Annotated in this window: 103 protein-coding genes, 4 tRNA genes and 3 pseudogenes (2 of these 110 running past the window's edge); 64 read left to right on the forward strand and 46 right to left on the reverse strand. The window is 67.2% G+C overall.

Annotated elements, in window-relative coordinates; genetic code table 11:
- Both LVB87_RS09930 and LVB87_RS09935 read right to left on the reverse strand, forming a co-directional pair.
- Positions 1 to 929, reverse strand: partial view of an isovaleryl-CoA dehydrogenase gene (locus tag LVB87_RS09930; RefSeq protein WP_232897816.1) — the 5' portion only. Its footprint begins 229 nt before the window's first position; 929 of the gene's 1158 nt are visible here — the first part of the coding sequence; its start codon is at positions 927 to 929; its stop codon lies off the left edge, out of view.
- Positions 930 to 1001: 72 nt separating this feature from the next.
- A complete protein-coding gene (locus LVB87_RS09935; RefSeq protein WP_232897817.1) occupies positions 1002 to 2102 on the reverse strand; it encodes a Glu/Leu/Phe/Val dehydrogenase dimerization domain-containing protein in 1101 nt (366 codons plus the stop codon).
- Between the two features lie 242 nt (positions 2103 to 2344).
- Between LVB87_RS09935 and LVB87_RS09940 the strand changes: the two genes are divergently transcribed.
- Both LVB87_RS09940 and LVB87_RS09945 read left to right on the forward strand, forming a co-directional pair.
- Positions 2345 to 3877, forward strand: a complete 1533-nt coding sequence (locus LVB87_RS09940; RefSeq protein ID WP_232897818.1) for a sulfotransferase — start codon at positions 2345 to 2347, stop codon at positions 3875 to 3877.
- Positions 3877 to 5436, forward strand: a complete 1560-nt coding sequence (locus LVB87_RS09945; protein ID WP_232897819.1) for a sulfotransferase — start codon at positions 3877 to 3879, stop codon at positions 5434 to 5436. Before LVB87_RS09940 ends, LVB87_RS09945 begins: the two co-directional genes overlap by 1 nt.
- Here LVB87_RS09945 and LVB87_RS09950 read toward each other — a convergent pair.
- The gene (locus LVB87_RS09950) at positions 5421 to 6866 is read right to left on the reverse strand and encodes a PLP-dependent aminotransferase family protein (protein WP_232897820.1); all 1446 of its coding nucleotides are present in this window, start codon (positions 6864 to 6866) and stop codon (positions 5421 to 5423) included. The two genes, LVB87_RS09945 and LVB87_RS09950, sit on opposite strands and share 16 nt — an antisense overlap.
- A gap of 79 nt (positions 6867 to 6945) precedes the next feature.
- On the opposite strand from LVB87_RS09950, the gene LVB87_RS09955 reads away from it, so the two are divergent.
- The 5 genes from LVB87_RS09955 (at position 6946) to LVB87_RS09975 (ending at position 15563) form a co-directional block, all read left to right on the forward strand.
- The gene (locus LVB87_RS09955; RefSeq protein WP_232897821.1) at positions 6946 to 7632 is read left to right on the forward strand and encodes a glutathione binding-like protein; all 687 of its coding nucleotides are present in this window, start codon (positions 6946 to 6948) and stop codon (positions 7630 to 7632) included.
- Positions 7629 to 8435: an MBL fold metallo-hydrolase gene (locus tag LVB87_RS09960; RefSeq protein WP_232897822.1), complete on the forward strand. Its 807-nt coding sequence runs from the start codon at positions 7629 to 7631 to the stop codon at positions 8433 to 8435. The genes LVB87_RS09955 and LVB87_RS09960 overlap by 4 nt, the downstream gene beginning before the upstream one ends.
- Positions 8432 to 8899: a cupin domain-containing protein gene (locus LVB87_RS09965; protein WP_232897823.1), complete on the forward strand. Its 468-nt coding sequence runs from the start codon at positions 8432 to 8434 to the stop codon at positions 8897 to 8899. The genes LVB87_RS09960 and LVB87_RS09965 overlap by 4 nt, the downstream gene beginning before the upstream one ends.
- A gap of 456 nt (positions 8900 to 9355) precedes the next feature.
- Positions 9356 to 12796 (forward strand): methylmalonyl-CoA mutase family protein, encoded by a 3441-nt coding sequence (locus tag LVB87_RS09970; protein ID WP_232897824.1) that lies wholly within the window; start codon positions 9356 to 9358, stop codon positions 12794 to 12796.
- A gap of 109 nt (positions 12797 to 12905) precedes the next feature.
- Entirely contained in the window at positions 12906 to 15563 is a 2658-nt protein-coding gene (locus LVB87_RS09975; protein WP_232897825.1) for a M14 family zinc carboxypeptidase, read from the forward strand.
- Here the strand turns inward: LVB87_RS09975 and LVB87_RS09980 are convergent.
- Positions 15560 to 15937, reverse strand: coding sequence for a hypothetical protein (locus LVB87_RS09980; protein ID WP_232897826.1), 378 nt, complete (start codon positions 15935 to 15937; stop codon positions 15560 to 15562). The genes LVB87_RS09975 and LVB87_RS09980 overlap by 4 nt on opposite strands.
- A gap of 49 nt (positions 15938 to 15986) precedes the next feature.
- Positions 15987 to 17396 carry a PLP-dependent aminotransferase family protein gene (locus LVB87_RS09985; protein WP_232897827.1) on the reverse strand — a complete coding sequence of 470 codons (1410 nt, stop codon included), beginning with the start codon at positions 17394 to 17396 and terminating at the stop codon, positions 15987 to 15989.
- 84 nt (positions 17397 to 17480) lie between these two features.
- Between LVB87_RS09985 and LVB87_RS09990 the strand changes: the two genes are divergently transcribed.
- The 3 genes from LVB87_RS09990 (at position 17481) to LVB87_RS10000 (ending at position 20307) form a co-directional block, all read left to right on the forward strand.
- Positions 17481 to 17813: a hypothetical protein gene (locus LVB87_RS09990; RefSeq protein WP_232897828.1), complete on the forward strand. Its 333-nt coding sequence runs from the start codon at positions 17481 to 17483 to the stop codon at positions 17811 to 17813.
- Positions 17810 to 18019, forward strand: coding sequence for a twin transmembrane helix small protein (locus LVB87_RS09995; protein WP_232897829.1), 210 nt, complete (start codon positions 17810 to 17812; stop codon positions 18017 to 18019). Before LVB87_RS09990 ends, LVB87_RS09995 begins: the two co-directional genes overlap by 4 nt.
- Positions 18020 to 18123: 104 nt before the next feature.
- On the forward strand, positions 18124 to 20307 hold the full coding sequence (locus tag LVB87_RS10000) for an EAL domain-containing protein (RefSeq protein WP_232897830.1): 2184 nt from the start codon (positions 18124 to 18126) through the stop codon (positions 20305 to 20307).
- 248 nt (positions 20308 to 20555) lie between these two features.
- Here LVB87_RS10000 and rnr read toward each other — a convergent pair whose 3' ends face one another.
- A complete protein-coding gene (rnr, locus tag LVB87_RS10005; protein WP_232897831.1) occupies positions 20556 to 22988 on the reverse strand; it encodes a ribonuclease R in 2433 nt (810 codons plus the stop codon).
- 120 nt (positions 22989 to 23108) lie between these two features.
- Here rnr and LVB87_RS10010 point away from each other — a divergent pair, with 120 nt between their 5' ends.
- Positions 23109 to 24158, forward strand: coding sequence for a LacI family DNA-binding transcriptional regulator (locus LVB87_RS10010; RefSeq protein WP_232897832.1), 1050 nt, complete (start codon positions 23109 to 23111; stop codon positions 24156 to 24158).
- Positions 24159 to 24161: 3 nt separating this feature from the next.
- On the opposite strand, the gene LVB87_RS10015 is transcribed toward LVB87_RS10010, so the two are convergent.
- The gene (locus LVB87_RS10015; RefSeq protein ID WP_232897833.1) at positions 24162 to 24971 is read right to left on the reverse strand and encodes an AraC family transcriptional regulator; all 810 of its coding nucleotides are present in this window, start codon (positions 24969 to 24971) and stop codon (positions 24162 to 24164) included.
- A 95-nt stretch (positions 24972 to 25066) separates the two neighbouring features.
- On the opposite strand from LVB87_RS10015, the gene LVB87_RS10020 reads away from it, so the two are divergent.
- On the forward strand, positions 25067 to 25252 hold the full coding sequence (locus tag LVB87_RS10020; RefSeq protein WP_232897834.1) for a hypothetical protein: 186 nt from the start codon (positions 25067 to 25069) through the stop codon (positions 25250 to 25252).
- A 134-nt stretch (positions 25253 to 25386) separates the two neighbouring features.
- Here the strand turns inward: LVB87_RS10020 and LVB87_RS10025 are convergent, their stop codons facing one another.
- The 5 genes from LVB87_RS10025 to LVB87_RS10045 all read right to left on the reverse strand — a co-directional run bounded on the left by LVB87_RS10025 (position 25387) and on the right by LVB87_RS10045 (position 27547).
- Positions 25387 to 25800, reverse strand: coding sequence for a hypothetical protein (locus LVB87_RS10025; RefSeq protein ID WP_232897835.1), 414 nt, complete (start codon positions 25798 to 25800; stop codon positions 25387 to 25389).
- 2 nt (positions 25801 to 25802) lie between these two features.
- Positions 25803 to 26165, reverse strand: a complete 363-nt coding sequence (locus tag LVB87_RS10030) for a hypothetical protein (RefSeq protein WP_232897836.1) — start codon at positions 26163 to 26165, stop codon at positions 25803 to 25805.
- A 73-nt stretch (positions 26166 to 26238) separates the two neighbouring features.
- Positions 26239 to 26727 carry a hypothetical protein gene (locus LVB87_RS10035; RefSeq protein WP_232897837.1) on the reverse strand — a complete coding sequence of 163 codons (489 nt, stop codon included), beginning with the start codon at positions 26725 to 26727 and terminating at the stop codon, positions 26239 to 26241.
- Positions 26718 to 27176 (reverse strand): isoprenylcysteine carboxylmethyltransferase family protein, encoded by a 459-nt coding sequence (locus tag LVB87_RS10040; protein WP_232897838.1) that lies wholly within the window; start codon positions 27174 to 27176, stop codon positions 26718 to 26720. The genes LVB87_RS10035 and LVB87_RS10040 overlap by 10 nt, the downstream gene beginning before the upstream one ends.
- The gene (locus LVB87_RS10045; RefSeq protein WP_232897839.1) at positions 27173 to 27547 is read right to left on the reverse strand and encodes a hypothetical protein; all 375 of its coding nucleotides are present in this window, start codon (positions 27545 to 27547) and stop codon (positions 27173 to 27175) included. Before LVB87_RS10045 ends, LVB87_RS10040 begins: the two co-directional genes overlap by 4 nt.
- 251 nt (positions 27548 to 27798) lie before the next feature.
- Between LVB87_RS10045 and LVB87_RS10050 the strand changes: the two are divergent.
- The 6 genes and pseudogenes from LVB87_RS10050 to LVB87_RS10075 form a co-directional block, all read left to right on the forward strand.
- A pseudogene (locus tag LVB87_RS10050) lies at positions 27799 to 28149 on the forward strand (DUF1801 domain-containing protein); the annotation flags it as partial.
- Positions 28150 to 28266: 117 nt separating this feature from the next.
- Positions 28267 to 28587 carry a DUF1801 domain-containing protein gene (locus tag LVB87_RS10055; protein WP_232900533.1) on the forward strand — a complete coding sequence of 107 codons (321 nt, stop codon included), beginning with the start codon at positions 28267 to 28269 and terminating at the stop codon, positions 28585 to 28587.
- A 74-nt stretch (positions 28588 to 28661) separates the two neighbouring features.
- Complete coding sequence (rlmB, locus tag LVB87_RS10060) at positions 28662 to 29405, forward strand: 23S rRNA (guanosine(2251)-2'-O)-methyltransferase RlmB (protein WP_232897840.1); 744 nt, start codon at positions 28662 to 28664, stop codon at positions 29403 to 29405.
- A complete protein-coding gene (locus LVB87_RS10065) occupies positions 29402 to 29659 on the forward strand; it encodes a hypothetical protein (RefSeq protein ID WP_232897841.1) in 258 nt (85 codons plus the stop codon). Before rlmB ends, LVB87_RS10065 begins: the two co-directional genes overlap by 4 nt.
- A gap of 2 nt (positions 29660 to 29661) precedes the next feature.
- Positions 29662 to 29940 carry a hypothetical protein gene (locus LVB87_RS10070; RefSeq protein ID WP_232897842.1) on the forward strand — a complete coding sequence of 93 codons (279 nt, stop codon included), beginning with the start codon at positions 29662 to 29664 and terminating at the stop codon, positions 29938 to 29940.
- 104 nt (positions 29941 to 30044) lie between these two features.
- A complete protein-coding gene (locus LVB87_RS10075) occupies positions 30045 to 31808 on the forward strand; it encodes a tetratricopeptide repeat protein (protein WP_232897843.1) in 1764 nt (587 codons plus the stop codon).
- On the opposite strand, the gene rnt is transcribed toward LVB87_RS10075, so the two are convergent.
- The 10 genes from rnt to LVB87_RS10125 all read right to left on the reverse strand — a co-directional run bounded on the left by rnt (position 31783) and on the right by LVB87_RS10125 (position 40556).
- On the reverse strand, positions 31783 to 32394 hold the full coding sequence (gene rnt / locus LVB87_RS10080) for a ribonuclease T (protein WP_232900534.1): 612 nt from the start codon (positions 32392 to 32394) through the stop codon (positions 31783 to 31785). The genes LVB87_RS10075 and rnt overlap by 26 nt on opposite strands.
- A gap of 178 nt (positions 32395 to 32572) precedes the next feature.
- Positions 32573 to 33271 (reverse strand): phosphate signaling complex protein PhoU, encoded by a 699-nt coding sequence (gene phoU / locus LVB87_RS10085; protein ID WP_232897844.1) that lies wholly within the window; start codon positions 33269 to 33271, stop codon positions 32573 to 32575.
- Positions 33268 to 34086 carry a phosphate ABC transporter ATP-binding protein PstB gene (gene pstB, locus LVB87_RS10090; protein WP_232897845.1) on the reverse strand — a complete coding sequence of 273 codons (819 nt, stop codon included), beginning with the start codon at positions 34084 to 34086 and terminating at the stop codon, positions 33268 to 33270. Before pstB ends, phoU begins: the two co-directional genes overlap by 4 nt.
- Before the next feature lie 34 nt (positions 34087 to 34120).
- Positions 34121 to 34993: a phosphate ABC transporter permease PstA gene (gene pstA, locus LVB87_RS10095; RefSeq protein WP_232897846.1), complete on the reverse strand. Its 873-nt coding sequence runs from the start codon at positions 34991 to 34993 to the stop codon at positions 34121 to 34123.
- Positions 34993 to 35967: a phosphate ABC transporter permease subunit PstC gene (gene pstC / locus LVB87_RS10100; RefSeq protein WP_232897847.1), complete on the reverse strand. Its 975-nt coding sequence runs from the start codon at positions 35965 to 35967 to the stop codon at positions 34993 to 34995. The genes pstA and pstC overlap by 1 nt, the downstream gene beginning before the upstream one ends.
- 134 nt (positions 35968 to 36101) lie before the next feature.
- Positions 36102 to 37109, reverse strand: a complete 1008-nt coding sequence (gene pstS / locus LVB87_RS10105) for a phosphate ABC transporter substrate-binding protein PstS (protein WP_232900535.1) — start codon at positions 37107 to 37109, stop codon at positions 36102 to 36104.
- Positions 37110 to 37339: 230 nt separating this feature from the next.
- On the reverse strand, positions 37340 to 38614 hold the full coding sequence (locus LVB87_RS10110) for a porin (protein ID WP_232897848.1): 1275 nt from the start codon (positions 38612 to 38614) through the stop codon (positions 37340 to 37342).
- Positions 38615 to 38675: 61 nt separating this feature from the next.
- Positions 38676 to 39398: an endonuclease III gene (nth, locus tag LVB87_RS10115; RefSeq protein WP_232897849.1), complete on the reverse strand. Its 723-nt coding sequence runs from the start codon at positions 39396 to 39398 to the stop codon at positions 38676 to 38678.
- Positions 39399 to 39402: 4 nt separating this feature from the next.
- Positions 39403 to 39774, reverse strand: a complete 372-nt coding sequence (locus LVB87_RS10120) for a hypothetical protein (protein ID WP_232897850.1) — start codon at positions 39772 to 39774, stop codon at positions 39403 to 39405.
- Complete coding sequence (locus LVB87_RS10125; protein WP_232897851.1) at positions 39774 to 40556, reverse strand: enoyl-CoA hydratase-related protein; 783 nt, start codon at positions 40554 to 40556, stop codon at positions 39774 to 39776. Before LVB87_RS10125 ends, LVB87_RS10120 begins: the two co-directional genes overlap by 1 nt.
- A 182-nt stretch (positions 40557 to 40738) precedes the next feature.
- Here LVB87_RS10125 and LVB87_RS10130 point away from each other — a divergent pair, with 182 nt between their 5' ends.
- The 3 genes and pseudogenes from LVB87_RS10130 (at position 40739) to LVB87_RS10140 (ending at position 43244) form a co-directional block, all read left to right on the forward strand.
- The gene (locus tag LVB87_RS10130) at positions 40739 to 41440 is read left to right on the forward strand and encodes an FKBP-type peptidyl-prolyl cis-trans isomerase N-terminal domain-containing protein (RefSeq protein WP_232897852.1); all 702 of its coding nucleotides are present in this window, start codon (positions 40739 to 40741) and stop codon (positions 41438 to 41440) included.
- Between the two features lie 65 nt (positions 41441 to 41505).
- Positions 41506 to 42362, forward strand: a pseudogene (locus LVB87_RS10135) (DUF1289 domain-containing protein).
- Between the two features lie 33 nt (positions 42363 to 42395).
- Positions 42396 to 43244, forward strand: coding sequence for a sulfurtransferase (locus LVB87_RS10140; RefSeq protein WP_232897853.1), 849 nt, complete (start codon positions 42396 to 42398; stop codon positions 43242 to 43244).
- 3 nt (positions 43245 to 43247) lie between these two features.
- Here the strand turns inward: LVB87_RS10140 and LVB87_RS10145 are convergent, their stop codons facing one another.
- Entirely contained in the window at positions 43248 to 44006 is a 759-nt protein-coding gene (locus LVB87_RS10145; protein WP_232897854.1) for an enoyl-CoA hydratase/isomerase family protein, read from the reverse strand.
- Between the two features lie 41 nt (positions 44007 to 44047).
- Between LVB87_RS10145 and LVB87_RS10150 the strand changes: the two genes are divergently transcribed.
- Positions 44048 to 44509 carry a copper chaperone PCu(A)C gene (locus LVB87_RS10150; protein WP_232897855.1) on the forward strand — a complete coding sequence of 154 codons (462 nt, stop codon included), beginning with the start codon at positions 44048 to 44050 and terminating at the stop codon, positions 44507 to 44509.
- Here LVB87_RS10150 and LVB87_RS10155 read toward each other — a convergent pair.
- From LVB87_RS10155 to LVB87_RS10165, 3 genes are all read right to left on the reverse strand, one after another.
- A complete protein-coding gene (locus LVB87_RS10155) occupies positions 44506 to 44928 on the reverse strand; it encodes a thioesterase family protein (RefSeq protein WP_232897856.1) in 423 nt (140 codons plus the stop codon). The genes LVB87_RS10150 and LVB87_RS10155 overlap by 4 nt on opposite strands.
- Positions 44925 to 47912: an excinuclease ABC subunit UvrA gene (gene uvrA, locus LVB87_RS10160; RefSeq protein WP_232897857.1), complete on the reverse strand. Its 2988-nt coding sequence runs from the start codon at positions 47910 to 47912 to the stop codon at positions 44925 to 44927. The genes LVB87_RS10155 and uvrA overlap by 4 nt, the downstream gene beginning before the upstream one ends.
- 144 nt (positions 47913 to 48056) lie before the next feature.
- Complete coding sequence (locus LVB87_RS10165) at positions 48057 to 49061, reverse strand: OmpA family protein (protein WP_232897858.1); 1005 nt, start codon at positions 49059 to 49061, stop codon at positions 48057 to 48059.
- A 224-nt stretch (positions 49062 to 49285) separates the two neighbouring features.
- Between LVB87_RS10165 and rplU the strand changes: the two genes are divergently transcribed.
- From rplU to obgE, 3 genes are all read left to right on the forward strand, one after another.
- The gene (gene rplU, locus LVB87_RS10170) at positions 49286 to 49606 is read left to right on the forward strand and encodes a 50S ribosomal protein L21 (protein WP_232897859.1); all 321 of its coding nucleotides are present in this window, start codon (positions 49286 to 49288) and stop codon (positions 49604 to 49606) included.
- Between the two features lie 12 nt (positions 49607 to 49618).
- Entirely contained in the window at positions 49619 to 49873 is a 255-nt protein-coding gene (gene rpmA / locus LVB87_RS10175) for a 50S ribosomal protein L27 (RefSeq protein WP_232897860.1), read from the forward strand.
- Between the two features lie 70 nt (positions 49874 to 49943).
- Positions 49944 to 50984, forward strand: coding sequence for a GTPase ObgE (gene obgE, locus LVB87_RS10180; RefSeq protein WP_232897861.1), 1041 nt, complete (start codon positions 49944 to 49946; stop codon positions 50982 to 50984).
- A 64-nt stretch (positions 50985 to 51048) separates the two neighbouring features.
- Here the strand turns inward: obgE and rpsT are convergent, their stop codons facing one another.
- Positions 51049 to 51318, reverse strand: coding sequence for a 30S ribosomal protein S20 (gene rpsT, locus LVB87_RS10185; RefSeq protein WP_232897862.1), 270 nt, complete (start codon positions 51316 to 51318; stop codon positions 51049 to 51051).
- A 146-nt stretch (positions 51319 to 51464) separates the two neighbouring features.
- On the opposite strand from rpsT, the gene murJ reads away from it, so the two are divergent.
- From murJ to LVB87_RS10220, 7 genes are all read left to right on the forward strand, one after another.
- A complete protein-coding gene (gene murJ, locus LVB87_RS10190; RefSeq protein WP_232900536.1) occupies positions 51465 to 53057 on the forward strand; it encodes a murein biosynthesis integral membrane protein MurJ in 1593 nt (530 codons plus the stop codon).
- Positions 53058 to 53089: 32 nt separating this feature from the next.
- Positions 53090 to 54040, forward strand: a complete 951-nt coding sequence (locus LVB87_RS10195; RefSeq protein ID WP_343223359.1) for a bifunctional riboflavin kinase/FAD synthetase — start codon at positions 53090 to 53092, stop codon at positions 54038 to 54040.
- Positions 54037 to 56877, forward strand: coding sequence for an isoleucine--tRNA ligase (gene ileS / locus LVB87_RS10200; RefSeq protein ID WP_232897863.1), 2841 nt, complete (start codon positions 54037 to 54039; stop codon positions 56875 to 56877). The genes LVB87_RS10195 and ileS overlap by 4 nt, the downstream gene beginning before the upstream one ends.
- Positions 56877 to 57374, forward strand: a complete 498-nt coding sequence (lspA, locus tag LVB87_RS10205; RefSeq protein WP_232897864.1) for a signal peptidase II — start codon at positions 56877 to 56879, stop codon at positions 57372 to 57374. Before ileS ends, lspA begins: the two co-directional genes overlap by 1 nt.
- An 8-nt stretch (positions 57375 to 57382) precedes the next feature.
- Positions 57383 to 58339, forward strand: coding sequence for a 4-hydroxy-3-methylbut-2-enyl diphosphate reductase (ispH, locus tag LVB87_RS10210; RefSeq protein WP_232897865.1), 957 nt, complete (start codon positions 57383 to 57385; stop codon positions 58337 to 58339).
- Between the two features lie 13 nt (positions 58340 to 58352).
- Positions 58353 to 58428: transfer RNA gene (locus LVB87_RS10215), tRNA-Thr, on the forward strand.
- A gap of 158 nt (positions 58429 to 58586) precedes the next feature.
- On the forward strand, positions 58587 to 59960 hold the full coding sequence (locus LVB87_RS10220; protein ID WP_232897866.1) for a DUF1254 domain-containing protein: 1374 nt from the start codon (positions 58587 to 58589) through the stop codon (positions 59958 to 59960).
- On the opposite strand, the gene LVB87_RS10225 is transcribed toward LVB87_RS10220, so the two are convergent.
- Positions 59957 to 60451, reverse strand: a complete 495-nt coding sequence (locus LVB87_RS10225; protein WP_232897867.1) for a hypothetical protein — start codon at positions 60449 to 60451, stop codon at positions 59957 to 59959. The genes LVB87_RS10220 and LVB87_RS10225 overlap by 4 nt on opposite strands.
- A 221-nt stretch (positions 60452 to 60672) precedes the next feature.
- Between LVB87_RS10225 and LVB87_RS10230 the strand changes: the two genes are divergently transcribed.
- On the forward strand, positions 60673 to 61194 hold the full coding sequence (locus tag LVB87_RS10230; protein ID WP_232897868.1) for a hypothetical protein: 522 nt from the start codon (positions 60673 to 60675) through the stop codon (positions 61192 to 61194).
- Positions 61195 to 61209: 15 nt separating this feature from the next.
- Here LVB87_RS10230 and LVB87_RS10235 read toward each other — a convergent pair whose 3' ends face one another.
- Positions 61210 to 61725 carry an FUSC family protein gene (locus tag LVB87_RS10235; RefSeq protein WP_232897869.1) on the reverse strand — a complete coding sequence of 172 codons (516 nt, stop codon included), beginning with the start codon at positions 61723 to 61725 and terminating at the stop codon, positions 61210 to 61212.
- Between the two features lie 207 nt (positions 61726 to 61932).
- Here LVB87_RS10235 and LVB87_RS10240 point away from each other — a divergent pair, with 207 nt between their 5' ends.
- The 15 genes from LVB87_RS10240 to LVB87_RS10310 all read left to right on the forward strand — a co-directional run bounded on the left by LVB87_RS10240 (position 61933) and on the right by LVB87_RS10310 (position 82514).
- The gene (locus tag LVB87_RS10240) at positions 61933 to 63966 is read left to right on the forward strand and encodes a peptide-N4-asparagine amidase (protein WP_232897870.1); all 2034 of its coding nucleotides are present in this window, start codon (positions 61933 to 61935) and stop codon (positions 63964 to 63966) included.
- Between the two features lie 47 nt (positions 63967 to 64013).
- Positions 64014 to 64451: a low molecular weight protein-tyrosine-phosphatase gene (locus LVB87_RS10245; protein WP_232897871.1), complete on the forward strand. Its 438-nt coding sequence runs from the start codon at positions 64014 to 64016 to the stop codon at positions 64449 to 64451.
- A 267-nt stretch (positions 64452 to 64718) separates the two neighbouring features.
- Positions 64719 to 67034 carry a UDP-N-acetylglucosamine 2-epimerase gene (locus LVB87_RS10250; RefSeq protein WP_232897872.1) on the forward strand — a complete coding sequence of 772 codons (2316 nt, stop codon included), beginning with the start codon at positions 64719 to 64721 and terminating at the stop codon, positions 67032 to 67034.
- Positions 67035 to 67168: 134 nt separating this feature from the next.
- A complete protein-coding gene (locus LVB87_RS10255) occupies positions 67169 to 69430 on the forward strand; it encodes a polysaccharide biosynthesis tyrosine autokinase (protein WP_232897873.1) in 2262 nt (753 codons plus the stop codon).
- Positions 69431 to 69432: 2 nt separating this feature from the next.
- On the forward strand, positions 69433 to 70896 hold the full coding sequence (locus tag LVB87_RS10260; RefSeq protein WP_232897874.1) for an asparagine synthase-related protein: 1464 nt from the start codon (positions 69433 to 69435) through the stop codon (positions 70894 to 70896).
- Positions 70857 to 72296, forward strand: a complete 1440-nt coding sequence (locus tag LVB87_RS10265) for an asparagine synthase-related protein (protein WP_232897875.1) — start codon at positions 70857 to 70859, stop codon at positions 72294 to 72296. The genes LVB87_RS10260 and LVB87_RS10265 overlap by 40 nt, the downstream gene beginning before the upstream one ends.
- Complete coding sequence (locus LVB87_RS10270) at positions 72293 to 73393, forward strand: right-handed parallel beta-helix repeat-containing protein (RefSeq protein ID WP_232897876.1); 1101 nt, start codon at positions 72293 to 72295, stop codon at positions 73391 to 73393. Before LVB87_RS10265 ends, LVB87_RS10270 begins: the two co-directional genes overlap by 4 nt.
- 3 nt (positions 73394 to 73396) lie before the next feature.
- Complete coding sequence (locus LVB87_RS10275; RefSeq protein WP_232897877.1) at positions 73397 to 74365, forward strand: quinone oxidoreductase; 969 nt, start codon at positions 73397 to 73399, stop codon at positions 74363 to 74365.
- Between the two features lie 359 nt (positions 74366 to 74724).
- Entirely contained in the window at positions 74725 to 76107 is a 1383-nt protein-coding gene (locus LVB87_RS10280) for a polysaccharide biosynthesis C-terminal domain-containing protein (protein ID WP_232897878.1), read from the forward strand.
- A gap of 36 nt (positions 76108 to 76143) precedes the next feature.
- Positions 76144 to 77313: a hypothetical protein gene (locus LVB87_RS10285; protein WP_232897879.1), complete on the forward strand. Its 1170-nt coding sequence runs from the start codon at positions 76144 to 76146 to the stop codon at positions 77311 to 77313.
- The gene (locus LVB87_RS10290) at positions 77310 to 78476 is read left to right on the forward strand and encodes a glycosyltransferase family 4 protein (protein ID WP_232897880.1); all 1167 of its coding nucleotides are present in this window, start codon (positions 77310 to 77312) and stop codon (positions 78474 to 78476) included. The genes LVB87_RS10285 and LVB87_RS10290 overlap by 4 nt, the downstream gene beginning before the upstream one ends.
- 2 nt (positions 78477 to 78478) lie before the next feature.
- Entirely contained in the window at positions 78479 to 79240 is a 762-nt protein-coding gene (locus LVB87_RS10295) for a YdcF family protein (protein WP_232897881.1), read from the forward strand.
- A gap of 123 nt (positions 79241 to 79363) precedes the next feature.
- Positions 79364 to 80437 (forward strand): polysaccharide biosynthesis/export family protein, encoded by a 1074-nt coding sequence (locus LVB87_RS10300; protein WP_232897882.1) that lies wholly within the window; start codon positions 79364 to 79366, stop codon positions 80435 to 80437.
- Positions 80438 to 80590: 153 nt separating this feature from the next.
- Positions 80591 to 81973, forward strand: coding sequence for a DNA repair protein RadA (radA, locus tag LVB87_RS10305; RefSeq protein WP_232897883.1), 1383 nt, complete (start codon positions 80591 to 80593; stop codon positions 81971 to 81973).
- Between the two features lie 100 nt (positions 81974 to 82073).
- Positions 82074 to 82514, forward strand: coding sequence for a response regulator (locus LVB87_RS10310; protein ID WP_232897884.1), 441 nt, complete (start codon positions 82074 to 82076; stop codon positions 82512 to 82514).
- Here LVB87_RS10310 and LVB87_RS10315 read toward each other — a convergent pair.
- The 5 genes from LVB87_RS10315 to ccsA form a co-directional block, all read right to left on the reverse strand.
- Complete coding sequence (locus LVB87_RS10315) at positions 82441 to 84003, reverse strand: DHA2 family efflux MFS transporter permease subunit (protein WP_232897885.1); 1563 nt, start codon at positions 84001 to 84003, stop codon at positions 82441 to 82443. The genes LVB87_RS10310 and LVB87_RS10315 overlap by 74 nt on opposite strands.
- 15 nt (positions 84004 to 84018) lie before the next feature.
- Positions 84019 to 85203, reverse strand: coding sequence for an efflux RND transporter periplasmic adaptor subunit (locus tag LVB87_RS10320; RefSeq protein ID WP_232897886.1), 1185 nt, complete (start codon positions 85201 to 85203; stop codon positions 84019 to 84021).
- Complete coding sequence (locus LVB87_RS10325) at positions 85200 to 86672, reverse strand: efflux transporter outer membrane subunit (protein ID WP_232897887.1); 1473 nt, start codon at positions 86670 to 86672, stop codon at positions 85200 to 85202. Before LVB87_RS10325 ends, LVB87_RS10320 begins: the two co-directional genes overlap by 4 nt.
- A 4-nt stretch (positions 86673 to 86676) precedes the next feature.
- Positions 86677 to 87135, reverse strand: a complete 459-nt coding sequence (locus LVB87_RS10330) for a MarR family transcriptional regulator (protein WP_232897888.1) — start codon at positions 87133 to 87135, stop codon at positions 86677 to 86679.
- 80 nt (positions 87136 to 87215) lie between these two features.
- A complete protein-coding gene (gene ccsA, locus LVB87_RS10335) occupies positions 87216 to 87998 on the reverse strand; it encodes a cytochrome c biogenesis protein CcsA (RefSeq protein ID WP_232897889.1) in 783 nt (260 codons plus the stop codon).
- A 63-nt stretch (positions 87999 to 88061) separates the two neighbouring features.
- Between ccsA and ffh the strand changes: the two genes are divergently transcribed.
- The 8 genes from ffh (at position 88062) to LVB87_RS10375 (ending at position 94376) form a co-directional block, all read left to right on the forward strand.
- On the forward strand, positions 88062 to 89432 hold the full coding sequence (gene ffh / locus LVB87_RS10340; RefSeq protein ID WP_232897890.1) for a signal recognition particle protein: 1371 nt from the start codon (positions 88062 to 88064) through the stop codon (positions 89430 to 89432).
- Between the two features lie 97 nt (positions 89433 to 89529).
- A complete protein-coding gene (locus LVB87_RS10345) occupies positions 89530 to 90606 on the forward strand; it encodes a YjgN family protein (RefSeq protein ID WP_232897891.1) in 1077 nt (358 codons plus the stop codon).
- Positions 90607 to 90656: 50 nt separating this feature from the next.
- Entirely contained in the window at positions 90657 to 91634 is a 978-nt protein-coding gene (locus tag LVB87_RS10350) for a M48 family metallopeptidase (protein ID WP_232897892.1), read from the forward strand.
- A gap of 118 nt (positions 91635 to 91752) precedes the next feature.
- Positions 91753 to 92010 (forward strand): 30S ribosomal protein S16, encoded by a 258-nt coding sequence (gene rpsP / locus LVB87_RS10355; RefSeq protein WP_232897893.1) that lies wholly within the window; start codon positions 91753 to 91755, stop codon positions 92008 to 92010.
- A gap of 34 nt (positions 92011 to 92044) precedes the next feature.
- Positions 92045 to 92569, forward strand: a complete 525-nt coding sequence (rimM, locus tag LVB87_RS10360; RefSeq protein WP_232897894.1) for a ribosome maturation factor RimM — start codon at positions 92045 to 92047, stop codon at positions 92567 to 92569.
- The gene (trmD, locus tag LVB87_RS10365) at positions 92569 to 93339 is read left to right on the forward strand and encodes a tRNA (guanosine(37)-N1)-methyltransferase TrmD (RefSeq protein ID WP_232897895.1); all 771 of its coding nucleotides are present in this window, start codon (positions 92569 to 92571) and stop codon (positions 93337 to 93339) included. The genes rimM and trmD overlap by 1 nt, the downstream gene beginning before the upstream one ends.
- 113 nt (positions 93340 to 93452) lie before the next feature.
- The gene (gene rplS, locus LVB87_RS10370) at positions 93453 to 93860 is read left to right on the forward strand and encodes a 50S ribosomal protein L19 (RefSeq protein WP_232897896.1); all 408 of its coding nucleotides are present in this window, start codon (positions 93453 to 93455) and stop codon (positions 93858 to 93860) included.
- A 93-nt stretch (positions 93861 to 93953) separates the two neighbouring features.
- Positions 93954 to 94376, forward strand: a complete 423-nt coding sequence (locus tag LVB87_RS10375) for an RNA-binding S4 domain-containing protein (RefSeq protein ID WP_232897897.1) — start codon at positions 93954 to 93956, stop codon at positions 94374 to 94376.
- A 4-nt stretch (positions 94377 to 94380) separates the two neighbouring features.
- Here the strand turns inward: LVB87_RS10375 and mutS are convergent, their stop codons facing one another.
- Positions 94381 to 96918, reverse strand: a complete 2538-nt coding sequence (gene mutS, locus LVB87_RS10380) for a DNA mismatch repair protein MutS (RefSeq protein ID WP_232897898.1) — start codon at positions 96916 to 96918, stop codon at positions 94381 to 94383.
- Positions 96919 to 97079: 161 nt separating this feature from the next.
- On the opposite strand from mutS, the gene LVB87_RS10385 reads away from it, so the two are divergent.
- From LVB87_RS10385 to LVB87_RS10420, 8 genes and pseudogenes are all read left to right on the forward strand, one after another.
- Positions 97080 to 97577: a CinA family protein gene (locus tag LVB87_RS10385; RefSeq protein ID WP_232897899.1), complete on the forward strand. Its 498-nt coding sequence runs from the start codon at positions 97080 to 97082 to the stop codon at positions 97575 to 97577.
- A 43-nt stretch (positions 97578 to 97620) separates the two neighbouring features.
- Positions 97621 to 98256, forward strand: a complete 636-nt coding sequence (gene lexA, locus LVB87_RS10390; protein WP_232897900.1) for a transcriptional repressor LexA — start codon at positions 97621 to 97623, stop codon at positions 98254 to 98256.
- Positions 98257 to 98440: 184 nt separating this feature from the next.
- Positions 98441 to 99484 (forward strand): recombinase RecA, encoded by a 1044-nt coding sequence (recA, locus tag LVB87_RS10395; RefSeq protein ID WP_232897901.1) that lies wholly within the window; start codon positions 98441 to 98443, stop codon positions 99482 to 99484.
- 103 nt (positions 99485 to 99587) lie between these two features.
- Positions 99588 to 100058, forward strand: a pseudogene (gene recX, locus LVB87_RS10400) (recombination regulator RecX); the annotation flags it as partial.
- Between the two features lie 190 nt (positions 100059 to 100248).
- Entirely contained in the window at positions 100249 to 102915 is a 2667-nt protein-coding gene (gene alaS / locus LVB87_RS10405; protein ID WP_232897902.1) for an alanine--tRNA ligase, read from the forward strand.
- Positions 102916 to 103057: 142 nt separating this feature from the next.
- Positions 103058 to 103267 carry a carbon storage regulator CsrA gene (gene csrA / locus LVB87_RS10410; RefSeq protein ID WP_232897903.1) on the forward strand — a complete coding sequence of 70 codons (210 nt, stop codon included), beginning with the start codon at positions 103058 to 103060 and terminating at the stop codon, positions 103265 to 103267.
- A 22-nt stretch (positions 103268 to 103289) separates the two neighbouring features.
- Positions 103290 to 103382: transfer RNA gene (locus tag LVB87_RS10415), tRNA-Ser, on the forward strand.
- A gap of 66 nt (positions 103383 to 103448) precedes the next feature.
- Positions 103449 to 103525 (forward strand) — tRNA-Arg (locus tag LVB87_RS10420).
- Positions 103526 to 103702: 177 nt separating this feature from the next.
- Here LVB87_RS10420 and LVB87_RS10425 read toward each other — a convergent pair.
- The 11 genes from LVB87_RS10425 to LVB87_RS10475 all read right to left on the reverse strand — a co-directional run.
- Positions 103703 to 104590 carry a DMT family transporter gene (locus LVB87_RS10425; RefSeq protein WP_232897904.1) on the reverse strand — a complete coding sequence of 296 codons (888 nt, stop codon included), beginning with the start codon at positions 104588 to 104590 and terminating at the stop codon, positions 103703 to 103705.
- A 50-nt stretch (positions 104591 to 104640) separates the two neighbouring features.
- Positions 104641 to 105681 carry a UDP-N-acetylmuramate dehydrogenase gene (gene murB / locus LVB87_RS10430; RefSeq protein WP_232900537.1) on the reverse strand — a complete coding sequence of 347 codons (1041 nt, stop codon included), beginning with the start codon at positions 105679 to 105681 and terminating at the stop codon, positions 104641 to 104643.
- Positions 105682 to 105703: 22 nt separating this feature from the next.
- Positions 105704 to 106762: a quinone-dependent dihydroorotate dehydrogenase gene (locus LVB87_RS10435; protein WP_232897905.1), complete on the reverse strand. Its 1059-nt coding sequence runs from the start codon at positions 106760 to 106762 to the stop codon at positions 105704 to 105706.
- 16 nt (positions 106763 to 106778) lie between these two features.
- The gene (locus tag LVB87_RS10440; protein ID WP_232897906.1) at positions 106779 to 108311 is read right to left on the reverse strand and encodes an aldehyde dehydrogenase family protein; all 1533 of its coding nucleotides are present in this window, start codon (positions 108309 to 108311) and stop codon (positions 106779 to 106781) included.
- 33 nt (positions 108312 to 108344) lie between these two features.
- A tRNA-Arg gene (locus LVB87_RS10445) sits at positions 108345 to 108418 on the reverse strand.
- Between the two features lie 40 nt (positions 108419 to 108458).
- Complete coding sequence (locus tag LVB87_RS10450; RefSeq protein WP_232897907.1) at positions 108459 to 109235, reverse strand: anti-sigma factor; 777 nt, start codon at positions 109233 to 109235, stop codon at positions 108459 to 108461.
- A complete protein-coding gene (locus tag LVB87_RS10455; protein WP_232900538.1) occupies positions 109232 to 109774 on the reverse strand; it encodes a sigma-70 family RNA polymerase sigma factor in 543 nt (180 codons plus the stop codon). The genes LVB87_RS10450 and LVB87_RS10455 overlap by 4 nt, the downstream gene beginning before the upstream one ends.
- 193 nt (positions 109775 to 109967) lie before the next feature.
- Entirely contained in the window at positions 109968 to 110807 is an 840-nt protein-coding gene (locus tag LVB87_RS10460) for an alpha/beta fold hydrolase (protein ID WP_232897908.1), read from the reverse strand.
- On the reverse strand, positions 110804 to 111592 hold the full coding sequence (gene thiD, locus LVB87_RS10465; protein WP_232897909.1) for a bifunctional hydroxymethylpyrimidine kinase/phosphomethylpyrimidine kinase: 789 nt from the start codon (positions 111590 to 111592) through the stop codon (positions 110804 to 110806). The genes LVB87_RS10460 and thiD overlap by 4 nt, the downstream gene beginning before the upstream one ends.
- Positions 111589 to 112263, reverse strand: a complete 675-nt coding sequence (locus LVB87_RS10470; RefSeq protein WP_232897910.1) for a YoaK family protein — start codon at positions 112261 to 112263, stop codon at positions 111589 to 111591. Before LVB87_RS10470 ends, thiD begins: the two co-directional genes overlap by 4 nt.
- 10 nt (positions 112264 to 112273) lie before the next feature.
- On the reverse strand, positions 112274 to 113580 hold the 3' portion of the coding sequence (locus LVB87_RS10475) for a PhoH family protein (protein WP_232897911.1). The gene runs 91 nt beyond the window's last position; the window shows 1307 of its 1398 coding nt (coding positions 92-1398); its start codon lies off the right edge, out of view; the stop codon is at positions 112274 to 112276.

The following is a 113580-nucleotide window of genomic DNA, read 5'->3' on the forward strand; positions in this document are numbered from 1 at the left end:
TCGAAATCCCGCGCCACCTGGTAGGCGAACGCACGCGACGACTGCAACGCCGTGTACATGTCGGCCACCTTCGCCTGCATGATCCCGAACGTCCCGATCGGCTGGTCGAACTGCTTGCGATCGCGCACGTAGGGCAGCGCGATGTCCATCGCCGCCTGCATCAGCCCGACCGGACCACCGGTGAGCACCAGGCGCTCCGTGTTCAGGCCCGACATCAGCACCTTGACGCCCTTGTTCACCTCGCCAAGCACGTTCTCCTGCGGGATCTCGCAGTTCTCGAACACCAGCTCGCAGGTGTTGGAGCCGCGCATGCCGAACTTGTCGAGCTTCTGCGCAGTGCTGAACCCCTTCATGCCCTTTTCGACGAGGAAGGCCGTCATGCACGCGCTGCCGGCGTCCTTGCCCGCGGTGCGCATGTAGACGATCAGCACGTCGGCCTCGGGGCCGTTGGTGATCCACATCTTGTTGCCGTTCGCGACCCACTTGTCGCCGCGCAGTTCCGCCTTGCAGCTCATCGAGCCGACCACGTCGGAGCCCGCGCCGGGTTCGCTCATCGCGAGCGCGCCCTTCCATTCGCCCGAGCAGAGCTTCGGGAGGTACTTGTTGCGCTGCGCTTCGTTGCCGTTGGCGTAGAGGTTGCTCACGCACAGGTTGGAATGCGCGCCATAGGACAGGCCGACCGAACCGGAGGCGCGCGAGATCTCTTCCATCGCCACGAGGTGCGCGAGGTAGCCCATGTCGCTGCCGCCGTATTCGCCGGGCACCGTCATGCCGAGCAGGCCGAGCTCGCCGAGCTTGGGCCACAGGTCTTGCGGGAAGACGTTGTCTTCGTCGATCTTCGCCGCGCGCGGCGCGATTTCCGCGTCTGCGAAACGGCGGACCGCCTCGCGCAGTGCATCGATGTCTTCACCCAGCGGAAAAGCGCGCATCACGACTCCAATTCATTTCAAAGGTTGCAGATAGCAGGACGGGGCCGAAGCCCCGTCCATTTTCGCCCAGTTTCAGTGACCGCGGATGCGGCCCTGGAAGCGCGGCTGCGCGCGACCCAGCGGCAGCTTGAGCTTGCCGATCGCGGTGATGCGCTCTTCGGCGAGGCGGTCGGCCGCGCGGTAGGTCGGGATCGCGTCGCGCTCGCTGATTTCATAGATGCGCGCGAGGTTGTGGTAGATCGTGCGCATCATGCGCATCGCGCGTTCGCGGTTGTAGCCGTCGATTTCGAGCGAGACGTTCATGACGCCGCCGGCGTTCACGGCGTAGTCCGGCGCGTACAGGATGCCGCGCTTTTCCACTTCGTCGCCGATCTGCGTGGTGGCGAGCTGGTTGTTCGCCGCACCGCAGATGACCTTGGCCTTCAGGCGGGGCAGGGTCTGCTCGTTGACCGTGGCGCCCAGGGCGCACGGCGAGTAGACGTCGACCGGCACGTCGTAGATCTCGTCCAGGCCGACGGCTTCGGCGCCGTATTCGGTCACGGCCTTGTCGACCAGCGCCTTGTTGATGTCGGTGACGAAGATCTTGGCGCCGCGCTCGCGCAGCAGCTTCACGAACTCCATGCCCACGTGGCCCAGGCCCTGGACGGCGTAGGAGTACTTGCCGACTTCTTCGTCGCCGTACTTCTTGTTGAGCGTGGCCATCAGGCCCTGCAGCGTGCCGTAGGCGGTGAACGGCGAGGGGTCGCCCGAGCCGCCATGCACCTGGTGCACGCCGGTCACGTACTCGGTCTCGCGGTACACGTATTCCATGTCGTTGACGTCGATGCCGACGTCTTCGGCGGTGATGTAGCGGCCGCCGAGCGATTCCACGAACTGGCCGAAGGCGCGGAACAGCGCTTCGGACTTGTCCTTCGCCGGGTCGCCGATGATCACGGCCTTGCCGCCGCCGATGTTCAGGCCCGCGACCGCGTTCTTGTAGGTCATGCCGCGCGACAGGCGCAGCACGTCGTTGAGCGCGTCGGCCTCGGTCTTGTACGGCCACATGCGCGTGCCGCCCAGCGCGGGGCCGAGCACGGTGTTGTGGATGGCGATGATGGCCTTCAGGCCCGCATCCTTGTTGTGGCAGAACACGACCTGCTCGTGGCCGTAGGTATCGAGGGTTTCGAAAATCATCGGGGGCTCCGGTCGGCGGCCGGTTGCGCATGGCTGCGCATGGCAAGCGGGGCCAACAAATCGAGGTAAGTCGTTGAGTATCCTGGGGACTGCGGGCGTGTGACGAGACGTTCAGGCCAACGCAGGCGGCGCAGTCTACTCCGATCCCCGGAAAGAGTCGTGTGTACGCGGGCGTAGGGCGGGGCCGTGCCGCGCGCGCCTACAATCGACGCCCTCGATCGCCCCCACGACCTGTCCGACCGATGCCGACCCCTTCGCTGGAAACCTGGCAGTCCGCCGAGCGCCACCTCGGCGAAGGCCGCCGGGACGACGCCCGCACCGCCTACCTCACGCTCGCCGATGAACCGGCCTTCGCCGCCCTCGCGCAGTTGCGCCTGTCCCTGATCGCCTCGCACGAAGGGCGCGGCCGCGATGCGGTGGCGCATGCCCTCGCCGCATCCAAGGCGCATATCGAAGACCCGGACATCACCGAGATGGTCTGCAAGCGGCTGCTGACGCTGGGCGAAGCCCAAGCGGCCGTGCAGCTGACGCGCTCGCCGGCGGTGATGCTGAGCAAGCGCCCGGGCCCGCTCGCGCAGCTCGGCCGCACGCTGATCGATTACACGCAGCCCGAGGCCGCGCTGCGCGTGCTGCGCACCGCGCGCTCGAAGGGCTGGGATTCGGCGCGCATCCGTTGCTTCACCGGTATCGCCGAGATGCAACTGGGCAACGACGACGCGGCCGAAGGCGAGCTGGAAGGCGCGCTCGAAGGCGGCTCGGATTTCCCCCGCGCCGCGCGCGCGCTGTCGACGCTGCGCAAGCAGACGCCCGAGCGCAACCACGTCGACGCCCTGCGCGCCTCGCTCGCGCGCCTGGGCGATACGCATGCCGACGCACCGCAGCTCTACTACGCGCTGTTCAAGGAACTCGACGACCTCGACGACATCGACGGCGCCTGGCAGGCGCTGGACACCGGGATGCAACTGCGTCGCGCGCAGGTGCCGTACGACGGCGCGGCGGAGCAGGCCTTGTTCGACCACCTGCAACGCTTGAAGGTGGCGCCGGGTACGCACACCGAATCCGAAGGTCCCATGCCGGTCTTCATCGTTGGCCTGCCGCGCTCGGGCACGGCGCTGCTGCAGCGATTCCTCGCGCGCCACGACCAGATCGCCGATGCCGGCGAGCTGCGCGACTTCACCTACCAGCTGCGCTGGATGTGCGACGCACCCGGTGGCCCGAACCTCGACCTTGCGCTGGCGCAACGCGCCGATGGCATCACCGACTGGGCGCAGCTCGGCGAGCGTTATCTCGACCACACCCGCTGGCGTGCCGCGCGCCTCGACGCCCCGGCGCCCGCCGTCTACCTCGACACCTGGTCGCCCAACTTCCTCGAGCTCGGCCACATCGTGCGCGCGCTGCCCAACGCGCGCATCGTGCACATGATCCGCGACCCGATGGAAACGTGTTTCGCGAACCTCAAGGAACTGTTCGCTTCCGCCTCACCGCATACGTACGACCAGGCGGACATGGCCGACCACTACAAGCGCTATCGCCAGCTGATGGCGCACTGGACCGCGATGTTCCCCGGCCGCATCCACCAGGTGCGCCACGCCGACCTGGTCAACGAACCGGAAGGCACGACGCGCGAGATGCTCGAACACCTCGGCCTGCCGTGGCAGCCGGGCATCGTCGACGCCACCATCGTGCGCACGCAGGGTCGTTGGCGGCGCTACGAGGAACACCTCGCACCGCTGCGCCAGCGCCTGGGCTCTTACGCGTACTCGGCGCGCAGTTGATGCAACCCCAGTCGCTGGCGGCCTGGCAGACCGCGGAACGATTGCTGCAGGCCGGACGCGTGGAGGAAGCACGCGGCGGCTACGAGCGCCTGACGAACGATCCGATGTTCGCGCCCATGGCGCACCTGCGCCTGTCGCTGATCGAGACCAAGGCGCGTCGCCACCAGTCGGCGACGGCGCATGCGATGGCCGCGTTCGCCGCGCGGCAACCGGATCCGGACCTGCTGGAGATGATCGCCAAGCGCCTGGACGTGCTGGGCGAAACGCAGGCGATGCGCGCGTGTGCGCTGGATCCGGTGGTGCTGGCGGAAGGGCGGCCTGAAGTTGTCGCCGAATTCGGCCGCCTGTTGAGCAACGCGACGCTGCACCAAGACGCGCTGCGCCTGCTGGAGCACGCGAAGGCGCGCGGCTTCGCCGACCCTTTCCTCGACTATCTGATCGGCCTGTGTCGCTTGTATGGCGCCGATGTCGCGGGTGCGGAAGCGGCGTTCGAGGCGTGCCTGGCGAAGATGCCGAACCATGCGGCTGCGTTGCGCGGACTCACGCGGCTGCGGCGCCGCCCGCAGGCGGGCGATGGCCGGGTGGAACGTCTGCGGGATGCGTTGACGCACGCGCGCGACGAAAGCGACGCCGCACAACTGCAATTCGCGCTGTTTTCCGAACTCGACCAGCGCGATGCCGTCGACGACGCCTGGCAGGCGCTCGACACCGGCATGCGCACGCGGCGCAAACAACTCGCGTTCGATCCGGCGGACGATGCCACGCTGTTCGATGCGCTGCGCACGCTCGATGTGGCGCCCGCTCCACACGACGACCCGGACGCCCCGCGCCCGATCTTCATCGTCGGCCTCCCGCGCACCGGCACCACGCTGCTCGAACGGATTCTCGGCAACCACCCCGACGTGGCCGATGCCGGTGAACTTGAAGACGTCGTGCGCCAGTTGCGCTGGAGCTGCGAACTGCCGGGCCCCGCGGTGCTCGACCTGCCGCTGGCCCGCGCGCTGCGCAACGCCGACCTCTCACGGTTCGGCCGCCGCTACCTCGAGCACACTGCGTGGCGTGCGCAAGGCAAGCGCGCTTACACCGACAAGACCCCGCACAACTTCCTTGCGCTCGACCTGATCGCGCGCGCATTGCCGCAGGCGCGTTTCCTGCACATGGTGCGCGGCCCGATGGACACCTGCTTCTCGAACCTCAAGGAATGGTTCGCCGGCAGCTATCCGCACAGCTACGACCAGGCGGAGATGGCGGACCACTACAAGCGCTACGTCGATTTGATGGCGTTGTGGCGCACGCGCTGGCCGGATCGCATCCTCGACGTGCATTACAGCGCGCTGGTCACGGAGCCAGAACGCGTCGCAGCCGAAGTGCTGGCGTTCTGCGGATTGCCGGACGTGGCGAACATCACCGACACCGGCGCACGCACGGGCACGGTGTCGACGGCCAGCGCGATGCAGGTGCGCGAACCGATCCACCAGCGCTTCCTCGAACAGTGGAAGCGCTACGAATCGCACCTCGCCCCGCTGCGCGAACGTCTGGGCGACTACACCGGCACCTGACGCGCGAGCGCCGCCCGCAGCGCGGCCATGCGCGCGCGGATTTCCTCCACGTCGATCACGCTGTAACCGAACGCGATGACCGGTTCGCGCAACGGCCCCATCGCATACTCGGCCGCCGATTGCGCGCCAGGGGTGTGCTCGCGCACCAGGGCGAGGATGCGCGGCATCTGTTCGGGATCGCGGATGCGCACGGCGGTGTGCAGGCCCGCTTCGGAGGGAATCGGCGTCATCCAGGCGTCCATCGCCGCGAGCCCCTCGAGCAGCGCGATACGCCGCTCGGCATAGATCGAGCGCATCTTCCGCACGTGCCGCGCCAGGTGGCCGTCGCGGATGAACGCGGCGAGCACCGCCTGCGTCACCGCATCGGCGTAGGGATCGGCGCCGTACTTGATCGCCGCCAAGGGCGCGCGCGCCCACGCAGGCGCGACGACGAAGCCCTTGCGCAGGGCAGGGAACAGGCTTTTGGTGAACGTGCCGACGTAACAGACCAAGCCATCGCGATCGAGCGTCTGCAGCGCGTCCAGCGGGCGGCCGCCGAAGCGGAACTCGCCGTCGTAGTCGTCTTCGATCACCACCGCGTTGCGCGCACGTGCGTAATCGAGCAAGGCCATGCGACGACGCAAGGACAGCGCCGCACCCGTGGGCGACTGATGCGACGGCGTCACGCTGATGACGCGCACGTCGTCGGGCATGCATTCGACGCACAGGCCTTCGTCGTCGACGGGCGTCGGCACCAGCACGGCGCCCGCCGCGGCGAACGCAGCGCGCACGGGCGGATACCCGGGTTCCTCGACGGCCACGCGCGTTTCGCCCGGCGTGACCAGCAAGCGCGCGAGCAGATCGAAGGCCTGCTGCGCACCGGAAGTCACGACGACATCCTCGCCCGTGCAGGCCACCGCGCGCGCAAACGCCACGTGCTGCGCGATCGCCGAGCGCAATTCGGGCAAGCCTTGTGACGGCGGATACGTGAACGGACGTTTCGAAAACGCCTGCAGCGCCTGCGCCGTCAACTTGCGCCACAACGCATGCGGGAAGTGGCGATGGTCCGGCACGCCCAATCGAAAGCTGCGCTCGGGCAAGGCGCGCGGTGCGGGCGGCAACCAGGGCGTGCGCCAGAACGGCGCGAGGCGCGGATCTTCCATCGTCGGCGGCGCGGCCGCGACGCGCTGTCGCGTGTGCAAGTCGGCGACCACCGGCTTCGCACCCTGGCGCGGCACCACGTAGCCCTCGGCGACCAGCAGGTCGTAGGCCCCGGTCACCGTGTTGCGCGCAATGCCCAGCTCGGCGGCCAGCTTGCGCGACGCGGGCAACGTGGCGCCCGCAGCCAGTCGCCCGTCCAGGATCGCGGCCCGCAACTGCTGGTGCAGCGTGCCCATCAGATGGCCCGCGGCCCCGCTCAGGTCGGGCGCGAAGGGCAGGACTGGCTCCATGGAATCTCCGCGAACTGGTCCAAACACGGGGCCAGATTACGCCGACCATGGCCTCGTGCCCACCACAGGAAGGACCCCCATGCTGGACATCTATTACGCGGCATCGCCCAACGGCATGAAGCTGCCGCTGTTCCTGGAGGAAGTCGCGGAACAGGGCGCGCCGCTGGCGCATCGCCTGATCCCGGTGAAGCTCTCGGCCGGCGAACAGTTCCGCCCCGAGTTCCTCGCCATCTCGCCGAACAACAAGATCCCCGCGATCGTCGACCACGCGCCCGTCGATGGCGGCGCGCCCCTGTCGATCTTCGAATCGGCCGCGATCCTGCAATACCTCGCGGAGAAGAGCGGCAAGTTGTTGGCGCCCGATCCGCGCACGCGCATCGAAACCCTGCAGTGGCTGACCTGGCAAGTCGCTGGCCTGGGCCCGATGGCCGGGCAATCGGGCTGGTTCCGCGTGCATTCGCAACAACGCGACGACTACGCCATCGACCGCTATGTGCGCGAAACGCATCGCCTCTACGGCGTGCTGGATCGCCACCTCGCGGGTCGCGAATTCATCGCCGGCGACGCGTATTCGATCGCCGACATCGCCTGCTGGCCGTGGATCTACTCACACGCGGGCCATGGCCAGTCGCTCGAGGACTTCCCGGACATCGCGCGCTGGTTCGAGGCCATTCGCCAACGCCCTGCGACGCAACGCGCCTTCGCACATTACGTCGACCCTTACGCCCGCGTGCGCCACCCGGCGATCGAGGAGCAAGTCGCATGACCCCGTACATCTGCCCGACCTGCGCAACGCAATACGCCGCGAGCGAACACCCGCCCGAACACTGCCCGGTGTGCGAAGACGACCGCCAGTACGTCGCGTGGGAAGGCCAGCAATGGACCACGCATGAAGCACTTCAACAGCGCTACAAACTGCGCATCGACCAGGACGCCGACTTGCTCGCCATCGCCGTCGATCCCATGTTCGCCATCCCGCAACGCGTGCTGCACCTGCGCACCGACGCCGGCAACCTGCTGTGGGAAAGCCTGGGCTTCGTGAACGACGACGCCGTGCGTGCTTTGCGCGACGCAGGCGGTGTCGACCGCATCATCGTCTCGCACCCGCATTTCTATTCTTCGATGGTCGAGTGGAGCGAAGCGCTCGGCGGCGTGGAAATCCTCCTGCACGAAGCCGACCGCGAATGGGTTCGCCGCCCGAGCGACAACATCCGCTTCTGGCGCGGCGACACACTCCAACTTTCCGATGAGATCACCCTGATCAACGTCGCCGGCCACTTCCCCGGCAGCACCGCGTTGCACTGGAAAACGGGCCCGCACGGCAAGGGCGCGCTGTTCCCGGGCGACGCACCGCACGTCGGACAGGACCGCAAGCAAGTCACCTTCATGCACAGCGTCCCGAACTTCATGCCGATGAAGCCCTCCGCCGTGCGCCGCATGCGCGCCTTGCTTGCCCCATACGACTACGACGACGTCTACGGCTTCTCCTGGGGTCGCAACATCCTCGGCGGCGGCAAGCGCGCCGTCGAAGCTTCGTTCGACAACTTCCTCGCGCAGGTGGCCGCATGAACGCTTTCCTCCACGACGCCCTCCGCGGCCAACTCCCCACGCATCTCGTCGCCAGCGACGACCTGCCCTGGGTGCCGGAAGGCGAGGGCAAATGGGCGAAGCCGCTGCGCTTCCTGGGCGACCGCGGCTTCGTCGAATTGCTGCGCATGTCCCCCGGCACCGTGATGCCGCTCCACCGCCACACCGGCGAGGTACACGTGCACCAGTTGAGCGGCCATCGCCAACTCAACACGGGCGAGATCGTCGGTCCGGGCGATTACGTGTTCGAACCGGCGGGCAACGTGGATTGGTGGAAGGTGGTGGGCGAGGAAGACATGCTTGCGTTCGCGGTCGTCATCGGCGAGGTCGAATTCATCGGTCCCGGTGGCGAGGTGCGCGCTGTCGCAAACGTCCAAACGCAACGCGCCGGCTACGAAAAGTTTTGCGCCGAGCACAACCTCCTTGTCCGCCAACTGCGCGCCTGAAGGCAAAAGCCTCGGCTGCGGAAGGCACGGCCTGTCACCCACTCGATGAGCGCGCCTGTCGGAGCGCCTACAAGCCGCATCCATGCAACCGGAGCTCCGCCCGCCTCGCCATCCATGGCGGGGCTGCAGTCGCGCTCATCGAGTGTGTGCCAGGCCTCCACCGCAAATCCTTGTCTGCGGCTTCGGTGAAAGGCTTCCAACGCAGCGCACTCGCAAATCGTGGTGGAGGACCGACACGCACTCGGTTGTCGCGACTGCAGGGCGGCCATGGATGGCCACCCGGGCGGAGCTCCGGTTGCATGGATGCGGCTTGTAGGCGCTCCGACAGGCGCGACAACCGAGGGCGGGTCGGTCCGTCCTGACCGGAGCCGAGGCTTTGCTCCGGGAGGGGAAGGGGCCTTAACCACCGCAGCGCTACAATGCGGGATTCGCCGGACCCGTATTGAGCGCCGCCAAATGAGCACCCCCGCCGCCACCGTTCCCGCCTCGACCCCCCAGACCGAGACGAGCCCGCTGCGCTTCGTCACCGCCGCCAGCCTGTTCGACGGCCACGACGCCGCCATCAACATCATGCGGCGCCTGATCCAGGGACAGGGCGCGGAAGTCATCCACCTCGGGCACAACCGCTCCGTGGAAGACGTCGTGCGCGCCGCGCTGCAGGAAGACGCCGACGCCATCGCCCTGTCGTCCTACCAGGGCGGCCATGTCGAATACTTCAAGTACATGGTGGACATGCTGCGCGAGCGCGGCGCCTCGCACATCCGCGTGTTCGGCGGTGGCGGCGGCACGATCACGCCGGAAGAAATCCGCGAGCTGCAGTCCTACGGCGTGGAGCGCATCTACCACCCGAACGACGGCATGCACATGGGCCTGGTCGCGATGATCGAAGATGTCGTGCGCCGCGCCGAAGCCGCGCGCATGCCCGTCGAGAAGCCGCACCTGGTGGACCTCTCCGACGAGATCGCCATCGGCCGCATGCTCAGCGCCATCGAAGAAAGCGCGCTCGAGGAATCCGAACTCCAGCACCTGCGCAAGCAGTGGCAGCTCGCCGGCGGCAAGACGCCGGTGGTGGGCATCACCGGCACGGGTGGCGCGGGCAAGTCGTCGGTCACCGATGAACTGCTGAATCGCTTCCTCGCCTCGTTCCCCGACATGCGCATCGCGGTGATCTCGGTCGACCCGACCCGTCGCCGCACCGGCGGCGCGCTGCTCGGCGACCGCATCCGCATGAATTCGCTGCGTTCCAAGCGCGTGTTCATGCGCTCGATGGCCACGCGCCGCCAGCACATGGCCACCAACATCGTGCTCAAGGACTGCATCGCCTTCCTCAAGTCGCTTGGCTACGACATGGTGATCGTGGAAACCGCGGGCATCGGCCAGAGCGATTCGGAGATCGTCGACCTCGTCGACTTCCCGATGTACGTGATGACCAGCGACTTCGGTGCGCCGAGCCAGCTGGAAAAGATCGACATGCTCGATTACGCCGAGCTCGTCGTGCTCAACAAGTTCGACAAGCGCGGCGCGGAAGATGCGCTGCGCGACGTGCGCAAGCAGTGGAAGCGCAACCGCGTCGCCTTCCAGACGAAGGATGAAGACGTCCCCGTCTATCCGACCATCGCCAGCCAGTTCAACGACCCCGGCATCAGCTGGATGTTCGTGAACCTGTGCCGCCTGTTGCGCGCCAAGCTGGAACTGCCGGAAGGCAAGTGGTCGCCGCACCTGGACACCACGCTGAAGGAACCGCGCGCCACCGTGCTGATCCCCGGCGCGCGCGTGCGTTACCTGGCAGAGATCGCCGAGCAGGGGCGCGGCATCAACACGCGCATCGAAGCGCAGAGCGAGATCGCCGATCGCGCGCAGAGTTATTGGCAATCGCTGCGCGACCTGGATGACGCGAAGCTGCCGAAGGCGCTCGATCTGTTTGCCGCCGACGACCTGCTGGCGAAGGACGACCGCACGCTCTCGACGCTGCGCCAGCGCTACCAGGACGCGATCCACTCGCTGGATTCGGAAGCCATCAAGCTCCTGCGCGAATGGCCCGCGCGCCTGAAGTCGATCACCGACGAGGTGAACGAATACAAGGTGCGCGACAAGACGATCCGCGTGGAGAACTACCGCGAGTCGCTGAGCCACCAGAAGATCCCGAAGATCGCGGCGCCGACGTACCGCAGCTGGGGTGAGTTGCTCACGTTCCTGCAGAAGGAAAACCTGCCGGGCGCGTATCCCTACACCGGCGGTGTGTATCCGTACCGCCGCACCGGCGAAGATCCGATCCGCATGTTCGCGGGCGAGGGCACGCCGGAGCGCACCAATCGTCGTTTCCATTATTTGAGCGTCGGCCAGCCGGCCGCGCGCCTGTCCACGGCGTTCGACTCGGTCACGCTGTACGGCGAAGACCCCGCCGTGCGCCCGGACATCTACGGCAAGATCGGCAACTCGGGCGTCAACATCGCCACACTCGACGACATGAAGAAGCTGTACTCCGGCTTCGACCTGTGCGCGCCGACCACCTCGGTGTCGATGACGATCAACGGCCCGGCGCCGATCATCCTCGCGATGTTCATGAACACCGCGATCGACCAGCAGGTCGAGAAGTACCTCCGCGCCGACCAGGCGCGTTGGGACGAAGCGCACGAGCGCATCGAAAAGATGTTCGAAGGGCGCAAGCGCCCCGAATACAGCGGCATGCTGCCCGCGACGAACGACGGCCTGGGCCTCGGCCTGCTGGGCGTCACCGGCGACCAGGTGGTCGATGCCGACACCTACGCGCGCATCAAGGCCGAAACGCTGGCCACCGTGCGCGGCACCGTGCAGGCGGACATCCTCAAGGAAGACCAGGCGCAGAACACCTGCATCTTCAGCACCGAGTTCGCCCTGCGCATGATGGGCGACATCCAGCAGTACTTCGTGGACAAGAACGTCCGCAACTTCTACTCGGTGTCGATCAGCGGTTACCACATCGCCGAAGCGGGCGCGAACCCGATCTCGCAGCTGGCCTTCACGCTGAGCAACGGCTTCACGATCGTGGAGTACTACCTCGCGCGTGGCATGAAGATCGACGACTTCGCGCCCAACCTGTCGTTCTTCTTCAGCAACGGCATGGACCCGGAGTACACCGTCATCGGCCGCGTGGCCCGCCGCATCTGGGCGCGCGCGATGCGCGAGCGCTACGGCGCCGGCGCGCGTTCGCAGATGATGAAGTACCACATCCAGACCTCCGGCCGTTCGCTGCACGCGCAGGAAATCCAGTTCAACGACATCCGCACCACGCTGCAGGCGCTGTACGCGCTGTTCGACAACTGCAACTCGCTGCATACCAACGCCTACGATGAAGCCATCACGACCCCGACGGAAGAGAGCGTGCGCCGCGCCGTCGCGATCCAGATGATCATCAACAAGGAGCTGGGGCTGAACTTCAACGAGAATCCCTGGCAGGGCAGCTTCATCGTCGACAAGCTCACCGACATCGTCGAAGAAGCCGTCTACAAGGAATTCGAGGCGATCAGCGAGCGCGGCGGCGTGCTGGGTGCGATGGACACCATGTACCAGCGCGGCAAGATCCAGGAAGAGTCGCTGTACTACGAACACAAGAAGCACGACGGCTCGCTGCCGCTGATCGGCGTGAACACCTTCCTGCCGAAGGACCACGCCGGCGACATCGTCACCGAGATCGAACTGATTCGTTCGACCGAAGGCGAGAAGGGCCAGCAGATCGACAACGTGCAGCGCTACCAGCAGCTGCGCAACGGCGAGACGGGCCTGGCCTACCTGCAGAAGACCGCGCGCGACCGCCAGAACGTCTTCACTTCGCTGATGGAAGCGGTGAAGACGCATTCACTCGGCCAGATCAGCCACGCGCTGTACGACGTGGGCGGGGAATATCGCCGCAACATGTAAGGCGGAAGCGGGGTGCAGGGCCTTGTCAGGCGCCCCGCGAAACTGAACGCCACGGGCGCCTTCACCTCGGCTTTTCGAACCGCCCGGAAGAGTGCGGGGATTCACCGCCATGGAATCCGGCCCCCGCATGGAGCTTCGCCGTACGTTCCGCCCCCCGTCGCTGGCCCGCCTTGCGGCGGCCGTTTGCGTGTTGCCCGCCGCTGCGTTGCTCGTGGGGGCGACCCCCGCGCAGAACTTCCAGACCGACCCCGACCGCCTCGTCATGGCGACCGCGCACTGGAACAACCGCGCGCAGCTGCAGAAGATCGCGGGCAACTTCCAGCATCTGATCATCGACGAGAAGGCGCGCACCGCGCGCATCGAAGCGAGCAGCGACGATCTCGCCCGCCTGCGCCGCATGGGCATCCGCGTGGAGATCGACGATGCCGCCACACAGCGCATGCGCACGGCTGAATCGGCGATGGCAAACCGCGATCCGCTGGGGCTGACGTCCTCGAAGCTCACGGCCGAGCAATCGATCCCCGGCTTCGCGTGCTACCGCACCGTCGAAGAAACCTACGCGACGATGGACCAACTCGTGGCGGCGAAACCCTCGCTCGCGAGCGTCGTCGACATCGGTCCGTCGTGGGATGCCGCCCACGCCGGTGGCCCGGCCGGATACCGCATGCGCGCGCTGCGCCTGACCAACCGCGCGACCGACGCCGCGATTCCCGACAAACCGAACATGGTCGTCCTCGCCGCCATCCATGCGCGCGAGTACACGACCGCCGAACTCGCCACGCGCTTCGCGGAATACCTGGCGAACGGTTACGGCACCGATCCGGAAGCGACCTGGCTGCTCGACAACTTCCGCTTCCACTTCATCCTCCAGGGCAATCCGGACGGCCGCAAGAAAGCCGAATCCGGCTTGTCGTGGCGCAAGAACACGGACAACGACGACGGCACCTGTCCTGCCAATGCGTATGGCGTGGATCTCAATCGCAACTTCAGCTGGCAGTTCGGCGGCGTGGCCGATGGCTCCAGCGGCGACCCGTGCAACGTGGAGTACCGCGGAACGGGGGCGGTATCGGAGGAAGAAACGCAGAACATTCTGCGCTACGTCATCGGCACAGCGGGCGCGGGCGGGACGTTCAGCGGCGGCGTGTTCCCGGATCGCCGCACCGACACGGGCATGGCGCCGAGTGATTACCGCGGCATCTTCCTGGACATCCACAGCTTCTCGCAGTTGGTGTTGTGGCCGTGGGCCTACACCGCGACGGATGCGCCGAACGCGCCCGCGCTGCAAACGCTCGGCCGTCGCCTGGCGTACTTCAACAACTATCGCCCCGTGCAGTGGAACGGCCTGTACCTGGCGGACGGCACCAACACCGACACCGTGTACGGCAGCACCGGCGCGCCGAGTTACACCATCGAGTTGGGGCAGCAGTTCTTCGAAGACTGCGCGACGTTCACGTCCTCCACGTACCCGCAGAACTTCAACGCGCTGAAGTACGCCGCGCGCAACCTGCATGATCCCTACCTGTCGCCGAGCGGCCCGGACACGACCTCGATCGCCGCATCGGCGACGTCGATCATGCGCGGGCAGGGCTTCGCGGTGTCGGCCTACGTGGACGACAGCCATTACAACCAGAGCAACGGTGCGGAACCGGTGCAGTCGATCACCAGCGCGACGGCGTCGCTCGACCACGCGCCGTGGGATGCCGGCACCAACTTCGCGATGACCGCCTCCGACGGCGCCTTCAACAGCAGCCGCGAACTCGTCACCGTGAACATCAACACCACCAACCTCGCGTACGGCCGCCACGTGGTGTACGTCCGCGGTGTCGACGCCTCCGGCCGCCCCGGCACGCCGAGCGCGGTGTATTTCAATGTGCGGCCCTTCAGCGCGAACCACGATTACGACGGCGACCTGCGTTCGGACATCGCCTGGCGCGATGGCGCCTCGGGGTCCAACGTGATCTGGCGTTCGGCGAACAACGCCGCGCAAACCCCGATGACCACCGTGCCGGGCAACACCTGGCGCGTGGTGGCGCAGGGCGACTTCGACGGCGACGCCAAGGGCGATGTGTTCTGGCGCAACGCCAGCACGGGCGCCAACGTGATCTGGCGCTCGGGCAACAGCGCGACCACGCAAGCGGTGGCGGCGGTGACGAGCCAGGCGTGGCGCGTGGTGGGTGCCGGCGACTTCGATGGCGACGGCCGCGCGGATCTGTTCTGGCGCAACGTCAACTCGGGCGCCAACGTGATCTGGCGCTCTGGCAATGCCAACGCCACGACAGCGGCCAGCGCGGTCACCGACCTCAACTGGCAGGTCGTGGGCGTGGGCGATTTCAACGGCGACGGCCGCAGCGATGTGTTGTGGCGCAACGTGTCCACCGGCGCCAACACGATCTGGCGCTCGGGCAATGCGGCCACGACCCAGGCGGTGGTCGGCGTGACGGGCAACGCGTGGAAGGTCGTCGGCGTCGGCGACTTCGACAACAACGGCACCGCCGACATCTTCTGGCGCAACGGCAGCACGGGCGCGAACACCGTCTGGCGCGCAGGCAACAACACGACGCAGATCAACGTGTCCGCGGCCGCGCTCGCCTGGCGCGTGGCCGCGATTGGCGACTTCGATGCCGATGGTTACGCCGACGTCCTGTGGCGCAACGTGCAGACCGGCGCGAACGGGATCTGGCGACGCGCCAACAGTTCGCTGCCGATGGGCGTGGGGACGGTGAGCAGCCAGTCCTGGCAGATCGTGCCCTACGAAAACCAACCCTAGGGCTGGTCGCCGAACAGCCAGTCCAGCGCGTGCTGGCGCTCGAAGAAGGAGCGGAACTTGTAGCCCTTCTTCTTCGAGAACTCGACCATCTCCGCATCGTGGTCGGAGGGCGCGCCAAGGAAGGCGATGCGCGCGCCGCGGGTGAACGTCGCACGCTCCAGCGCAGCACGGAAACGCTTTTCGTCGGCGGCGCTGCCTGCATATTCCGCAGGGTAGGCCGCAGTGAAATCGATCAGCACCTTCTTCACCCAACAATCCTTCAGGCGGAACTGGGTTTCCTCGATGGCGCGGGCGCGCTGCGCGAACGTCAATGCGCCGACGTAGCGAATTTCGAAGAGATCGGCGTCCGGGGACAGTCGCAGGTTGGTGGGCATGACGCGCGATTTTAGCGCGGCGAACGTCCACACCTCTGCGTATGTTGTGTTACACGGCAGCGCTGCGCCCGATGAGCTGGAGCGCTTCTTCGATGCGCGGCGTCATCGGATGCCCCCCATTGATGCGCACGCAATGCGCGAATCCGCCCGAGGGCGAGAACATCGGGCCCGGCGCCAGGCTGATGCCCGCGTCCATGGCCTTGCGCCCGAGCGCCATCGCATCGGCGCCTTGTGGGAGTTCCACCCACAGGAAGTAACCGCCACCAGGCCGGCTCACGCGCGTTCCGCCGGGGAAGGCCAGCCCGATCGCTTCGGCATAGCGATCGCGCTGCGTGCGCATCGTGGCCCGCAACGCACGCAGGTGCCGCTCGTAGCCACCGCGCGCGAGGTAACGCGCCAGCGCCATCTGCACCGGCACCGCCGTGGCGAGCGACGCCGCCAGCTTCTGCTGCGCGACCGCGCGCGTGAAGCGCCCCGCCGACACCCAGCCCACGCGATACCCGGGCGCGAGCGTCTTGGAGAACGAACTGCAATGCAGCACCCAGCCTTCGGTGTCGAAGGCCTTGGTCGCCGCCGGTCGCCGATCGCCGAAGTACAGCTCGCCGTACACATCGTCTTCGATCAGCGGAAGCCGATGGCGCGTGACGAGTTCGACCAGCGCGCGCTTCTTGCCTTCGTCCATCGAACTGCCCAAGGGATTCTGGAAGTTCGTCATCACCCACGCGGCGCTGGGTTTGTGGCGTTGGATCGCCGCCTCCATCGCATCGAGATCGATGCCGGTGCGTGGATCGGTCGCCACCTCCACCGCGCGCAGACCGAAGCGCTCCAGCGCCTGCAGGCATGCGTAGAAGCACGGCGACTCCACGATCACCGCATCGCCCGGCTTGCACGTCGCCGCGAGCGACAGGTTCAAGGCCTCCATCGCGCCGTTGGTCACGATGATGTCGTCCGGATCCGCACGCACGCCATCGAGCAGGTAGCGCAGCGCGATCTGGCGTCGCAGCTCCAGGTGCCCCGGCGTGAGGCTCTCCACCGTGCTCCAGGGATCCATGCGCGTCGCACTCGCCGCCAATGCACGGCCGAGACGCTGCAACGGAAACAGGAAGGGACTCGGGAACGCCGATCCCAGTGGCACCACCTCGTGCGATGCCGCCGCCTGCAGGATCCCGTAGATCATGTCGGCGACCTGCACGGTGCGCGGTTCGCCGTCCGGGGCAGGGTGGGGCAGCGGCTCGGCGGGCATCGCGCGGGCCGGCCGTGCCACGTAGTAACCCGAACGCGGCCGCGACTCGATCAACCCCCGCGCCTCCAGCAACGCATACGCCTCGAACACCGTCGCCGGGCTCGCCTTGCGGCTCGCGCGCAAAGCCCGCACCGACGGCAGCTTGTCGCCGGGTTTCAGCGTTCCACTTTCGATCGACGCCGCCACATCCGCGGCCAGGGCTTCGTAGCGCTTCACACGGGTCCTTCGGCCATCTGATCCGGTCATTCTCCGCCCGAACTGTGCCTGCCGCGAAGGCCCCGGGCTGCCTAAGCTGCCGCCATGCATCCGGAAGTCCAACGCAACCTCGCGCTGATCCTGTTCCTCCCCTGGTACCTGATCCTCGGCGCGCTCTACTGGATCTACCCCCGCACCCCGCGCACGCCCAGGCGCCGCGCGTTCGACGCAGCGGCGCTCGCACTGTCGGTCCTCGCGTCCGCGCTCGGCATGTACTGGAGCATGTTCAACGCCAGCCTGCAGTACGGCCACATGTGGCAGCAGGTGCTCGCAACGTCTGTCTGTTACGGCATGTTCCTCGCCGTCATGACCCTGGCATGGATCGCGCGCCACGCCTGGTTCACCGGTCCCCGCGCGCGCAAGGCACTCGTGCAATGAAGACCCTGATCATCGTCGGCTTCCTCGGGCTGATCCTCTACAACCTGGGCGCAGGCCTGTATTACATGCTGGTCGACGAATCGACGAGCAAGCGGACGGTCAATGCGTTGACCAAGCGCATCACGCTGTCGGTGGTGTTGATCCTCGGTGTCGCGCTCGCGGCGTATACGGGGCTGATCCAGTTCCACGGCATCAATCCGGGCTGAGGTTTCATACGGCCGCTACCCACGTTCACGGGGTGCATCGCGCCGTGCATTGACACTCCGCCTCCTTCTTGATTCATTGCATCCCGAAGCAGGGATGAAGTGGCATGCGCAAGGGAGCGTCACGGTCGCGGTTCGCGCGGTCGTGGGTCATCGTGGTGTTGTCCGCGATCGTGGCGATCGGTGCCTGGCACCTGCCACGCGGCGTGCGTGCGTCCAGCCAGGACGCCGCGCCCGCCGCGCACGTCGTCCACTTCGCCGCCGACCAGGACTATCCGCCCTTCAGCCGCCGCGACGCCGACGGCAATGCCACCGGCTACGACGTCGAACTCTTCCGCGCGGTCGCCGAGCACGCGCACCTGCAGCCCGACATTCAGTTGCGCAACTGGACGGAGGCCGTCGACGACGTGAAGCAAGGCAGGGCGGACGTCGTGCCCATGCTCGTCACCGAACAGCGCCGCCGCCAGACGCTTTTCAGCGAGCCTTATCTCCACTTCTACCACCTCGTCTTCGGCGCGCGCGGCGGGCGTTACATCGCCACCCTCGACGAACTCGACGGCAAGCGCGTGGCCGTGCAACGCGCCGGCCTGGCCTGGGACGAACTGCGCCACCGCCCCGGCGTGCGCCTGGTGGAAGTGGACAACGAACCGAAGGCGTTGCTCGCCGTCGCCGAACACCGCGCCGACTACGCCTTGGTCCCGAGCTACATCGGCTACGAAGCGCTGCGCCGCTACCGCATCGGCGACATCGTGGCCCTGAGCCCCGCGTTCTTCGACACCGAGTACGCCTTCGCGATCAACCCGCAGCGGCCCGATCTCGTTGCGACCATCAACCAGGGCCTGCGCGAAGCGACCAGCAGCGGCGAAGCCGGCCGCCTGTACGTCCAGTGGCTCGCCAACCTCACGCCGCCGGAGGAGACCTTCCGCGCGGGGATGCTGCGCGCCGCCTGGGTGATCGTGCCCTTGCTCGCGCTGGCGGTGATCCTGCTCGTGGCGGGCAATCGCGCGCGCAACCGTGCAGGCAGCGCCGAACGCCGCGCCAAGCACCTGCAACGCCACGACCCGGTGACGCAACTGCCCAACCGCGCGAGCTTCCGCCGCACGCTGGCGGACCTGATCGCCACGCACAAACCCTTTGCCGTGATCCGCATCGACTTGCTCGAACTCGGCGCGGTGGAAGCCATCGCCGGCCACGCCTTCGTCGACGAACTGATGCGCGGAATTGCTGCGCGCTTGCAGGCGCAACACCCCATCGTCGCAAAGGTGCACGATCGCGGCTTCATGGTGGCTGCGCGCGATGCACACGACGCGGAGAGTGCGCAACGCGTGATGGACGAGGTGCTCGCCACGGTGGGCGCGCGCATCGAAATCAGTGGGCTGCCGATCGAACAAGTGGCCTGCGCGGGTGCCGCGTTGTATCCCGCGCATGGCAACACCGCCGAACAACTGATGCGCGCCGCGGGGCTGGCGAGTGAAGCCTGTGCCGTGCGGCCTGGCAATGGCGTGGTCTACCACGACGCGCTGGCGCCGGACCCGCGCAGGCTGACGCAACTGACCGAACTGCGGACCGCCATCCGCGAACGCACGCTGGGCTACCTCGTGCAGCCCAAGCTCGACATCGCGCGCAATCGCATCTGTGGCGCGGAGCTGCTGGTGCGCTGGCACCACCCGAAGCATGGCGACGTGCCGCCGGGCGACTTCATTCCGCTGGCCGAACGCACCGGCGTGATCGGGGAGATGACGCTGTATCTCGTCGAATGCGCCGTGGCGCATCTGAAGGAGTGGCGGGCGCAGGGGCTGGACTTGACGCTCTCGGTGAACGTCTCCGCGAACGACTTCAGCGACACGATGTTGGTGGATCGCATCGTGCAGCTCGCGGCCGACGTGCCTGGCGCGCTGATGCTGGAAGTGACGGAGACCGCGGTGATGCGCGACCCCGACAAGGCTTTCGCCGCGGTGGATCGGCTGCGGGCGGGTGGAGTGAAGATCTCGCTGGACGACTTCGGGACGGGGAATGCGTCGCTGACTTACCTGCGCAGGCTGGCGCCGGAAGAGGTGAAGATCGATCGGAGCTTTATCAGCGGGGTGATGGCGTCAGAGGCGGATCGGGCGATTGTGCGGAGCACGATCCAGCTGGCGCATGGGGTCAACGCAGTCGTGACAGCGGAAGGCGTGGAAGATGGGGCGACCCTTTTGTGGTTGGGGGAGGCTGGATGCGATCTCGCCCAAGGGCATGGGATCGGGAGGCCGATGGGGGTGGGCAACTTTCTCGCGGCAATAGGTCGAATCTGATCGACCTCTCGCGCATGGGCGCCGTTCCTATTTTCGTGTTGACCGAAGCCACGGTGCCGAAGATGTGAGGCATCGTCCCGCTTGCCCCAACGTACAAGTGCTTTCCCCATCAATCCGCGCAAACTCACCTCACCGACCAACCTTCTTCCTCGAACGAAGACTCTCGTTGGGTGTGCCATGAACCGAGGGGGAAGGAAGGTCGGGCTTCGTCGCTCCGCACGAGCGACGAAGCTTGCGGGGCGCAGCGGCTAGTACGCCTGCTTCACTTTCTTCGCCGGCGTCCCACGCGCCGGCGGCGGCTTGATCCCACGCTCCTCCACCAAGCGGAAATCAATCTTCCGATCCTCCACGCTCGCCTTGAGCACGATGATCTCCGCGCGATCGCCCAGGCGGAACTCGCGCCCCATGCGCTCACCCTTCAGCGTCTTCCGCACCGGGTCGAAGTGGTAGTAGTCGTTCGGCAGCTGCGTCACATGCACCAGGCCGTTGACCTTCGAGTCGTCGAGTTCGATGAACAAGCCGAAGCTCGTCACGCCGCTGATCGTGCCGGCGAACTGCCCGCCCACATGCTGCTCCATCCAAGCAGCGCGGTAACGCTCGTCCACTTCGCGTTCGGCTTCATCCGCGCGACGCTCGCGCGCGGAGCATTGCAAGGTCAGTGCGGCCATCTCGTGGTCGCTGTAGCGGAAGTTCGTCGCGGTGCCGCCCTGCAAGCCATGCTTGATCGCACGATGCAGCAGCAGGTCGGGGTAGCGGCGGATCGGTGAGGTGAAGTGCCCGTAGGCCTCCAGCGCCAGGCCGAAGTGGCCGAGGTTCTCGTGCGCATACACGGCCAGCGATTGGCTGCGCAGCAGCACCGATTCCAGCAACGTCGCATCGGGCCGTTCGCGGATCTTCTTGATCAGCGCGGTGAAGTCACGCGGCTCCACCTTCGCCCACGGCGGCATCTTGAGCTTGAACTCCTTCAGGAATTCCAGCAGGTCGGCGTACTTCTGCTCCGGCGGTTTGTCGTGCACGCGGAAGGGGGCGGGGATGCGCTTCTTCAGCACGTACTTCGCGGCTTCCACGTTCGCCGCGATCATGCATTCCTCGATCAGCATGTGCGCGTCGTTGCGCTGGAGCATGCCGGCCTGCGTGACTTCACCTTGCGGGCCGAGCACGAAGCGCACTTCGGAGGATTCGAATTCGATCGCGCCCCGCTTGGCGCGGGCGCGCTTGAGGATCTGGAAGAGCTGGTGCAGGCGCTCGATCTGCGGCATCAGGGTGCCGATCACCTGCAAGGCTTCTTCGCGATGCTCCGGCAGTGCGTCGTCGCCTACGGCGTTCCACACCTGCGTATAGGTCAGGCGCGCGTGCGAGTTCATCACGGCTTCGTAGAACTTCGAACGGGTGACGACGCCATCGCGGTCGACGAGCATGTCGCACACGAAGCACAGGCGATCGACCTTCGGGTTCAGCGAGCAGATGCCGTTGGACAGCGTCTCCGGCAGCATCGGGACGACGAAACCGGGGAAATACACGGACGTTGCGCGCAGTTGCGCTTCGTCATCCAGCGGGTGTTCGGGTTTGACGTAATGCGAGACGTCGGCGATCGCGACGACGAGGCGGAAGCCATCGCGCGTGGGCTCGCAGTAGACGGCGTCGTCGAAGTCCTTGGCGTCCTCGCCGTCGATGGTGACGAGCGGCACCTGGCGCAGGTCCACGCGGCCTTCGATCATCGCGGGCTCGACGACGAGCGGGACGGACGTCGCTTCGTCCAGCACGGCCTGCGGGAATTCGTGCGGCAGCTCGTGCGCATGGATGGCCGCTTCGACGGCGAGCGAGGCCGTGAGCTTGTCGCCCAGCACCGCAAGCACCTTGCCGATCGGCGGACGCGTGTTGTCGGGCGCGTGCACGAGTTCGGTGACGACGAGCTGCCCCGGCTTCGCATCGGCCGACTCACCGGTCGGAATGAGCACATTGCGCTGGATGCGGCGATCGTCGGGGACGACGTAACCGATGCCGGCTTCGACGGTGTAACGACCGATCAGGCGATTGAGGCGACGCTCCAGCACTTCGACGATCGCGCCCTGGCGGCGCCCGCGATTGTCCATGCCGGTGACGCAGGCGAGCACGCGGTCGCCGTGCATCACCTTGCGCATCTCAAAGGGCGGCAGGAACAGATCGTCGCCGCCGACGCCCGCCTCGGGACGCAGGAACCCGAAGCCATCGGGATTGGCGATCACCGAACCCGGGATGAGGTCCATGCGTTCGGCGGGCGCGTAGCCACCCTTGCGGTTCTGCAGCAGCTGGCCGTCGCGCACCATCGCACCCAGGCGTTTGCTGAGCGCGTCGAAGCGATCGGGTTCGGTCAGCGCCAGCTTCTGCGCCAGGGCATCGGCGTCCATCGGGCCTGCATTGGCCTCGAGGATGCGCAGCAACATCTCGCGGCTGGCGATCGGTTGTTCGTAGCGTTGGGCTTCGCGCGCGGCGTGCGGGTCGCGGTGCGGCGCGCTGGTGCGGACGGGTTTTGCGGCGGCTTGGTGGGTGGGCGTGCCGCGGAAATGCGCGGGCGATTCGGGCAACCAGCCGGGCCGTTTGGCGGCCTTGTGCTTGGGCCCGCCCTTGGGAGCGGTGCCGCTGCCTGCCGATTTGGGGGATTTGGATCCGGGTTTGCCGCGATTGCTGGGGTGCTTGGCCATGGCGGGCATGGTACCGGGAGTTGGTGAATGGGCCCCGTCAACGGCCCTCCGATCTATTTTGGGTGGGGAGCCGCCACCGCCGGTCACTCTTCAATACACTTGCCGGGGTTGGGGGAGAGCATGCGGAAGAAGACCAAGGCCACATCCGTCGACATCGCATACCGCGCGGGCGTCTCGCAGGCGACCGTGTCGCGCGTGCTCCGCGGCAGCCCGTTGGTGAACATCGAGACGCGCAAGCGCGTGGAAGCCGTCGCGCGCGAGCTCAACTACAAGGTCGACCGCCACGCCTCCAGCCTGCGCACGCAACGCGCGGGCTGCATCGCGCTGCTGCTGTTCGAAGACCCGACGCCCGACGAGTCCCACATCAATCCGTTCTTCCTGTCGATGCTGGGCAGCATCACGCGCGCCTGCGCGAAGCAAGGGCAGGACCTGCTGGTGTCGTTCCAGCAACTGAGCGACGACTGGCACGCCGACTACGAGAACAGCATGAAGGCCGACGGCCTGATCCTGTTGGGCTACGGCGATTACCTGCTGTACCAGAGCACGCTGGATCGCCTGGTCGACCAGGGCACGCACTTCGTGCGCTGGGGCGCGGTGCTGCCGGGGCAGCCGTTCGTGTCGATCGGGTGCGACAACTTCCATGGCGGGCAGCTCGTGGGCGAGCATCTGTATTCCGTCGGGCGTCGCCAGGTAGCGTTCCTTGGCGGTGCGTCGACCAGCTGTCCGGAGTTCTTCGCCCGTTATCGCGGGTGTGGCGTGGCGCTGCATGACCTGGGCGTCACGATGGATCCCGCGTTGCAGGTCGATGCGGAGAGTTCGGAAGAAGACGGCTACGCAGCGGCGCAGACGCTGCTCGCGCGTGGCTTGCCGTTCGATGCGATCTTCGCGGCGAGCGACCTGATTGCGATCGGCGCGATGCGTGCATTGGCGGAGCATCGGTTGCGTGTGCCGGACGATGTCTCGGTGGTGGGCTTCGACGACATCCCGACGGCACGCTTCGCGAACCCGCCGCTCACCACCGTCTACCAGAACACGCAGCGTGCGGGCGAGATGCTGGTGGAGTCGCTGCTGCGGCAGATCCGGGACGAGAAGGTGGAAAGCCAGATGATTCCGGCGAGTTTGATCGTGCGGAAGTCGAGTGGGGAAGTGGTCGAAGCGGTAGAGGAATAGCGGTCAGTTTCTCCCGACCGGTTCCTCCGGGACCAGCATCGTCGGCGCCAGACCGAACACGCGGCGGCACGTGCGTGTCAGGTGCGCCGCATCGGAGAAGCCCGCTTCATGCGCCGCTTCGGTCCAGGAGCGCCCATGGAAAGCGGCCTGCACGGCCTGGTCCACGCGCGCCCAGAGCAGCCATGCACGCAAGGACGTACCTGTCTGCGCAACAAACAAGTGACGGAAGCGCCCGGGTGACAGATGCACCGCGGCCGCGACTTCCTCCAGCCGGATCGGCGACGACAACCGCGCGCGCATCCACGCCAGCGCCGCGGTGATGCGCGGATCGTCGCTCGGCGCCATCGCGGGATTGCCCGCGATGCGGCACACGGCGCCTTGCGCGTATTGCGCGAGCAAATCGTCCGGCGCGCCCTCGTCGTACTGTTTGTGCAGATGTTGCACGGCTGCGTGCGCTTCTTCCTGCGGAAGGATCGCGACATCGAAGCCCGCGAACCGATCCCGCAATGCCGCGCCTTGCGACGAATTGGGTTCGACGAACAAGGTGGCGACGGACGCGCCGCAGCCGTCGAAGCTGTGGTGCCGATCGGGCATGACGACCACGCCACGTGCCTCGCGCGCTTCCGGCCAGCCTGCGCCGCGAATTCGGAAAGCGCCGTCCATGGCGAGCGAGATCTGGATCGCGTGGTGGGCGTGCTCCTGCACCGGGCCCAGGAAGCGGCCGATCCACACACCGCCGCCCGGCCAACCGATCACGCGCCCCACGCCCGCGACGGGGCGCTTGAGGACCACGGGGGCGGCGGCGGTGGCCATCGAGTCAGCCCTTTCGTTCAAGAGTGCCGGGGCGGGGGTTCGCAGAATACGCCTCAAGCCGATCCGGCCCATGCCCAAGACCAAGGAGTTCCCCCATGAACACCCAGATGAAGAACGCCTGCACCTGCACCGACTGCATCGGCGCCGCGTGCACCTGCGGTTGCCAGACGCCGGCGGCCGTGAAGTCGACCTGTCAGTGCGGTTGCCAGGCGGGACAGCCGTGCCAGTGCGGGCCGAAGGTGGCGGAAGCGCCGCGCCGCGCGATGACGGCGAATGCGTGATGAGGTGATGGACCAGGGCGCGAGTGGGCAGGGAAGGAGTCCTTGCCCCGCGCCGCAGGGCGGCGTGTCGTACCTGGCGTTGATGGTGACGGTCGGGTCGACGACGATTCCCGTCGCGATGATTCCGGTTCTGCCTAGCTCCCGCCCTGACAAAACGCCAGGTACGGCTTGAGGACGTCGGAGTGCTTCAGATCGTCGGGTGCCAACGCAAGCAACTGCTGCAACGCCCGCAATGCCTGGTCTCGAAGATTTGCCAGATCCTGTTCGCCTGCGTAGACGACTTGGTCGGCGTCACGGAATTCGATCGACCCCTCGCGCGGAGATCTTGAGTGAACGATCACCGTGAAGTCTCCCTCGTACAAGGAGACTTCACGAGGCCCACGCGTCGAGGTACTCGCATCGATTGCGTGGATCAATTCGCACAGGATCGCCAGCGCGAAGTCGTTCCAATGGGCAGTCGGAAAGGGGCCGTCGGCCTCGAACCAAATCTCTGCGGTCGGCTCGCCAGCTGAGCGAAAGCTGGGCGTTCCGAATCGGATACGGACCATGCTCAGCAGGCCGTTGCGTCCACAAGGACGCCTGTCTTGAAGATGATCCCAAACGAGCAGGTGTATTTCCCCTTGGCATCCTTCAGGCAGACCAGACCGCCCGCCTGTTTCATCGTCATCTCATCGCTGCACGCATCGCGCGTCGCCGGGCCGGGCAGGCGCTTGAACATGTCTGCGGCCGCGTCGCCTTCGAGGAAGAAGACCATGCGGTCCTTGGCTTCGGTGGGCGCCGGATCGATGAGGGTCTTGGACGCGAGCGAGTAGCTGCCGTGCAAGGGCTTGTACCCATTGGCGTCCTGGGCGGCCAAGGCGCTTGCAGAGGCAATGCAAAGCAGGGCGGCGACCACGAAATTTGTGTACTTCATGTTTCGACCTCGATGACGGGAATATTCAGAACGTAGTGATTCCGGTCGATCCAGACGTTGTTGCGTTCGAGGCTTAGAAACCAGGAAGCGATCTCGTCTCGTCGTAGGTCTCCTGGTTCCAAGGCCGCGAGGCAGTACACCCGGGAAGCGTACTGACGCCGACTTCCCCCGGCTTGTCCGCGACCACCAGGATGTTGTCTCCGGGCACGAGGCGACTTTGCTCTGCGAACGTCACGAAGCGCTCGGAGTTGGGGTCGTTGTATGCACCACCGGTGATCAACGACGTCACGATGGTGGGATCGCCCTTGATGCGCCGGTCCACCCGGAAGTTATATCGCACCTTGAACCACGTGCCCTCCTTTGCGTCCGCGGGCAGGTCCAGCGTGGCCTTGGTGATCGTCGCAATGAAGATCGCTTGCGCGGCTGCGACCTGAGGCTCGAGGGGTGTCTCGATGCAGATGGCTGAGGCCGTCGTAGGCATGGCAGTCACCGCCAGCGCAAGCATGACGGCGCATTCGACGCGTCGTGTGGTCCGCATGTCCTTCCCCGTGGTCAGATCCATCTCCGCACGCGCGAACGATACACCGCATAGGCCTCGCCGAACTTCGCCGACAGCACGCGCTCTTCCGCCTTGATCTGCAACACCGTCAGATAAGCCACGAGCATCGGTACGGCGACCCACGCGAGCGCGTTGTCCAACCACATGCACCAACCCGCGAGCGACAGGCATTGGCCGACGTACATCGGATTGCGTGAGTGGCGGAACACGCCCGTGGTGACTAGTTGCGTCGCTTGGTCAGGGCGTAGCGGATTGACCGTGGTGCCTGCGCGGTCGAACGTGCGCTTGGCGACGATCGCGAGGGCGATGCCGGCGAGCGTGATCAGCACGGCGAGCGTGCGATGCAGCGGGACGTGCAACGCCAGGCCGGGGGCGAGCAGGGAAAGCAGCCACGCGACGACGCCCGCCAACACCATCGCGATCGGGGGTGGAATGGGCGCGCCGCGAGTCACTTGCCGCGCTCCGCCAACCAAGCCACCGCATCCGCGTGATTCTCGAACCGTCCCACAACGAAGTTCGGTACGGGCGTTTCAGGCGAGGCAGAAGGCAGTCCCTGCAACTCCTGGCTGTTGACGAACGCCATGTACGACCCTTGCAACACAGGCTGCGCGAGGAGTTTCTGCATCAGTTGCTCTTCGTTGACGTCGACGTCGGTGCCCGGCCAGGCGTTCGAGAAATCCAGGAGGATCCGATGGAGCGCATGTTCCGTGAGCAACTGGCAGATGACATCCAGCGCGTCCATCCGGTCCTTGAAACTCACCGGGCCGTAGAACGCCACGTCCACGCGATGCTCCGCGAGATTCGCGCTGATCGAAGTCTTCAACGGCAGCCTCCATGGCATGGCGAACCGGGCGAAATGTAACACCGCCACTTGAGGCACAATCGGCCGCTCTTACGTCCCCGTCGGAGCCCCCCGCGATGGCCAGCAAGACGTCGAGCAAGACCGCGAAGGTTGTGAAGAAGGCCGCGGCAAAGAAGGCAGCCGCCAAGAAGCCCGCAGCAAAGAAGGCCGTCACCAAGGCCCCCAAGCTCGTCGTCAAGAAAGCCTCCGCCCCCGCCTCCGACGCCCCGCGCCTGATCGACCAGCGCATCAAGGACCTCGTGGGCTGGCGCGGCGACACCCTGGCGCGCATGCGTGCGCTCATCCACGAAGCCGATCCCGCGATCACCGAGGAGTGGAAGTGGGGCGTGCCCGTGTGGTCGCACGACGGCATCGTGTGCACCGGCGAGGCGTACCAGAAGGCGGTGAAGCTCACCTTCGCCAAGGGCGCGAGCGTTCCGGATCCGACGGGGCTGTTCAATTCCAGCCTGACGGGCGGCACGCGTCGCGCGATCGACATCGGTGAAGGCGCGAAGATCGACGCGCGCGCGTTCAAGGCGTTGATCAAAGCCGCGGTGGCGACGAACGCTGGCAAGTCGAAGCAGGCGACGAAGGCGGCACCCGCCAAGCCTGCGGCGAAGAGCGTGCGGCTGCTCTCCGGCGGTAACCCGCAGGTCTCGAAGGCCGATGGCGACGCGCCCGTGCAGGAATACATCTCGGCGATGCCCGGTTGGAAGCAGGACATCGGCGCACGCCTGGATTCGTTGATCGCGCGCAATGCGCCGAAGGCGCGCAAGGCAGTGAAGTGGAATTCGCCGTTCTACGGCATTGAAGGGCAGGGGTGGTTCCTGTCCTTCCACGTGTTCAACCGCTTCGTGAAGGTGACGTTCTTCAACGGTGCATCGCTCAAGCCCATGCCGCCGGGCTTTACCGCCAAGAGCAAAGAGACGCGGTGGGTCGACGTGTTCGAGGATGGGTTCGACGAGAAGCAGATGGCGACGTGGGTGAAGCAGGCCGCGAAACTGCCGGGATGGATGCCGTAGCTGTGTAACCGCTCGCTGACCCACCAGCCGCTTCGCATGGCCCGCGCCCCCGGTTCGGGCACAATGCCGCCCCTATGAACAAGCAATCGCAATGGATCGCCGGCATCAACGCCGTCGCTTCCGCCGTCGAGCACGACGCCGAGAACGTCCGTGAGGTCCTGCTCGAAGCCGGCGCCAAGAACCCCCGCATCGGCGAGATCGAAACCCAGGCCCGACGGGCCGGCATCGAGGTCCGCCGCGTGGCGCAGAACGCGCTCGACGGCGTCGCCGGCGGCCTGCGCCACCAGGGCGCCGTGGCCCGCTATGCGGCCGCGAAGACCTGGGGCGAAGACGAACTCGAGGGGCTGGTCGCCGCGGCCGAAGGCAAGGCCCTCGTCCTGGTGCTCGACGGTGTGCAGGACCCCCACAACCTCGGCGCCTGCCTGCGCAGTGCCGCGGCCGCTGCGGTCACGGCGGTCGTGATCCCGAAGGACAAAGCCGTGCAGGTCAACGCCACCGTGCGCAAGACATCCGCCGGCGCAGCCGACAGCATCCCGGTCGTGCGCGTCACCAACCTCGCGCGCTGCCTGCGCGACCTGCAGCAGCAGGGCGTGTGGATCTACGGCCTGGCCGGCGACGCGGAGGCCTCGCTGTACAAGCTCGACCTCAAGGGCAACGTCGCGCTCGTGCTCGGCGGCGAAGCCGACGGTCTGCGCCGCCTCACGCGCGAACACTGCGACCAGCTCGTGCGCATCCCGATGCCGGGTGAGTTCGAAAGCCTCAACGTGTCGGTCGCGACCGGCGTGGCGCTGTTCGAAGCGGTGAGGCAGCGGCAATGACGTTCGCCTGGTACGACGTCGTCGGGTTCACCGGCACGTTGATGATCCTGGGCGCGTTCGCGGGGCAGCAGATGGGGAAGCTGCGTGGCGATGGCGTGCCGTACCAGTTGCTCAATCTCTTCGGCGCCGCGGGCGTGCTCGTGTCGTTGTTCGGCACGTTCAACGTGTCGGTGTTCGTGCTGGAGAGTGCGTGGGTGTTGGTGAGTGCGTATGGGTTGTGGCGAGGGCGCAAGCGTCGAGCGGACGCGGCCTGACCGTGCTGCTGGGTCTTGCAGCCATCGCACTCCTTTTTGTCGGCGTTGTGTCGTCGCTGTTCCTGCGCGAAGAGGTCATCCTGTGCCTCAAGCGCACCGGGCACTATGCCGAGTTCGTGGACTGGGGCGTCTACCTTCCGACGGACCGACTCCCCTTCCAGGTGATGTTGCGGATGCGAGGGCGCGTGCATGGCGCCGACTGGTGGTTGATCGTCGCTTACTTCACCTCTTCGTTGATCGTGTGCGCCGCCATGCTCGCGATCCCGTTCCTGGTTCGATGAACTCAGGCGGGTCGTCGGGGCGCGAGGCCTTCAATCGCTGACTTGGCCGCTTCGGCCCCTCCGGGACGTCTGCCCTCGGAAGGGGACACCAGAAGGCGGGACCCGTGTCCATTGTCTCGGAGCTCAAGCGTCGCAACGTGGTGCGCGTCGCCCTGCTGTACGGCGTCGTGGCCTGGGTCATCCTGCAGGTGGCCGAGGTGCTCTTCGGTGTGCTCGCGCTGCCCGCGTGGACCAGCAAGTTCGTCTTCGGTTTGCTCGTACTGGGCTTCCCCCTGGCGTTGATCTTTTCCTGGGTCTACGAGCTGACCCCTGAAGGACTGAAGCGCGAGCACGAAGTCGATCGCAACGCGTCGATCACTCGCGAAACCGGCCGCAAGATCAATTACCTGATCGGTGCGCTGGCGGCGATCGCCATCGTGATGATGATCGGGCAGCGCTTCGCTCCGCGTACAACGCCCATCGCGGCCGCCACGCAAGCAAGTGCGCGGCCCACGCAGCCGACTGTGCAGGCAGCCGCCAAGTCCATCGCGGTGCTTCCGTTCGTCGACATGAGCGCGGCCAAGGACCAGGAATATTTCGCCGATGGCCTGTCGGAAGAGTTGCTCAACTTGCTGGCCAAGGTGCCCGAACTGCGCGTGGCCGCGCGCACGTCGGCCTTCAAGTTCAAGGGCGAGCGAGTCGACCTGCAGGACGTGGCGAAGCAGCTCAACGTCGCCCACGTGCTCGAAGGCAGCGTGCGCAGGTCCGGTAACAAAGTGCGCATCACCGCGCAGTTGATCAAGGCGTCGGATGGCTACCACGTCTGGTCGCAGACCTACGACCGCACGTTCGACGACATCTTCGCCGTGCAGGACGACATCGCAGGCGAGGTGGTCAAGGCGCTGAAGGTCAGTCTGCTCGGCACGACCTCCGCGACGCGTTCCAGGCCGGTGGATCCGGAGGCCTACAATCTCGTGCTGCAGGGGCGCTTCTTCCTCCAGCGTCGGGGCAAGGAGGACATCGCGAAGGCAGTCGATTACTTCCAGCGCGCAACCGAGCGCGATCCCGGTTACGCCCCGGCCTGGTCGGGCCTGTCGCAGGCCTACGCGCGGCAAGCCGACTCCGGTTTCGTGCCGACTGCGGGCGGATTCGAGCGCGCGCGCGAAGCCGCGGAAAAAGCGTTGGCGCTCGACCCACGGCTCGCCGACGCGCACGTGGCGATGGGCGAGGTCCAACTTTCGTTCGACTGGGACTGGACAGCCGCAGATGCCAGTCTTCGCAGGGCGCTGGATCTCGAGCCCGGCAACTCGGAAGCCCTCAGGCGGCTCAGCGGCGTGGCGGCCACCGCCGGACGCTGGAACGAAGCGATCGACTTGGCGAACAAGGCCATCGAACGCGATCCGCTGCGGCCGAATTCCTGGAACAACCTCGGCCTCACATTGCTGGCTGTCAACCGCGACACGGAGGCAGAGACCGCGTTTCGCAAGGCGATGGACATCGATCCTGATGGCGCCGCGCGGCACCAGTCGCTCGCGCAAGCCTTGCTCCTGCAGGGCAAGACCGAAGCCGCCCTGCAGGAAGTGCAGCTGGAAAAGAACGACATCTGGCGTCTCTACGGTCTGGCGCTGACGAATGCACGCGGCCGGCGCAGCGAGTCGGACGCGGCGTTGAAGGCGCTCGAGGCCCAGTACGCCGGCGAGGCGGCCTATCAGATCGCAAGCGCGCATGCCTACCGCGGCGACGCAGATCTGGCCTTTGCGTGGCTCGATCGCGCCTACGACCAGCGCGACCCAGGCGCCACGGAGATCAAGGGCGACCGATTCATGCGCGGCATCATCGGCGATCCGCGCTACAAGGCGTTCCTCAGGAAGTTGAAGCTGCCGGACTGAAGCCGATTCCCCATTGGTTCGCGACCTTGCAGAACAACTCCGCCGTCTTCTCGGCGTCATACACCGCTGAGTGCGCTTCTTCGCCGTTCCACGCGATCCCCGCTGCCGCCAACGCGCGCCCCAGCACCGTTTGCCCGTACGCCACGCCCCCCAACGTCACCGTGTCGAACACGCTGAAGGGATGGAACGGATTGCGTTTGTGCTGCGTGCGCGCCACGGCCGCGTTGAGGAAGTTCAGATCGAAGTGCGCGTTGTGTCCGACGAGGATCGCGCGCTGGCAACCATGCTTGCGCACCGCTGCACGCACGGCGGCGAACACATGGTCGAGTCCTTCCTTCTCCTGCTTCGCAAAGCGGAACGGATGGTCGAGTCGGATCCCCGTGATCTCCAGCGACTTCGGATCGATCTCCAGCCCAGGCGCGGGTTCGAAATGCGCGCTCGCCACTTCACCAGGCACGTAGCGGCCGTAGGCGTCGAGGTCGATCGGCACCACCGCCATTTCAAGCAGCGCGTGCTTCTGGAACTCGAAGCCGCCGGTTTCCACGTCGACGACGACCGGCAGGTAGCCGCGGAAACGCTCGGCCATGCGGCGGAACGGCGGGGCGGCGGTGTCGGGGGAGGACGACTGCAGGGGATCGGTTTCCGTCATCGCGCAAGCCTAGCAGCGCGGGGGTGATCGAGGCAGCCCGCGATCGGGCAAAAGAAAAGGGACCGGAAGCAGCTTCCGGTCTGCTTCCGGTCCCCGGTGCCACCCTTGGGAGGGGTCAGGCGCTGTTGGTGGCGTCGCGCTTTTCGCGCGGGGGCAGGGCGTCTTCGCCGTGCACCAGGAACCACACGTTCTCTGCGATGTTGGTGGCGTGGTCGCCGATGCGCTCGAGGTTCTTCGCCATGAACAGCAAATGCGTGCAGGGCGTGATCGCGCGCGCGTCTTCCATCATGTAGGTCAGCAGTTCGCGGAACAGGCCGGTGTAGAGCGTGTCCAGTTCGGCGTCGCGGGCGCGTACGCGCTGCGCGGCTTCGGCGTCGTTGTCGCGATAGGCGACGAGCACGTCGCGCACTTGCTGCAAGGCCAGGCGACCCACCGCGCCCAGGCCGCGCGTGTGCGGCAGCGGCGGGGAGAGGTTGAGCGCCATCGAGCGCTTGGCCACGTTCGCGGCGTAGTCGCCGATGCGTTCGATGTCGGCCGCGACCTTCGTCGCCGCGAAGATCACGCGCAGGTCGCGCGCGAGCGGGCCGCGCAGGGCCAGGCGCATGACGTCGTGGTCGATCGAACGCTCGATCGCGTCGATCGCTTCGTCGTTGGCGACGATGCGTTCGGCCGCGCGGTCGTCGCGCCGCTCCACCACGTCGAGCGCGGCTTCCAGCTGCGCGGCGGCCATGGTGCCCATGCGCAGGATGTCGTCGAGCAGGCGGCGCTGTTCGTCGTCGTAGCTCTTTACGATGTGTTCGTGCATGGTGCTCATCCGAATCTACCGGTGATGTAATCCTCGGTCTGCTGCTTCGAGGGGTTGGAGAAGATGGTTTCCGTCGTGCCGTGCTCGACCAGGTCGCCCAGGTACATGAAGGCGGTGTAGTCGGAGACGCGCGCGGCCTGTTGCATGTTGTGGGTCACGATCAGGATCGTGTAGCGCTGCTTGAGTTCTTCCACCAGCTGTTCGATGCGCGAGGTGGAGATCGGGTCGAGCGCGGAGGTCGGTTCGTCGAGCAGCAGCACGTCCGGGCGCAGCGCCACGGCGCGCGCGATGCACAGGCGTTGCTGCTGGCCGCCGGACAGGCCCAGCGCGCTCTGCTTCAGCTTGTCCTTCACCTCGTCCCACAACGCGGCATGGCGCAGCGCTTCTTCGACGCGCGCATCCATGTCCGCCTTCGACAGGCGCTCGTGGTGGCGAATGCCGTAGGCCACGTTCTCGTGGATGGTCATCGGGAACGGCACGGGCTTCTGGAACACCATGCCGACGCGGCTGCGCAGGCGGTTGAGCGGGTACTTCGGATCCAGCACGTTCTCGCCGTCCAGCAGCACCTGGCCCGTCGCGAATTGCTTCGGATAGAGCATGTAGATGCGGTTGAACACGCGCAGCAGCGTGGACTTGCCGCAACCGGACGGTCCGATCAGCGCGGTCACGCGCTTTTCGGGGATGTCCAGGTGGATGTTCCGCACGGCGTGGAACTTGTCGTAATGGAAGTCCAGGCCCTTCGCCGACAGCTTGATCGGCGAGGACATCACCGGGCTGCCGTCGCGGTTCGGCGTTGCAATGGAGGGGCGGACAGCGTCGTTCATGGAGTCGATCCGATCCAGGCGGGTCATGGTCACGTCAGTCATGGGAGATGCGGGAACGGGACACGATGGCGCGTGCCGCAAGCGAAACGAGGAGGACGAACACGGTGAGCACGAACGCACCGGCCCACGCGAGCGTGTGCCAACTATCGAACGGGCTCATCGCGTACTGGAAGATCACGACCGGAACGTTCGCCATCGGCTGGTTCAGGTCGGTGGTCCAGTACTGGTTGTTGAGGGCGGTGAACAGCAGCGGCGCGGTTTCGCCGGAGATGCGGGCCAGCGCGAGCAGGATGCCGGTGACGATGCCCGGCAGCGACGCGCGGTAGAGCACCTGCACCGTCACCTTCCATTGCGGCACGCCGAGCGAGAGCGCGGCTTCGCGCATCTGCGCGGGGACGAGGCGCAGCATTTCATCCGTCGTGCGCACCACCACCGGCAACACGATGAAGCCCAGCGCGATCGCACCGGCGAGCGCGGAGAAGTGCCCCATCGGCGCCACCACGAGCGTGTAGACGAACAGGCCCAGCACGATCGACGGCGCCGACAGCAGGATGTCGTTGACGAACCGGATCGTCTCGCCCAGGCGTGCGGTGAAACGCGTGCGTGCGAATTCGGCCAGGTAGGTGCCGGCGAGCACGCCGATCGGCGCACCGAACAGAATGCCCAGCAAACTCATCGCGATGCTGCCGAAGATCGCGTTGAGCAGGCCGCCTTCCTCGCCCGGCGGCGGGGTCATCTCCGTGAACAGCGAGATGTCGAGCGCGTTGAGGCCGTTGGTCAGCGTGGTCCACACGATCCAGATGAGCCAGAACACACCGAAGAGGGTGGCGAAGGTGGCGAGCACCTGCGCGGCGATGTTCTTCGCGCGGCGCGCGCGGTACAGCGTGTCGGCGGAGAGCGTGTACATCAGTTGCCCTCCTTCTTCGACAGTTGGCGCAGCATCAGGCGGGCGATGGTCAGCACGGTGAAGGTCACGAGGAAGAGGACGAAGCCGAGTGCGATGAGGGAGCTGCGATACATCTCCGAATCGGCTTCGGCGAATTCATTGGCGATGGTCGCGGCGATCGAGTTGCCCGGCATCAGCAGCGAGGTGGTGAGTTCGTGCGCGTTGCCCAGCACGAAGGTGACCGCCATCGTTTCGCCGAGCGCGCGGCCCAGGCCCAGGAAGATGCCGCCGATCACCGCCGAGCGCGTGTAGGGCAGCACCACGTCCCACACCACTTCCCAGCGCGTGGAGCCGAGTGCGTACGCCGATTCCTTCAGGCGGCCCGGCACGGTGAGGAACACCTCGCGCATCACCGAGGCGATGAAGGGGATGACCATGATCGCAAGCACCAGGCCCGCGGTGCCCATGCCCAGGCCCATCGGCGGGCCGGCGAAGAACTGGCCGACGAGCGGCCACTGGCCCATGTGTTCGTCGACCCAGGGATACACGTGTTCGGAGAGCACGGGGACGAGCACGAACAGGCCCCACATGCCGTAGATGATCGACGGGATGCCGGCGAGCAGTTCGATCGCGGCACCCACCGGCCCGCGCAACCACTTCGGCGCGATCTCGGTGAGGAACATCGCGATGCCGAAGCTCACCGGTACGGCGATGAGCATGGCGAGGAAGGCGGTGACCACCGTGCCGTAGATCGGCACGAGCGCGCCGAAGACCTGGTTGACCGGGTCCCACGCGTCGGTCCAGAGGAATTTCAGCCCGAAGGTCTGGAAGGCCAGGCGGCCGCCCCAGAGCATCGAGAACGCAGCGGCGATCAGCGACACCAGAACGAACACGCCGGCGGTCCCGACGATCCAGGCGAAGCGGCGGTCGTTGCGGACGTCGCGCGCGGCGCGATCGTCATGGGCGGAGGCAGTGGGCAGGGCGATGGAATTCATGCGCGTTAGCGTGTGGCAGTTCCGTGACACCCGGATTACAGCCGGGAGGGATTACGGTTTCGGCCCGCGCCGGGCAAAAAGAACGCGGGCCGAAGCCCGCGTTCCCGTCACCAGACCGTGGGAGGGGGTTCCGGTCAGTACTTCAGGTTCTGCGACCAATACGCTTCGATCTGCTTCACCAGCGCGTCGGGCAGCGGCACGTAGTCGAGGTCCGTCGCGGCCTTGTCGCCGTTCGCGTACGCCCAGTCGAAGAATTCCTTGGCGTTCTTGGCGCCCGCGGCGTTCTTCGGCTGCTTGTACATCAGGATGAAATTGGTGGCGGTGATCGGCCAGGCCTGCGCGCCCGGGGCGTTCGTCATCACCAGGTAGAAGTCCTTCGCGTTCGCCCAGTCGGCGCTGTCGGCGGCGGCCTGGAAGCTGTCGTTGCTCGGCACGATGAAGTTGCCGGCCGAGTTCTTCATGCGCGAGTAGGTCATCTTGTTCTGCAGCGCGTACGACATTTCGACGTAGCCGATGCCGCCGTTGATCTGCTTCACGTACGCGGCGACGCCTTCGTTGCCCTTGCCGCCGATGCCGGTCGGCCACTTCACGGCCGTGCCTTCGCCGACCTTCGCCTTCCACTCCGGGCTCACCTTGGACAGGTAGTTGACGAAGTTGAAGGTGGTGCCCGAACCGTCGGAGCGGTGCACGATCGTGATCTTCTTCGCCGGCAGCTGCAGGCCGCCATTGAGTTCGACGATGCGCGGGTCGTTCCACATCGTGACCTTGCCGAGGAAGATGTCGGCCAGCAGCGGGCCGTCAAGCTTCAGCGCACCGGCCTGGATGCCGGGGACGTTGACGACCGGCACGACGCCGCCGATCACCGACGGGAACTGCGCGAGGCCGAACTTGGCGAGTTCTTCCGGCTTCATCGGGGCGTCGGACGAACCGAAGTCCACCGTGCCGGCCTTGATCTGGGCGATGCCGCCGCCCGAGCCGATCGACTGGTAGTTGACCTTCTTGTTGGAGGCCTTCGCGTAGTCGGACGACCACTTGGACATGATCGGATAGACGAACGAAGCGCCGGCACCCGTGACGTCGGCGGCGTTGGCGGCGGAGGCGAAACCGCCGGCGACGACGAGGGCCAGCGAGAGGGCGGTGATGCGGATCGGAGCGAAGCGGGACACGGGATGTCTCCTGGAGGTTTATTGCTTGATAGAAGCGGGACACGGGCTCTGTCGCCCGGATGTCGGCATTCCATAACGATTGGATGACAGCCCGATGTTTCGTGGATGACAGGCGTGTGACACAGCAGGGGCGCGTTACAAAAGGAAAGGGCGCGGCTTTCGCCGCGCCCCTTCCTGGACCCCTGATCGTCGGTCCGAACGTGTGCTTACCAGTAGAACTGGAAGCGGGCTTCCAGGATGTCCGGCTTGTCGTTCACGATGCGGTTGAAGGCAACGTTGTTGTTGGCCGGGTCGTTCGCGTAGGTCGCGCTGGTGGTGCCGATGAACTTCGAGCTGTCCACGATCACGTAGTTCAGCATGAACTTGAAGTTCGAGCGCCAGTACCAGTTGACGCCCAAGGTCCAGGAGTCCATTTCGCCGCCGAGCGCACCGACCACGCGGGGCGGGGACGTCGGCGTGGCGCCCGGGACGATCTCGCCGTCGTTCAGGTCGATCGTGTCGTAGCGCAGGCCCACCTGCCACATGCCGCCGGCCGGGTTGTTCGGCAGCGGGGTGGTCGGCGTGCCGTTCTTGTAACCCCAGGTCTCGCCAGTGATGTTCCAGAGGCCCGAGATGTAGCCGGCCGAACCGGAGAAGTCACCCGCGGCCGAGTTGTAGCGCGAGGTGTCCGACTTCATGTACTCGCCCTGCAGCTTGAACGGACCGGTCACCCAGAACGATTCGAAGCCCAGCGTCGAGATGCGGTCGGTGTTGCGCAGGTTGCCGGTGTCGACGATGCGGTTCGACAGGTCGGCCAGCGGGCGGGCGCGCCACTGCACGGTGTCGCTGTCGGTGTCGTAGTCGTTGTACGACAGGCCGAGGTGCAGGATCGAGCCGGCGGTGTTGATCGGCGCCCAGTAACCGCGCACGCCCCAACCGTTGCCGTGCGGCGTCGGCGACGGGTGCTCGGTCAGCTCGCGCGTGAACCAGCTGCCGGCGATCGCCCAGTTGTTGTCGCCGTACTGGTACATCGCGCCCAGGCGGCGGGCGATGCCGAAGGTGTTGGTGACCGAGGCCTTCGCAACGAAGTCATTGTTCTTCGTCGACGACAGTTCTTCCAACGAGTTCAGCTGCTTGAACTGGCCGATCTGGAAGAAGTGGTTCGCGTTGCCCTGGATCTTGTATTTCGCGTTGAGGTCGAGCCACTTGTCGGCCTTCGCGTCGTAACCGGCCACCCACTCGATGTTGCCCGGGCCCTTGCCCTTGAGCACGAGTTCGGCGCGGCGCATTTCATAGTCGCCGTCGCCGCCGTCGGGGCCGTCGGAGCTGAGCTGGGCGAAGTCTTCGGAATACCAGTCCAGGTCGGCCTGGACGAGGCCTTCGAACGTCACTTCGGAATCGCCGATCACGTCGATGGCGACCTGCGCGTGGGCGGCAGGAGCGGCGAAGAAGCCGAGCGCGCCGAGCAGCGCGAGGGACAGGGTGCTGCGGGTCAGATTCATGGTATTGCCCTTCGGGCGGGTTGGGTGAGGACGCCGCGCAGCGTAGGGCGTGAATCTTTCGTTATTGTGACAAGTTGCGACCGCGTGACACCGGCGCGTCAGAAGCTGGTGCAAGCGTTTTCTCGTTGTAGCGGCATAGATCGCGGATCGGGCAGCCCGGGCAATTGGGCTTGCGCGCGGTGCAGGTGTAGCGGCCGTGCAGGATCAGCCAGTGGTGGGCGTCGCGCAGGAACTCCTCCGGGACGACGTGAAGGAGGTTGTCTTCCACTTGTCGCACATCCTTGCCGGGCGCAAGGCCGGTGCGGTTGGCGACGCGGAAGATGTGGGTGTCCACCGCCATGGTCGCCTCACCAAACGCGGTGTTCAGCACCACGTTCGCGGTCTTGCGGCCGACGCCGGGCAGGGCTTCGAGGGCTTCGCGCGTGCGCGGCACCTGGCTGTCGTATTGCTCGACCAGCGTGCGACTGAGTGCGATCACGTTCGCGGCCTTGGTGTTGAACAGGCCGATGGTCGCGATATGGCGCTTGAGCTTCTCTTCACCGAGCGCCACCAGTGCGGCCGGCGTGTTGGCGACGGGGAAGAGCTTGCGCGTGGCCTTGTTCACGCCGACGTCGGTGGCCTGCGCGGAGAGCACGACGGCGACCAGCAGTTCGAAGGGCGTGGTGTATTCGAGTTCGGTGGTCGGCCTGGGGTTGAGCTCGCGCAGGCGCGTGAAGAGTTCGGTGATTTCGGCGCGCGTAAGTTTGCTGCGACGCGTGCGCGGCTTCTTCTTTGCGACGGCCATGCTGTCAGTCGGGTTTGTGTTGCGCGGCGCGGGCCTTGGCGCGCGCGAGCGCGGCGGCGGCGGCCGGGGGCAGGGCGGGTGCGGAGGTGGCGGTCGCTTGCAGCGGTGCACGCTTCGCATCGCGCTCGCGCTGGCGACGTGCCAGGCGCAGCGTGCGGTCGCGGAAGCGTTCGCGTGCCGCGAGGGCGTTGTGGCGTTCCTCGCGTGCATGCGCAAGCGCTGCGCGGCACGCGGGCGTGCACGCGCTGCATTCGATCGCATCGAGCAAGCCGGCGTCGATCGCGCCATCGAGGTCGTCGACGCGCAGTGCGGCGACGATGCGATGCGCGGCGTGCCCGTCGGCCGCCGCGCATCCGCATTGCACGCACGCGACCATCAGCGGCCGGAGAACGCGGGCTTGCGACGTTCGAGGAACGCGCTGGTGCCTTCGCGCATGTCCTGCGTGGAGAACATCAGGCCGAACTGCGCGCTTTCGTATTCCAGGCCTTCTTCGATGCCGCACTCGCCGCCGACGTTGATGCAATCCAGGATGCCGCGCAGCGCGAGCGGTGCGGCGTTGGCGAACTGGTCGGCCAGCGCCATCGTCTGCGCTTCGAGTTCGGCAGCGGGAACGACGCGGTTGACGATGCCCAACTGCATGGCGCGCGCGGCGTCGATCGGCGCACCGGCCAGGCACAGCTCGAGCGTCGCGGCGCGACCGGCCAGGCGCAGCAGGCGCTGCGTGCCGCCGAAGCCCGGGATCAGGCCGAGGTTGATCTCGGGCTGGCCGACCTTGGCGGTGTCCGCGGCGATGCGCAGGTGGCAGCTCATCGCGAGCTCCAGCCCGCCGCCGAGGGCGAAGCCGTTGATCATGGCGATGACGGGCTTGGGCATCTTCTCCACGCGCCGCATCATCCGTTGCCCGCGCAGGGAGAAGTCGCGACCGTCGACCGGGGACAAGGTGTTCATCTCGGCGATGTCGGCGCCGGCCACGAAGGCCTTCGGGCCGCTGCCGGTGAGCACGATGGCGCGCACTGCCGGATCCGAAGCGGCCGTGTCGAAGGCCTGGTGCAGGGCATCGAGGGTGGCGGCGTTCAAGGCGTTCAGCTTGTCCGGGCGATTCACTGTGAAAACGCGAACGGCGCCGCGGTCGGCGGTGAGCAGGACGGGGTCGGACATGGGGATTCCAGGAGGCTCGTGAGGGTCGGAATGCGGGGTTTTCAAACCGTGCGGAACTTCGCGCTCGGGGCCCGGTCACAGGGCCCGGTCGTCAGTAGCGATTCAGCGCTGGCGCCGCTATCCTAGCGCGCCCTTCCGGGACCAACGGACGGGCATTCCTTTTTCAGAGAGGTCGTACCCGAATGAAGTTGCGTTTGCTCGCCGCCGCCATGGCGGCCCTGACCCTGACGGCCGGCGTCGCGTCCGCACAGGACACCACGACCGAGAAGGGCAAGGTCAGTTACTACTTCGGCTACCAGTTCGGCCGCGACCTCGTAGACAGCGGCGAGCAGGTCGACCTGCCGACGGTGTACAAGGCCATGCAGGACGGTTACGCCAAGAAGCAGCCGTCCGTCACCGAAGAACAGATGCGCCCGGCCGTGCAGGCCATGCAGAAGCGCCAGCAGGCCAAGATGGAACAGGCCAAGGCTGCGTATGAAAAGGCCGCCGCCGAGAACAAGACCAAGAGCGACTCGTTCCTGGCCCAGAACAAGGCGAAGCCCGGCATCAAGACCCTGCCGAGCGGCGTGCAGTACCGCGTGATCGAAAGCGGCACCGGCGCCAAGCCGACCACCGGCAGCACCGTCGACCTCGAAGTCCTCGGCCCGTTCGGTTACGGCCAGCGTCCGCCGGAAGCCGCCAACGCCAAGGCCCAGCCGCTCTCCGGCATCAAGATGAGCGACGTCGAGATGACCGGCATGCGCGAAGCGCTGCAGCAGATGCCGGCCGGTTCGAAGTGGGAAGTCTTCCTCCCGCCGGACAAGGCCTACGGTGCGAACCCGCGTTCGCCGTTCCCGCCGAACGTCGCTGTCTCGTTCGAAGTGAAGCTGGTCAGCGTCAAGTAATCGCCAGCAGCACGATGTACAAAGAACGCCGGCCCCGCGCCGGCGTTCTCTTTTTCAACACGGACCTGTTGCAGACTCCCCACGTGTATTCGTCGTCCTTCCGCGCAGTCCTCAGCCCTTGCATCGGCGTATGCCAGCTCGACGAGCGCGGGCTGTGCGTCGGTTGCCGCCGCACGACCGCGGAGATCGCGCGCTGGGGCCAGATGAACGACGACGAGCGCCTGCGCCTGATGGACGTGGTGTTGCCGATGCGCGCGCCATCCGACACGCGATGATCGGGCTGGACCTTCCCCACCTGCGCGCCGTGTTGCATCCGGTCGAACATCCGCCGACCGGGCCGGGCTGGAACCACGCCGAACTCGTGGGCCTGCTGCCCGATCTTCCCTGGCGCGAAGCCGCGGTGCTCGTCGGCCTGGTCGCGCGCGACGCGGGATGGCAGGTGCTGCTCACGCGCCGCACCGACGACCTGCGGCACCACGCCGGCCAAGTGAGCTTCCCCGGCGGGCGCATCGAATCCGACGACCGCGACGCCATCGCCGCGGCGTTGCGCGAGAGCTTCGAGGAAATCGGCCTGTCGCCCGAACGCGTCTCGCCCGTCGGCTTCCTGGATCCGCTGTGCACGATCACCGGCTTCCGGGTGCTGCCCGTGGTGGGCATCGTCGCGCCGGAGTTCGTGGCACGCCCGGATCCGGGCGAGGTGGCCGAAGTCTTCGAGGTTCCGCTCGACTACCTGCTCGACCCGCGCAACCTGCTCGCCACCGATGTTTCCGCCATCCTGGGTCGTCCGATTCCCGACGGACGGCCGCGCAAGGTGCTGGAATTCGTGGATAGGGGTAACCCGCGGCAACGGATCTGGGGCGCGACCGCCTCGATCCTCTTCAATCTCAGGGAACGCATTGCCACGACCACCGTCCCGGGCTGAGCCCGCGACGCGACGTCCGACAAGGAGAGGCACATGACCGGCTGGACCACCCTCGTGCAGGCGGAAACGCTCGCGATCGCCCTCGGGCGCCCCGACATCGCGATCGTCGATTGCCGGTTCTCCATCCAGAACCCCGGTGCCGGCGAAAGCGCCTACCTGATCGGGCACCTGCCCAACGCGGTGTACGCGCACCTGGACCGCGACCTGTCGAACATCGGCAAGCAGGGCGTCGGCCGCCACCCGTGGCCGGACGCGGGGACCTTCACCACCAAGCTCGGCGAGTGGGGGATTTCGCCGCAGACGCAGGTGATCGCCTACGACGATGGCGAAGGCGCGCACGCGGCGCGTTTCTGGTTCCTGATGCGCGAACTCGGGCACGAGAAAGTGGCCGTGCTCGACGGCGGTTGGAAGCGCTGGACGGCGCTCGGCCTGCCCGTCGATTCGAGCGTGAAGCGACCGATCACCACCCGCTACAACGGCACCTTCGACACCTCGCGCCTGCTCGATGCCGACGACGTGCAGCAACGCCTCGCTGCGGGCGAAGTGTTGATCGATGCACGCGGTGCGGACCGCTTCCGCGGCGAGAACGAAACGATCGATCGCGTCGCGGGGCACGTGCCCGGCGCGGTGAGTCGTCCGTTCCCGACCAACCTCGACGACCACGGGCGCTTCAAGACGCCCATGCAGCTCGCCGACGAATTCCGCGCGCTGCTTGGCGGCAAGACGGCGGAGGAAACGATGGTGATGTGCGGCTCGGGCGTGACGGCCTGCCACCACTTGCTGGCGATGGAACGCGCGGGCCTGCGCGGCGCGCGCTTGTACACGGGCTCGTGGAGCGGTTGGATCTCCGATCCGTCGAGGCAGATCGCGACCGGGGCCTGAGGCTTACTTCCCGAGTCGCGCAATCAACGCCTTCAGGCCGGCCTGCGTATCGGGCTGGCTCCATGCATCCACGAACGATGCGAGCTGGATCCGCTCCGGCTGCATCGCCGCCACGACATCCGCGCGCGAAATCGCACGCGTGCGCAGCATCGGTTCGCGCGGCAACGCGATCAGCGCTTCGAGCCACAGGCGCGCGCGCGTAGCGACGTTGTCGATGTCCGTCAGTTCGTCCACCAGGCCGATCGCATGCGCCTGCGCGCTGTCGAGCATTTCGCCGGCGACGAGCAAGCGCTCCGCGCGATGCAGGCCGACGACGCGACGCATCAACCATTGCACGCCTTCCGGCGCGACCAGGCCCACCTGGGTTTCGTTGAGCCCGAGGCGATAGGGGCCTTCCGCCATCACGCGGTAGTCGCAGCACAACGCGAGCACGCATCCGCCCGCGGGCGCATGGCCGGCCAGCGCGGCCACGACCGGCACCGGTGTTTCGGCGATCGCACGTGCGCAATCGAAGAACGCCGACCACGCGGTCATCAGCGCGGCGCGATCGTCGCCGAGCGAGAGCAGGTAGGGCACGTCCAGGCCCGCCGAAAATACCTTCGGGCCGCCCGACAGCACGATGCCCTGCGCGCCGTCGCGCACCGCGGCGGCGAGGGCTTCGCGCAGGTCATTGCACAGCGCCGGATTCAGCGCGTTGACCGGCGGGCGCGCCAGCTTCAGTTCGACGATGGGGCCGTGATCGATGCGTTCGACGAGCGACATTCGGGCATCCTTTCGTGGGGGCGACCGGTATCATAGGCCGCATGGAAATCCTTCGCCGCGCCACCTTCGCCCTCATCCTCGCCGCCTCTGCCGTTGCGCCCGCGTGCGCGAAAGGCAAGGCCGATTGCGTTCCCGTCGTTCGCGAAGGCTGGATCCGCCTGGTGCCCGGCGGCATGCCCATGCACGCTGGCTTCGGCCGCATCGAGAACAAGTGCGCGATGCCGGCCACCATCGTCGGTGCGCGCAGTCCCGCCTACGACAGCGCCGAGTTGCATGAGACGAAGATCGTCGACGGCGTGAACCGCATGCGCGCGGTGCCCGAGTTGCGCATCGCACCCGACGACGCGGCCGTGCTCAAGCCCGGCGGCCTGCACCTGATGCTGATGGATCCGCATGCGCCGCTGAAGGTCGGCAGCAAGGTCGTGATCGAATTCCCGCTGCAGGACGGGCGCGTGGTGCGCGGCGAGTTCGACGTGCGCGCGCCTGACGCCGTCGCGCCCTAAGGCGCGCTGGCGGCGTTCGCCATTTCGCGCACTGCGTCCGGCAACGGGATCGGTCGCCCGGTCGACGGATCGATCCACACCATCACCACGTGGCCGTCGGCGTAGAGCGTCGCGCCGTCCGGCGATTCGATGCGATGGCCGATCGTCACGCTCGTGTTGCCCGCGCGATCGGCGAACAGCGACACCTCGACGTCCGCGGGGTAGGGAATCGGCGCGCGGTAGTTCAATTGCACCGCTGCCAGCAGCGGCATCATCGTGTCGTTCAACCATTCGCGCTGCAGCGATTCGAACCAACGGATGCGCGCTTCCTCCAGGAACGTGAGGAAGGTGGAATTGTTGACGTGGTTGAACGCGTCCAGGTCGCGCCAGCGCAACGCCATGGGCATGCGGAACAAGGCCGTGCGCGCGGGCTCGCTCATGCAGCGGACTTCCGCTTGCCCGGCTTGGCATCCTTCGCCGCCTTCTTCGCGGCCTTCTTCGCCTCTTCCTTTTCAGCCTTGGTCGGCGGGCGCGGGGCTTCCGGTCGCGGCGAGGGCGCAGGCTTCGTCGGCTTGGCTTCCGTGCCGAGCACCTTCGCGAGGAAGCGCCCGGTGTGCGAATGCCCGATGCCGGCGATGTCCTCCGGCGTGCCCGCCGCGAGGATCATGCCGCCGCGATGGCCGCCTTCGGGGCCGAGGTCGATCACCCAGTCCGCCGTCTTGATGACGTCCAGGTTGTGCTCGATCACCACGATCGTATTGCCGTCGTCGCGCAGCTTGTGCAGCACGGCGAGCAGATGCTCGATGTCGTGGAAGTGCAGGCCGGTGGTGGGCTCGTCGAGGATGTAGAGCGTGCGGCCGGTATCGCGCCGCGAGAGTTCCTTCGACAGCTTCACGCGCTGCGCTTCACCACCCGAGAGCGTGGTCGCCGGCTGGCCGAGCTTCACGTAGGTCAGGCCCACGTCCACCAGTGTTTCGAGCTTGCGTGCGATTGCGGGCACCGGTTCGAACAGCGAGAGCGCATCTTCGACCGTCATCTCCAGCACGTCGTGGATGCTGTAGCCCTTGTAGAGGATCTCCAGCGTTTCGCGGTTGTAGCGCTTGCCGTGGCAGACATCGCAGGGCACGTACACGTCCGGCAGGAAGTGCATCTCGACCTTGATCAGGCCGTCGCCCTGGCACGCCTCGCAACGGCCACCGCGCACGTTGAAACTGAAACGCCCCGGCGAATAACCGCGCGCACGCGATTCGGGCACGGAAGCGAAGAGCTCGCGCAGCGGCGTGAACAAGCCGGTGTAGGTCGCCGGATTCGAACGCGGCGTGCGGCCGATCGGCGACTGGTCGATGTCGACGACCTTGTCGAACAGGTCCAGGCCGTTCACTTCGCGATACGGCGCGGGTTTGTGCGAGGCGCCGTTGATCTCGTTGGCGGCCAGCGCGTAGAGCGTGTCGTTGATCAGCGTCGACTTGCCGGAACCCGACACGCCGGTGATGGCGGTGAACAGGCCCGCGGGAATCTCGAGGTCGACGTTCTTGAGGTTGTTGCCCGTCGCGCCGGACAGATGCAACTGCATCTTCTTGTTCGGCTTGTGGCGGTGCGCCGGCACGGCGATCTGCTTCTTGCCGCTCATGTACTGGCCGGTGAGCGAGCGCGGTGCCTTGAGGATGTCGGCGAACACGCCCTGCGCGACGATCTCGCCACCATGCACGCCTGCACCGGGGCCGATGTCGACGATGTGGTCGGCCAGGCGGATCGCGTCTTCGTCATGCTCGACGACGATGACGGTGTTGCCCAGGTCCCTCAAGCGCGTCAGCGTGCCGAGCAGGCGTTCGTTGTCGCGCTGGTGCAGGCCGATCGAAGGCTCGTCGAGCACGTACATTACGCCCACCAGGCCGGCACCGATCTGCGAAGCAAGGCGGATGCGCTGCGCTTCGCCGCCGGAGAGCGTGTCGGCCTTGCGTTCGAGCGTCAGGTAATCCAGGCCCACGTCGACGAGGAAGCGCAGGCGCTCTCCGATTTCCTTGACGATCTTGACCGCGATCTCGCCGCGCCAGCCGGGCAGTTCGAGGTGGTGGAAGAAGGTGAGCGCTTCATCGACCGGTAGCACCACGATGTCCGACAGCGGCTTGTCCGCGACGAACACGTTGCGCGCGGAGCGGTTCAAGCGCGCGCCACCGCATTCCACGCACGCGCGCTCGCTGATGTACTTGGCGAGTTCCTCGCGCACCGCGGCGCTTTCGGTTTCCTTGTAGCGGCGTTCGAGGTTCGGCAGGATCCCTTCGAACTTGTGCTTGCGCTGCGTGCGCCCGCCCGCTTCGGTGAGGTAGGTGAAGGTGATCGTGTCGTTGCCGCTGCCATGCAGCACGGCGTTGCGCTGTTCTTCGTCCAGCTCCTGCCACGCGGCGTCGACGTCGAAGCCGTAGTGGCGCGCGAGCGAAGCGATCAGCTGGAAGTAGTAGACGTTGCGGCGATCCCATCCGCGCACGGCGCCCGCGGCGAGCGAGAGCTCCGGATGCACGACCACGCGCGAGGGATCGAAGAACTGGCTCACGCCCAGGCCGTCGCAAGTCGGGCACGCGCCCACCGGCGAGTTGAACGAGAACAGGCGCGGCTCGAGCTCCGGCAGCGAGTAGTCGCACACCGGGCAGCTGTACTTCGACGAGAACAGCAGCGGCGCGGCGTTCGTGTCGTCGATCGCCTGCACGATGGCCATGCCGTCGCCGAGCTTCAGCGCGGTCTCGAAGGATTCGGCCAGGCGCTGCTTGAGGTCCTCGCGGACCTTGAAGCGGTCGATCACCGCTTCGATCGTGTGCTTCTGGCGCAGCGCGAGCGGCGGGACGGCGTCGATTTCGTGCAGCACGCCATCCACGCGCACGCGCACGAAACCCTGCGCGCGCAGTTGTTCGAACACCTGCGCGTGCTCGCCCTTGCGTTCGCGGATCACCGGCGCGAGCAGCATCCAGCGTTGCTCGGCGAGCTTCGGGTCGCGGCCGAGGGCCAGCACCTGGTCGACCATCTGGCTGATGGTCTGCGCTTCCAGCGGATAGCCGTGGTCGGGGCAACGCGGGGTGCCCACGCGCGCGAACAGCAAGCGCAGGTAATCGTAGATCTCGGTGATGGTGCCGACGGTGGAGCGCGGGTTGTGCGAGGTCGCCTTCTGTTCGATCGCGATCGCCGGGCTCAGCCCCTCGATGTGGTCGACGTCGGGCTTCTCCATCACGCTCAGGAACTGCCGCGCGTAGGCCGACAGCGATTCGACGTAGCGACGCTGCCCTTCGGCATAGATGGTGTCGAAGGCCAGCGACGATTTGCCCGAACCGGACAGGCCGGTGATGACGATCAGCTTCTCCCTGGGCAGGTCGATGTCCAGGTTCTTGAGGTTGTGCGTCCGCGCGCCGCGGATGCGGATGAAATCCATCGCCATCGAAAGAGGAGTCCGTGAGCGGGAGCCGTGGCCGAACCACTGAGCGTAGCCGAAAAGGTGGGGACAAATACGTCCGTCACCAGCCTGCGCGCGCGGCGGCGCGCAGGCGCCTGCTCATCCTCCTGAACAGCACTCCGAAGGCGATCAGCGCAGGACGGTGAACTCCATCCGGCGGTTCTTCGCCCGGCCTTCCTCGGTGCTGTTGTCGGCGACCGGCTTGTCCTGCCCGTAGCCCTTGCTGGTCAGCAGCGCCGGATCCACGCCATCGGACACCAACTGGGACACCACGGCCGCGGCGCGGTCCTGCGACAGCGTCATGTTGGCGGCCGCATCGCCGGTGTTGTCGGTATGGCCGCCGACTTCGATGCGCGTGCCCGAAGGCGCGGCCTTGATGACGGTGGCGGCCTTGGACAGGATTTCCATGCTGTCCGCAGAGATGCGCGCACTGTCGGTATCGAAGTGGATCGCCATCAGGTTCAGTGCCTTGACCAGGTCGTCGGCGCTGAAGGTCTTGCCGACCAGCGCGTCCAGCGCGGCGCCGGCGTCGGGCAGTTCGATCTTCGGCATCGAGGGCACGGAAACGGCGGGTGTGGGAACGCCCGCCACCGGGGTCGCCTCGCGATGGCAACTGCGGAACGCGAAGAACGCGATCAGCGCGAGCAGCAGCAAGCCCACCCACGGCAACCAGCCGGGCATGCCGCTGCTGGCCGCGCGCACCGCGCCGGCGCCCGCCGAGGCCGCGGCCGCGCCGGTTCCCATCACGCCGCCCAACAGGCCCTTGAACTTGTCGGGGATGGCGGTGGGGATGCGCCCGCCCTCGGTGAACTCGTTCACCATGGTCGGCAACATGCCGCTGAGGACACCCGAGACCGCACTGCGGTCCGCGCCGATCTTGCCGGCCATGTCGCCGATCGTGTTGGCACCGAGCGCGCTTTCGACCTGCATGGGCGAAATCGGCTGGTTGGGGCCGCCGCCCACCCAGGACTGGACGATGTCGCCCATGCCCTGCTGTTTGAAGCGGTCGAGGAAGCCGCCGAAGCCGCCGGCCTGGTTGAACATCAGGCCGGTCAGGATGGGCAGCAGCATGCGAACTTTGTCGGCGCCGATGCCGAAGCGCGCGGCGACCTGTTCGATGAGGGTTTCGAACATGGCGAAGGACCTCCGAGGGGGGCGGGGGCCACGCGCTCTGCTCGCGGGGCCCGGGATTCTGGCGCCCCGGCCGGTTAAGCGGGCATCACACCGGCCGCTGGCCCCCGGCCGTTCCCCCGGGAGGCCCACGGTTGACCCTAAGCCGCTGAAACCCCTAGAATTCCGCTTCTGTTCGCCCTCGATGGCGGGCAGGGACCACAATAACTACAGAGGAAGGCTTGGTCATGTACGCAGTACTGGTCACGGGCGGTAAGCAATACCGCGTGATGAAGGGCGAGACGCTCCGCGTCGAACTGCTCGACATCGAAGCCGGCAAGGAGATCACGTTCGACAACGTGCTCATGCTCGGCGACGGCGAAGGCGTCAAGGTCGGCGATGCGCTCAAGGGCGCTTCGGTCACCGCCACCGTCAAGGGTCACGGCCGTGCCGACAAGGTGCGCATCGTGAAGTTCCGCCGCCGCAAGCACCATCGCAAGCAGATGGGCCACCGGCAGCATTACACCGAAATCGAGATCACCGGCATCGCCGGTGGCGACAAGAAGTAAGGAGCAGCAGCCATGGCACATAAAAAGGGCGTAGGTTCTTCGCGCAACGGCCGCGACTCCAATCCGAAGTACCTCGGCGTCAAGCTGTACGGTGGCCAGGCGGTCGAAGCCGGCAACATCATCGTGCGCCAGCGCGGTACGCAGTTCCACCCGGGTAGCGGCGTCGGCCTCGGCCGCGACCACACCCTGTTCGCGCTGGTCGACGGCAAGGTCGAGTTCTCGACCAAGGGTCCGCAGAAGCGCCGCACCGTGAGCATCGTCGAGTAAATTCGACGCACCGGTGTGCGACGAGCCCCGCTCCGGCGGGGTTCGTTGTTTTTGAAACCCAGGATCAAACATGAAGCTCGTCGACGAAGCAGAAATCACCGTGATCGCCGGCAACGGCGGCAACGGCTCCATCAGTTTCCGTCGCGAGAAGTTCATCCCGCTCGGCGGCCCCGACGGCGGCGACGGCGGCAACGGCGGCGACGTGTACCTGCAGGCCGACGAGAACCTCAACACGCTCGTCGACTTCCGCCACGAAAAGATGTTCCGCGCCAAGCGCGGCGAAAACGGCATGGGCCGCCAGATGTACGGCAAGGGCGCCGAGGACATCACGATCGTCGTGCCCGTCGGCACCGTCGTGCACAACATCGAGACCGACGAGGTCATCGGCGACCTCACCGCGAACGGCGACCGCCTGCTGGTGGCGCACGGCGGCAAGGGCGGCCTCGGCAACATGCATTTCAAGAGCTCGATCAATCGTTCGCCGCGTCGTTCGACGCCGGGCAGCGAGGGCGAGACGCGCACGCTGCGCCTGGAACTCAAACTGCTGGCGGACGTCGGCCTGCTCGGCTTCCCGAACGCGGGCAAGTCCACCTTCATCCGCGCGGTTTCCGCAGCGACGCCGAAGGTGGCCGATTACCCGTTCACCACCCTGTATCCGAACCTGGGCGTGGTCAGCGTCGAACCGCACCGCAGCTTCGTCATCGCCGACATCCCCGGCCTGATCGAAGGCGCGGCGGAAGGCGCGGGGCTAGGCAGCCTGTTCCTGCGCCACGTGCAGCGCACGCGGCTGCTGCTGCACCTGGTCGATCTCGCCCCGATGGAAGGCGGCGTGGAAGCCTCGCCGGCGGACCAGGTGCGCGCCATCGAACACGAATTGCGCAAGTACGATCCGGGCATGCTGGAAAAGCCGCGCTGGCTCGTGCTGAACAAGGCGGACCTGATGTTCGAGGACGAAGCGCGCGCGAAGGCTGAAGAGGTCGTGCGCGAGCTCGGTTGGACGCAGCCCTGGTACCTGGTCTCCGCCATCGGCCGCGAAGGCACGTGGCCGATCATGCTGGCGGTGCAGACCTTCTTCGACCGCTTGCGCGAAGAGGCGTCGGATGTCGCCTGACGCGCAGGCAACAAAAAACCCCGCCGAAGCGGGGTTTTTCACGAACACTGCGGCGCCTGTGGAATCAGGCGGCCTGCAGCGCCTTGATGCGCGCGGTCAGGCGGCTCTTGTGACGGGCGGCCTTGTTCTTGTGGATCAGGCCACGCGCGCTGAAGCGGTCAAGGATGGGCTGAGCGACGACGAACGCGGCCTGGGCGGCAGCGGCATCGTTGGCGTCGAGGGCCTTGAGCACCTTCTTGACGGCGGTGCGCAGCATCGAGCGCTGGGCGGCGTTGCGAGCGTTGCGCACGACGGTCTGCTTGGCGCGCTTCTTGGCGGACTTGATATTGGCCACGACGGAATCCTGGGGTTTGTAACGATGAAAAGTGGGTGGGGCGACACAACGAAGCCCGGAAGTATGGGTGTTTCAATGGCTTGGGTCAACCTTGGCGCCCGCGCCGGAGGCGAGTCCGCATGACGGCCGCCGCCCATCGACCCCGGATGCTCCGGGGCCTGCTGTCCTTCGGCAGCATGACCATGGTCAGCCGGGTCTTCGGCTTGGTCCGGGACATGGTGATCAACAGCGTGTTCGGCGCCAACGCCGGCACGGACGCCTTCTGGGTGGCCTTCCGCATCCCGAACTTCATGCGGCGGCTGTTCGCGGAGGGCTCGTTCTCCACGGCCTTCGTCCCCGTCTTCACGGAGATCAAGGAGAAGCGCAGCCACGAGGACCTGAAGGAACTGGTCTCCCGTACGGCCGGTACGCTCGGCGGGGTGCTGGCGATCATCGTGGCGTTGGGCGTGTTGTTCGCCCCGCAGGTCACGCTGCTGTTCTCGCCTGGCTCGGCGGCCAATCCGGAGAAGTTCGCGCTCACGGTGGAGCTGCTGCGACTGACGTTCCCGTTCCTGTTGTTCGTCTCGCTCACGGCCCTGGCCGGCGGCGCGCTCAACAGCTTCCATCGTTTCGGCATGCCGGCGCTGACGCCGGTCATCCTCAATCTCTGCATGATCGGCGGCGCGATCTGGCTGTCGCCGAAGCTCGATGTGCCGATCCTCGCGCTCGGCTGGTCGATCCTCGCTGCCGGCGTGCTGCAGTTGCTGTTCCAGCTGCCGCAGCTGGCCAAGCTGGATCTGCTGTCGCTGCCGAAGTGGGGCGCCTCGCATCCGGATGTGCGGAAAGTGATGCGCCTGATGGTGCCCACGCTGTTCGGCTCCTCGATCGCGCAGATCAACCTGCTGCTCGATACGGTGATCGCTTCGCTGCTGATTGCCGGTTCGCAGACGTGGTTGTCGCAGGCCGATCGCTTCCTCGAACTGCCGCTCGGCGTGTTCGGCGTGGCACTCGGCACGGTGATCCTGCCGGCGCTGGCGCGCCACCATGTCAACACCGATCGCGCGGGCTTTTCCAACGCGCTCGACTGGGGCCTGCGCACGACGCTCATGATCTCGATCCCGGCCGCGCTGGGCCTGATGCTGCTGTCGGTGCCGCTGGTGTCCACGCTGTTCCAGCACGGCCGCTTCACCGCATTCGATACGCGCATGGCGGCCTTGTCGGTGTTCGGCCTGAGCTTCGGCCTGCCGGCCTTCGCGCTGGTGAAAGTGGTGCTGCCTGCGTTCTACGCGCGGCAGGACACGAAGACGCCGGTGCGCGCGGGCGTGGCCTCGCTGGTCGCGAACATGGTGTTCAACGGCCTGATCCTCGCGATCCTGTACGTCGTGATGGTGCCGGAGCACTTCAAGCAGGGCCCGATCCTGGTGGCCTTATCGTCGGTGCCGGGCCTGCATTTCGCGCTGGGCCTGGCGAGCGCCGCGGCGAGTTACCTGAACCTGATGCTGCTGTGGCGCTGGCTGCGGCAGGCCGGCGTGTACGAGCGGAAGCCGGGGTGGGGTGTGTTCCTGCTGCGCCTGGGCGTGGCGTGCGCGGCGATGGTCGTGTTCCTGATCGTGGCGCTGCGGCTCGGGCCGGACTTCACCGCCGTGCGGGTCGCCACGCGCATCCTCTGGCTCGGCCTGCTGGTCGGCGGCGGCGCGGCGGTCTATGGCGCGGCGATGCTCGCGATGGGCTTCCGCCCGAGCGACCTGAGGGAACATTGATTCCGCGGCCGGCCGCTATACTCCCGCGTTCCATGAGCAGGCTGTTCCGTGACGTCGAAGGCGGGCCTTTGTGCCCCCAAGGCAGCGTGGTCTGCATCGGCGCCTTCGACGGCCTCCATCTCGGCCATCGGGCGCTGGTGCACCGCGCGGTCGAGCGTGCGCGCGAACTCGGCGTGCCGGCCGTCGCCTTGACCTTCGAACCGCTGCCGCGCGAATTCTTCGCGCCCGCGCAGAAGCCGCCGCGCCTCACCCTGGCGCGCGCGAAGTTCGAAGGCCTGCGCGACATCGGCATCGACCTGGTCGGCCTGCTGCGTTTCGATGCGAAGCTCGCGTCGATGGAGGCCGAACGCTTCGTGCGCGAGATCCTCGTCGGTCGCCTTCAGGTGCGCGAGGTGTGGATCGGCCCCGACTTCCGCTTCGGCAAGGGCAGGGCGGGCGATCTGACCTTGTTGCGGACGCTCGGCGAATCCCTCGGCTTCACCGCGCATGCGATCCACCCGGTCGCGGTCGATGGCGAGCGCGTGTCGAGCACGCGCATTCGCGAAGCGCTGAACGTCGGCGATTTCGACAGCGTCGAGCGCCTGCTCGGTCGTCGCTATGCCATCGCCGGTCGCGTGGTGCGCGGCAAGCAACTCGGCCGCACGCTGGGTTACCCGACCGCGAACCTGCGCTACGGTGGCAAGCGTCCGCCCTTGCAAGGCATCTACGCCACGCGCGTGCATGGCGTGGGCGCACATCCGATCGCATCGGTCTCGAGCTTCGGCACGCGTCCGACCGTTGCGGGCGTGGAGCCCTTGCTCGAAGCGCATCTGTTCGACTTCGATGGCGACCTCTACGGGCGCCGCATCGCGGTGGAATTCGTGGCGCGCCTGCGCGACGAACTTGCTTTCGCCGATCTGCCCGCACTGGTCGCCCAGATGCATCGCGACGCCCAACAGGCACGCGACCTCCTTTCCACCTTCAAGCAACAGGCTTGCGCGTGACCCACGATTACAAGTCCACCATCCACCTGCCCGCGACGGAATTCCCCATGCGCGGCGACCTGCCCAAGCGCGAACCGCACACGCTCGCGCGCTGGGAGGGTGACGGCCTGTACGCGCAGATCCGCCAGCATGCGAAGGGCCGCCCCACGTTCGTGCTGCACGACGGTCCGCCCTACGCCAACGGCCAGATCCACATCGGCCATGCGGTGAACAAGGTGCTGAAGGACGTGGTGGTGAAGTCCCGGCTGCTCTCGGGCTTCGACGCACCTTACGTGCCCGGCTGGGATTGCCACGGCCTGCCGATCGAACTCGTCGTCGAGAAGAAGTACGGCAAGGTGGGCGACAAGCTCGACGCCGCCGCGTTCCGCGCGAAGTGCCGCGAATACGCCGCCGAGCAGATCGACGCGCAGCGCCGCGACTTCAAGCGCCTGGGGGTCGTCGGCGCGTGGGACCAGCCGTATCGCACGATGGATTTCCGCTACGAAGCGGACATGCTGCGCTCGCTCGCGAAGATCATCGATCGCGGCCACCTCAGCCGCGGCGTGAAGCCGGTGCATTGGTGCTTCGATTGCGGTTCGGCGCTCGCCGAAGCGGAGATCGAATACCAGGACAAGGCCTCGCCCGCGATCGACGTCGCCTACAAGGCGCGGCAGCCGCAGGCGCTTGCCTCGGCGTTCGGTGTCGCGTTGCCGGAAGGCATCGACGTCGCCGTGCCGATCTGGACGACCACGCCGTGGACGCTGCCCGCGAGCCTCGCGGTGACGCTCGGCCCGGAACTGGATTACGTGCTCGTCGAAGGTCCCGCACGCTTCGGCATGCGCACCTGGCTCGTGCTCGCCGAAGCGCTCGCCGAGAAGGCGCTGGCGCGTTACGGCGTCAACGATTTCATCGTGCATGGCCGCGCCACGGGCGTCGAACTCGAAGGCCAGCGCTTGCAGCATCCCTTCTACGACCGTGAGATCCCGCTGATCCTCGGCGACCACGTGTCGGCCGAAGACGGCACCGGCGCCGTGCACACCGCGCCGGGCCACGGCCAGGAAGACTTCGCGGTCGGCCTGCGCTACGACCTCATGGGGCCCTACACCGCGGCGCAGATCAATCCCGTCGACGGGCGCGGCGTGTACCTGCCGTCCACGCCGCCGGCCGATGGCGTCGCGCTCGCGGGCATGCACATCTGGAAGGCGAACGACGCCATCGTCGAAGTGCTGCGCAACAACGGCGCGCTGCTCGCCCACGTCACGCTCACGCACAGTTATCCGCACTGCTGGCGCCACAAGACGCCGGTGGCGTTCCGCGCCACGCCACAGTGGTTCATTTCGATGGAGCAGGCGGGCCTGCGCCGCGATTCGCTGAAGGCGATCGGCGATGTCGAATGGTTCCCCGACTGGGGCGAGGCGCGCATCTACGCGATGGTCGAAGGCCGCCCGGACTGGTGCATCTCGCGCCAGCGCACCTGGGGCGTGCCGATCGCCTTGTTCATCGATCGCGAAACGGGCGAACCGCATCCGGATTCGCCCGCTTTGATGCGGCAAGTGGCCGACCGCGTCGAACGCGAAGGCGTGGACGCGTGGTACTCGCTGGATCCGAGCGAACTGCTCGGTGCCACCGCCTCGCGCTACGACAAGGTGACCGACATCCTCGATGTGTGGCTCGACTCCGGCGTGAGCCACGAATGCGTGCTCGCGCAGCGTCCCGAAGACATGCTGCGCAAGCCCGCTGACCTGTATCTCGAAGGCTCCGACCAGCATCGCGGCTGGTTCCAGTCGTCGTTGCTCACGGGCGTGGCGATGGACGGCATCGCGCCTTACAAGCAAGTGCTGACGCACGGCTTCACGGTCGACCAGAACGGTCGCAAGATGTCGAAGTCGCTCGGCAACACCATCGAGCCGCAGCGCGTGATCGACCAGATGGGCGCGGACGTGCTGCGCCTGTGGATCGCCGCCACCGACTACCGCAACGAGATCGCCGTCTCCGACGAGATCCTCAAGCGCACGGGCGACGTGTACCGCCGCATCCGCAACACCGCACGCTTCCTGCTCGGCAACCTGCACGGCTTCGACCCTGCGCACGATCTCGCGCCGCTGGATGCGATGGTCGCGCTGGATCGCTGGATCGTGCATCGCGCGCATGCCCTGCAGGTGAAGATCGCCGACGCGTACGCGCGTTACGACTTCGCCGAGATCGTGCAGGCGCTGGGCAACTTCTGCAGCGTCGACCTCGGCGCGCTGTACCTGGACGTCACCAAGGACCGCCTCTACACGCTGCGCGAAGACGCGCCGGCACGACGTTCCGCGCAGTCGGCGATGTATCGCATCGCCGAAGCCTTCGTGCGCTGGATCGCGCCGATCCTGTCCTTCACCGCCGACGAGATGTGGCAGCACCTGCCGGGCAAGCGCGAAGGCAACGTGCTGTTCACGACCTGGTACGAGGGCCTGGCGCCGCTGGGCGACAACGCAGTTCTGTCGGTCGAGGACATGGACCGCCTGCTCGCGCTGCGCGACGACGTGGCCAAGGTGCTCGAACCGATGCGCGCCAACGGTGCGATCGGCGCGGCGCTGGAAGCGGAGATCGGGCTGGTGTGTGGCGCGGCCGACCAACAGTGGCTCGCGCCGTTCGTCGACGAATTGCGCTTCCTGCTGATCAGCGGCGATGTGCACGTGGTGGCGGACAATGGCGCGAACGCCATCCAGGTCACCGCGGCCCCGACGCAGAAGACCAAGTGCGTGCGTTGCTGGCAGTACCGCGGCGACGTCGGTGCCGTGGATGCGCACCCGCAGTTGTGCGGGCGTTGCGTGAGCAACATCGAAGGTCCGGGCGAATCGAGGATGTTCTTCTGATGCGCGTCCAACCCAATGCGCTGCCCTGGCTGCTGGTGTCCGCGGTCGTCATCGTGCTCGACCAGCTGAGCAAGGCCTGGGTGCTCGCCAGCCTGCCGGAATACACGGCCGTGCCGGTGATCGACGGTTTCTGGAACTGGTACCGCAGCTACAACACCGGCGCGGCGTTCAGCTTCCTCAGCGACGCCGGCGGCTGGCAGAAGTGGTTCTTCATGGCGCTGGCCTTCGGCATCAGCGGCCTGCTGGGCACGTGGCTCTCGCGCACGCCGCGGCGTGAATGGCGCACGGCGCTGCCCTTCGCGCTGGTCATCGGCGGCGCGCTGGGCAACGTGATCGACCGCCTGCGGCACGGCCACGTGGTGGATTTCATCCAGTGGCACTGGCGCGACCACGCCTGGCCCTCGTTCAACGTGGCCGACTCGGCCATCGTGGCCGGCGCCATCGGGATCGCGCTGTTCGGCCTGCTGCAAGGCAAGCACGGCCGGGACGCGCGATAATCGCGGCCATGGACATCCTCCTCGCCAACCCGCGCGGCTTCTGCGCCGGCGTCGACCGCGCGATCGAGATCGTCAAGCGCGCCCTGGAACTGCTGGGCGCCCCGATCTACGTGCGTCACGAGGTCGTGCACAACCGCTTCGTGGTGGACGACCTCAAGCACCGCGGGGCGATCTTCGTCGAGGAACTCGACGAGGTGCCGGACAACGCGACCGTCATTTTCTCCGCCCACGGCGTCTCGCAGGCCGTGCGCCAGGAAGCCGGGCGCCGCGGCCTCAAGGTGTTCGACGCCACGTGCCCGCTGGTGACCAAGGTGCACCTGGAAGTCGCACGCCAATGCCGCGCGGGCCGCGACATGGTGCTGATCGGCCACGCCGGGCATCCGGAAGTCGAAGGCACCATGGGCCAGTGGAATGCGCAGGCCGGGGCAGGGACGATCCATCTCGTCGAAGACATCGACGACGTCGCCCACCTGCACATCGCGCAACCCGAAAACTGCGCCTACACGACGCAGACCACGCTCTCGGTCGACGACACCCGCAGCATCATCGACGCCCTGCGCGCGCGTTACCCCGCGATGCAGGGCCCGAAGAACGACGATATCTGCTACGCCACCCAGAACCGGCAGGATGCGGTGCGTGAACTCGCGCGCGCCCGCTGCGACCTGGTCCTGGTGGTCGGCTCCCCGAACAGCTCCAACTCCAACCGGCTGCGCGAACTCGCCGAACGTGAGGGTGTGGAAGCCCATTTGATCGACGGCGCGAGCGAAATCGACCCGCGCTGGATCGAGGGTCGCCGCCATATCGGCGTCACCGCGGGCGCTTCCGCGCCCGACGTCCTGGTCCGCGGCGTGATCGCCCGCCTGCGCGAACTGGGTGCCGGCGGCGTGCGGGAATTGGATGGCAAACCCGAGGACATGGTGTTTGCGCTGCCAAAAGAGTTGCGCCTGACACTGGTGGACCCCTAGAATTCACGCCCTCGCCGGAATAGCTCAGTTGGTAGAGCGGCGCATTCGTAATGCGTAGGTCGTAGGTTCGATTCCTATTTCCGGCACCATAAAGAGAAGGGCTTGCAAGGCGCCACCTTGCAGGCCCTTTTTCTTTGCCCGCACCGGGACGGATCAGTAGTTTTACGGACCTCGCGGCCGATGAATTGCGGTCGACGCTGACACGAAGCGCGCGCCAGCATCGGTCCTCCTTCAAGGAGGCGCCGACATGACGACCGTCGTCCCGGGTCCGGTTCCCGGAACCCGCATCACCGAGGCTTACGCGCGCCTGCTGACGCGCGAGGCGTACGTCTGGGCCTGGCCGATGGCCAACATCTACAACAAGCGGCTGGCCTTCGCGAAAGCGCCCGAACCGGGCTTGTTGGGAGGCGTGCTGCCCTTCCCGCCGCTCAACCGCATGTCGATGCTCACCGATTACGTCGATCCGGCGGAGCGTGCAGTCGCCTGTCCGAACCAGGATGTCGTCTACGGTGGCGGGCCGTTCGCGTTCGACGTGAGCCCCGTCGTCGTGCAGGTGCCCGACTTCGGAAGCCGCTTCTGGGTGTACCAGATCGTCGACCTGCGCACCGACAGCTTCGCCGACCTCGGCGCCATGTACGGCACCAAGCCCGGGTTCTACCTGCTCGTCGGGCCCGGCTGGAAGGGCGACGTGCCCGCGGGCATCACGCAGGTCTTCCATTCGGGAACGAACACGGGCTTCTTCGCGCCCCGCGCGTTCCAGGACGACACGCCGGAAGACAGGCGCGCCATCCAGGCCGTCATCAACCAGATCGACGTGTATCCGCTCGCCGAGTTCGACGGAAAGATGAAGACGCACGACTGGTCGAAGTTGCCGCACTTCCCGCAGCCCGAAGGCAGCGGCGCCGAAACGAAGTGGGTGTTCCCCGAAACCTTCATCGATCAGTTGCCGCTGCTGCTCGACGACGCCACGCCGCTGCCGGGCGAAGCGTCGAAATACGCAGCCCTGCGCGAACTCGTTGCGGTCGCGGGCAGGGATCCGAAGCTGAAAGCGGCCATGATCGACGAGGCGAAGAAAGCCGACGCCGAGATCGTGGCACCGCTCTTCGAGTTCCGAAACTACGGCGTTCCGTTGCCGCACCACTGGACGACCATCAACAATGGCGCGGCCTTCGGCACCGATTACTTCACGCGCACCGCCGTCGGCAAGTCGAACATCCTGGTCAACAAACCGAACGAGACGAAGTACTTCTACCAGGACCTCGACGAGGACGGGCAGCGGCTCAACGGCGCCAATCGCTACACGGTGACGTTCGCGAACGGCCAACTGCCGCCGGTGAAAGGATTCTGGTCGCTCACGCTGTACAACCAGCACCACTTCTTCGAACCCAACGCGATCAAGCGCTATTCGGTGGGCACGAAGAACAAGGACCTGCAGAAGGCCGCGGATGGGTCGCTCACGATCCACGTCCAGGCGGACGAGCCGAAGGAACCTGCGCAACGCGCCAACTGGTTGCCGTCACCGAAGGGCGCTGATTTCTCGCTGTATGTGCGGGCGTACTGGCCGGAGGAGGCGATCACCCGCGGCCAGTGGACGCCGCCGGCGGTCGTGAAGGTCCGTTAGGCGCCAGAGGGCCGGAACCGCCGCACGGCCACGATCGTCAGCGCGACGAACACCAACAGCACCACGCCTTGCGCGATGGCGAAGGGCGGCTCCGCCTGCATCGGTGCCAATGCGTGCAAGGGCGGCACCTTTGCAAACAACTGCACGACCAGTACGAAGACGTTGAGGTACAGCGAAATCATCGCGCCGGCGACATAGATCCATCGCCACGCACCGGCCCACCTGCGCGCATACAGCGCGTAGAGCGTGGGCACGAGGACGAGCGCGGACACGATGCCGGTGCCGATCGCCGGCGTGAACCCGCGGAACGGGAACAGGAATCCGGTGAGCGTCGTCGCCACCGTGGTCCACAGAAACAGCGTCGTCCAACCCGGCATGCGTTGCGAGGCGAGCAGCCCCTTGGCCACCACCAGGCCCGCCACGATGGCGACCAGGCTGAGCACGACATGGAACAAGGTGAAAGGGTGCGTCAACGGCAGGACTGGTTGCATGGCGATCAGGCTCCCCGGGAGTCAAGCGAGAACAACGTCGTAGACGCTTCGCGAAGGCCAGCGCGTGACCGGCATCACTGAGAAGAATTCCCGGATCCTTTGCCTCGGCCAGTTGGAAATAATGCTTGCGGGCCATTGGGGAGCCCGCGCCTGCACGCTTCGCGTGCCGTGCATTTCTTTCATCAACCAGGGGATGGATTTTGAAGAAGACGTTGATCGCAATGACCTTGTGCGCCCTCGGTGCGCTGCAGCCCGCCTTCGCGCAGGACGCCGCCTCCGCCACCTCCGCCGCACCCGCGGCGGCCGAAACGCCCGCACCCGCCGTGACGCCTGCGCCGGTCGCAACGGCGAAGTCCCTTCCGAAGCTGGTCATCAGCTGGGACTGCGGTGACTGCGAGCACAACGACAAGGTGCCGGGCCTGATCGAAGAGGCCTATGCGAAGGAAGCGAAGGAGCGCGGCTACACGGTGTCCGAGACGGAGACCGCCGACGCGGCCATCGTCGACATCCGCCAGCGCCCGCCGGGCGTGCGCGTGATGTTCGGCTTCATGGCGGGCAAGGATCGACTCGGTCTGCGCATTCGCTATCAGGGCCACGAGTACGCCGTGTCCGACTACGAGGCGAACGCCATCCTCGGCATGAACCATCTTTCGGCATCGGTGGCGAAGCGTGCGGTCGTTCGCATGATGCTGTCGCCGCCGGAAACGGCGTCGGCGGCGCCGACGGAGACGTCGGGCAAGTAATCGATTCCCGATGCGTCATTCACGGCCCCGCTTCACGCGGGGCCGTTTCGTTTCAGTCGCCGCTTCCTCGTGCTCGCGCATCCACAAAGGCACCAGGCCGACGAGCTGCGCCGCACCGATTCCCACCAAGGTCTCCCACGCACGCGCGAATGCGTAGTGCCAGGGATCGGCGCGATAGGCGAGCATCACGATGGCCGCGACGTAGCCTGCCACGCGCGCCGCCGATGGCTCGAGTCGCATCAGGTAGGTGACCAGCATCGACGCGAGGATGGCAACGCCCAGCGCAATCGGTCCGACGGGCAGCAGGTGCAGCAAGACCGCGCCGGACGCGGCACCGATGACCGTGCCCGCCATGCGTTGCCATCCGAGGCGGCGCGTCATCGCGGGCGACAGGTCGGTCACGATGATCGCGCCGACCAACGCGTAGATCGCGTAGTCCGCGTGCAGCAACGTCGCGACCCAGTACGCGAGCCCCGCCGCGGTGGCCGCGCGCACGGAGACCTGGATCGCAGGGGTGGCCAGCAGGCGCATGGCGCGCACTGTAGGGCAAGCGACCGTGCGGTCGCACCACGGCCGTTGCAGCGCACCATCCGCCGTGGCGCCGATGTTGCATTCCGGTCACCCATCGGTCGGGAACGCAATTCAGCGCAATGAAGCAACTCAGCCGTTGCGACGTCCACATATTCCACACATTTCCCGCTCCACGGTCGTCCGCGTCCAAAGGAGGAGGGCGGGGCCATGGGAATGCAGATGACCGCGCGCGCAGGCGCGATCGCGGGAACGGCGGTGCTCGCGCTGAGTGCGTGGGCGTTGAGCGGCACGCGGATGACGTCGACGTCGACGATCCCGGGCGCACAGGCGCAGCGCGCAGTGGCGACCTCGCCAGGCAACAACGCCTACACCAACTCCGCGGTGGCCGCGCACTACGCGATCGCCGCGGCCCTCGCGCCTTCCGCCGCCGGCGCGGATCCGCTGCAGGTCGAACCGCGTGTGCCGCGCGCCGCGGGCGCGACCTGCGTGCAGACGATCATGACGAACACGCTGATCGTGCGCTTCCCCGAGATGGAACCGCTGCCGGTGCCCGCGACCTCGTGCCCGGGTCCGTATTCGAAAGTCGTGCTGGTGGTCGAACTGACCGGCCCGCGCGAGAACGCCGACCCGTCCGGCAACATCCAGTTGTTCTACACGGACTTCGCGAACAACAACGCCGGCACGCTCTGGGCGGGCTCCACGCAGATCACCGACGACATCGCGCTGTGGCGCTTCGAGCGCGACGTCACCGAGATCTCGAAGTACTTCACGCGTCCGGAAGCCGCCAAGTTCCCGGGCAGTTTCGACAACGACTACCTGGTCTTCAACGAACTCGCAGCCAGCGTGCGCTCCGTGCGCCTGGTGTTCTGGCGCGCGACGCCGACCACGCCCGCGCAACGCGTGGCGGACGAGGTGTTCCCGCTGATGCCCAATGGCGACGCCTACGGCAACAACGCCAACTTCGAAGGCACCTTCCCGCGCAACACCATCAAGGCCTATGCCGACGTGTATGCGCAGGTGCTGGGCACCGACCGGCGGATCTGGTCGAACTGCGCGCCGGATGCGTCGTTCACCGCCTTCCCGTTGCTGCACCGGGCCTACGCGATGGGCGATTCGCATTCGATCTTCGGCGACCCGCCGCATGGCTGCAACGGCGGCAGCTTCCGCGAAGTGGAAGTGCTGGTGGACGGTACGCTCGCAGGGCTCGCGCCGGTGTTCCCGTGGTTGCCGAGCAACATGACGAATGCACTGCGCAACACGGTCAACGATCCGGCGCCGGGCGTGCAGGCACTGAACTTCATTCCCTTCCGCGTCGATCTCACTCCCTTCGCAGGTCGCCTCAACAATGGCGCGGTGCATAACGTGACCGTGCGCATTGCGGGCGAAACCTCGTCGCAGGCCTTCGTCGGTGGCCAACTGATCCTGTACACCGATCACGGGCGCGCGGTCGTGCCGGGCGCGGTGACGGCCAATTCGCTCGCCGCCGCGAGTCCCACGGAAACGAACAGCTTGTCGCAGACCAACCAAGGCTGCGCGTGGGCCATGTCCGTCCTGTGCCACCACCTCACCGGCACGGTGACCACGCGTGCGCGCCGCGATTTCCGAATCGACGGTTACGTCGACACGTCGAGCGGTCGCATCCGGAGTTCGGTCATCCAGAGCAACCGCTTCACCAACGCGGTGACCTGGGACGTGACGGGGCCGGACGTGCAGTCCGACGGCACATTCACTTCCTTCCTGCAGCGCGTGCGCTTGTCGAGCAACGTCGACCGCACGAGCTATCGCACGCTGGGAAGCACGCTGCTCAGCGAGGACAAGATTGCCACGAGCTATCCGTTGACCATCGATTACTTCCAGGATGGCCAGTGGCGGTCGGGCGACGAGTATGCCGGCATCAGCTCCGAGCACATCGACATGGACGTGCACCAGGCGCGCAGCATCCGCACCTCGCAGTTGCACCGCGGCACGCCGCGGTACGACACGCACGTGCTGGACGTGTTCGACGGCACGCATCACTGGCTGGCCGAGACCGAACCCACGGCGGCGGACTGGAACTCCAGCCGCGACTACCTGTTCACCGACAACCGCGGCGGCTGCTACAGCGCGGGGCTGACCACCGAGGTCGGCGAGCTGCAGACGCGCACGCGCGGCGATGCCTGCCCCGGCGGCATCAATGCCCTGCGCTGGTACTCGCATCCGGACGGTTCGCCGGATTCGATGGGGTGGGCGCCCGCACCGTGACGGGCGCGCCATGAATACGTGGGGGCGCTCGGCTAGACTGCGCCCCCATGATCCATCGCATCCTGATCATCTGCGTCGGCAACATCTGCCGATCGCCCATGGCCGAAATCCTGTTGCGCAAGCACCTGGGCGGGGGCAACGAGGTCGTCGTCGAATCGGCGGGCCTGGCTGCGCTCGTCGGCAATCCCGTCGATCCGCTCGCGCAACGCGTGCTCGAAGACAACGGCCTGAGCGGGGAGGGGCACGCGGCGCGACAGGTGACGCCCGAAATGATCGGCCGCGCCGACCTCGTGCTCGCAATGCAGAAGCGCCACGTCGATGCCATCCACGCGATCTCGCCGCAGGCGCGCGGCAAGACTTTCCTGCTGGGGCGTTGGGAGGGCAATTGCGAGGTGCCGGATCCCTACGGCAAGACACTGCCGGTGTTCGAGGACAACTTCCGGCTGATCGACCGCACCGTGCAAGCCTGGCGCATGCACCTTTAGTGCCAACGGATCGGTCCATGGAAGGAGAACGCGGGAAACAATTGCACTCGGCCATTCCGACCACCGATGCTGAACGGACCGATATTCGGTGCGTTTCGACGCACGATTAACGTTCTTTCTTCACCTTTCCAACAACCCGGCCTCAATAGCCTCTCCAGAACCTGTTGCGGCGCAGCGTTTCGTTAACGCTGCGTGGAAGCGGCAGGACCGGGGGCGGCGCCGCTGCATCGCCTCACCGGACATGTCCCGGTCATCGAGAGGCGCTGCATGGAAGAAGCAAAACTGGTGGCCGCAAGTGCGATTGCGCTGGCCGTAACGCTCTTCGCGATCTTCTCGCTGCGCCCGATGGCGCGGCGGCTGGGTCTCGTGGACAAGCCCGGTGGACGCAAGGCGCACAGGGGCCGCGTGCCCCTGATCGGCGGGCTGTGCTTCTTCTTCGGCACCGTCGTGGGCCTGGCCTATCTCGGATACGTCGACGGCTTCGTCGCGAGCCTGCTCGTGCCGTGCGCGCTGATCGTCATGACCGGCGCGGTCGACGACCTCAACAACCTGAGCGTGAAGTCGCGCCTGATCATCCAGGCCAGCACCGCATGGCTGGTGATCGGCGCGACGGGCGTGTACCTGGACAGCGCAGGGCACCTCCTCGGCGACCAGGTCCTGCAACTCGGCATCGTCGGCATCCCGATCACGATCGTCGCAGTCATCGGTTTGGTGAACGCGTTCAACATGATGGATGGCATCGATGGCCTCGCCGCGGGCATGGCGATGGTGACCATCGGCACGATCATGCTGTTCGCGAATGGCGGCTGGCCGGTGATCGGCGTGGTGCTGCTGCTGCAGGTGCTGTTCGCCGCGCTCGTGCCTTATCTGTGCGTCAACCTGGGCTGGCCCGATGGCCGCAAGGTCTTCATGGGCGATGCGGGCAGCACGCTGATCGGCTTTTTGATGGCGTGGAGCCTGATCTACCTGAGCAACCAGAAGGTCGGCGTGCTCGCGCCGGTGGATACGCTGTGGTGCGTCGCGTTGCCGGTGATGGATACGCTGGCCGTGATGCAGCGCCGCATGCGCCTGGGGCGCTCGCCGTTCAAGCCCGATCGCAACCACCTGCACCACCTGCTGGTGGATGCCGGTTTCCCGCCGCGCATCGCGCTGGCGATGATCGTCGGGCTGGGCCTTGCGCTCGGCGCGCTCGGTTACCTGCTGCGCGATGTTGCCGAGCCGCTCAGCCTGGCCGCGTTCTGCGTCGCGCTGGCGCTGTACATTACGCGCGCACCGACCGTGATCGCTGCGCTCGCGGGCCTGTTCGTGAAGCCCGTGGTCGTGCACGGCACGCATCCGACCATCGAGGCCTTCTCGCCGCTTCCGGTGCATGCGCCGGGCTCGGGCGTGGTCAAGGCGCTGTTCGTGCTGGGCGCTTCGCCGGGCGCGGCGCAGATCGCGCCGATCGTCGAACAGATGGGGCGCGATGCACGCTTCGAAGCGCGCGTGTGCATCGCCACGCAGAGCGCCGAACATCCGGAGCGCGTGCTCGAGCTGTTCGACCTGGTGCCGGACGTGCGCGTCACGCTGGCCGACGACGTCGACGACGATGCGCAGGTCACCTCGGCCGCGCTCGGTGGCATCGACCGCGTGCTGCACGACTTCCACCCGGACATCGTGCTGGTGCCGGGCGGCGCGCCGACGAGCGTGGCGACCGCTCTGGCTGCGACTTACCAGCACATTCCGGTGATTTCCGTCGAACCGGCGGGCACCGCGGCGCCGCACGCGGCGCAGGACGCCACGCGCAAGGTGATCGGCTCGCTCGCCGCCTTGCACTTCACCGCCACCGAATCGATCGGGCGTTCGCTGATCGCCGACGGCGTGCCGTCCGATCGCGTGCTCGTCACCGGCGATCCGGCCGCGCGCACGCTGCACACCGCCGTCGAACGCATGCACCACGACGAAGAAATCCTGCGCCGCCTGACGCAGCGTTTCGGCTTCCTGCGCGAGGACGCGCCGCTGCTGCTCGTGCTCGGTCGCGAGAAGATGGGCGAACGCCTCGAGCCGCTCGCGCGCGCCTTGCGTCGCATCGCGCTGCGTCGTCCCGACATCGATGTCATCTGCCTGATGCCGCCCTCGCGCAACATGGATGGCATCGACGGCATGCTCGGCGCCTTCGCCAACATCCACCTGGTGGCGCCGGACGAGTACCTCGACTTCGCCTACCTGGCCGATGCGGCCTACCTGGTGGTGGCGGTGGCCGGCGACGTCGCGGCCGAGGCTGCGCCGCTGGGCAAACCCGTCCTGTTGCTGAACAACGGACCCGAATCCGGGGCTGGCGGACCGCTCACCAGCGAGACCCCCAACGTCCGGCGCATCGATATTCACGAGCAGACCATCTCCGATGTCGTACTCAACCTGATCCAGGACCGGCACGCCTGGGAGCTGCTGCGCAATCCGGAGCAGCCGCGGGTGGATGCATGCGAGCGCATCGTTGAAGCGCTCGCTGCGTTGCGGCCCGCCGCCGGAACGGTCGTTCCGCTCGCGCCGGTCGCGGACCTGGTGCGCTACGCATCGGGCGACCGCATGCGCGAGGTGTCCTGAGGGGCCAGCAGGGCAGGCATTGCGGGTCGCGGCGAGAGGAGCGCCCGGCCCGGTGTGGCGCGTTTCATCCGCGACGCAAGGCGTGCCTGTCTTTTCAATTCGAACGCACCAATTCCTGACGAGAGCGATGACTGATGGCGACTTACCTTTCGACCCGCACCAGCCCACCGCCCCAGATCGTCCCGCCTTCGGTGCGCGACGAGGAAATCGACCTGCGCACGCTGTTGTCGACGCTTGGCGACAGCAAGCGGATGATCCTCTTCGGCACCGTGATGTTCCTGCTGGCGAGCGTGCTGTACGTGGTGCTCGCCACGCCGAAGTACGAAGCCTCGGCAACGGTGCAGGTCGAGCGGCGCACCCCGACCTTCCCCGGCTTGTCGGCGAATTCGGCCGCGCAGTCCAACACCGGCGAATCGGCGGCGACCACCGAAATCCAGTTGCTGACCTCGCGCAGCGTGCTCAGCGAAGCGCTCGACAACCTCGACCTGGACGTACAAATCGAGCCCGCGCGCTTCCCGTTGTTCGGCAGCTACATCGCGCGCAACTTCGCGCCTTCGCGCCCCGGTGAAGTGAACTCGCCGTGGTTCGGCCTGGCGCGATACGGTTGGGGCGGCGAGAAGCTCGAGATCGCGCGCCTGGACGTGCCGCAGGAACTCGTCGACCAGCCCATGCGCCTGGTGGCGGGCGAGGGCGGCAGCTACACGCTGTATGACCCCGAAGGCAACCTGCTCGTGCGCGGCGTCGCCGGCCAGCCCGTGCAGGCGGGCGGCGTGAACATGCTCGTGCGTTCGCTGCATGCCAATCCGGGCATGCGCTTCGACGTCACGCGCCTGAACTCGCTCAACATCCTCGCGCAACTGCGCAAGGACATCAGCGCTTCCGAACAGGGCCGCGACTCCGGCGTGATCGCGCTGACCTACCAGAACGAAGACCCGATCCTCGCCCGCCAGGTGCTCGAGCAGATCAGCCGTGCCTACGTGCACCAGAACGTGGCGCGCAATTCGGCCGAAGCCGCCAAGCGCCTGCAGTTCGTCAAGCGCCAGCTGCCGAACGTGCGCAAGGAACTCGACAAGGCGCAGGCCGCGCTCACCGCCTACCAGACGCGCACGCAGACGCTCGATGTCACCGTGCAGAACCAGTCGCTGCTCAACCAGACGGTGGGCATCGAATCGGCGATCAGCCAGTTGCGCATCCAGCAGGCCGACCTCGCGAGCCGCTTCACGCCGCAGCATCCGACCTACAAGGCGCTGCTCGCGCAGATCGCCCAGTTCGAATCGCAGAAGGCGGCGTTGCGCGGCCGCATCGCGGAACTGCCGGAGACCCAACAGGGCCTGTTCCGCCTGACCCGCGACGTCGAGGTGACCAACCAGACCTACGCCAGCCTGCTCGACCAGGCGCAGCAGCTCGACATCGCGCGCGCCAGCGCGGTCGGCAACGCGCGCATCATCGACCCGGCCGCGGTCAACTACGAGAGCCCCGCGTGGCCGAAGCCGATCCCGGTGATCGCCGGCGGCACGCTGCTCGGTGCGTTGCTGATGATGGGCTTCGTGCTCGTGCGGCAGATGATGCGCCGCGGCGTGGAAGACCCGGCGGACATCGAACTGCTCGGCCTGCCCGTGTATGCGTCGATTCCGTACAGCGAACGCGGTCGCGAACTCACGCTCAACCCGGCGCGTTTCCCGAACGGCCAGCAGAAGCTGTTGGCGCTCAACGCACCGACCGACCTTGCGATGGAAGCGCTGCGCAGCCTGCGCACGAGCCTGCACTTCGCGCGCTTCAAGACCAAGAACAACCTGCTGATGATCTCCGCGCCGAGCCCGGGCGTCGGCAAGACCTTCGTGTGCGCGAACCTCGCGGTGACGATGTCGCAGGCCGGGCAGCGCGTGCTGTTGATCGACGCGGACATGCGCCGCGGCACGCTGCACCACGCGGTGGGCGTGCGATCGGAAGGCGGCCTGTCCGAACTGATCTCCGGCCAGATCCCGCTGGAAGATGCGATCCGCAGCGTGCAGGGCGCCGACAACCTGTCCTTCATCTCGCGCGGCGAGATTCCGCCGAATCCCTCCGAGCTGCTGATGAACCCCGCGTTCAACGAACTGCTCGAACAGGTCGGCCCCCGCTACGACATCGTGATCATCGATACGCCGCCGGTGCTGGCGGTGACCGATGCGGCGGTGATCGGCCACCAGGTCGGCACTTGCCTCATGGTCGTGCGCTTCGGCCTGAACCAGCAGCGCGAGATCGCGCTGGCCAAGCAGCGCCTGGAGCAGAACGGCGTGGAAGTGAAGGGCGCCATCTTCAATGGCGTGCAGAAGCGCAGCGGCGGTCATTACGCCTACACGTACTACGAGTATCTCCCCACCTCCGGTAGCGGCAAGCACAGGGCGTATCGCTGACAATGAATGTCTCCACGCTCGACACGCGCAGCTACGCACCGCCGGCCAGTGCATCGGCGGCGCCGAAGCAGATCACGATGTCGCCGTACTACGGCACGCCGGACTTCTCAGGCCTGTCCGGAAACACCGCGCCCGCGCGCACCATCGACCTGGTGTCGGTGGCCGACATCCTGCGCAATGCCTTCGTCTATCCGCCGCACTCGATCTTCGAGGACGTGAAGCTGGTGACGTTCGGGTTCTCGCCGTCGCAGGACATGCTCGTTGCGCCGGAATTCCACTTCAAGTTCCGCGACTCCGGCAAGCGCGGCGAAACCGAGGAATCGCAGGATTGGGTGGGCACCTACCATCGCCTGCTGGTGGAAGCCGTCGCAGAATCCACGCGGCAGTCCAAGCATCCCTGGTTGTTGCAGAGCGGCGGCAAGGATTCCACGACGCTGGCCATCGCCGTTGCGGATGCCAGGCCGGACGCGACGTGCATCACCTACCTGGGGGGGCGCGAGGAAGACGAAGTCGATTCGGCGACCTTCGTCGCCAAGACCCTCGGCCTGCGCCACGAAACGCTGACCTGCGATCCGGGGCGCGCGTACGACCGCTACCTCGCCGTGGCCGACCGCATGCCGCTGCTCACGGCCGACTTCGCGTTGCTGTCCTACGTCGACCTCGCGACCGAAATCATCGGGCGCGGCGGCGATGGCGTCATTGATGGGCTTGGCGCCGACAGCTACTTCGGAACGCCGATGTCGCGCCAGCAACGCATGCTCGCGCGGCTCGCACGCCGCATGCGCTTGCCGATCAACCTCGCGGAGATGCCGTTCGTCGAACGCAACTTCGAACTGTGCTTCCTGCTGGGTACGCTGCAGATGGAATCCATCGAGCGGGTCTTCCCCGGCTCGCGTTTCACCGACGCGGAAGTGGACGAACTCTTCGGCCGCCCGATGTCGCAGGAATCCTACAAGCGACTCGACGTGTTCCGCGAAGAGATCGCCACGGCCGCCAGCCAGGACGAGTGGCGCGACATCTCCACGTCCATCGCGGGCTCGGCCGGTGCGTTCGCGAAGGGCTTGTACACGTGCAGTGCGCTGGGCATGCACGCGGCCTATCCGTTCTGCGACGTGCGTTTCAGGGAATGGGTGTATCGCGAAGTGCCACCGCACCAGATGATCGATCCGGAAAGCAGGGTGAACAAAGTCCTAGTGCGCAGCCACATCGCCACGCGATTCCCGGAACTGCCTTACGTGAGGAAGAAGGGCAGTTTCCGTTTCGACCTGAGGGGGTTGGCGTCGAGCCGCTTCGACACGGTGCACGACTTCGCGGTGCAGGCGCGCGACGTGCTGCCGGGCGCCGTGACGTGGCTGGAGCGCAATCGCCATCGACTCGGCAACAAATATCACGCCTCGAAGTTCTACCTCCTTGCAGTGGTGCTTCCATGGATCCAGCTGCACCGTTCGGACGCGACGCCGCCGTGAGCGTGGTCGTGCCGCAAGTGGCGTCCGCACCTGCGCTCGCCATGCGCGGTGTGTTCGCGGCCGCGGACACGCAGCGCATCGACCCGGTGTCGGTGGCCGACGTGCTGCGCAACGGGTTCGTGTATCCGCCGCATTCGATCTTCGAGGGCGTGGACATGCAGGGCCTGTCCGCCAACCTGGCGGGGCGCGACCCCTCGCGCGATGCGTATCGCTTCCGCTTCCGCGAGAACGGCAAGCAGCACGATGCCAACGCCAAGGCGACGCCGGATTGGGTCGCGCGCTACCACCGCCGTCTTTGCGAGGCGATCGAGGCGAGCTGCGCGCAGGTGCGTGCGCCATGGTCGTTGCAAAGCGGAGGCAAGGATTCGACCACGATGGCGATCGCGCTCGCCGACGCGCGGCCCGACACCACGTGCATCACCTACCTCGGTGGAAGCGAAGAGAACGAAGTTGCGTCCGCGCGCAACGTCGCCACGACGCTGGGGCTGCGGCACGAGGCGCTGGTGTGCGATCCCGGCCGCGCCTACGACCGTTACCTCGAAGTCGCGCCGCGCATGCCGTCGCTCACCGCGGATTTCGCGTTGCTGTCCTACGTCGATCTCGCCTTCGAAATCCTGGCCAACGACGGCGACGGCATGATCGACGGCCTGGGATCGGATACGTATTTCGGCATCCCGGTCAATCCGCAGTACAAGGTGCTCAAGTGGCTCGCGCTCGGCATCCGCCTGCCGCGCATCGCCACGGAATTGCCCTGGGTCGGCGACAACTTCGAGTTGTGCTTCGCGCTCGGCACACTGCAGATGAACTCGGTGGAGCGCGTGTTCCCCGGCTCGCGCTTCACCGACGGCGAAGTGGACGAACTGTTCGGCCGCGACATCGCGAAGAAATCGCGCGAGCGGTTGCTGCCCTTCCTGTCCGAGATCCGCTCGGCCACGAGCCCGGAGGAGTACCGCGTGCTGTCGCTCTCGATCGCGGCGGCCGCGGGCGGATTCGCGAAGGGCATCTACACCGCCGAGGCGACCGACCTCAAGATCGCCTATCCCTTCTGTGATCCGCACTTCTGCGATTGGGTCTATCGCGAGGTGCCCGCGGAACTGCAGATGGATCCGGTCACGCACATGAGCAAGGTGATCGTGCGCCAGCACATCGCCACGCGCTTCAAGAACCTGCCGTACGTGGCGCACAAGGGCAGCTTCCGCTTCGACGTGCGCGGCCTGGCCTCCGCGCGCTTCGACCAGGTGCATGCGCAGTCGCTGGAAGCCCGCGAGATGTTGCCGGGCGCGACGCGCTGGCTCGAGCGCAATCGCACGCGCATGGACAACAAGTACCACGCATCGAAGTTCTACCTGCTGGCGGTGTTGTTGCCCTGGCTGGTGGGCCGGCGCGGGGCGGCGGTGTGAGCACGCCGCAGGGCGGGGAACCCACGGGAATCGGGCGACGCACGCTGCTGCAGGGCGCAGCAGCCTCGGCCTTGCTGTGGTGCGGGCGCGGGGCGATTGCGGGGGCTGCGCGCACCGTCGACGTGCGTAAGTTCGGCGCCCGCGGCGACGGACGCGCCGACGAGACCGACGCCTTCGAAGCTGCGCTCGCTGCACTGCCGGGCGGCGGCATCCTCGATGTCCCCGCAGGCGACTACATGATCGATACGCTGCGCAGCATCCGCCTGCATGACGGCGTGCACCTGCGCATGGCGCGCGATGCGCGCCTGCTCGCGCAACCCAATGCCGCGCCGCGGTCCTACGTCATCCTGCTGCGCGGCGTGCGCGACATCCGCATTTCCGGCGGCGCGATCGTGGGCGACCGCGACCGCCACCTCGGACTCGATGGCGAGTGGGGCCACGGCATCGCCATCTATTCGGTGCGCAACCTGGTCGTTTCCGACATCCATATCTCCAAGTGCTGGGGCGATGGCATGTCGATCGGCGGGAAGGCGGCGCAGGGCGGGCAACCGGCGACGCCGAGCATGGACATCGAGATCGCCAACGTCACCAGCACGGGCAATCGCCGACAGGGCTTGTCGATCGGACGGTCCCGCCGCGTGTGGGTGCATGACAGCGAGTTCAGCGGCACGGGCGGCACGCCGCCGCAGGCCGGCATCGACGTGGAGCCCGACAAGGGCGACATCGTGCAGGACGTGCGCATCGAACGCTGCGTGTTGCGCGGCAATCGCGGCCCGGGCATCCAGGTGTGGAAGGACACGCATGAGGTATCGATCAGCGACTGCACCATCGAGGACAACCGCAACGCGGGCATCCTCGCCGTGGGCGCGAACGACCTGACGATCCGCGACAACCGCATCCGCGACAACACGCAGGTCGGCATCGCCTTGCGCAAGGGCACGCAGCAGGTGTCGATCAGCAAGAACGTGTTCGAACGCAATGCGCCCGGCCGCCCGCGCGCCTCGCGCGATGGCCGCGATCCGCGCTGGGCACGACACCTGGAAGTCACCTCCGACTCGAGTGCGGTAGAAATAGCGCCCGACAATCGTTTGGACTGACCCATGCACGCGCTCACGTTCTCCCGTTTCGGCGGCCCCGAGGTCCTGGAATGGACGGCCTTGCCGGATCCGCAACCTGCGCCGGGCATCGCCGTCGTGCGCTCGCGTGCGATCGGCCTGAACTTCGCGGATGTGTATCGGCGGCAGGGGCGTTACCACCTGGCGGGTTCGCCGCCGTGGATCGCCGGCTATGAAGGGGCGGGCGAGATTGCGGCGTTGCATGCGGACGACGCGGGTGGCGCGTTCCGCGTCGGCCAGCGCGTCGCCTTCGCCGACAGCGCGTTCGCCAACGCCGAACTGGTCGCGGTGCCGCTGGATCGGTTGATCGCCTTGCCCGACGACATCGGGTTCGATGTCGCGGCTGCATTGCTGCTGCAGGGACTGACCGCGCAATTCCTGCTCGAAGACAGCCACGCGGTGCAGGCGGGCGAATGCTTGCTGGTGCATGCCGCCGGTGGTGGCGTCGGCCAGCTGCTGGTGCAGCTCGCACGCGCGAAAGGTGCGCGGGTGATTGCACTCGCATCATCCGAAGACAAGCGTCGCGCGGCGCAGGCCGCCGGCGCCGCGCATGCCGTCGATTCGGGCGAAGGCTGGGTCGAACGCGTGCGCGCGTTGGCGCCCGATGGCGTCGACGTGGTGTACGACTCGATCGGTCGCACGCTGATCGACAGCCTCGCGCTCGCGCGCACCGGTGGCACGGTCGTGTTCTATGGCATGGCCGCGGGCGATCCCGATCCCGTCGATCCCCGCGTGCTGATGGATCGCTCGCTGACGCTGGTCGGGGGCGACCTCTGGAACGTGCTGACCAGCGCGCAGGCGAGGCAAGCCAAGGCGGATCGCCTGTTCGCCGCGGTCCGCGGTGGCGCCCTGGCCGTGAGCGTGGCGGCGCGCTTCCCCCTGCGGGAGGGGGCGAAGGCGCATGCCTTGCTCGAAGGGCGGGGCAGTGTCGGCAAGGTGCTGTTGATCCCCTGAGAAAAGCTGAAGGCGAAGGCGCATGCCTTGCTCGAAGGGCGGGGCAGTGTCGGCAAGGTGCTGTTGATCCCCTGAGAAAAGCTGAATGCGCGGGGTTACGGGCCGCCCGTCTTACGAAATTTTCACATCGTCACAAATTCGCATTTCCGCGCGTGACAGCCCGTGCATGCCCTCCGTAGTGTCGGCCCGCCGACGAAGCAATTCGAAGGACGCCGGGGCCCAGCGCAAAGCGCGGACCCGGCGCGGGGCGGACGCGCTGGGGGGCGCTTCCGCCCCTTTTTTTTTGCCCGGCCGATGCGCTGGTCTTCACGCCTGCGTCGTTATCGTCCCGCAGCTCATCCGCGGGGAAAGACAGGGGCATGGAGGAACCGACCGCAACGATGTCGACGGGCACGCCCCCCGCATCCGATCCCTCGCGCCTCGCCCAATGGTTAGTCCCCGGCTGGAAGCGGGGGCTGAAGACCATTTCGATGCTGGGCGCGGCGACGGCACTCGGCGCGGTGTTCGTCTTCCTCACGCAGACGCTGCTGGCGCGCGAGCTCGGCCCGAAAGCCTACGGCTTGTTCGCTTCGTCGCTGGCCACGGTCACGATGATCGCGCCGCTCGCCGGTTTCGGGCTCGGGCAGTTCCGCTTGCGCGTGTACGGCGTGGAAGGCTGGGCGGCGAGCCGATGGGTGAAGCCGTCGCTGCGTTTCAGCGTCGGCACCACGTTGCTGGCGCTGGCGATCATCGTGTTCTGGGCGATCTTCATCGCGCCCGACGCGGATACGCAATTCGCGCTGATCGTGCTCATGCCGGTCGTGCTCAGCGTGCTGGCCATCGAGTTGATGAGCAACCAGACGCGCCTGGAAGACCGCTACGCGAAAATGGCGTCGTGGCAGATGGCGATTCCCGCGAGCCGTTTGGTCGCCGCGGTGATGCTGCTGCTCATCCCGAACCTGACCGAACGTTTCGTCGCGGTGAGCTACGGCGTGATTTCGCTCGGTATCGTGGCGCTGGCGGTGCCGCAGTTGCGCAACATGCTGCGCGGGGAAATCGACCTGCGCGGACACGGCCCGCGCCGCGAGATTCCCGGCCCCGTGCAGGTGCCGCGCGTGGCCGACGTGTGGGCGCAGTCGTGGGCCTACGGTCTGTACGCCGTGTTGTATCCGGTGTTCTTCCAGGTCTCGACCATCCTGCTCAAGTACCTGGGAAGCAACGCGCAGGCCGGACGCTGGGCGATCGCCCTGGCGGTGATGAGCGCCATCTACCTGATCCCCGCGACCATCTACCAGAAGTTCCTGATGGGCAAACTGCTGCGCTGGGCGCACCACGACCCGCACAAGTTCTGGCTCGTCTACAAGCGCGGCAACGTGGGCATGACCGCGCTGGGCATTGCCGTGAGCTTGTCCATGGTGGCCGTTGTGCCCTACGTCGTGCCGTTGGTCTTCGGTGAGAAATACCGCGCCGTCGTGGGGATCCTGTTCGTGCTTTCCCTCTGCCCGCCGATCCGTTTCCTGTCGACTTCGATGGGCTCGGCATTGCTGACGGATGAACACAACCGCTACCGCGTCTATGCGATGGCCTGGGCGACGCTCGTCGCCGTGGGACTGAACGCCCTGTTGATTCCCCGGTTCGCGGAAATCGGTGCGGCCTGGGCCACGGTCGTGGCCGAACTCGTGCTGCTGTTCGGTACCTGGCATGGCGTCCGCCACTTCCATCGGGCCAAGCGCGCCCACGGGCGGCACGGGGGTCATCAATGACGACCCGCTCACGCTGCGCTGGTTATTGAGAAGCCCATGCAGGACGTTCCCTACGCCGATCTCGCTGCCGAACACCGGGCGCCCCCTTCGCGCAACACGCTGGGGAAGGCGAGCGTGTACGCGATCTTCATCTGCTGGACGCTGTTCGCGGTGTTCATCTACAGCCGGTATAGCCAGCTGGGCGACGCGCGCGCATACATGAGCGGCGGTTACGACGACGAAGCCTCGGCGCGTACCTACATGGTCACGCAGATCGCGACGACGCTGATCGGCCTGCTGCGCGTGGACGTGCTCGCGCACCTGGCGTTCTCGTTGTACGCGGCCACCGGCGTGGTGTACCTGGTCGGCCAGGCGCGTTTGCATGGCGCCTATCGCTGGCCGTTGCTCGCCTTGTTGCTGACGCCCAGCTTCGGCGTGTGGGCGTCGGTGGTGGGGCGCGAGTCGCTGTACATCGGGACGCTCGGCTTCTTCATGGGCGCGATGGTCGGTTACTTCCGCGCGCGCGGATTGCATCGGCTCTTGTTCGCGATGGTGTGCGTGGCGGGCATGGTGTTCATCCGCGCGCCGTTCGGTGGCGCGATGGCGCTGTTCTTCCTGATGGCGTGGATGCTGATGCGCGGGCCGCGCGTCGGGCTCAGCCTGGGCGTGCAGGCGATGATGCTGCTGACGGCGGGCGCGATCGTGGTGGTGCTCGCGTGGCCGCAGTTGGACGACTACATCGCCGGCGAAGTGCTGCCCAAGGCACGCAGTTACTTCACGATCTATTCCGACTCCACGCGCATGTGGATCAACATCCAGACCAGCCGCGAGTTGTTCACGAGCCTGTGGTGGACGCTGCCGTTGGCGGTGGTGGGCCCGACACCGGGCGAAGTGCTGGCGCGTCCCGTGCTGTTGCCTTTCTTCGTCTCCGGCCTGGTCGTGTTCTTCCTGTTGCTCTATGCGATCCAGCAGGCCTTTCGTGCGCCGGCGGGCCTGCCGCGCAAGGTGCTGGTGCTCGGCTGGCTGCCGGCGATGCTCGTCACGCTGATCGCCTACGTGCCCTTCGGCGTCTACAACGCCGGCAGCGGCATCCGCTATGCCTCGTGCTTCCTGCTCTTCCTCGTCTTTCCGTGGATGTTGCGTTCGGCGATGGCCGCGGCGGCCGACCAGCCGGCCTCGGTGCGCCGACGCAACCACCTCCACTACCACCTTGCGGAGCTCCGATGAAGTTCGTCTTCTATGCGAACACCGACTGGTACCTCTACAACTTCCGCCTCTCCACTGCGCTGCAGCTGAAGGCGGAAGGGCACGAGGTGGTGATGCTGTCGCCGCCGGGAGAATTCGGCGAGCGCTTCGCCGACCACGGCATGCGTTGGGTCGTGCTCGCGATGGATCGCGCCAGCCTCAATCCGGTGCGCGAAGTCGCCGTGCTGCGCGACCTCACGCGCGTGCTGCGCGATGAACGCCCCGACCTGTTGCACAACTTCACCGTGAAGTGCGCGATCTACGGCGCGCTCGCCGCGCGCGCCGCGGGCGTGCCCGCGGTGGTCAACGCGGTGGCCGGCATGGGGTACGTCTTCGCCAGCGACCGCATGCTTGCGCGCACATTGCGCCCGATGGTCAAGCTGCTGATGCGCGGCACGCTCGGTAGCAAGCAATCACGCCTGATCCTGCAGAACCCGGACGATGCGGACGCCTTCGTGCGCGCGCGCCTGGTGCCGGAACAGCACATCCGCGTGATCCGCAGTTCGGGCGTGAACCTCGAGCGCTTCCTGCCCGTGGTGCCCGTCGCCGAACCGCGCCCGCTGCGCGTGCTGCTCGCCGCGCGCCTGCTGTGGGAGAAGGGCATCGGCGAGTACATCGAGGCGGCGCGCATGTTGCGCGCGCAAGGGCGCAACATCGACTTCGTGGTCGCTGGTTCACCCGATCCGGGCAATCCGCGCTCGGTCAGCCGCGAACAGGTGGAAAGCTGGGTCGCCGAAGGCCTGGTCGACTGGCGCGGCCATGTCGAGGACATGCCCGCGCTGATGCGCTCGATGGACGTGATCGCCTTGCCCAGTTACTACCGCGAAGGCGTGCCGAAGAGCCTGATCGAAGCGGCGGCCTGCGGGCTGGCCGTGGTCACGACGAACCTGCCGGGCTGCCGCGAAGTGGTCAGCGAACATGGCGTGGACGGCCTGCACGTGGAGCCGCGTTGCGCGCGTTCGCTCGCTGAGCACATCGCGCAGCTCGACGACGATCGCGCGCTGGTGCGTCGCCTCGGCGACTGCGCGCGACGCAAGGCGATGGAGCACTTCGACGAGCAGATGGTGATCCGCCGCACGATCGAGGTGTACGACGAATTGCTGCCGCACCGCCGCGCATCGCGGCGCCGGGCCCGGGCGGCCTGATCGTGTCGTTGCTGCGCGATGCGCTCGTTGCGCTGACCTATCCGCTTGCCCTGACGCTGGCGGTGCTGCTGCTCGCCTTGCTCGCGCATCGCCTGCGCTGGATGCGCACGGCCGGCGTGCTCGCGCTGGCGGCGTTCGCGTGGTCGGCGTTCTGGTCGATTCCCCACAACGCGGAATGGCTGCGCAGCTCGCTCGAGGATCGCTACGTGGTCGCGCCGGATCCTGCGTCCTTGCCGAAGGCCGATGCGATCGTCGTGCTCGGCGGCGGCGGTTACACCTGGATCAACCGGCCCGGCGTGACGCTGGAGAAACTGAAGTACAGCCGCCTCGCGGCGGGCGTGCGCCTGTACGACGCCGGCCGCGCGCCGCGCGTGATCCTCTCCGGCGGCGGCGAAGGCGTGCGCACCGAAGCATGCAACATGGCGCGCGGCATGGAAAAGCTCGGCGTGCCGCATTCGGCCCTGCTGATCGAAGAACGCAGCACGGACACCACGACCAATGCGAAGTACAGCGCGCAGATCGCGCGCGAGCACGATATCCATCGCGTGCTGCTGGTGACGTCGGCGCTGCACATGCCGCGGGCGAGCCTGCTGTTCCGCCGCAACGGCATCCAGGTGGTGGAGGTGCCGGTGCCCGAACCGACGGCCGGCGAATCCTGGGCGGACCGGTGGTTGCCGAGTCCCCGGGCGCTGTGGAAAAGCGGCCGGGCGCTCAAGGAATATGCGGGCCTGCTGGCCCTGTGCGTGGAAGGAAAGACCACGTGAAGGATGCGCCGACACACGGTGGGGGCGTTTTCACGCGACGCGCGCATTCTCGTCCGTAGGCTGCCGCGGACAACCTGAATTCGGCCCGCCGATGCGGTGCCGCCCAGCTAGGAGGGCTCCACCTTGAACACCCATCTGCCTCGCATCCTCGCGCTGGCCACCATGCTCGCGCTCACAGGCTGCATTCCGGGCCAGAAGTTGTCGGTGCACGCCCCCGGGACGACCGTGGCGGCCGGCCAGGAAATCCAGGTGCAGCCCATCACCGCGGAGATGGTGTCGGGCAAGCGCCAGCCGGTGACGCTGCCGGCGGAGCTCACGTCCTTCCAGCCGACGGCCTACCACGTCTCGCCCGGCGACACGCTCATCATCACCGTGTGGGACCACCCGGAACTGACCACGCCGGCCGGTTCGCAGCAGCAGGCGATCACCAACGGCCGCCAGGTGCAGTCGGACGGCACGCTGTTCTATCCCTACGCCGGCAAGATCAACGTCTCCGGCATGACCGTCGAACAGGTGCGCGGCACGCTGGAGAAGAAGCTCGCGCGTTACCTCAAGGAACCGCAGATCGACGTCAACGTCGTCGGTTTCGGCGGGCGCGTTTCGTTGCAGGGCGCCTTCACCAGCACCGCGCCGCAGGACACCACCACCGTGCCGCAGACGCTGGCGCAGGTGGTCGGCCGCGCAGGCGTGGATGTCGCCAACGCGGATCTCTCGGGCCTGGTGCTCACGCGCGATGGCCGCAACTACAACATCGACCTGGATGCGATCAATCGCGACGGCGTCGCGCAGGACATCTACCTCAAGCCCGGCGATCGCCTGTACCTGCCGTACAACGATCGCAAGGAAGTCTACGTGGTCGGTGAAGCGCGCCAGCCGCAGGCGATTCCGTTCAAGACGACCGATATCACGCTGACGCAGGCGCTGGGTCGCGCCGGCGGCCTGAATCCGGAAACCTCGAAGGGCGCCGCGGTGTATGTCGTGCGCGGCATGTCCGACCAGGGCGATCCGGCGGCCGTCTACAACCTCGATGCCACCAATCCGGCGGCCTATGCCGTCGCCTCGCGCTTCCACCTGCGCCCGGGCGACGTGGTGTGGATCGGCCCGGCCGGCATCACCCGTTGGAACCGTTACATCACGCAGTTGCTGCCGTTCTCGGGCCTGATCCGGAACGCCGCGGCAGCGGGCAACGATCTCTGAGGAGAGAGCAGGGAAGCGACGCCAAGGAGGGCGACGCAAGGCCGGGCCAGGTGCCCGGCCTTCTTTTTTGCGCGGATCGCCGGGCGTGTCTTATCGCCTGAGATGGCGGCCGGTACAGTGCAGCTTCGTCCTCGCCTTTCGAAGTCCGCGCGCATGGCCAAGTCCGCCACCAAACGCTCCGCCCACGTCTGCAACGAATGCGGCGCCGATTACGCCAAGTGGCAAGGGCAATGCGATGCGTGCGGTGCATGGAACTCGCTGAGCGAAATCGCGCTGGAAGCCGCGAACCAGGCGCCCGCCGCGCGCCGGTCCGGCTGGGCCGGCAAGGTCGACCCGCCGAAGGTCACCGCACTGCGCGACGTGCGCAGCAGCGAAGACGCGCGCGTGCCCACCGGCATCGGCGAATTCGATCGCGTGCTCGGCGGCGGCTTGGTGGAAGGCGCGGTGGTGCTGGTGGGCGGCGATCCGGGCATCGGCAAGTCGACGCTGTTGCTGCAGGCGCTCGCGCAGATGGGCACGACCTTGCCGGGACTGTACGTCACGGGCGAGGAATCGCTCGCGCAGGTCGCCGGCCGCGCCATGCGCCTCGGGCTGCCGATCGATGGCTTGCATGCACTGGCGGAAACCGGCGTCGAACGCATCCTCGAACAGGCCGTCGCGCATCGCCCGAAGGTGATCGTTGCCGATTCGGTGCAGACGTTGTGGACAGAATCCATCGGCGCAGCGCCCGGTTCGGTAAGCCAGGTGCGCGAGAGCGCCGCGCGCCTGGTGCGTTACGCGAAGGAAACCGGCACCACGGTGTTCCTCGTGGGCCATGTCACCAAGGAGGGCGGCATCGCCGGTCCGCGCGTGCTGGAACACATGGTGGATGCGGTGCTGTATTTCGAAGGCGAGAGCGGCAGCCGCTTCCGCGTGTTGCGCGCCTTCAAGAACCGCTTCGGCGCGGTCAACGAGCTCGGCGTGTTCGCGATGGGCGAGAAGGGCCTGCGCGAAGTGCCCAATCCTTCCGCGATCTTCCTTTCCGGCGGCAGCACCGCGCAGCCGGGCAGTGCGGTGATGGTCACGCGCGAAGGCACGCGCCCCTTGCTGGTGGAAGTGCAGGCGCTGGTGGATGGTTCGCCGCTGTCGAATCCGCGCCGCGTCGCGGTGGGCCTGGAACAGAATCGCCTCGCCATGCTGCTGGCCGTGCTGCATCGCCATGGCGGCGTGGGCGTGGGCGACCAGGACGTGTTCGTCAACGTCGTCGGCGGCATCCGCCTGCAGGAAACCGCGGCGGACCTCCCGGTGCTGCTCGCGGTGCTGTCCTCGCTGCGCGATCGGCCCCTGGCGGAGAAGACCGTGGCCTTCGGCGAAGTCGGCCTCTCGGGCGAGATCCGCCCGGTGCCCAACGGCGAGGAACGCCTGCGCGAAGCCGCGACGCATGGTTTCAAGCGCGCCATCGTGCCGAAGGGAAATGCGCCGAAGGCCGGCGCGTTCAAGGGGCTCGAAATGATCGCGGTGGAGCGCTTGGGCGACGCTTTGTCCGCCGCGGTCTGAGACGAAGCGCAGCGCGATCCCAGTCGTTTCGGGACATCTCCGTGCTTCGCGCGTGTGGCGAATGGCTATGGTCGAGGTGCCTCCACCGCACCTGCGCACCATGGCCCACATCCTGATCGTCGACGACTCCCTGCTCGACCGCACGCGCGCCGTCGAAGCCGTGCGACTGCTCGGGCATTCGCCCCTGGTCGCCACGGATGGCAACAGCGCGTTCGACCTGTGTCGGTCCGCGCCCCCCGACCTGGTGCTGATGGATCTTGTCCTGGCCGGCGGCGAGGACGGTTACGCGGTCACGCGGCGCCTCCGCAACGATCCTGAGCTGTGCGACATCCCCGTCGTCATGGTCACCAGCCGCGACCAGCGCAGCGATGCGTTCTGGGGATACCGCCAGGGCGCGGCGGGCTACGTGACCAAGCCCTACCGCGCGGAAGAACTTGCGAGCGTGATCGCGCGCCTGCTGGTGGAGGTCAGTGCCCGCCGGCGGCTTCCGGGCCGGCCTTCGCCTGGAACGGCGGCTTCGCGATCCAGACGAACGCGATGACGCACAGGAAGATGATGCCGAGCAGGTGGAAGATCTCGTTGAAGCCGATCTGCGCCGCCTGGTTGGAGATCATCCGTTCCAGCACCGCCGCACCGCGTTGCAGGTCGCCGTTGCCGAGCATCAATGCGGTCTGCATCGTGTCCGGATCGTAGGCCGACAGCTTTTCCGTCATGTGCGCGTGGTGCACCGCGCCGCGTTCGGTCCACGCATACGTGGTGAGCGATGCGGCGAAGCTGCCGCCCAGCGTTCGCATGAACGTGGCCAGCCCCGAGCCCGCCGCGATCTCGTGTGGTTGCAGGTCCGACAGCAGGATCTGCAGCACCGGCATGAAGAACAGCGCCACGCCGAAGCCCTGGAACAGCTGCACCAGCGCGATGTGCCTGAAGTCCACGTCGAGGTTGAAGCCCGCGCGCGCGAAACTCGTCAGCGACATCGCGATGAAGGCCACGCTCGCCAGCGCGCGCAGGTCGAACTTGTGCGCATACCTGCCCACGAAGGGCGTGAGCAACACGGGCAGGATGCCGATCGGCGCCGTCGCGAAGCCCGCCCAGATCGGCGTGAACCCCAGGTTGCGCTGCAACCACAGCGGCACGAGGATGCCGACGCTGAAGAAGGCCGCGTAGGCCACGACCATCGCGATCGTCCCCGCGGTGAAGTTGCGGTGGCGGAACAGGCGCAGGTTGACGATCGGATCCTTGTCCGTCATCTCCCAGATCACGAACACGATGAGCGAGATGCTCGAGAGGATGGCGAGCGCGACGATCAGGTTCGAACGGAACCAGTCTTCGTCGTTGCCCAGGTCGAGCAGGATCTGCAGCGCGCCTACGCCGAGCACGAGCGTGACGAGCCCGACGTAATCCATCTTCGGCTTCTCGAGCCGTTCCGGGCGCCCCTTCAGCTGCCGGCCGACCACGAACGAAGCGAACAGTCCGATCGGCACGTTGATGAAGAAGATCCATTCCCACGAATAGTTGTCGGTGATCCAGCCACCGAGGATCGGACCCGCGATGGGCGCCACGACCGTGACCATCGCGAGCAGGGCGATGGCTTGCCCGCGTTTGTGCGCGGGATAGATCGAGATCAGCAGCGCCTGCGTGATCGGGTACATCGGGCCGGCGACGAAGCCCTGCAGCGCACGCGCCGCGACGAGCAGGCCCATGCTGTTGGCCAGGCCGCACAGCAAGGACGCAACGACAAACAAGGCCGTGGCCCACACGAACAACTTGCGCTCGCCGAAGTGGCGCGTGAGCCACCCGGTGAGCGGCAACGCGATCGCGTTGCTCACCGCGAAGGAGGTGATCACCCACGTCGCCTGGTTCGCGCTGCCGCCGAGGTTGCCGGAAATCGTCGGCAACGAGACGTTCGCGATCGTCAGGTCGAGCACCTGCATGAACGACGCGAGCGCCAGGCCCAGCGTCGTCAGCGGAATGTTGGGCGGGCGGAACCCTGCCTGGGGCAGGGCGCCCGCGTTGGCGGTCGTGGCGGACATCGGGCCTTCGTTCGATCAGCCGCGGTGGCCGAGGTTGTCGCGCACGATCTGGTCGATGCGTGCTTCGGCTTCGGCGAGTTGCCTGGCGTAGGCGTCGGTGGTGAGCAGCGGCTTGGCCGGCGGCGCGGCGGCGAGCAGCGCACCGTCCTGGTCGCGGATGTTCACGTCGGTGTGCATCGACAGGCCCAGGCGCAGCGGATGGTCCTTCAGTTGCGCGGTGTCGACGGAGATGCGCACTGGCACGCGCTGCACGATCTTGATCCAGTTGCCGCTGGCGTTCTGCGCGGGCAGCAGCGCGAACGCGCTACCGGTGCCCAGGCCCAGGCTCACCAGCTTGCCGTCGTAGCGCACGTCCTTGCCGTACAGGTCGGAGTGCAGTTCGACCGGCTGGCCGATGCGCATCTTCGCCAGCTGCGTTTCCTTGAAGTTGGCTTCCACCCACACCTGTTCGAGCGGCACGACCGTCATCAGCGTGGTGCCCGGCTGCACGCGCTGGCCGAGTTGCACGCTGCGCTTGGCCACGTAACCGCTGACCGGCGCGACGATCGACATGCGCTGCAGGTTGAGGTAGGCCGCGCGCACCTGCGCTGCGGCGGCGGCGACCTGCGGCTGGTCCTGGATCGTGGTTGCATCGACGAGCGCGCGGTTGCGCGAGAGGTTCTCGCCGGCGCTGGCGAGCGCGGCTTCCGCGGCGGTCAGTTCGTCCTGCGCATGCGCGAGTTCTTCCGCGGAGACCGCGCCGGTGGCGACCAGGCCGCTGCGGCGCTTCACGTCGTCGCGCGCCTTGTCGACGGCGACGCGGCGTGCCGCGATTTCCGCGTGGTTCTGGTCGACCGCGCTGTACAGGCCGCGCACCTGGCGCACGGTGTTGGCGAGGTTGGCCGCGGCCTGTTCGTAGGCCACGCGTGCGTCGTTCGGATCCAGCTGCACGAGCACCTGGCCTGCGACGACCTTCATGCCGTCGTCGGCGCCGATGCTCACGACGGTGCCGGCCGTCTGCGGCGTGATCGCCACGACGTTGCCCTGCACGTAGGCGTCGTCGGTGGATTCGTGCCAGCGCGCGACGAGCAGGTACCACAGCGTCCAGGCGATGGCTGCCACGACGACGACGAGCGCGAGGATCGTCAGTGCGCGCTTGCGCTTGTTCACCGCCTTCGGCGCGGGGGCGGGGGCGGCGTTGGGATTGATGGCGGTGGTCATGGCGTGGGGGCGTTCGCGGAAGAGGTGGACGTCGTGGAATTCGAAAGATCGATCGGATGCGCGATGGCCAGGCCGCCACCGAGCGCGCGCTGCAGGTTCACCGTGGCGGCGAGCCGTTGCGCGCGCAGCGTGTCGAGGGTCTGGTCGACCTGGAACAGCGCGCGCTGCGCGACGAGGACGTCGAGCTGCGTGCCCAGGCCTGCGCGATAACGCGCGGTGGACAATTCGTACGCGCGTTGCGCGGCGTTGCGACCTTCGTTCGCGGTCGCCAGCTGCCCATCGAGTGCGCGCGCGGAGACCACGGCATCGGCGACTTCATGCACCGCACCGACCAGCGTCTGGTCGTAGTCGGCGACGGCGAGGTCGTATTCGGCGTCGGTCTTCGCAAGCTGGTTGCGCAGGCGGCCGCCGTCGAAGATCGGCAGGCTCAGCGCAGGGCCGCCGCCGGCGAGGAAGGCGTCGCTCGAGAACAGATCGGAGGCGTGGCCCGCGGCGAGGCCGACCAGGGCGGTGAGGTTCACGCTCGGATAGAACGCGGTTTTCGCGCTGTGGATGCGTTCGCCCGCGCCTTCCACGCGCCAGCGCGCGGCGACGACGTCGGGACGATGGCCGAGCAATTCGCTCGGCAACACATCGGGCACCGCGGCTGGCTGCGCCTTGAGCACCGACGGCGCCTGGATCGACAGGCCGCGATCGGGGCCCTTGCCGAGCAGCGCGGCGAGCGCGTTGCGTGCGAGGTCTGCCTGCTGTCGCGCGGCCTGCGCCGCTTCGCGCGCGGCGGCGACGGTCACTTCGGCGCTGCGCAGCTGCAACTGGTTATCCAGGCCCGCGTCGACGCGTTGCTTCGACAGCGAGGCCAGGCTGGTGGCGCGCGTGGATTCCGCATTCGCCGTCGCTTCGGCGGCGGTGGCCTGTGCGAACACGATGTAGGTCTGCGCGATGTTGGATGCGAGCACGAGTCGCGCGGCCTGCGCATCGATTTCCGCGGCGCGCGCCTGGTCGAGCGTGGCGCGCCAATCGGCGGCGTGCCCACCCCACAGGTCCAGGCTCCAATGGAAGGTGAGGCCGAGCAGGGTGAAGGGCAGATAGCTGCCGCCGAGGTCGGGGCCGCCCACCGTTTCGGGGATCACCACGCCGCTGTATTGCGCGGTGGCGGACAGCGATGGCTTGCGTGCCGAATCGGCGATGCCCGCCTGCGCGACGGCCTGGCGCACGCGCGCATCGGCCGCGGCCAGCGTCGGCGTACCCGCGAGCGCTTCGGTGATCAGCGCGTCGAGTTGCGGATCGCCGAGCACGGTCCACCACTGCTGCGTGGGGAACTGCGCATCGGAGGTGGCCTTGAAGGATTGCTTCGTCGCCAGCGTGGCGTTCGCATCGCGCGGCTGCGAAGCAGGCGCGAGGCCGTGCGTACTGGCGCAACCGGCGAGGATCGTCGCGAGCGCCAGTGCGGAGATTCGGGGGAAACGCATTCGATCAGTCCTCGGCCGCGAGGTTGTCGCGGACCTGCATGAGCAAGCGGGTGAGTTCCGTCTGTTCGGCTTCGGAGAGGTTCGCCATCGCCTGGTCGTGCACGCGCTGCGCGGAAGGAGAGATCTCCTTCCACAGCGCATTGCCTGCGTCGGTGAGGCGGATCTGTACGGCACGGCGGTCGCCGGGGACCGCATCGCGCGCGATCAGGCCTCGCTCTTCGAGCTTGTCGAGCAGGCGGGTCATCGCGCCGGGGTGCAGGTAGGCGGCGCGCGCCAGTTCGGTCGTGCCGGACGAGCCGTAGGCGAGCGTCTTCAGGGTGATGTACTGGCTGAAGTTGAGCTCATGGCCGGCGGCGGCGAGCTCGCGCTCCATCCGGGCCCACATGGCGTCGCGGACCTGGCGGAACAGCAGGCCCAGGCTGGAGCCGCTGCAGACAGCCGGGGTGTCGGGAGGCGTATTCATGGGCCGGCATGATGGATGCCGACGCAATAGTTGTCAATGCAAGTATTGTGAAGGCGACTATTGCATCGACGCCCATTCAGCTACACGCGCTTGAGCACCATCTCCAGCACGAACTGGCTGCCGAAGAAGGCCAGCATCAGCAGGGCCATGGCGCCGAGGGTCCAGCGGACCGCCACCGCGCCGCGCCAGCCCCGGCGCCAGCGGCCGAGCAGCAGGGCACCGAAGGCCAGCCACGACAGGATGCTCAGCACCGTCTTGTGGACCAGGTGCTGGGCAAGCAGGTTTTCGACGAACAGCACGCCCGTCAGCAGCGTCAGCGTGAGCAGCACGAAGCCGACGCCGATCGTGCGGAACAGCAGCGATTCGAGTTCGGTCAGCGGCGGCAACGCGCGCAGCCAGCCGCGGAATTCGCGCCGACGCAATGCACGCTCCTGCGCCCACAGGAACAAGGCGAGCACGGCGGCGATCCCCAGCGTTGCGTAGGCCAGCAAGGCGCACCACGCATGCAACTGCAATCGCCAGTCGAGCGGCGATGCGGGCACGTGGCCGTACGCGGCATAGGCGAGCGCGAAGATCGCCGCGATCGGGAACACCAGGACGCCGAGCGCCGCCATGCGCCCGTTCGCGCCGTACAACGTGGTCAGCGCCGCCATGCCCAGGCTCACCAGCGACAGCGCGGCGAAAAAGTGCATGTCCGCGGTGCCGCTGGCCTGCCAGGCGGTGGCATGCGCGGCCGCATGCGTGGCGACACCGATGACGGCGGGGATGAGCCACGCGCGGCCGTGCGAATCGCGGGAGACCCCGCGGGCGAGCAGGCCGGCGGCGACGAGGTAGGCGAGGGCGGCGATGAATGCGAGCGTCATGCGGCGGAGTGTGCCACGGGCGAGGGGCTATACTTCGCGGCCGTTTTTCGACTCGCCGATCCCATGTTCGAATCCCTGACCCAGCGCCTGTCCGGCACCATCGAGCGCCTGCGCGGCCGCGGTCGCCTGAGCGAAGAGAACATCCGCGAGTCCCTGCGCGAAGTCCGCATCGCGTTGCTGGAAGCCGACGTCGCACTGCCGGTCGTGCAGGCGCTGGTCGAGCGCATCAAGGTGCGTGCGGTCGGCCAGGAAGTGCTGAAGTCGCTGACGCCCGGCCAGGCGCTGATCAAGGTCGTGCGCGACGAGCTCACCACGGTGATGGGCTCGGCCACCAGCGATCTGAACCTCAACGTGCCGGCGCCCGCCGTGGTCCTGATGGCCGGCCTGCAGGGCGCGGGCAAGACCACCACGGTGGCCAAGCTCGCCAAGCACCTCAAGGAACGTCGCAAGAAGAAGGTCATGGTGGTGTCGGCGGACGTGTACCGCCCCGCCGCGATCGAGCAGCTGAAGACGCTCGCGCAGCAGGTCGACGTGCTGTTCTTCCCGTCGGATCCCTCGCAGAAGCCCGAGGCGATCGTGCGCGCCGCCATCGACGATGCGCGCAAGTCCTACGTCGACGTGCTCATCGTCGACACCGCGGGCCGCACCAGCATCGACGACGCGATGATGCGCGAGATCCAGGCGCTGCATGCCGCGGTGTCGCCGGTCGAAACGCTGTTCGTCGTCGACTCGATGACCGGCCAGGACGCCGCGGTCACCGCGAAGCATTTCGGCGAAGCACTCCCGCTCACCGGCGTGGTGCTCACCAAGACCGACGGCGACGCACGCGGCGGCGCCGCGCTGTCGGTTCGCTACATCACCGGCAAGCCGATCAAGTTCATGGGCACGGGCGAGAAGCCCGATGGCCTGGATGTCTTCCATCCCGACCGCGTCGCCAGCCGCATCCTCGACATGGGCGATGTGCTCTCGCTCGTCGAACAGGTCGAGCAGCAGGTCGACAAGGACAAGGCGGCCAAGCTCGCGGAGAAGGTGGCCAAGGGCAAGCGCTTCAACCTCGAGGACATGCGCGACCAGCTCGAGCAGATGCAGAACATGGGCGGCCTGCACGGGCTCATGGACAAGCTGCCGGGCATCGGCCAGATCCCCGAGAACCTGAAGAGCCAGGTCACCGGCAAGGAAGTGCCGCGCATGATGGCGATCATCGGGTCGATGACGCCGCGCGAGCGCAAGAACCCGCACCTGCTCAACGGCTCGCGCCGGGCGCGCATCGCGCGCGGCTCCGGCACCTCACCGGCCGACGTCAACAAGCTGCTCAAGCAGTTCCAGCAGATGGAAAAGATGATGGGCAAGCTCGGCTCGGGCGGCATGAAGGGCCTGATGCGGGGCATGAAGGGCATGATGGGTGGACGCGGCGGGATGCCGCCGTTCCGCTGATCCATGCGATGAATTCCCGTTGTTGATGTCGGCGCGACTCCTGTAAGGTCGGCCGGCCGGCTGGGGAGCCGGTTTCACCTCCAGGGGATCACTGCACATGGATTACGGCATTCCGGCGCCGCCGGGCGGCTTTCCGTCGCCTGCGCCCGTCACGCGCCATCGTCCCGAATTCACGGGCAAGGCCGGCGAATACTTCGGCATCTGGTTCGTCAATCTCATCCTGACGATCGTCACGCTCGGCATCTATTCGGCGTGGGCGAAGGTCCGCACCGAGCGTTACTTCTACGGCCACACGCGGCTGGCGGGCGCGAGCTTCGAATACCTTGCCTCGCCGATCGCGATCCTGCGCGGACGCCTGATCGCGTATGCGGTGGTGATCGCGCTCGGCCTGAGCTTTCGCTTCGCGCCGATGCTCTACGTCGCGCTCTTTGCGGCGATCAGCCTGGCGATGCCGATGATCATCGTGCTCGGGCTGCGGTTCCATGCGCGCAACTCGGCGTGGCGCGGCATCCGGTTCCGTTTCGACGAGTCGCTCGATGCGGCTTACGGCCCCTTCATGGGCTGGCCGATCCTGCAGACGGTGACGCTCTCGTTGTTGTTCCCGATGGCCAAGCGCCGGCAGCACGAGTTCGTCGTCGAAGGACACAAGTTGGGCAACGTGCGGTTCCGCTTCGACGCGCCCGGCGAGGACTACTACAAGTACTACGGCATCGCGATCGGGCTGGGCGTTGCCTGGTTGGTGGCGGCAAGCCTGATGGTCGGCGCGGTCGTCTCGGCGTTCGGCGTGGGCAAGCCGGGCGCACCCGGCGCCGAAGTGCTCGCGGGCGTCGCCATGTTCTACCTCGGGTTCTTCGCGCTGATCGTGTACGTGCGCACCAAATACAAGAACCTGTTCTGGAACAACGCACGCCTGGACCTGCATCGCTTCGAATCCACGCTTCGTGCGCGCGACATGCTGTGGATCTACGTGTCGAACGGCGTGGCGATCCTGTGCTCGGTCGGCCTGCTCGTGCCGTGGGCGATGGTGCGCCTGGCGCGTTATCGCGCCGAGCATTTCACGCTGCTGGCGCGCGATGCGCTGGACGGCTTCGAGGCACGCAACGAAGGCCAGCGCAGCGCCGTCGGCGAAGAGCTGGTCAGCGCGCTCGACGCCGGCCTGGACCTCGGCTTCTGAGCGAGCTCGCCGGCCACTGGTGCGACGGACGCTCCAGCCGCATCCGCCCCGTGCGGTTGCGGCTGGAAGCGGCGCACACGTTGCACATCGAAAGCGACGACGCGCCGCCGGAAGCATGGCCGGTCGCGGAGATCTCCGTCAGCCCGAGGCTCGGGTCGACGCCGCGCATCCTGCGTTTCGCGGGGGGCGGACAGATCGAATGCCAGGACTCGCCTCTGCTGGAAGCGTGGTTCCCCACGAGGCGCGAGAGTCGCGTGGAAGCCTTCGCCGACTGGCTGGAGCGTCGGCGCACGGCGATCGTCGCGGCCGCGGCGGTGACGGTGCTCGCGACCGTGGCGTTCGTGAAGTTCGGGGTGCCGTGGATCGCCACGCGCGTGGCAGAACACATGCCTGCGTCGGTTGAGCACCACCTCACCTCGCAGGTCGTCGCGATGCTCGAGAAGACGCACTTCCATCCGACCGCGATCGCGGCCGAGCGCCAGGCGCGATTGCGCGTGGGCTTCGCCGACCTCGTTCGCGGCGAACCGCGCGCCGACCAGATGCAGGTCGTCTTCGTCGCCTCGCCCTCGATCGGGCCGAACGCGTTCGCCCTGCCGGACGGTCGCATCTACATCACCGACCAGCTCGTCGCGCTGGCGGACGACGACGATGAACTGCTCTCGGTGCTGGCGCACGAAGCCGGGCACCACGTGCATCGCCACGGCATGCGGCTGGCGATCGAGAGTTCGTCGGTGCTCGTGGCCACGGGCCTGATGTTCGGCGACGTGTCGGGGTCCTCGATCGCGGTCGCGGTGCCGGCCGCGTTGCTGAACAGCGGGTTCTCGCGGGAGCACGAACGTGAGGCCGATGCCTATGCGATCGACCTGCTGAAGCGCCGGCGCGTGGCGCCGACGGCCTTCGCCCGCATGCTCCGCCGCCTGGAACAGGACCAGCGCAACGAGCCGGGTGGCGTGGTCGGCTATCTGTCGACCCATCCCCCGACCCCGGAGCGGATCCGGGCCGCGGAAGCGGCCGCAGCGGGGCGGTAGGCGAGGGCGGGCGTGCGGGCCGGGCGGGTGGCGGGTTCCCTCGCGCCCATTCAATGGCTTAGAATCGCCGGCTTACCTCGGCACCCTGCCGACTGGGCAACACAGGAAACTCCGCACCATGGTCAAGATTCGCCTCACCCGCGGCGGCGCGAAGAAGCGCCCCTTCTACCACATCATCGTCACCGACAGCCGCAGCGCGCGCGACGGCCGCAACATCGAGCGCCTGGGTTTCTACAACCCGATCGCGTCGGGCGCCGAGAAGTCGGTGGAACTGAACACCGAACGCCTGACCTACTGGATCGGCAAGGGTGCGCAGATGACCGACAAGGTCGCCAACCTCGCCAAGCAGGCCGCCTCGGCCGCTCCGGCTGCCTGATTCCGGTGCATTCGCGCAACGCGCGAATCCCCGCATGAGCGACATCGACGACGCCCCACAGAAGACGATTCTGCTGGGGCGTTTTCATGGCGCCTTCGGGATCAAGGGCGAAGTGAAGCTCGAAAGCTTCACCGACCCGCCCGAACGCATCTTCCGTTACCAGCCATGGACCCTGCGCGATGCGCAGGGCCACGAGCGCGCGTGCGCCGATGCGCGCGGTCGCGCCACCGCCAAGGGCGTGGTCGCGCGTCTGTCGGACCTCGAAGACCGCGATTCCGCGGACGCGATGCGCGGCACCGAAGTCTGGGTCGCGCGCTCCGCACTGCCACCACCGGCGCCCGGCGAGTATTACTGGGTCGACCTGGAGGGCCTGCGCGTGGTGAACCTGGAAGGCGTGTCCTTCGGCACCGTCTCGCACCTGTTCTCCACCGGCGCCAACGACGTGCTCGTGGCGCAGGGCGATCGCGAACGCATGATTCCCTTCGTCGAACCCGATTACATCAAGTCGGTCGACTTCGACGCGGGCCTGGTCACCGTCGATTGGGATGCGGATTTCTGATGCGCGTCGACATCGTCAGCCTGTTCCCCGAATTCATCGACCAGTGCTCCGCCTTCGGCGTGGTCGGGCGTGCGCGCGAGCGCGGCCTGCTCTCGCTGCACGGCTGGAACCCGCGCGATTACGCGACCGGCAACTACCGGCGCGTCGACGACCGCCCCTTCGGCGGCGGTCCCGGCATGGTGATGTTGATCGATCCCCTTCGCGCGGCGATCGAAGCAGCACGCGCCGCCGATCCGGCCGAAACGAAGGTCGTCTACCTCAGCCCGCAAGGCCCGCGCCTGACCCAGGCCAAGGTCCGCGAGCTCGCCGCGCGTCCACGCCTGGTCCTGCTGTGCGGCCGCTACGAGGGCATCGACGAGCGCCTGATCGAGGCGGAAGTCGACGAGGAACTGTCGATCGGCGATTACGTCCTGTCGGGCGGCGAGCTGGCGGCGGCGGTGGTCGTGGATGCGGTCGCCCGTCTGCAGGAGGGCGCCCTGAACGACGCCGACTCGGCCACCCAGGACAGCTTCGAGGCCGACGGCCTGCTCGATTGCCCGCATTACACGCGGCCGGTCGAACACGCGCTGGGGCAGGTCCCCGAGGTCCTGTTGTCGGGCAACCATGCGGAAATCGCGCGCTGGCGGCGCATGGAATCCCTCGGCCGCACCTGGCTCCGCCGGCCGGACCTCATGGACGAGAAAAGCCTGAACAAGGCCGACCGCGCCTTGCTCGACACCTTCCGCAGCCGCTACCTCCGCGGCCTGGATGAATCGGACGGGGACGCGTAAGCCCCCGGCCGTCAACGAAAAGCTAGCCATATCGTGCCGGAGCCCGCTAGAATGCGCGGCTTCGCGTCAACCGTCGCCGCCGTGAGGCGCGACCACCTCCAACAGGCCGTCCCATGAACAAGCCCTCGCTCAACACCCTGCTGCAGAATTTCGAAGCCGACCAGATCCAGCGCAAGCTGCCCGACTTCGGCCCCGGCGACACCGTGGTCGTCAACGTCAAGGTCAAGGAAGGCAACCGCGAACGCATCCAGGCCTACGAAGGCGTGGTCATCGGCAAGAAGAACGCGGGCCTGAACTCGGCCTTCACCGTGCGCAAGATCTCGCACGGCTTCGGCGTCGAGCGCGTGTTCCAGACCCACAGCGCCGCCATCGACTCGGTCGAAGTGAAGCGCCGCGGCGACGTGCGTGCGGGCAAGCTGTATTACCTCCGTGGCCTGGAAGGCAAGGCTGCGCGCATCAAGGAAGACCTGGCCGGCAACGCCAAGGCCAAGGCGGCCGCTGCCGCCGCTGCGCAGCAGTAATCTTTCGCCACATCGCGCACGCGTTGCGCGCACGACGACCGCCCTCGTGGCGGTCGTTGCGTTTCCGGACATGCAAACGCGCACACTTCGCCCATGACGCAACCGACTCCACACGCCGCGACACTGCCCCAAGCGGGCGTGCGCATCGATGTGTGGCTGTGGGCCGCGCGCTTCTTCAAGACGCGCAGCCTGGCCAAGCAGGCGATCGAAACCGGCAAGGTGGAGATCGGCGGACAGCGTGCGAAGGCCTCGCGTGCGGTGCACGTGGGCGACGCAATGGTGATCGCGCGGGGCGAGGAGCGCTTCGAGATCGAAGTGCGCGGTTTGTCCGACACGCGCGGTCCCGCGCCGATCGCGCAGGCCTTGTATGCGGAGAGCGAAGCATCGAAGGCACGTCGTGCCAACGAACGCGCGACCCGCGCCGCCGAGCGCGCCGGTTACCAGGCGCCCGAAACCAAGCCCGACAAACGCGCGCGCCGATTGATCCGCGCGCTGGGCGACATCGACGCGCTCTGACGCGTCAGGTCAAACCCTTCAATCGATAGAGCGCTTCGAGCGCCTGCCGCGGCGTGAGTTCGTCCGGCTCGATCGCCGCCAATGCTTCGAGCGCGGCGGAGGAGGGCGCGAACAAACCGAACTGCTGCGGCGATTCCATCGCCTCCGGCGTCATCGGCATCGTCGGTGCATCGCGGCCCTGTTGTTCGAGTTCCGCCAGCCGGCCACGCGCCTGGCGCACGACCGACTTCGGCAAGCCCGCGAGCGCGGCGACCTGCAAACCGAAGCTGCGATTCGCCGGTCCGTCCTTCACCGCATGCATGAACACCAGCGCGTCGCCATGCTCGACCGCATCCAGGTGCACGTTGGCGATGCCGCTGCCCGGTTCTGCGAGCGCGGTGAGTTCGAAGTAGTGCGTGGCGAACAGCGTGTAGCTGCGATTGACCGCCGCCAGGTGCCGCGCGCAGGCATCGGCAAGCGCGAGGCCATCGTAGGTCGACGTGCCGCGGCCGATTTCGTCCATCAGCACGAGCGACTCGTTGGTCGCGTGGTGGAGGATGTAACTGGTTTCCGCCATTTCGACCATGAAGGTCGACTGGCCGCGCGCCAGGTCGTCGCCCGCGCCGATGCGCGTGAGGATGCGGTCGATCGGCCCGATCAGCGCGCGCGAGGCGGGCACGAAACTGCCGATGTGCGCGAGCAGCACGATCAGCGCGTTCTGCCGCATGTAGGTGGACTTGCCGCCCATGTTCGGGCCGGTGATCACGCGCATGCGCACGTGTTCGTCGAGCACGAGGTCGTTGGGCTCGAAGGGGTCGGTGCGCACGGCTTCCACCACCGGATGGCGGCCGCGCTCGATGTGCAGGCCCGGGGCGTCGCGCAGTTCGGGGCGCGCCCAGTCCAGCGCCTGCGCGCGTTCGGCGAAGCAGGCGAGGACGTCGAGTTCAGACAGCGCGGAGGCGCAGCGCTTCAGCGGTTCGAGGTCGTGGTTGAGCGCGTCGAGCAGGCCTTCGTACAACAGCTTTTCGCGCGCCAGCGAACGCTCGCGCGCGGACAGCACCTTGTCCTCGAACTGCTTGAGTTCCTCGGTGATGTAACGCTCCGCGCCCGTCAGCGTCTGCCGGCGCGTGTAGTGCGCGGGCGCGCGATCGGACTGGCCCTTGCTGATTTCGATGAAGTAGCCGTGCACGCGGTTGTAGCCGACCTTCAGCGTGGCGATGCCGCTGGCGGCGCGTTCGCGCGCTTCGAGATCGACGAGGAACTGGTCGGCGTGCGTGGAGAGGCGGCGCAGTTCGTCGAGTTCGGCGTCGTAACCTTCGGCGAAGATGCCGCCGTCGCGCGCCAGCACCGGCGGCTGCGGCACGATGGCGGCGGCGAGCAGGTGCGCGTTCGCCGCGTGTTCGCCGAGTTCGTTCGACAAGGCCTGCAGGCGCGGGGAATCCAGCGGGGCCAGGTGCGCACGCACGCCCGGCAGCATGCCCAGGCCATCGCGCAAGGTGGACAGGTCGCGCGGACGCGCGCTGCGCAGCGCCACGCGCGTCAGGATGCGTTCGAGGTCGCCGAGGCCCCGGAAGGTCTCGCGCAGCGCGATGTCGGCGCGCGCATCGATCAGCGTGGCGACGGCGTGGTGGCGCTCGCCGACGACGCGGCGGTCGCGCAAGGGGCGATGCAGCCAGCGGCGCAGCAGGCGGCCGCCCATCGGCGTGATCGTCGCATCGAGCACGCCGAGCAGCGTGGTGCGCACGTCGCCGTCCACGCGCGTGTCTAGTTCGAGGTGGCGGCGCGTGGCGGCGTTCATCGCGATTGCGCCATCGCTGGCTTCCACCGCGATCGACGACACGTGCGGCAGGCGCTGCTTCTGCGTTTCTTCGACGTAGCCGAGCAGGGCGCCGGCGGCGGCGATCGCGCGCGGGCGATCCTCGAGGCCGAACCCGGTGAGGTCGTGCACGCCGAAGAAATTCAACAACTGGCGACGCCCGGTGTCGGCATCGAACAACCAGGGCGGACGGCGGCGCGCGCCCGTGCGCGCGGCGATCGCTTCGGGCCACGCATGATCGTCGGGCAGCAGGAGTTCGGCCGGTTCCAGGCGCGCGAGTTCGGCTTCGAGCGCGTCTTCGGAATCGACTTCGTTGACGAGGAAGCGACCGCTCGACAAGTCCATCCACGCCAGCCCGTAGCCGCGCTTGTCGCGCGAGACCGCAAGCAGCAGCGTGTCGCGGCGCTCGCTGAGCAGCGCTTCGTCGGTGACCGTGCCAGGCGTGACGATGCGGACGACCTTGCGTTCGACCAGCCCCTTGGCGAGCGCCGGGTCGCCGATCTGTTCGCAGATCGCCACCGATTCGCCGAGCGCGACCAGGCGCGCGAGGTATCCCTCGTAGGCATGCACCGGCACGCCCGCCATCGGGATCGGCTGGCCCGCGGAGGAGCCGCGCTGGGTCAGGGTGATGTCGAGCAGGCGCGCGGCCTTGCGCGCATCGTCGTAGAACAGCTCGTAGAAATCGCCCATGCGGAAGAACAGCAGCACGTCCGGGTGCTCCGCCTTGGCGGCGAAGAACTGGCGCATGAGCGGGGTGTGGGCGGCGTCGTTGCGCGCGGAGGCAGGATCTTGGACGGACACTTGATACGCGCAGGAGTCGGGAGCCGGGGCAGTATGCCAGCCGCGCCGCACGACGCGTCGGTGCGATTTGCGATACAAACGCGCGTCCCGACCGTGCATGGATCCGCATGAGCGTCCCAGACGATTCCTCCCTGCAAGCGCTGTCCGCGCAACTCGGCGAACGCCTGCGCGCCGCGCGCCACATGCTGGTCACTGCCGAAAGCTGCACCGGCGGCTGGATCGCGAAGGCAGTGACCGACGTGCCGGGTTCCTCGGACTGGTTCGACTGCGGGCTGGCCGCCTACAGCTACGAGGCGAAGCAGGCGCTGCTCGGCGTGCGCCCCGAGACGCTCGAACGCCACGGCGCGGTGAGCCGCGAGACCGTGCTGGAAATGGTGTCGGGCGCGCTCGTGCATTCGGGCGCCTCGCTCTCGGTGGCGGTCACCGGCATCGCCGGCCCCGGCGGCGGCACGACCGACAAACCCGTGGGCACGGTCTGGATCGCCTGGAAACGGCGCGGGGGTTACGCGAAGGCCGAGATCCACCATTTCGATGGCGACCGGGACGCCGTGCGCCGGCAGACGGTGGAAGCCGCGCTGCGCGGGCTCGGGGGCCTGCTCGACTGAACCTGTTGACGGCTTGTGTCTGTGAGTAGTATTACTACTAACCATGGACCTGACCGACACGCAGCAAGCCATCCTGGCCCTCATCGCGGAGCGGATCGAGCGCGATGGGGTTCCTCCGTCCCAGACGGAGATCGCCCACGCCTGCGGCTTCAAGGGGGTGCGCGCAGCGCAATACCACCTCGAGGCGCTCGAGCAGGCCGGTGCGATCCAGCGCATCCCCGGCGTGGCCCGCGGCATCCGGGTCGTGCATCCCGGCGGTGGGTCGAAGCCCCAGCCGCCAGCAGCCAATGACGATGCATTGCGCCTGCCGGTGCTCGGTCGCGTGGCGGCCGGCGTGCCGATCGGCGCGGATGTCGGCGGCGACAGCTACGTGCTGCTCGACCGCGTGTTCTTCTCGCCGGCGCCCGACTACCTGCTCAAGGTCAAGGGCGACTCGATGCGCGACGAAGGCATCTTCGACGGCGACCTGATTGGCGTGCACCGCACGCGCGACGCGCGCTCGGGCCAGATCGTGGTCGCCCGCGTCGATGACGAAGTCACCGTCAAGCTCCTCAAGATTTCCCACGACCGCATCCGCCTGCTGCCGCGCAACCCGGACTACGCGCCCATCGACGTGCAGCCCGGCCAGGACTTCGCGATCGAAGGCCTCTACTGCGGCCTGGTGCGGCCCAACCGATGAACGCAACGCGAGCACTTTTCCGACAGCGCCCTCCGGCTTCGCCCGATGCCGCCGGTCGCCGGTCCTGCCGACGATGACCCTCCCCACGAAGAAAAAAACCGGTCATCGCATGCCCCGTCTCAACCTACGCGAACAAGCGCCGATAACGTCGCCGCCCAACACATCCCAGACTCAGGACTCCACCATGGACGAGAACAAGAAGCGCGCCCTCTCCGCCGCCCTCGGGCAGATCGAAAAGCAGTTCGGCAAGGGCTCGGTGATGCGGATGGGCGACAAGAGCGTGGAGCCCGCCGAGGTCATCGGCACCGGCTCGCTCATGCTCGACATCGCGCTGGGCATCGGCGGCCTGCCCAAGGGGCGTGTCGTCGAAATCTATGGTCCTGAGTCCTCGGGCAAGACCACGCTGACGCTGCAGACCATCGCGCAATGCCAGAAGGCGGGCGGCACCGCGGCCTTCATCGACGCCGAACACGCGCTCGACCCGATCTACGCGCAGAAGCTGGGCGTCAACATCGACGACCTGCTGGTCTCGCAGCCCGACACCGGCGAGCAGGCGCTGGAAATCGCCGACATGCTGGTGCGTTCCGCCGCGGTGGACATGGTGGTGATCGACTCCGTCGCGGCGCTCACGCCCAAGGCGGAAATCGAAGGCGAAATGGGCGACCAGCTCCCCGGCCTGCAGGCACGCCTCATGAGCCAGGCGCTGCGCAAGCTCACCGGCAACATCAAGCGCAGCAACTGCATGGTCATCTTCATCAACCAGCTGCGCATGAAGATCGGCGTGATGATGCCGGGCCAGAGCCCGGAAACCACGACGGGCGGCAACGCGCTCAAGTTCTACGCCTCGGTGCGCCTGGACATCCGCCGCATCGGCTCGGTCAAGAAGGGCGACGAGATCATCGGCAACGAAACGCGCATCAAGGTCGTCAAGAATAAGATGGCGCCGCCGTTCAAGCAGGTCATCACCGAAATCCTCTACGGCGAAGGCATCAGCCGCGAAGGCGAGCTGATCGAGATGGGCGTCAACGCCAAGCTCGTGGAGAAGTCGGGTGCCTGGTACAGCGCCTACGACGAACGCATCGGGCAGGGCAAGGAAAACGCCCGCACGTTCCTCAAGGAGAACCCGCAGGTGGCTGCGCGCCTGGAAGCGGAACTGCGCGCGAAGCTCGCGCCGGCGCCGCAGCCGCAGGAACCCAAGCGCGATGCCTCGGAAAGCACCGAAGCCTGAACCGGCGTCCTCCCCGTTGGCTATGGGATGGCGCAGCGGGGAGGACGGTCCGGGCCCGGCGGAAACGCCCGGCCCGGATGCAACACGCACGGATGAAGCGCGCGGCCGCAAATCTCGGCGTCCGCGCCCGGAGCCTACGCCGGCCCAGCGCGCCCTCGGCTTGCTGGTCCGTCGCGAACACTCCCGCAAGGAACTGACCCGCAAGCTCACCGCGCGCGGTGTCGAAGCAGAAGCGGCCGTTGCCGCCGTCGACAAGCTCAGCGCAGCAGGCTGGCAGGACGACCAGCGCTTCGCCGAAAGCCTCATCCGCAGCCGCGTGGCCGCCGGCCATGGCCCCGTCCGAATCCGCGCCGAGCTCGCCATGCATGCGCTCGACCGCGAAGGCGTGGCGCAGGCCCTCGACGCAGCCGAAGTGGATTGGGATGCAGCGGCGCGCGACCTCGTGCGCCGCCGCTTCGGCGCCGATGTCGCCGCCGATCGCGACAAGCAGCGCAAGGCCGCCGACTGGCTGCTCCGCCGTGGTTTTACCGGCGCCCAGGTCCGCGCGGCGACGCGCTTCGACCCCGAAGACTGATCGGCGCGAGGCCGCGTGCCTCCGCCGCACTGCCGAGTTCCCGCGCGCGCGGGCGATCCTTCCGACGGCCTGCTACGCTTGGCGACTTCCGGAGCGCCATGCTCCGCGTCCGCCGTCGGCGACGCGGGCAGCGGTGCGTCCGCCCGATTTGACGGCCCGCCTTTCCGGCCCCCCATTTTCCGGTCGCCCCATGAATTCGCCCAAGACCCTTTTCAGCACCCACCAGATCCGGTCCGATTTCCTCGAGTTCTTCCGCTCCAAGGGCCACGCCGTGGTCCCGTCCAGCCCCTTGGTGCCCGGCAACGACCCGACCTTGCTGTTCACCAACGCCGGCATGGTGCAGTTCAAGGATGTCTTCCTCGGCGCCGAGAAGCGCAGCTACACGCGCGCGACGAGTTCGCAGCGCTGCGTGCGCGCCGGCGGCAAGCACAACGATCTCGACCAGGTCGGTTACACCGCGCGTCACCACACTTTCTTCGAGATGCTGGGCAACTTCAGCTTCGGCGATTACTTCAAGCGCGAAGCGATCCAGTGGGCGTGGGAGTTGCTGACGCAGGTGTGGCAGCTGCCCGCCGAGCGCCTGCTCGTCACGATCTACCACAACGACGACGAAGCCTTCGACATCTGGCACAAGGTCGTCGGCCTGCCGGCCGATCGCATCATCCGCATCGGCGACAACAAGGGTGCGCCGTTCGCCTCCGACAATTTCTGGCAGATGGCCGACACCGGTCCCTGCGGCCCGTGCACGGAAATCTTCTACGACCATGGCGCGCACATCGCCGGCGGTCCTCCGGGTTCGCCGGATGAAGACGGCGATCGCTTCATCGAAATCTGGAACAACGTCTTCATGCAGTTCGACCGCCAGCCGGACGGCACGCTCGTGCCGCTGCCCGCGCCGTGCGTCGACACGGGCATGGGCCTGGAGCGCCTCGCGGCCGTGCTGCAGCACGTGCACAGCAACTACGAGATCGATCTGTTCCAGCACCTGATCCGCGCCGCAGCGTCGATCACGGACACTGCGGACCTCGAACACAAGTCGCTGCGCGTCATCGCCGACCACATCCGCGCGTGCAGCTTCCTCATCGTCGATGGCGTGCTGCCGTCGAACGAAGGACGCGGTTACGTGCTCCGCCGCATCATCCGCCGCGCCGTGCGTCATTTCTGGAAGCTCGGTGCGCTGCAGGCCGACGGTGCGTTCTGGCGCATGGTCGCGCCGCTGTGCGAAGTGATGGGCGAGGCCTATCCGGAACTCGTGCAGAAGCGCGAGCTCGTCGAGCGCGCGCTGAAAGCCGAGGAAGCCGCGTTCGCGCAGACGCTGGACGCCGGCATGATGCGCCTGGAAGGCTATCTGCAGGCCTCCGGCGGCAAGCTCACGGGCGAGCAGTTGTTCCAGCTGCACGACACCTATGGCTGCCCGCCCGACCTGATCGCCGACATCCTGCGCGAAAAGGGATCCTCGCTCGCGCCGGAAACGATGGCCGAGTACGAACGCCTGATGGAACAGCAGCGCGAACGCGCGCGTGCCGCGGGCAAGTTCGGCGGCGGCCTCGCGCTGCCGGGCGAACTGATCGCGCAGCTCAAGCCCACCGAATTCATCGGCTACGACCACGGCGAAGCCGGCGGCCTCACCGTGGCGGCGATCGTGCGCGATGGTCGCCCTGTCGATGCCATTTCCGCCGGCGACGAAGCCGTCGTGATCCTCGATCGCTCGCCGTTCTATGCCGAGAGCGGCGGGCAGGTCGGCGACACCGGGCGACTGGCGGAGCTGGGCACGATGTTCGCCGTGCGCGACACGCAGAAGCTCGCGGGCCAGTTCCATGGCCACATCGGCACGCTCACCGCGGGCACCCTGAAGGTCGGCGACCATCTCGTCGGCGCGATCGACGTCGATCGCCGCGCCGCCACCGTCCTCAACCACAGTGCCACGCACCTGCTGCACGCCGCGTTGCGCACCGTGCTCGGTTCCCACGTGACGCAGAAGGGCTCGCTCGTCGCGCCCGATCGCCTGCGCTTCGACTTCTCGCACTTCCAGGCGATGACGCACCAGGAGCTCGCGACGATCGAGCGCATGGTCAACGCCGAGATCCGCCACAACCACGTCGCCGAAGTGCGCCACATGGGCATGCAGGAAGCGCTCGACTTCGGTGCGATGGCGCTGTTCGGCGAAAAGTACGGCGAGCGCGTGCGCGTGCTGCGCATGGGCGACACCTCCACCGAGTTGTGCGGCGGCACGCATGTCTCGCGCACGGGCGACATCGGCTTGTTCAAGATCGTGTCCGAAGGCGGCGTGTCCGCGGGCGTGCGCCGCATCGAAGCCGTGACGGGGCAGGGTGCGCTCGACTTCGTCGTGGACGAAGAGCGTCGCCTGCACGATGCCGCCCGACTTCTCGGCGGCAGCGCAGCGGAAGTGAACGAAAAGCTGCGCGCGCTGCTGGATCGGCAGAAGAAGCTCGAGCGTGAGGTCGAAACCCTGAAGGCGAAGGCTGCGTCCGGCGCGACGTCCGACCTCGCCGGTGCCGCGGTCGAAGTGGCCGGCGCGCGGGTGCTGGCCACGCGCCTGGAAGGGTTTGACGCGAAGGCGCTGCGCGAAGCGATGGATCGCCTGAAGCAGCAACTCGGCGATGCCGTCATCGTGCTCGCCGGCACGACGGACGGTAAGGCCGCGCTTGTCGCGGGCGTGAGCGGTGCGCTGGTCGGGAAAGTGAAGGCCGGGGAACTGCTGGCGCACGTTGCCAGTCAGATCAACGGCAAGGGTGGCGGCCGTCCCGACCTCGCGCAGGGCGGCGGCGACGATGGCCCCGCTCTGCAAGCGGCGCTCGCCGCGGTTCCGGAATGGGTCGCCGAGCGCCTACACTGAGGGCATGACGATCTGCGGTTGTGGGCCCATGGTCACACGACTTATGATCGTTCAGCTTCGCGCTACATTGGATGTGCCTCGCCGCGCGCAAGTGCGGCGGTAACGACCAGACGGAATAGGCCGCTGGCGAAGGAGACGCGACATGTTGATCCTGACTCGTCGAGTCGGCGAAACACTGATGATCGGGGATTCGGTGACGGTCACGGTGTTGGGAGTGAAGGGCAACCAGGTTCGCATCGGCATTACTGCGCCGAAGGACGTTGCCGTACACCGGGAAGAGATTTACCAGCGCATCCAGCGCGGCGAGGAACCCGGCGACCAGGGCAAGACAGGTTTGCCGCCTTCGGCGTGAGTCTGTAGACTTCGCGGCCTCCGGAGACTTGCCCGAGAGGCCGAAGGGGCTCCCCTGCTAAGGGAGTATGGGGTCAAAAGCTCCATCGAGGGTTCGAATCCCTCAGTCTCCGCCACATCGCTTCGAAATACGAAATACAAGTATTGCGAAGCGACGAAGCGATCTGCATAATTCCGCTTCTGCGCCCGTAGCTCAGCTGGATAGAGCACCAGGCTACGAACTTGGTGGTCGGGAGTTCGAATCTCTCCGGGCGCGCCACACAAACAAAAAGGCCGATGCGAAAGCATCGGCCTTTTTGTTTGTGTGCTTCGACGGCGCTTCGCGCGTCGACCCGAAGTTTGTTTTACAAACTTCGGGCCAAGCAGTCTTGCATGCCAATTCCCCGCGCTGACGCGCGCCCCCTTTACTAAAGGGGGCTACGCCACCCGGAAATCCTCACTCGTTCGGCTGTGCGGCTTCCGTGGGCGCTTGTGAGGCGTGTCTGCGTGCGAGCTGCGCTTCGCGGTGCGCGATGTAGGCGTTCGCGCTGAAGATGATGGCGGCGCCCAGGACGGTCCAGCGGTCCAGGCGTTCGTCGAACAGCAGCCAGCCCGCAACGGCCACCACCGGCAGTTGCATGAAGCTGATGGGGGACAGGGCGGAGACGTCGCCGACTTTCAGGGCGCGCGTCCACAGCATGTGGCCGCTCGTGCCCATCGTGCCGGCGGCGGCCACCCACAGCCAGGTGATGCCGTGCGGCCATTCCCACACGAACAAGGCGGGCAGCAGCGACATCGGAACCCACAGCATCGTCGTGTACAACACGATGCGGTCAGCAGGTTCGGTACGCGAGAGTTGCTTGATCTGGATCGACACCAGTGCGCTCAGGACGGCCGCGGAGATCGCCACCAGGGTGCCGAGGGTGAAGCTCGAGCTGCCGGGGCGCACGATCATCAGCACGCCGACGAAGCCGATCGCCACCGCGGCCCAGCGACGTGCGCGCACTTGTTCGCCCAGCATCCACACGGCCGCGATGGTCACGAACAACGGCGTCGAATACGACAGGGAGATCGCCTGCGCGAGGGGCAGGTGCCCGATCGCCCAGAAGCCGCAGAACATCCCGAGCACGCCAATGACACAGCGAAGGATGTAGCGAGGGAACTGGGTGGTGCGCAGGATCTGCGTCCCATGCTTCAGCAGCAGCGGCGAGGCCGCGATCAGGCCGAAGAAGTTGCGGAAGAACGCAATCTCGAAGGTGTGCAGCGACTTCGAGGCCAGACGGATCGCGACGGCCATCAGGCCGAAGAAGAGCGAGCTGCCCAACATCAGCAGCGCCGCGCGCATGTGGGGCGAGCCCAGGTGGCTCGTTGCGTTCGCCTGTCCCGGCCCGGCGCTCACCAGACGGCGCCGACGATGCGGGGCTCGGGCTCGATGGCCACGTCGAAGCGCTCGCGCACCGAGGCCGCGATGCGTCGTGCCAGCGCGAGCAGGTCCGCGCCCGTCGCACGGCCGTGGTTGACCAGCACCAGTGCGTGCGAGTCGGCCACGCCGGCATCGCCGTCGCGATGGCCCTTCCATCCGCACTGGTCGATCAGCCATGCGGCGGAGAGCTTGCGCGTGGCCTCGTCGCCGGTGCGGAACATCGGCAGCTTCGGATGCGCCGCATGCAGTGCGTCGGCCACGGCGGCCGGCACGATCGGATTCTTGAAGAAGCTGCCCGCGTTGCCGATCACGGCGGGGTCGGGCAGTTTGCGGCGGCGGATGCGGCACACCGCTTCGGCGACCTGCGAAGGCCGCGGCGATTCGATGCCCATCGCGGCGAGTTCGTCGCCGACGCCGGCGTAATCCAGCCGCAGGTGCGGGGTGCGCGAAAGTCGGAAGTCCACGGCAGTGACGACGTAGCGATCGGGGTCATGCTTGAACACGCTGTCACGGTACGCAAACGCGCACTCGGCAGGCGTGAGCCGCACCACGGAACGATCGCGGCGATCGAACGCGTGGACGGCGTGGATCGATTCGCGCACCTCGATGCCGTACGCACCGATGTTCTGGATCGGCGCGGCACCCACGGTGCCGGGAATCAGCGAAAGGTTTTCCAGCCCCGCCAGCCCGTGGCCCAGCGTCCACAGCACGAAGGCATGCCATTCCACGCCCGCGTCCGCGCGGACGATCGCCGTGTCGCCATCGTCTTCCACGATCGCGATGGCTTGCGCGCCCAAGGCCAGCACCACGCCCTGCGGATCGCCGGCGAACAACACGTTGCTGCCGCCGCCGAGCACCAGCACGGGGCCTTCGCGCAACATGCCGTAGCCGAACAGCTCCGGAAGCGCGGCCGCGTCGGCGACTTCGACGAGCATCGGCGCGCGCGCCGCAACCCCGAAGGTGTTGCGTGCGTCGAGTTTTGCGTTTTCGACGATGCGGAAGCCGTGCGCCATGGCAGGCGCCATCTTGCCCGACTCAGTCATGCGGCGGCACGTGCCCCCGGCTCGGCGCTTCCTTGCGTCGGCGCATCGCATCCACGCATTCGCCGATCAGCGCCGGCCCGCGATACACCAGGCCCGTGTACATCTGCACCAGCGTCGCACCGGCGGCGGTCTTGGCCGCCGCGTCGGCGCCGGAGAGGATGCCACCCACGCCGATCATCGGGATGTGCTCCGGCAGGCGCGTGCGCAGGCGGCGCAGGACGAGCGTCGACTTGCCCATCAGCGGTTCGCCGGACAGGCCGCCCGCTTCCTCCGCATGCTTCATGCCTTCCAGCCCGAAGCGCCCGACCGTGGTGTTGGTCGCGATCACGCCGTCGACTTCCAGGTCGCTGAGCACGCGACCCGCGGCGTCGATATCGTCGTCGGACAGGTCCGGCGCGACCTTCACCAGCATCGGCACGCGGCGCCCGTGCTGCGACCCCAGGCGCTCCTGCGCCTCGCGCAGCGCACCGACCAGGCGACGCAGCGCCTGCTCTTCCTGCAATTCGCGCAGGCCCGCCGTGTTCGGCGAGGAGATGTTGACGGTGATGTAGTCGGCAAGCGGGTACACCCGCTCCATGCAGTACAGGTAATCGACTTCCGCCGACTCGTTCGGCGTGTCCTTGTTCTTGCCGATGTTGATGCCGAGCAGCCCGTGCGTGCGACGCGCGCGCTGCACGTTGCGCACCAGCGCATCCACGCCTTCGTTGTTGAAGCCCAGGCGATTGATCACCGCGCGCTTTTCGGGCAGCCGGAACATGCGCGGCTTCGGGTTGCCTTCCTGCGGGCGCGGCGTGGTGGTGCCGACTTCGACGAAGCCGAAGCCGAGCGCCAGCAGCGCATCGATGTGCGCGCCGTTCTTGTCCAGGCCGGCGGCCAGGCCGACGGGGTTCGGGAAGTTGAGCCCGAACGCGCGCGTCGGCAGCGGCTTCACCGCGCGCGACACCAGCGGGTTCATGCCGGTGCGGTAGGCCGACTCGAGCGCGGCCAGCGTCACCGCGTGCGCGCGCTCGGCGTCCAGCCCGAAGAGGAAGGGGCGGGCGAGTCCGTACATCCTTGTCAGTGGTCCGTCACAGGTCGAACTTGATGCCTTGCGCCAGCGGCAGCGCATCGGAGTAGTTGATCGTATTGGTCTGGCGGCGCATGTAGGCGCGCCAGGCATCCGATCCGGACTCGCGTCCGCCGCCGGTTTCCTTCTCGCCACCGAAGGCGCCGCCGATCTCCGCACCCGAGGTGCCGATGTTGACGTTGGCGATGCCGCAATCCGAGCCCGAGGCGGCGAGGAAGGCTTCGGCCGCCCTCAGGTCCTGGGTGAAGATCGACGACGAGAGGCCCTGCGGCACGGCGTTCTGCATGCCGATCGCTTCGTCGAGGCTGCCGAACTTCATGACGTAGAGGATGGGCGCGAAGGTTTCGTGCTGCACGATGGCCGCATCGTTCGACAGGCCCGTCACGATGGCCGGCAGCACGAAGTTGCCCTTGCCTTCGATCGCAGCGCCGCCGGTCTCGACCTTGCCGCCCGCGGCCTTGGCCTGGGCGATCGCGTCGAGGTAGGCGTCCACGCCGTCGCGGCTGTTGAGAGGCCCCATGAGGTTCGCCGGATCGGTCGGGTCGCCGATCTTCTTCTCGACCTGCTTGTACGCGGCAACCAGCTTCGACAGGACATCGTCGTGGATGGCCTCGTGCACGAACAAGCGACGCGTCGTGGTGCAGCGCTGGCCCGCGGTGCCGACGGCGCCGAACACGATGGCGGGGATGGCGAGCTTCAGGTCGGCCGACTTGTCCACGATGATCGCGTTGTTGCCGCCCAGTTCCAGCAGCGAACGGCCCATGCGCTTGGCGACGCGCTCACCGACCATGCGGCCGATCTTCGTCGAACCGGTGAAGGAGATCAGCCCGACGCGCTTGTCGTCGACGAAGGTCGAAGCCAGGTCGCTGCCCGCGTCGTTGAACAGGAAGAAGATGTCCGGGAAGCCGCCCTGCTTGAGCGCGGCGTTGCAGATCTTCATCGCCGCGATGGCCGACAGCGGCGTCTTCGGCGAGGGCTTCCAGATCGAGATGTCGCCGCACACCGCGGCGATGAACGCATTCCACGCCCACACCGCGACGGGGAAGTTGAACGCGCTGATGATTCCGACGAGGCCGATCGGATGCCACTGCTCGTACATGCGGTGGCCCGGGCGCTCGGAGTGCATGGTCAGGCCGTAGAGCTGGCGCGAGAGGCCGACGGCGAATTCGCCGATGTCGATCATCTCCTGCACTTCGCCGTCGCCTTCCGGCTTCGACTTGCCCATTTCGAGCGCGACCAGCGAACCGAGCGCGTCCTTGTTGGCGCGCAGCGCTTCGGCGCACAGGCGGATGGCTTCGCCGCGGCGCGGCGCCGGCGTCGTGCGCCACACCTTGAACGTGGCCTGCGCGCGCTCGACGATGGTGTCGTAGTCGGCCTGCGAGGACGCGTGGACCTTGGCGAGCACGGCGCCGTCGGTGGGGTTGACGGGCTCGATCACGCCGGCGTCGCTGGTCTTCGACCATTCGCCGTTGCCGAGGTAGGTGCCGGATTCGGTAGCGCCGAGGCCGAGCGCTTTGAGGACAGGATGGGTCACGGGGGGATAACTCCACAGTCTGGAATTTCAAAACGGCCCCGACACGATTCGAACGTGCGACCTTCCCCTTAGGAGGGGGACGCTCTATCCAACTGAGCTACGGGGCCAAAGGCCTCGCGATTATCGCAGGGATTGCCGGGCTTGCCGCTACAGCCGGGTGATCGGTCCCTTGCCTGCGATGAAGCCGGTGGGCCGGCCCGTCGGCGAGCCGCCGGGCGGTTCCATCGAGACGGCCAGCGTTGCGCCGGTCTGCTGCAGGCCCGCGTTCAACAAGCCCGGGCGCATCGCATCCGGCACGGTCATCGCCTGCAGCGGGGCATCGCTGCCCACGCCGATCGCGCGCGGCACGCCGTCGGCGCCGATGACCCACAACTCGGGCACCTGGCCCGGCGCCGGCTGCCGGTCGCGCGGCATCAGCACGATGGTGCAGGCGTCGTCGTCGACGGCGGCGACGAAGGTGGTGCGTCCCTTGCCGTCGGCGAGCGTGGAGACCAGGCGCACCGGGTGGGGCAGGGCGGAATGCGCGCGAGACGGAAGCGGCGAGGGTCCGATGCGCGGCACGGCGACCAGCGCAATCACGCACGCGGCCGTGGTGGCCAGGCCCGCCAGGCCCATGCCGCGCCAGAACGCGATGCGCTCCCATAGCGGCGTGCTCGTGCGTTCGACGACATCGAAGCCGAGGCGGCGACGGATGGCGTGCCACAAATGCATCGGCGGTGCGACGGCAACGAATTCATCGGCCATCGGCGACAGCCGGCCATTCCACGCATCCACCGAGCGCGCGAGCGACGGATCGCGTGCGACGCGCGCTGCGAAGGCTTCGCGTGCATCGGCGTCCATCGTGCCGAGCACGTATTCGGCGGCGCGGACGTCGTCGCCGTTGCTGCCTTCGTCGTCGCGTTCGATGTCCGGGTCGGGTGTCATGTTTCAAGGCACGTGCGAAGTTGCAGGAGGCCGCGGCGGATCCAGCTTTTCACCGTGCCCACCGGCGTGTCGGTGCGGCGCGCGAGTTCTTCATACGTCGCGCCATCGAAGAACGCGGTGCGGATGAGCGTGCGGCGACGCGCTTCCAGTTGCTCCAGGCATTGGTCCAGGCGCCGCGTTTCGCCCGCGTGTTCTGCAAGTTGCGATGCGCCGGGGCTGGTGTCGCTGACGTCATCGGCGAATTCGATCGGCACGTTGCGCGCGATGCCTTCGCTGCGCAGCCGGTCGATCGCTTTGTTGTGCGCGATCATCGCCAGCCAGGAGATCGGGCTGGCGATCGAAGCGTCGTATTGCGCGGCCTTGCGCCAGATGGCGGCGTAGGCGTCCTGCAGCACGTCTTCCGCATCGCTGCGGTCGGGCAGCAGGCGCAGGCAGACGCCAAAGAGTTTCGCGGACGTTGCGTGGTACAGACGCTCGAAGGCCTGCGCATCACCTCGCGCCACGCTGGCGAGCAGGCGTTCGAGCCCACGGCGGTCCATCGGCGCGGCGAGGCCGTCCGCCCCCGCCGGTCCCTCTGGCACGACGGTCTTCGCCGGTTCCGGCATGCAACGCTCCCTGGGTCGGCCGTGCCCGATGCTACGCCCGCGCCACGGGAGGGCAAGGGGCGCGCGGCGCAGGACGAGGGTCTGGATCACGCCACAGGTACGTCCGGCGAGGCCGCATGGATGCAATTCACTCGGCGAGCAGTGCCTCGACCGTCGCTTCGGGCTGCTTCATCCAGGCGTAGTGGTCGGCGCGCACGCCGGGGGCGGCCTGGTCGAGCGCCGTCACGCGCGGCATGACCTCGGGCATCTTCGCGAGCAGGGCCTGCAGCGAAGAGGCGGGTGCGAGCCAGTCGTGCGCCATTCGCACCGCGCGGATCGGAACCCGCACCTGGCGCAACGCGGCTTCAAGATCAATGTCGAGGCCCTTCGCCGCGTAGCGTCCCGTCAGGCCCGTGCGCGACCAATCGCGCATGACGCCGCGCGACTCCTCTCCGCCGAAGCCGATGCGTCGGCCGGGCAAGCGACCGCAGGCGACGGCGATGCCATCGAGCAGCCGATACGCCATGGGCAACCACCACCGCGTTGGCGAAGGAAACGCGCGCCAATCGGGTGTGCCGCTCGCGACCAGCCACAAGGCCTGCGCACTGTCCGGCGCGAGGCCGAGTCGCACGCTCGCGAGTTGTCCGCCGAGGCTGTGCCCGCCGACGATGCGCGGCAGGCTCGGCAGCGTTTCAGCGACCGCCGCTTCGCACGCGGGCAGGTCGAGCATCAGCAATTCGCGATACCCCCAGTCCTGCGCACGCGATGCGCGCACGCTGCTGCTGCCCAGGCCGCGCCAGTCGTGCACGAACACCGCGATGCCGCGCGCCGCCACCGCTTCGGCGAACGGAATGCAGTGGCGTGCGGCGATGCCCATGCCGCCAAGCCAAAGCAGCGTGGCGTGCGGTGTTTCCGGAATGCGCGCCTGCAACACCGTGCGATGCCCGTCGTGCGCGACGACCGGCACGTCCAACGCACGCAGGCTCATCGCATCGCGCCGAAGTGGTCGAGCACCAGGATGTCGCTGCGTCCCGGGCGATAGCCGCCCAGCAGCGCGCGATGCACGTAATCCGACGCACCGATGCAAGCGGCGCGCAGATCGTCGCCGAGCGCGAGGCGCGCGGCGATCGCGGAGGCGAGGGTGCAGCCGGTGCCGTGCGCCTCGATGGGCAGGCGCGGATGCACGATCTCGTGCAGCCCGGCCGCATCGGCGAACACATCGACCACATCGCCCGCCGGCAGGTGCCCGCCCTTGAGCAGCACCGCGTGCGCGCCGAGTGCGCGCAGGTCCTCGCAGGCTTCGCGCATCGCTTCGACATCGTCGATCGTGCGACCCAGCAGCAATTCGGCTTCCGGCAAGTTCGGCGTGGCGATCCGCGCGCGCGGCAGCAACTGCGTGCGCATCGCGTCGAGCGCGTCGTCGGCGAGCAGCTTCGCGCCCGAAGTGGCGACCATCACCGGATCCAGGACCACTGGCACGTCGGAATGCGCATCGAGCAACGCGGCCGTCGTGCGGATCACGTCCGTCGTTGCGAGCATCCCGATCTTCACCACGCGGATGTCGAAATCGTCGAAGCACGCATCGACCTGCGCGCGCAGGAAGTCGACGTCCGGCACGTGCACGGCCGTGACGCCGCGCGTGTGCTGCGCGGTGAGCGCCGCGATCGCCGACAGACCATGCACGTTGTGCGCCGCGAAGGTCTTCAGGTCCGCCTGGATTCCTGCGCCGCCGCCGGAATCGGAGCCTGCGATGGTGAGTGCGCTCGCCTTCATGCCGTCGCCCTGTGTCGTGCGCGATGCCGATAGGCAACGTACCCGATACCGACGACGCCCGTCAGGATCGCTGGAACGAGCAGCGCGTCGGTGTGCAGGCGGAAGAACAGAAACGCACCGAGGACGCCGCCGGCGAAGAACGTCGTCACGATCAACCCGCACAACGCCAGACGACGCCGCTGCAAGGGCAGGCCGCGCAGCGCATGGCCGAGCCCGATGCCGAGGTCGGTGAACATGCCGCTGAGATGCGTCGTACGCACGATTGCGCCACTGTAGGTCGTGGCCATCGCGTTCTGCAGGCCGCAGGCCATCGCGGCCAGCCAGGCGCCCGCGACCTCCTGCCGTCGGAAGAGCAACACCGACGCGAACAGCAGCGTGGATTCCACCGCGAGTGCCACGCCGTAGCGACGACCGAGTTGCAGCGTCGCGTCCTGCACGATGATCCCGCTCAGCGCGGCGCCGACGACGAACGCCAGCGCCACGCCCGCCAGACCGGTCGCCGCGCGCACGTCGCCGTTCGCGATTGCGGCACCGAGCAGCGTCGTCGTTCCCGTCAGGTGCGTGATCGCCTGGTGTTCGAAGCCGAGGTAGCCCACGGCGTTGACCATGCCCGCGATGCACGCGAGCGCGCCCGCCCCGATCCAGACCCATCGCGGCAGCTGCACGCCCATCGCGCGACGCTTACAAAACTTCGGACGCGTAATCCGCCAGGCGCGAACGCTCGCCGCGGCGCAGCGTGACGTGCGCGCTGTGCGACCAGCCCTTGAAGCGGTCCACGGCGTAGGTCAGGCCCGACGTGGTCTCCGTCAAGTAAGGCGTATCGATCTGCTCGACGTTGCCCAGGCAGATGATCTTCGTGCCCGGACCTGCGCGCGTGATCAGCGTCTTCATCTGCTTCGGCGTCAGGTTCTGCGCTTCATCCAGGATGAGGTAGCGCGAGAGGAACGTGCGGCCGCGCATGAAGTTGAGCGAGCGGATCTTGATGCGCGAGGCGAGCAGGTCGTTGGTGGCCGCGCGGCCCCAGCTGCCGCCTTCCTGGTTGTGCGTGAGCACTTCCAGGTTGTCGGTCAGCGCGCCCATCCACGGCGTCATCTTTTCTTCTTCGGTGCCGGGCAGGAAGCCAATGTCCTCGCCGACGCTCACCGTGGCGCGCGTCATGATGATTTCGCGATAGCGCTGCTGGTCCATCGTCTGCGCCAGGCCCGCGGCGAGGGCGAGCAGCGTCTTGCCGGTGCCGGCCGTGCCGAGCAGCGAGACGAAGTCGATGTCCGGGTCCATCAGCGCGTTGAGCGCGAAGTTCTGCTCGCGGTTGCGCGCGGTGATGCCCCACACCGCGTGCTGGTTGTGGCGGTAGTCGTCGACGATCTGGAGCACCACGCGCGCGTCGCCCACCTTGGCGACCTTCAGCTCGGCTTCTTCGTCGCCGGGCAGGAACAGGAACTGGTTGGGATACCAATCGTCATCGTCGCGGCGCGCGATCTCGTAGAAGGTGCGGCCCTTTTCCGTCCACGACTTGAGGTCCTTGCCGTGGATGGACCAGAACGCTTCCGGCAGTTGCGTGGCGCCGGTGTAGAGCAGGCTGAAGTCGTCGAGCGCGCGGTCGTTCTCGTAGTCCTCCGACACGAGGCCCGCGATCGCGGCCTTGATGCGCAGGTTGATGTCCTTGGAGACGAACACCACCGGCGTTTCGGGTTCGGCTTCCTTCAGCGCGAGGATCGCGCCGAGGATGTGGTTGTCCGGGATCACCGCGCCGAAGCGCTTGCCGGCATCGAAGTCGCTGGTCTGGAAGCGCAGGCGGCCGGCGCTTTCCGCGCCGCGCAGCTGCAGGCCCTGCGGGCGCAGCAACGGGATGCCGTCGTGGACGTTGGCCACGCCCTGGGATTCGATCAACTCGTTGAGGAAGCGGCTGACCTGGCGCGCGTTGCGGCTGGGCTCGGACGTGCCTTTCTTCGCATTATCCAGCTCTTCCATCACCTGCATCGGCAGGT

The organism is Lysobacter sp. KIS68-7, from assembly GCF_021284745.1.
Taxonomy (GTDB): Bacteria; Pseudomonadota; Gammaproteobacteria; order Xanthomonadales; family Xanthomonadaceae; genus Noviluteimonas.

Excerpts from the sequence above, each read along its gene's own strand:
- LVB87_RS09935 (WP_232897817.1), bottom strand. The coding sequence starts at position 2,102 with ATGATTTTCGAAACCCTCGATACCTACGGCCACGAGCAGGTCGTGTTC.
- LVB87_RS09940 (WP_232897818.1), top strand. The coding sequence starts at position 2,345 with ATGCCGACCCCTTCGCTGGAAACCTGGCAGTCCGCCGAGCGCCACCTC.
- LVB87_RS09945 (WP_232897819.1), top strand. The coding sequence starts at position 3,877 with ATGCAACCCCAGTCGCTGGCGGCCTGGCAGACCGCGGAACGATTGCTG.
- LVB87_RS09950 (WP_232897820.1), bottom strand. The coding sequence starts at position 6,866 with ATGGAGCCAGTCCTGCCCTTCGCGCCCGACCTGAGCGGGGCCGCGGGC.
- LVB87_RS09955 (WP_232897821.1), top strand. The coding sequence starts at position 6,946 with ATGCTGGACATCTATTACGCGGCATCGCCCAACGGCATGAAGCTGCCG.
- LVB87_RS09960 (WP_232897822.1), top strand. The coding sequence starts at position 7,629 with ATGACCCCGTACATCTGCCCGACCTGCGCAACGCAATACGCCGCGAGC.
- LVB87_RS09965 (WP_232897823.1), top strand. The coding sequence starts at position 8,432 with ATGAACGCTTTCCTCCACGACGCCCTCCGCGGCCAACTCCCCACGCAT.
- LVB87_RS09970 (WP_232897824.1), top strand. The coding sequence starts at position 9,356 with ATGAGCACCCCCGCCGCCACCGTTCCCGCCTCGACCCCCCAGACCGAG.
- LVB87_RS09975 (WP_232897825.1), top strand. The coding sequence starts at position 12,906 with ATGGAATCCGGCCCCCGCATGGAGCTTCGCCGTACGTTCCGCCCCCCG.
- LVB87_RS09980 (WP_232897826.1), bottom strand. The coding sequence starts at position 15,937 with ATGCCCACCAACCTGCGACTGTCCCCGGACGCCGATCTCTTCGAAATT.
- LVB87_RS09990 (WP_232897828.1), top strand. The coding sequence starts at position 17,481 with ATGCATCCGGAAGTCCAACGCAACCTCGCGCTGATCCTGTTCCTCCCC.
- LVB87_RS09995 (WP_232897829.1), top strand. The coding sequence starts at position 17,810 with ATGAAGACCCTGATCATCGTCGGCTTCCTCGGGCTGATCCTCTACAAC.
- LVB87_RS10000 (WP_232897830.1), top strand. The coding sequence starts at position 18,124 with ATGCGCAAGGGAGCGTCACGGTCGCGGTTCGCGCGGTCGTGGGTCATC.
- rnr (WP_232897831.1), bottom strand. The coding sequence starts at position 22,988 with ATGGCCAAGCACCCCAGCAATCGCGGCAAACCCGGATCCAAATCCCCC.
- LVB87_RS10010 (WP_232897832.1), top strand. The coding sequence starts at position 23,109 with ATGCGGAAGAAGACCAAGGCCACATCCGTCGACATCGCATACCGCGCG.
- LVB87_RS10015 (WP_232897833.1), bottom strand. The coding sequence starts at position 24,971 with ATGGCCACCGCCGCCGCCCCCGTGGTCCTCAAGCGCCCCGTCGCGGGC.
- LVB87_RS10020 (WP_232897834.1), top strand. The coding sequence starts at position 25,067 with ATGAACACCCAGATGAAGAACGCCTGCACCTGCACCGACTGCATCGGC.
- LVB87_RS10025 (WP_232897835.1), bottom strand. The coding sequence starts at position 25,800 with ATGGTCCGTATCCGATTCGGAACGCCCAGCTTTCGCTCAGCTGGCGAG.
- LVB87_RS10030 (WP_232897836.1), bottom strand. The coding sequence starts at position 26,165 with ATGAAGTACACAAATTTCGTGGTCGCCGCCCTGCTTTGCATTGCCTCT.
- LVB87_RS10035 (WP_232897837.1), bottom strand. The coding sequence starts at position 26,727 with ATGGATCTGACCACGGGGAAGGACATGCGGACCACACGACGCGTCGAA.
- LVB87_RS10055 (WP_232900533.1), top strand. The coding sequence starts at position 28,267 with ATGCCCGGTTGGAAGCAGGACATCGGCGCACGCCTGGATTCGTTGATC.
- rlmB (WP_232897840.1), top strand. The coding sequence starts at position 28,662 with ATGAACAAGCAATCGCAATGGATCGCCGGCATCAACGCCGTCGCTTCC.
- LVB87_RS10065 (WP_232897841.1), top strand. The coding sequence starts at position 29,402 with ATGACGTTCGCCTGGTACGACGTCGTCGGGTTCACCGGCACGTTGATG.
- rnt (WP_232900534.1), bottom strand. The coding sequence starts at position 32,394 with ATGGCCGAGCGTTTCCGCGGCTACCTGCCGGTCGTCGTCGACGTGGAA.
- phoU (WP_232897844.1), bottom strand. The coding sequence starts at position 33,271 with ATGAGCACCATGCACGAACACATCGTAAAGAGCTACGACGACGAACAG.
- pstB (WP_232897845.1), bottom strand. The coding sequence starts at position 34,086 with ATGAACGACGCTGTCCGCCCCTCCATTGCAACGCCGAACCGCGACGGC.
- pstA (WP_232897846.1), bottom strand. The coding sequence starts at position 34,993 with ATGTACACGCTCTCCGCCGACACGCTGTACCGCGCGCGCCGCGCGAAG.
- pstC (WP_232897847.1), bottom strand. The coding sequence starts at position 35,967 with ATGAATTCCATCGCCCTGCCCACTGCCTCCGCCCATGACGATCGCGCC.
- LVB87_RS10110 (WP_232897848.1), bottom strand. The coding sequence starts at position 38,614 with ATGAATCTGACCCGCAGCACCCTGTCCCTCGCGCTGCTCGGCGCGCTC.
- nth (WP_232897849.1), bottom strand. The coding sequence starts at position 39,398 with ATGGCCGTCGCAAAGAAGAAGCCGCGCACGCGTCGCAGCAAACTTACG.
- LVB87_RS10120 (WP_232897850.1), bottom strand. The coding sequence starts at position 39,774 with ATGGTCGCGTGCGTGCAATGCGGATGCGCGGCGGCCGACGGGCACGCC.
- LVB87_RS10125 (WP_232897851.1), bottom strand. The coding sequence starts at position 40,556 with ATGTCCGACCCCGTCCTGCTCACCGCCGACCGCGGCGCCGTTCGCGTT.
- LVB87_RS10130 (WP_232897852.1), top strand. The coding sequence starts at position 40,739 with ATGAAGTTGCGTTTGCTCGCCGCCGCCATGGCGGCCCTGACCCTGACG.
- LVB87_RS10140 (WP_232897853.1), top strand. The coding sequence starts at position 42,396 with ATGACCGGCTGGACCACCCTCGTGCAGGCGGAAACGCTCGCGATCGCC.
- LVB87_RS10145 (WP_232897854.1), bottom strand. The coding sequence starts at position 44,006 with ATGTCGCTCGTCGAACGCATCGATCACGGCCCCATCGTCGAACTGAAG.
- LVB87_RS10150 (WP_232897855.1), top strand. The coding sequence starts at position 44,048 with ATGGAAATCCTTCGCCGCGCCACCTTCGCCCTCATCCTCGCCGCCTCT.
- LVB87_RS10155 (WP_232897856.1), bottom strand. The coding sequence starts at position 44,928 with ATGAGCGAGCCCGCGCGCACGGCCTTGTTCCGCATGCCCATGGCGTTG.
- uvrA (WP_232897857.1), bottom strand. The coding sequence starts at position 47,912 with ATGGCGATGGATTTCATCCGCATCCGCGGCGCGCGGACGCACAACCTC.
- LVB87_RS10165 (WP_232897858.1), bottom strand. The coding sequence starts at position 49,061 with ATGTTCGAAACCCTCATCGAACAGGTCGCCGCGCGCTTCGGCATCGGC.
- rplU (WP_232897859.1), top strand. The coding sequence starts at position 49,286 with ATGTACGCAGTACTGGTCACGGGCGGTAAGCAATACCGCGTGATGAAG.
- rpmA (WP_232897860.1), top strand. The coding sequence starts at position 49,619 with ATGGCACATAAAAAGGGCGTAGGTTCTTCGCGCAACGGCCGCGACTCC.
- obgE (WP_232897861.1), top strand. The coding sequence starts at position 49,944 with ATGAAGCTCGTCGACGAAGCAGAAATCACCGTGATCGCCGGCAACGGC.
- murJ (WP_232900536.1), top strand. The coding sequence starts at position 51,465 with ATGCTCCGGGGCCTGCTGTCCTTCGGCAGCATGACCATGGTCAGCCGG.
- LVB87_RS10195 (WP_343223359.1), top strand. The coding sequence starts at position 53,090 with ATGAGCAGGCTGTTCCGTGACGTCGAAGGCGGGCCTTTGTGCCCCCAA.
- lspA (WP_232897864.1), top strand. The coding sequence starts at position 56,877 with ATGCGCGTCCAACCCAATGCGCTGCCCTGGCTGCTGGTGTCCGCGGTC.
- ispH (WP_232897865.1), top strand. The coding sequence starts at position 57,383 with ATGGACATCCTCCTCGCCAACCCGCGCGGCTTCTGCGCCGGCGTCGAC.
- LVB87_RS10220 (WP_232897866.1), top strand. The coding sequence starts at position 58,587 with ATGACGACCGTCGTCCCGGGTCCGGTTCCCGGAACCCGCATCACCGAG.
- LVB87_RS10225 (WP_232897867.1), bottom strand. The coding sequence starts at position 60,451 with ATGCAACCAGTCCTGCCGTTGACGCACCCTTTCACCTTGTTCCATGTC.
- LVB87_RS10230 (WP_232897868.1), top strand. The coding sequence starts at position 60,673 with ATGACCTTGTGCGCCCTCGGTGCGCTGCAGCCCGCCTTCGCGCAGGAC.
- LVB87_RS10235 (WP_232897869.1), bottom strand. The coding sequence starts at position 61,725 with ATGCGCCTGCTGGCCACCCCTGCGATCCAGGTCTCCGTGCGCGCGGCC.
- LVB87_RS10240 (WP_232897870.1), top strand. The coding sequence starts at position 61,933 with ATGGGAATGCAGATGACCGCGCGCGCAGGCGCGATCGCGGGAACGGCG.
- LVB87_RS10245 (WP_232897871.1), top strand. The coding sequence starts at position 64,014 with ATGATCCATCGCATCCTGATCATCTGCGTCGGCAACATCTGCCGATCG.
- LVB87_RS10250 (WP_232897872.1), top strand. The coding sequence starts at position 64,719 with ATGGAAGAAGCAAAACTGGTGGCCGCAAGTGCGATTGCGCTGGCCGTA.
- LVB87_RS10255 (WP_232897873.1), top strand. The coding sequence starts at position 67,169 with ATGGCGACTTACCTTTCGACCCGCACCAGCCCACCGCCCCAGATCGTC.
- LVB87_RS10260 (WP_232897874.1), top strand. The coding sequence starts at position 69,433 with ATGAATGTCTCCACGCTCGACACGCGCAGCTACGCACCGCCGGCCAGT.
- LVB87_RS10265 (WP_232897875.1), top strand. The coding sequence starts at position 70,857 with ATGGATCCAGCTGCACCGTTCGGACGCGACGCCGCCGTGAGCGTGGTC.
- LVB87_RS10275 (WP_232897877.1), top strand. The coding sequence starts at position 73,397 with ATGCACGCGCTCACGTTCTCCCGTTTCGGCGGCCCCGAGGTCCTGGAA.
- LVB87_RS10280 (WP_232897878.1), top strand. The coding sequence starts at position 74,725 with ATGGAGGAACCGACCGCAACGATGTCGACGGGCACGCCCCCCGCATCC.
- LVB87_RS10285 (WP_232897879.1), top strand. The coding sequence starts at position 76,144 with ATGCAGGACGTTCCCTACGCCGATCTCGCTGCCGAACACCGGGCGCCC.
- LVB87_RS10290 (WP_232897880.1), top strand. The coding sequence starts at position 77,310 with ATGAAGTTCGTCTTCTATGCGAACACCGACTGGTACCTCTACAACTTC.
- radA (WP_232897883.1), top strand. The coding sequence starts at position 80,591 with ATGGCCAAGTCCGCCACCAAACGCTCCGCCCACGTCTGCAACGAATGC.
- LVB87_RS10310 (WP_232897884.1), top strand. The coding sequence starts at position 82,074 with ATGGCCCACATCCTGATCGTCGACGACTCCCTGCTCGACCGCACGCGC.
- LVB87_RS10315 (WP_232897885.1), bottom strand. The coding sequence starts at position 84,003 with ATGTCCGCCACGACCGCCAACGCGGGCGCCCTGCCCCAGGCAGGGTTC.
- LVB87_RS10320 (WP_232897886.1), bottom strand. The coding sequence starts at position 85,203 with ATGACCACCGCCATCAATCCCAACGCCGCCCCCGCCCCCGCGCCGAAG.
- LVB87_RS10325 (WP_232897887.1), bottom strand. The coding sequence starts at position 86,672 with ATGCGTTTCCCCCGAATCTCCGCACTGGCGCTCGCGACGATCCTCGCC.
- LVB87_RS10330 (WP_232897888.1), bottom strand. The coding sequence starts at position 87,135 with ATGAATACGCCTCCCGACACCCCGGCTGTCTGCAGCGGCTCCAGCCTG.
- ccsA (WP_232897889.1), bottom strand. The coding sequence starts at position 87,998 with ATGACGCTCGCATTCATCGCCGCCCTCGCCTACCTCGTCGCCGCCGGC.
- ffh (WP_232897890.1), top strand. The coding sequence starts at position 88,062 with ATGTTCGAATCCCTGACCCAGCGCCTGTCCGGCACCATCGAGCGCCTG.
- LVB87_RS10345 (WP_232897891.1), top strand. The coding sequence starts at position 89,530 with ATGGATTACGGCATTCCGGCGCCGCCGGGCGGCTTTCCGTCGCCTGCG.
- rpsP (WP_232897893.1), top strand. The coding sequence starts at position 91,753 with ATGGTCAAGATTCGCCTCACCCGCGGCGGCGCGAAGAAGCGCCCCTTC.
- rimM (WP_232897894.1), top strand. The coding sequence starts at position 92,045 with ATGAGCGACATCGACGACGCCCCACAGAAGACGATTCTGCTGGGGCGT.
- trmD (WP_232897895.1), top strand. The coding sequence starts at position 92,569 with ATGCGCGTCGACATCGTCAGCCTGTTCCCCGAATTCATCGACCAGTGC.
- rplS (WP_232897896.1), top strand. The coding sequence starts at position 93,453 with ATGAACAAGCCCTCGCTCAACACCCTGCTGCAGAATTTCGAAGCCGAC.
- LVB87_RS10375 (WP_232897897.1), top strand. The coding sequence starts at position 93,954 with ATGACGCAACCGACTCCACACGCCGCGACACTGCCCCAAGCGGGCGTG.
- mutS (WP_232897898.1), bottom strand. The coding sequence starts at position 96,918 with ATGCGCCAGTTCTTCGCCGCCAAGGCGGAGCACCCGGACGTGCTGCTG.
- LVB87_RS10385 (WP_232897899.1), top strand. The coding sequence starts at position 97,080 with ATGAGCGTCCCAGACGATTCCTCCCTGCAAGCGCTGTCCGCGCAACTC.
- lexA (WP_232897900.1), top strand. The coding sequence starts at position 97,621 with ATGGACCTGACCGACACGCAGCAAGCCATCCTGGCCCTCATCGCGGAG.
- recA (WP_232897901.1), top strand. The coding sequence starts at position 98,441 with ATGGACGAGAACAAGAAGCGCGCCCTCTCCGCCGCCCTCGGGCAGATC.
- alaS (WP_232897902.1), top strand. The coding sequence starts at position 100,249 with ATGAATTCGCCCAAGACCCTTTTCAGCACCCACCAGATCCGGTCCGAT.
- csrA (WP_232897903.1), top strand. The coding sequence starts at position 103,058 with ATGTTGATCCTGACTCGTCGAGTCGGCGAAACACTGATGATCGGGGAT.
- LVB87_RS10425 (WP_232897904.1), bottom strand. The coding sequence starts at position 104,590 with ATGCGCGCGGCGCTGCTGATGTTGGGCAGCTCGCTCTTCTTCGGCCTG.
- murB (WP_232900537.1), bottom strand. The coding sequence starts at position 105,681 with ATGGCGCACGGCTTCCGCATCGTCGAAAACGCAAAACTCGACGCACGC.
- LVB87_RS10435 (WP_232897905.1), bottom strand. The coding sequence starts at position 106,762 with ATGTACGGACTCGCCCGCCCCTTCCTCTTCGGGCTGGACGCCGAGCGC.
- LVB87_RS10450 (WP_232897907.1), bottom strand. The coding sequence starts at position 109,235 with ATGACACCCGACCCGGACATCGAACGCGACGACGAAGGCAGCAACGGC.
- LVB87_RS10455 (WP_232900538.1), bottom strand. The coding sequence starts at position 109,774 with ATGGACCGCCGTGGGCTCGAACGCCTGCTCGCCAGCGTGGCGCGAGGT.
- LVB87_RS10460 (WP_232897908.1), bottom strand. The coding sequence starts at position 110,807 with ATGAGCCTGCGTGCGTTGGACGTGCCGGTCGTCGCGCACGACGGGCAT.
- thiD (WP_232897909.1), bottom strand. The coding sequence starts at position 111,592 with ATGAAGGCGAGCGCACTCACCATCGCAGGCTCCGATTCCGGCGGCGGC.
- LVB87_RS10470 (WP_232897910.1), bottom strand. The coding sequence starts at position 112,263 with ATGGGCGTGCAGCTGCCGCGATGGGTCTGGATCGGGGCGGGCGCGCTC.